Origin of the sequence: Olleya sp. HaHaR_3_96 (assembly GCF_019278545.1) — a bacterium.
Taxonomy (GTDB): domain Bacteria; phylum Bacteroidota; class Bacteroidia; order Flavobacteriales; family Flavobacteriaceae; genus Olleya.
On sequence record NZ_CP058987.1, the window covers coordinates 127,843 to 243,185 of the forward strand.

General features: G+C 33.8%; 83 protein-coding genes and 2 tRNA genes. 26 read left to right on the top strand and 59 right to left on the bottom strand.

What is annotated here, in order from left to right; genetic code table 11:
• Positions 1-22: 22 nt before the first annotated feature.
• The 4 genes from H0I26_RS00560 (at position 23) to clpX (ending at position 3,958) form a co-directional block, all read left to right on the top strand.
• Complete coding sequence (locus H0I26_RS00560; RefSeq protein ID WP_218700563.1) at positions 23-376, top strand: phage holin family protein; 354 nt, start codon at positions 23-25, stop codon at positions 374-376.
• Positions 377-508: 132 nt separating this feature from the next.
• The gene (tig, locus tag H0I26_RS00565; RefSeq protein ID WP_218700564.1) at positions 509-1,837 is read left to right on the top strand and encodes a trigger factor; all 1,329 of its coding nucleotides are present in this window, start codon (positions 509-511) and stop codon (positions 1,835-1,837) included.
• 140 nt (positions 1,838-1,977) lie between these two features.
• A complete protein-coding gene (gene clpP / locus H0I26_RS00570; protein ID WP_101015319.1) occupies positions 1,978-2,652 on the top strand; it encodes an ATP-dependent Clp endopeptidase proteolytic subunit ClpP in 675 nt (224 codons plus the stop codon).
• Between the two features lie 73 nt (positions 2,653-2,725).
• Positions 2,726-3,958: an ATP-dependent Clp protease ATP-binding subunit ClpX gene (gene clpX, locus H0I26_RS00575; protein WP_101015320.1), complete on the top strand. Its 1,233-nt coding sequence runs from the start codon at positions 2,726-2,728 to the stop codon at positions 3,956-3,958.
• 241 nt (positions 3,959-4,199) lie between these two features.
• Here the strand turns inward: clpX and H0I26_RS00580 are convergent, their stop codons facing one another.
• Positions 4,200-5,714: a GH3 auxin-responsive promoter family protein gene (locus tag H0I26_RS00580; RefSeq protein ID WP_218700565.1), complete on the bottom strand. Its 1,515-nt coding sequence runs from the start codon at positions 5,712-5,714 to the stop codon at positions 4,200-4,202.
• Positions 5,715-5,756: 42 nt separating this feature from the next.
• On the opposite strand from H0I26_RS00580, the gene H0I26_RS00585 reads away from it, so the two are divergent.
• Both H0I26_RS00585 and H0I26_RS00590 read left to right on the top strand, forming a co-directional pair.
• Positions 5,757-6,551: a DUF2797 domain-containing protein gene (locus H0I26_RS00585; protein WP_218700566.1), complete on the top strand. Its 795-nt coding sequence runs from the start codon at positions 5,757-5,759 to the stop codon at positions 6,549-6,551.
• A gap of 30 nt (positions 6,552-6,581) precedes the next feature.
• Positions 6,582-6,947, top strand: coding sequence for a GTPase (locus H0I26_RS00590; RefSeq protein ID WP_218700567.1), 366 nt, complete (start codon positions 6,582-6,584; stop codon positions 6,945-6,947).
• A gap of 134 nt (positions 6,948-7,081) precedes the next feature.
• On the opposite strand, the gene H0I26_RS00595 is transcribed toward H0I26_RS00590, so the two are convergent.
• From H0I26_RS00595 to H0I26_RS00605, 3 genes are all read right to left on the bottom strand, one after another.
• The gene (locus H0I26_RS00595) at positions 7,082-7,597 is read right to left on the bottom strand and encodes a gamma carbonic anhydrase family protein (protein ID WP_101015324.1); all 516 of its coding nucleotides are present in this window, start codon (positions 7,595-7,597) and stop codon (positions 7,082-7,084) included.
• 70 nt (positions 7,598-7,667) lie between these two features.
• On the bottom strand, positions 7,668-8,402 hold the full coding sequence (locus tag H0I26_RS00600) for a LytR/AlgR family response regulator transcription factor (RefSeq protein ID WP_101015325.1): 735 nt from the start codon (positions 8,400-8,402) through the stop codon (positions 7,668-7,670).
• A gap of 2 nt (positions 8,403-8,404) precedes the next feature.
• Positions 8,405-10,567, bottom strand: coding sequence for a histidine kinase (locus H0I26_RS00605; RefSeq protein ID WP_218700568.1), 2,163 nt, complete (start codon positions 10,565-10,567; stop codon positions 8,405-8,407).
• A gap of 205 nt (positions 10,568-10,772) precedes the next feature.
• Here H0I26_RS00605 and H0I26_RS00610 point away from each other — a divergent pair, with 205 nt between their 5' ends.
• Entirely contained in the window at positions 10,773-11,786 is a 1,014-nt protein-coding gene (locus H0I26_RS00610) for an SIMPL domain-containing protein (protein WP_218700569.1), read from the top strand.
• Between the two features lie 64 nt (positions 11,787-11,850).
• Here the strand turns inward: H0I26_RS00610 and H0I26_RS00615 are convergent, their stop codons facing one another.
• Positions 11,851-12,861 (bottom strand): type IX secretion system membrane protein PorP/SprF, encoded by a 1,011-nt coding sequence (locus H0I26_RS00615; protein WP_218700570.1) that lies wholly within the window; start codon positions 12,859-12,861, stop codon positions 11,851-11,853.
• Between the two features lie 254 nt (positions 12,862-13,115).
• On the opposite strand from H0I26_RS00615, the gene H0I26_RS00620 reads away from it, so the two are divergent.
• The 3 genes from H0I26_RS00620 to H0I26_RS00630 all read left to right on the top strand — a co-directional run bounded on the left by H0I26_RS00620 (position 13,116) and on the right by H0I26_RS00630 (position 15,517).
• Positions 13,116-14,018 carry a NifU family protein gene (locus tag H0I26_RS00620; protein WP_218700571.1) on the top strand — a complete coding sequence of 301 codons (903 nt, stop codon included), beginning with the start codon at positions 13,116-13,118 and terminating at the stop codon, positions 14,016-14,018.
• A gap of 120 nt (positions 14,019-14,138) precedes the next feature.
• Positions 14,139-14,339, top strand: coding sequence for a dodecin family protein (locus tag H0I26_RS00625; protein WP_218700572.1), 201 nt, complete (start codon positions 14,139-14,141; stop codon positions 14,337-14,339).
• Positions 14,340-14,704: 365 nt separating this feature from the next.
• Positions 14,705-15,517: a mechanosensitive ion channel family protein gene (locus tag H0I26_RS00630; protein ID WP_218700573.1), complete on the top strand. Its 813-nt coding sequence runs from the start codon at positions 14,705-14,707 to the stop codon at positions 15,515-15,517.
• Between the two features lies 1 nt (position 15,518).
• Here H0I26_RS00630 and tsaB read toward each other — a convergent pair whose 3' ends face one another.
• From tsaB to H0I26_RS00795, 33 genes are all read right to left on the bottom strand, one after another.
• Positions 15,519-16,190 carry a tRNA (adenosine(37)-N6)-threonylcarbamoyltransferase complex dimerization subunit type 1 TsaB gene (gene tsaB / locus H0I26_RS00635; protein WP_218700574.1) on the bottom strand — a complete coding sequence of 224 codons (672 nt, stop codon included), beginning with the start codon at positions 16,188-16,190 and terminating at the stop codon, positions 15,519-15,521.
• Between the two features lie 2 nt (positions 16,191-16,192).
• Positions 16,193-17,512, bottom strand: a complete 1,320-nt coding sequence (locus tag H0I26_RS00640; RefSeq protein ID WP_218700575.1) for a TolC family protein — start codon at positions 17,510-17,512, stop codon at positions 16,193-16,195.
• Between the two features lies 1 nt (position 17,513).
• Positions 17,514-18,632 carry an efflux RND transporter periplasmic adaptor subunit gene (locus tag H0I26_RS00645; protein WP_218700576.1) on the bottom strand — a complete coding sequence of 373 codons (1,119 nt, stop codon included), beginning with the start codon at positions 18,630-18,632 and terminating at the stop codon, positions 17,514-17,516.
• Between the two features lie 59 nt (positions 18,633-18,691).
• Positions 18,692-19,930 (bottom strand): ABC transporter permease, encoded by a 1,239-nt coding sequence (locus H0I26_RS00650; RefSeq protein WP_218700577.1) that lies wholly within the window; start codon positions 19,928-19,930, stop codon positions 18,692-18,694.
• A gap of 2 nt (positions 19,931-19,932) precedes the next feature.
• Complete coding sequence (locus tag H0I26_RS00655) at positions 19,933-21,162, bottom strand: ABC transporter permease (RefSeq protein WP_218700578.1); 1,230 nt, start codon at positions 21,160-21,162, stop codon at positions 19,933-19,935.
• Complete coding sequence (locus tag H0I26_RS00660) at positions 21,155-21,856, bottom strand: ABC transporter ATP-binding protein (RefSeq protein ID WP_218700579.1); 702 nt, start codon at positions 21,854-21,856, stop codon at positions 21,155-21,157. Before H0I26_RS00660 ends, H0I26_RS00655 begins: the two co-directional genes overlap by 8 nt.
• Before the next feature lie 113 nt (positions 21,857-21,969).
• On the bottom strand, positions 21,970-22,191 hold the full coding sequence (locus H0I26_RS00665; RefSeq protein WP_101015339.1) for a hypothetical protein: 222 nt from the start codon (positions 22,189-22,191) through the stop codon (positions 21,970-21,972).
• 50 nt (positions 22,192-22,241) lie between these two features.
• Positions 22,242-22,790: a DUF420 domain-containing protein gene (locus tag H0I26_RS00670; RefSeq protein ID WP_218700580.1), complete on the bottom strand. Its 549-nt coding sequence runs from the start codon at positions 22,788-22,790 to the stop codon at positions 22,242-22,244.
• A gap of 49 nt (positions 22,791-22,839) precedes the next feature.
• A complete protein-coding gene (locus H0I26_RS00675; RefSeq protein ID WP_218700581.1) occupies positions 22,840-23,586 on the bottom strand; it encodes an SCO family protein in 747 nt (248 codons plus the stop codon).
• A 10-nt stretch (positions 23,587-23,596) separates the two neighbouring features.
• Positions 23,597-24,313 carry a hypothetical protein gene (locus H0I26_RS00680; protein WP_218700582.1) on the bottom strand — a complete coding sequence of 239 codons (717 nt, stop codon included), beginning with the start codon at positions 24,311-24,313 and terminating at the stop codon, positions 23,597-23,599.
• A gap of 87 nt (positions 24,314-24,400) precedes the next feature.
• Complete coding sequence (locus H0I26_RS00685) at positions 24,401-24,781, bottom strand: cytochrome C oxidase subunit IV family protein (RefSeq protein WP_101015343.1); 381 nt, start codon at positions 24,779-24,781, stop codon at positions 24,401-24,403.
• 21 nt (positions 24,782-24,802) lie between these two features.
• Positions 24,803-25,801, bottom strand: a complete 999-nt coding sequence (locus tag H0I26_RS00690; protein ID WP_218700583.1) for a cytochrome c oxidase subunit 3 — start codon at positions 25,799-25,801, stop codon at positions 24,803-24,805.
• Positions 25,802-25,921: 120 nt separating this feature from the next.
• Positions 25,922-26,506, bottom strand: a complete 585-nt coding sequence (locus H0I26_RS00695; protein ID WP_218700584.1) for a heme-copper oxidase subunit III — start codon at positions 26,504-26,506, stop codon at positions 25,922-25,924.
• Position 26,507: 1 nt separating this feature from the next.
• Positions 26,508-27,407 carry a heme o synthase gene (gene cyoE / locus H0I26_RS00700; RefSeq protein ID WP_218700585.1) on the bottom strand — a complete coding sequence of 300 codons (900 nt, stop codon included), beginning with the start codon at positions 27,405-27,407 and terminating at the stop codon, positions 26,508-26,510.
• A gap of 98 nt (positions 27,408-27,505) precedes the next feature.
• Positions 27,506-29,641, bottom strand: a complete 2,136-nt coding sequence (locus H0I26_RS00705) for a gliding motility protein RemB (RefSeq protein ID WP_218700586.1) — start codon at positions 29,639-29,641, stop codon at positions 27,506-27,508.
• A 113-nt stretch (positions 29,642-29,754) separates the two neighbouring features.
• A complete protein-coding gene (locus tag H0I26_RS00710) occupies positions 29,755-30,564 on the bottom strand; it encodes a hypothetical protein (RefSeq protein ID WP_218700587.1) in 810 nt (269 codons plus the stop codon).
• Positions 30,565-30,675: 111 nt separating this feature from the next.
• Positions 30,676-31,401, bottom strand: a complete 726-nt coding sequence (locus tag H0I26_RS00715; protein ID WP_218700588.1) for an energy transducer TonB — start codon at positions 31,399-31,401, stop codon at positions 30,676-30,678.
• 57 nt (positions 31,402-31,458) lie between these two features.
• The gene (locus H0I26_RS00720) at positions 31,459-31,830 is read right to left on the bottom strand and encodes a VanZ family protein (RefSeq protein WP_256935225.1); all 372 of its coding nucleotides are present in this window, start codon (positions 31,828-31,830) and stop codon (positions 31,459-31,461) included.
• The gene (gene gcvH, locus H0I26_RS00725) at positions 31,823-32,203 is read right to left on the bottom strand and encodes a glycine cleavage system protein GcvH (RefSeq protein ID WP_218700589.1); all 381 of its coding nucleotides are present in this window, start codon (positions 32,201-32,203) and stop codon (positions 31,823-31,825) included. Before gcvH ends, H0I26_RS00720 begins: the two co-directional genes overlap by 8 nt.
• Positions 32,204-32,267: 64 nt before the next feature.
• A complete protein-coding gene (sprA, locus tag H0I26_RS00730) occupies positions 32,268-39,425 on the bottom strand; it encodes a cell surface protein SprA (protein ID WP_411268235.1) in 7,158 nt (2,385 codons plus the stop codon).
• 51 nt (positions 39,426-39,476) lie between these two features.
• Positions 39,477-40,058 carry a Holliday junction branch migration protein RuvA gene (gene ruvA, locus H0I26_RS00735; RefSeq protein WP_218700591.1) on the bottom strand — a complete coding sequence of 194 codons (582 nt, stop codon included), beginning with the start codon at positions 40,056-40,058 and terminating at the stop codon, positions 39,477-39,479.
• A 58-nt stretch (positions 40,059-40,116) separates the two neighbouring features.
• Positions 40,117-42,408, bottom strand: coding sequence for an NADP-dependent malic enzyme (locus H0I26_RS00740; protein WP_218700592.1), 2,292 nt, complete (start codon positions 42,406-42,408; stop codon positions 40,117-40,119).
• 101 nt (positions 42,409-42,509) lie between these two features.
• The gene (gene queG, locus H0I26_RS00745; protein WP_218700593.1) at positions 42,510-43,439 is read right to left on the bottom strand and encodes a tRNA epoxyqueuosine(34) reductase QueG; all 930 of its coding nucleotides are present in this window, start codon (positions 43,437-43,439) and stop codon (positions 42,510-42,512) included.
• An 81-nt stretch (positions 43,440-43,520) separates the two neighbouring features.
• Positions 43,521-44,849 (bottom strand): cytochrome P450, encoded by a 1,329-nt coding sequence (locus H0I26_RS00750; RefSeq protein ID WP_218700594.1) that lies wholly within the window; start codon positions 44,847-44,849, stop codon positions 43,521-43,523.
• 69 nt (positions 44,850-44,918) lie between these two features.
• Positions 44,919-45,941, bottom strand: a complete 1,023-nt coding sequence (gene ruvB, locus H0I26_RS00755; RefSeq protein ID WP_101015368.1) for a Holliday junction branch migration DNA helicase RuvB — start codon at positions 45,939-45,941, stop codon at positions 44,919-44,921.
• 137 nt (positions 45,942-46,078) lie between these two features.
• Positions 46,079-47,869: a cbb3-type cytochrome c oxidase subunit I gene (locus H0I26_RS00760; protein WP_218700595.1), complete on the bottom strand. Its 1,791-nt coding sequence runs from the start codon at positions 47,867-47,869 to the stop codon at positions 46,079-46,081.
• Positions 47,870-47,905: 36 nt separating this feature from the next.
• Entirely contained in the window at positions 47,906-48,982 is a 1,077-nt protein-coding gene (locus H0I26_RS00765) for a cytochrome c oxidase subunit II (RefSeq protein ID WP_218700596.1), read from the bottom strand.
• 29 nt (positions 48,983-49,011) lie between these two features.
• The gene (locus H0I26_RS00770; protein ID WP_218700597.1) at positions 49,012-50,418 is read right to left on the bottom strand and encodes a quinol:cytochrome C oxidoreductase; all 1,407 of its coding nucleotides are present in this window, start codon (positions 50,416-50,418) and stop codon (positions 49,012-49,014) included.
• Between the two features lie 26 nt (positions 50,419-50,444).
• Positions 50,445-51,002 (bottom strand): c-type cytochrome, encoded by a 558-nt coding sequence (locus H0I26_RS00775; RefSeq protein WP_256935226.1) that lies wholly within the window; start codon positions 51,000-51,002, stop codon positions 50,445-50,447.
• A 9-nt stretch (positions 51,003-51,011) separates the two neighbouring features.
• Positions 51,012-51,542 (bottom strand): DUF3341 domain-containing protein, encoded by a 531-nt coding sequence (locus H0I26_RS00780; RefSeq protein ID WP_101015373.1) that lies wholly within the window; start codon positions 51,540-51,542, stop codon positions 51,012-51,014.
• A 3-nt stretch (positions 51,543-51,545) separates the two neighbouring features.
• The gene (gene nrfD, locus H0I26_RS00785) at positions 51,546-53,003 is read right to left on the bottom strand and encodes an NrfD/PsrC family molybdoenzyme membrane anchor subunit (RefSeq protein ID WP_136583347.1); all 1,458 of its coding nucleotides are present in this window, start codon (positions 53,001-53,003) and stop codon (positions 51,546-51,548) included.
• A 32-nt stretch (positions 53,004-53,035) separates the two neighbouring features.
• On the bottom strand, positions 53,036-56,170 hold the full coding sequence (locus tag H0I26_RS00790) for a TAT-variant-translocated molybdopterin oxidoreductase (RefSeq protein WP_218700598.1): 3,135 nt from the start codon (positions 56,168-56,170) through the stop codon (positions 53,036-53,038).
• A 71-nt stretch (positions 56,171-56,241) separates the two neighbouring features.
• Positions 56,242-57,546 carry a cytochrome c3 family protein gene (locus tag H0I26_RS00795; protein ID WP_218700599.1) on the bottom strand — a complete coding sequence of 435 codons (1,305 nt, stop codon included), beginning with the start codon at positions 57,544-57,546 and terminating at the stop codon, positions 56,242-56,244.
• Between the two features lie 213 nt (positions 57,547-57,759).
• Between H0I26_RS00795 and H0I26_RS00800 the strand changes: the two genes are divergently transcribed.
• Positions 57,760-58,158: an SPOR domain-containing protein gene (locus H0I26_RS00800; protein ID WP_218700600.1), complete on the top strand. Its 399-nt coding sequence runs from the start codon at positions 57,760-57,762 to the stop codon at positions 58,156-58,158.
• A gap of 75 nt (positions 58,159-58,233) precedes the next feature.
• On the opposite strand, the gene infB is transcribed toward H0I26_RS00800, so the two are convergent.
• From infB to rimP, 3 genes are read right to left on the bottom strand one after another with little or no spacing between them, the layout of a single operon-like run.
• On the bottom strand, positions 58,234-61,056 hold the full coding sequence (gene infB / locus H0I26_RS00805) for a translation initiation factor IF-2 (protein ID WP_218700601.1): 2,823 nt from the start codon (positions 61,054-61,056) through the stop codon (positions 58,234-58,236).
• A gap of 41 nt (positions 61,057-61,097) precedes the next feature.
• Positions 61,098-62,330 carry a transcription termination factor NusA gene (gene nusA, locus H0I26_RS00810; RefSeq protein WP_101015378.1) on the bottom strand — a complete coding sequence of 411 codons (1,233 nt, stop codon included), beginning with the start codon at positions 62,328-62,330 and terminating at the stop codon, positions 61,098-61,100.
• A gap of 13 nt (positions 62,331-62,343) precedes the next feature.
• Positions 62,344-62,805: a ribosome assembly cofactor RimP gene (gene rimP / locus H0I26_RS00815; protein WP_218700602.1), complete on the bottom strand. Its 462-nt coding sequence runs from the start codon at positions 62,803-62,805 to the stop codon at positions 62,344-62,346.
• A gap of 161 nt (positions 62,806-62,966) precedes the next feature.
• Here rimP and H0I26_RS00820 point away from each other — a divergent pair, with 161 nt between their 5' ends.
• Complete coding sequence (locus H0I26_RS00820) at positions 62,967-63,791, top strand: universal stress protein (protein WP_218700603.1); 825 nt, start codon at positions 62,967-62,969, stop codon at positions 63,789-63,791.
• Between the two features lie 57 nt (positions 63,792-63,848).
• Here the strand turns inward: H0I26_RS00820 and H0I26_RS00825 are convergent.
• Positions 63,849-63,921: transfer RNA gene (locus H0I26_RS00825), tRNA-Gln, on the bottom strand.
• 151 nt (positions 63,922-64,072) lie between these two features.
• Here H0I26_RS00825 and H0I26_RS00830 point away from each other — a divergent pair.
• The gene (locus tag H0I26_RS00830; RefSeq protein ID WP_218700604.1) at positions 64,073-67,381 is read left to right on the top strand and encodes a DUF2723 domain-containing protein; all 3,309 of its coding nucleotides are present in this window, start codon (positions 64,073-64,075) and stop codon (positions 67,379-67,381) included.
• Position 67,382: 1 nt separating this feature from the next.
• Entirely contained in the window at positions 67,383-68,009 is a 627-nt protein-coding gene (locus tag H0I26_RS00835; protein WP_218700605.1) for a polysaccharide deacetylase family protein, read from the top strand.
• On the opposite strand, the gene H0I26_RS00840 is transcribed toward H0I26_RS00835, so the two are convergent.
• Together H0I26_RS00840 and H0I26_RS00845 are read right to left on the bottom strand one after the other, a co-directional pair.
• Positions 68,006-68,302: a thioredoxin family protein gene (locus tag H0I26_RS00840; protein WP_218700606.1), complete on the bottom strand. Its 297-nt coding sequence runs from the start codon at positions 68,300-68,302 to the stop codon at positions 68,006-68,008. The genes H0I26_RS00835 and H0I26_RS00840 overlap by 4 nt on opposite strands.
• Before the next feature lie 52 nt (positions 68,303-68,354).
• Positions 68,355-69,584 carry a metallophosphoesterase gene (locus tag H0I26_RS00845; RefSeq protein ID WP_218700607.1) on the bottom strand — a complete coding sequence of 410 codons (1,230 nt, stop codon included), beginning with the start codon at positions 69,582-69,584 and terminating at the stop codon, positions 68,355-68,357.
• 174 nt (positions 69,585-69,758) lie between these two features.
• Between H0I26_RS00845 and H0I26_RS00850 the strand changes: the two genes are divergently transcribed.
• The 4 genes from H0I26_RS00850 (at position 69,759) to H0I26_RS00865 (ending at position 74,300) form a co-directional block, all read left to right on the top strand.
• Positions 69,759-71,432, top strand: a complete 1,674-nt coding sequence (locus H0I26_RS00850) for an MFS transporter (RefSeq protein WP_218700608.1) — start codon at positions 69,759-69,761, stop codon at positions 71,430-71,432.
• 131 nt (positions 71,433-71,563) lie between these two features.
• Positions 71,564-72,247, top strand: coding sequence for a hypothetical protein (locus H0I26_RS00855; RefSeq protein ID WP_218700609.1), 684 nt, complete (start codon positions 71,564-71,566; stop codon positions 72,245-72,247).
• A gap of 746 nt (positions 72,248-72,993) precedes the next feature.
• Positions 72,994-73,659: a sensor histidine kinase gene (locus tag H0I26_RS00860; RefSeq protein WP_218700610.1), complete on the top strand. Its 666-nt coding sequence runs from the start codon at positions 72,994-72,996 to the stop codon at positions 73,657-73,659.
• Positions 73,656-74,300 carry a response regulator transcription factor gene (locus H0I26_RS00865; protein ID WP_218700611.1) on the top strand — a complete coding sequence of 215 codons (645 nt, stop codon included), beginning with the start codon at positions 73,656-73,658 and terminating at the stop codon, positions 74,298-74,300. The genes H0I26_RS00860 and H0I26_RS00865 overlap by 4 nt, the downstream gene beginning before the upstream one ends.
• Positions 74,301-74,698: 398 nt before the next feature.
• Here the strand turns inward: H0I26_RS00865 and H0I26_RS00870 are convergent, their stop codons facing one another.
• From H0I26_RS00870 to H0I26_RS00880, 3 genes are all read right to left on the bottom strand, one after another.
• Complete coding sequence (locus H0I26_RS00870) at positions 74,699-76,360, bottom strand: hypothetical protein (RefSeq protein ID WP_218700612.1); 1,662 nt, start codon at positions 76,358-76,360, stop codon at positions 74,699-74,701.
• A 233-nt stretch (positions 76,361-76,593) separates the two neighbouring features.
• The gene (locus H0I26_RS00875) at positions 76,594-78,090 is read right to left on the bottom strand and encodes a C10 family peptidase (RefSeq protein WP_218700613.1); all 1,497 of its coding nucleotides are present in this window, start codon (positions 78,088-78,090) and stop codon (positions 76,594-76,596) included.
• 7 nt (positions 78,091-78,097) lie between these two features.
• A complete protein-coding gene (locus H0I26_RS00880; protein WP_218700614.1) occupies positions 78,098-79,135 on the bottom strand; it encodes a tail fiber domain-containing protein in 1,038 nt (345 codons plus the stop codon).
• Positions 79,136-79,670: 535 nt separating this feature from the next.
• On the opposite strand from H0I26_RS00880, the gene polA reads away from it, so the two are divergent.
• From polA to H0I26_RS00900, 4 genes are all read left to right on the top strand, one after another.
• Complete coding sequence (polA, locus tag H0I26_RS00885) at positions 79,671-82,526, top strand: DNA polymerase I (RefSeq protein ID WP_218700615.1); 2,856 nt, start codon at positions 79,671-79,673, stop codon at positions 82,524-82,526.
• Positions 82,527-82,695: 169 nt separating this feature from the next.
• On the top strand, positions 82,696-83,961 hold the full coding sequence (locus H0I26_RS00890) for a DNA cytosine methyltransferase (protein WP_218700616.1): 1,266 nt from the start codon (positions 82,696-82,698) through the stop codon (positions 83,959-83,961).
• Positions 83,958-85,034 carry an HpaII family restriction endonuclease gene (locus tag H0I26_RS00895; protein WP_218700617.1) on the top strand — a complete coding sequence of 359 codons (1,077 nt, stop codon included), beginning with the start codon at positions 83,958-83,960 and terminating at the stop codon, positions 85,032-85,034. Before H0I26_RS00890 ends, H0I26_RS00895 begins: the two co-directional genes overlap by 4 nt.
• Positions 85,031-86,785, top strand: a complete 1,755-nt coding sequence (locus tag H0I26_RS00900; RefSeq protein WP_218700618.1) for an ATP-dependent nuclease — start codon at positions 85,031-85,033, stop codon at positions 86,783-86,785. Before H0I26_RS00895 ends, H0I26_RS00900 begins: the two co-directional genes overlap by 4 nt.
• Positions 86,786-87,068: 283 nt before the next feature.
• Here H0I26_RS00900 and H0I26_RS00905 read toward each other — a convergent pair whose 3' ends face one another.
• The 11 genes from H0I26_RS00905 to H0I26_RS00960 form a co-directional block, all read right to left on the bottom strand.
• Positions 87,069-87,872 (bottom strand): tryptophan-rich sensory protein, encoded by an 804-nt coding sequence (locus tag H0I26_RS00905; protein WP_218700619.1) that lies wholly within the window; start codon positions 87,870-87,872, stop codon positions 87,069-87,071.
• Between the two features lie 725 nt (positions 87,873-88,597).
• Positions 88,598-88,963: an endonuclease domain-containing protein gene (locus H0I26_RS00910; protein WP_218700620.1), complete on the bottom strand. Its 366-nt coding sequence runs from the start codon at positions 88,961-88,963 to the stop codon at positions 88,598-88,600.
• A gap of 524 nt (positions 88,964-89,487) precedes the next feature.
• Positions 89,488-91,440 (bottom strand): YgiQ family radical SAM protein, encoded by a 1,953-nt coding sequence (locus H0I26_RS00915; protein ID WP_101015400.1) that lies wholly within the window; start codon positions 91,438-91,440, stop codon positions 89,488-89,490.
• A 215-nt stretch (positions 91,441-91,655) separates the two neighbouring features.
• The gene (locus H0I26_RS00920; RefSeq protein ID WP_218700621.1) at positions 91,656-93,080 is read right to left on the bottom strand and encodes an alpha-amylase family glycosyl hydrolase; all 1,425 of its coding nucleotides are present in this window, start codon (positions 93,078-93,080) and stop codon (positions 91,656-91,658) included.
• A 427-nt stretch (positions 93,081-93,507) separates the two neighbouring features.
• Positions 93,508-95,184 (bottom strand): alpha-amylase family glycosyl hydrolase, encoded by a 1,677-nt coding sequence (locus H0I26_RS00925; RefSeq protein ID WP_218700622.1) that lies wholly within the window; start codon positions 95,182-95,184, stop codon positions 93,508-93,510.
• Positions 95,185-95,191: 7 nt separating this feature from the next.
• Positions 95,192-98,668: a TIM-barrel domain-containing protein gene (locus H0I26_RS00930; protein WP_256935227.1), complete on the bottom strand. Its 3,477-nt coding sequence runs from the start codon at positions 98,666-98,668 to the stop codon at positions 95,192-95,194.
• 47 nt (positions 98,669-98,715) lie between these two features.
• Complete coding sequence (locus tag H0I26_RS00940; protein ID WP_218700623.1) at positions 98,716-100,635, bottom strand: glycoside hydrolase family 13 protein; 1,920 nt, start codon at positions 100,633-100,635, stop codon at positions 98,716-98,718.
• 19 nt (positions 100,636-100,654) lie between these two features.
• Entirely contained in the window at positions 100,655-102,961 is a 2,307-nt protein-coding gene (locus tag H0I26_RS00945) for a glycoside hydrolase family 65 protein (RefSeq protein ID WP_218700624.1), read from the bottom strand.
• 88 nt (positions 102,962-103,049) lie between these two features.
• Complete coding sequence (gene pgmB, locus H0I26_RS00950; RefSeq protein WP_218700625.1) at positions 103,050-103,706, bottom strand: beta-phosphoglucomutase; 657 nt, start codon at positions 103,704-103,706, stop codon at positions 103,050-103,052.
• 3 nt (positions 103,707-103,709) lie between these two features.
• A complete protein-coding gene (locus H0I26_RS00955) occupies positions 103,710-105,083 on the bottom strand; it encodes an MFS transporter (protein WP_218700626.1) in 1,374 nt (457 codons plus the stop codon).
• Between the two features lie 132 nt (positions 105,084-105,215).
• Positions 105,216-106,256, bottom strand: coding sequence for a LacI family DNA-binding transcriptional regulator (locus H0I26_RS00960; protein ID WP_218700627.1), 1,041 nt, complete (start codon positions 106,254-106,256; stop codon positions 105,216-105,218).
• A gap of 268 nt (positions 106,257-106,524) precedes the next feature.
• On the opposite strand from H0I26_RS00960, the gene H0I26_RS00965 reads away from it, so the two are divergent.
• The 4 genes from H0I26_RS00965 (at position 106,525) to H0I26_RS00980 (ending at position 115,108) form a co-directional block, all read left to right on the top strand.
• Complete coding sequence (locus H0I26_RS00965; protein ID WP_218700628.1) at positions 106,525-109,464, top strand: SusC/RagA family TonB-linked outer membrane protein; 2,940 nt, start codon at positions 106,525-106,527, stop codon at positions 109,462-109,464.
• 13 nt (positions 109,465-109,477) lie between these two features.
• Positions 109,478-111,052: a RagB/SusD family nutrient uptake outer membrane protein gene (locus H0I26_RS00970; RefSeq protein ID WP_218700629.1), complete on the top strand. Its 1,575-nt coding sequence runs from the start codon at positions 109,478-109,480 to the stop codon at positions 111,050-111,052.
• Between the two features lie 15 nt (positions 111,053-111,067).
• Positions 111,068-112,153, top strand: coding sequence for a SusE domain-containing protein (locus H0I26_RS00975; protein WP_218700630.1), 1,086 nt, complete (start codon positions 111,068-111,070; stop codon positions 112,151-112,153).
• 69 nt (positions 112,154-112,222) lie between these two features.
• The gene (locus H0I26_RS00980; RefSeq protein WP_218700631.1) at positions 112,223-115,108 is read left to right on the top strand and encodes an alpha-amylase family glycosyl hydrolase; all 2,886 of its coding nucleotides are present in this window, start codon (positions 112,223-112,225) and stop codon (positions 115,106-115,108) included.
• A gap of 113 nt (positions 115,109-115,221) precedes the next feature.
• On the opposite strand, the gene H0I26_RS00985 is transcribed toward H0I26_RS00980, so the two are convergent.
• A tRNA-Leu gene (locus tag H0I26_RS00985) sits at positions 115,222-115,303 on the bottom strand.
• Positions 115,304-115,343 lie beyond the last annotated feature (40 nt).

Sequence of the window (115,343 nt, forward strand, 5' to 3'; positions counted from 1 at the left end):
GGTCTAACATTAAAACTTTAATATGAACTTAATAATAAGATTACTCCTAAATGCAGTCGCTGTCTTTTTTTTAGCTAACATTCTAGGTGGTGTCGCTGTTGAAAATTACACCACAGCTATAATTGTAGCTGCCGTAATATCCATCTTAAACTTACTAGTCAAACCCATCTTAGTTATTTTAACGTTTCCAATTACTATCATAACATTGGGATTGTTTCTATTTGTGGTTAATGGGCTAATTATATTACTCGCAGACAACTTTATTTCTGGCTTTTCAGTATCAAGTATTTGGACTGCCATTCTATTTAGTATTTTATTATCCATCCTTCAATCCGTATTCCAATCGTTTTTAAAGACAGATAGTAAATCCAACTAATACTCAAAAATCAGTCTGTAACACAACACGTTAAAAACTTTGTAATACTGTAAAAAAGTAGTACTTTTGCACACCTTTTTAATTAAAAAAAACTAGTGTTAATGCCCTTTTTTGGGCTTTATATCATTTATAATGAATATTACAAGAGAAAACATTGATGCATTAAATGCTGTAGTAAAAATAGAAATCGTTAAAGAAGATTACAACGATAAAGTAGAAAAGATCTTAGTCGACTACAGAAAAACAGCTAACATTCCAGGATTTAGAAAAGGTCAAGTACCAATGGGAATGGTAAAAAAACAGTACGGTCAATCTGTATTAGCTGATGAAGTAAACAAATTACTTCAAGGCGCATTAAGCAACTATTTAACTGAAGAAAAATTAGATGTTTTAGGGCAACCATTACCTAAGCAACAAGATGAGATAAACTGGGACGCCGATTCTTTTTCTTTTGAATTTGAGTTAGGTCTTTCTCCTAAATTTGACGTCGAGTTAAAAAGCAAAAAAGCAATCACACATTATAACATCATTGCTGATGATAAAATGATTGATGAACAAATAGAGCGTATCCAAAAGCAATACGGTAAAGTTACACCTCAAGAGGACGTTACAAAAGACAGCGAAATCACTGGTACTTTTAAAAATGAAGAAAAAGAAATAGATAACACTGTAACGATTACTTTAGATCAATTTAAAGGAAAAGCTACAGAAAAGTTATTTATTGGCGCTAAAGTTGGAGATGTAATCACTTTAAAAACTAAAGGATTATATGCTGACGATCATGAATTAATGAATGCTTTAAAAATAGAACATGACGATGCACATGGTTTAGATATCGAAGTTTCTTTTACTATCACAGGTATCAACAGTCGTGAAGCAGCAGATTTAGATCAAGAGCTATTTGATAAATTATTTGGTAAAGATGGCGTGAAATCTGTATCAGAACTGAAAGGAAAGATTAAAGAAGATGCTGAAAAGCAATTTGTACAACAATCTGACCAAAAATTATTAAATGATATTACAGAATATTTAGTTGATAATACTAAGTTTGATTTACCTGAAGCATTCCTTACAAAATGGATGCAAGTAGCAGGTGAAAAGCAATTAAATGAAGCGGCTGCTAAAGAAGAATACAATAAGTCAGAAAAAAGCTTACGTTACCAATTAATTGAAGGTAAATTAATGCAAGACAATGATCTTAAAGTAGACTTTGAAGACGTTAAAACAAACGCTAAAGGCATGATCAAAATGCAAATGGCACAGTTTGGCCAATTAAATCCTTCTGAAAAAGAATTAGACGATATTGCTGCACGTGTATTAGGTAACCAAGATGAAGTAAGACGTATTTCTGAGCAAGTTGTAAGTCAAAAATTATTGGACCTTTACAAAGAAAAAGCAAACATTAAGACTAAAGAAATGTCTTACGAAGCTTTTGTAAAAGAAGTTTATGGTGACAAATAAGACCTTCACTTTTTCATTTTTATCTTTTTGATAAGATTGTATTAGTACAGGTTTAACAAAATAATCATTATCTTTAGGCGTTGTTTAGCAAGACTAAACAACGCCTAATTTTTTCAATTATAATAACAATTAAGCAAACTATGGATTACGGAAAAGAATTCGAAAAATTCGCTATAAAAGATCAGGGTATAAGTAGTACATATTACAATAAGATTATTAGTAGCATGTATCCTCAGGATATGACGCCTTATATTATAGAAGAACGTCAATTAAACATATCTCAACTTGATGTGTTTTCAAGATTAATGATGGACCGCATACTTTTTTTAGGTACAGGAATTAACGATAATATTGCAAATATTGTACAAGCACAACTTTTATTTTTAGAAAGTGTTGATGCTAATAAAGATATCCAAATGTATATTAACTCTCCTGGAGGAAGTGTTTATGCTGGATTAGGTATTTATGATACCATGCAATTTATTAAACCTGACGTGGCAACAATATGTACGGGTATGGCTGCCTCAATGGGAGCAGTACTTTTATGTGCCGGAGCAAAAGGAAAACGTAGTGGTTTAACACACTCACGCGTTATGATACACCAACCTTTAGGTGGTGCACAAGGACAAGCAAGTGATATCGAGATTACTGCACGTGAGATTTTGATCTTAAAAGAAGAACTTTACAAAATTATTAGTAAGCATTCTGGTCAAGATTACGACAAAGTATATGCAGATAGTGATAGAGACTACTGGATGAAATCAGATAAAGCTAAGGAGTACGGAATGATTGACGAAATTTTAGCTCGTAAATAAAACTATATTATAGTGAGTTAATACCCTTTTGAAAAAATCAAAACGTTTAACTTATCACTTTTAACTAAAGAAGATGGCAAAGGAAGAATTAGAATGTTCATTTTGTGGTAGAAAAAAACCGGAAACCAGTTTATTAATAGCAGGTTTAGATGCACATATATGTGATAGATGTATAGAGCAAGCTCATGGAATTGTTATAGAAGAATCTAAAGAAGAAGATTCTAATGACCTTTCTGCTGAGATGATGCTTAAGAAGCCTCAGAAAATAAAAGCTTTTTTAGATCAATATATTATTGGTCAAGAATACACAAAAAAGGTAATGTCTGTTGCGGTTTATAACCACTACAAACGTTTATTACAACCTCAAACTACGGACGATATTGAGATTCAAAAATCTAATATTATAATGGTTGGTCAAACAGGAACAGGAAAAACGTTAATGGCTAAAACCATTGCAAAAATGTTAAATGTTCCTTTAGCTATTGTTGATGCAACAGTGTTAACAGAGGCTGGTTATGTTGGTGAAGATGTCGAAAGCATTTTAACTCGTCTATTACAAGCTGCCGATTACAGTTTAGAAAAAGCAGAAAAAGGTATTGTTTTTATTGACGAGATTGATAAAATTGCTCGTAAAAGTGATAACCCATCAATTACAAGAGACGTTTCTGGAGAAGGTGTACAACAAGCTTTACTTAAACTTTTAGAAGGGACAGTTGTTAATGTTCCACCAAAAGGAGGTCGTAAACATCCAGATCAAAAATTTATTGAAGTTAACACAGAAAACATCTTATTTATTGCTGGTGGTGCTTTTGATGGTATAGATCGTGTGATTTCAAAACGTTTGAATATGCAAGCGGTTGGATACAGTGCTTCTATAAAAGAAGATGTTGTAGACCATGACAATTTATTACAATATATTATACCAAAAGATTTAAAAGACTTTGGTTTGATTCCTGAAATAATTGGTCGTCTACCCGTTTTAACTTACATGGATCCTTTAGATGGTAAAACATTAAGAGCTATACTTACTGAGCCTAAAAACGCGATTATTAAACAATACAAAAAATTGTTTGAAATGGACGATATAGAGTTAAGTATCACAGATGGTGCCTTAGATTTTATAGTAACAAAAGCTATAGAATACAAACTAGGTGCACGTGGTTTAAGAAGTCTGTGTGAAGAGATACTTACAGATGCTATGTTTGAGCTACCAGGTGGAGACATAAGAAAGCTTAACGTAACAAAGGCTTATACTGAACAAAAGCTAAGTAAGACTACTATTAAAAAACTTAAAGCAGTTTCTTAATTATACAATTTACTCAAATAAAAACCACTTTAGACAAAATGTTTAAAGTGGTTTTTTTGATTAAATAAAAATGACTTTCCCAAAAGCCAGATTAACAGCAATTACAACATAAAGTGTAATAACTTGAAAAACAAATCATTACACTGCTTGTTAGTGATAGATTAAACCCTATAACTAGAAAGTGTTCTTCTCAGCACATAACTAAGTTTAAAATAATATTACCGCCAATATCCCAAATAATTTATTTATTTAACACCAGCAACTCATCTAAATATTGGCGTGTATTAGATAATCTAGGTACTTTGTGTTGCCCACCTAATTTATTGTTTTGTTTTAACCAATCATAAAACAACTGCGTTCTAGCAACATGTATTTTTGGTTTGTTTAATGTCATATTATTATAACGCTTAGCTTCATAATCTGAATTTAAACTTTTAAGTGCATTATCAAACAACTCATTAAAGTAGTCAATGTCCTTAGGCGGTGTTTTAAACTCGATTAACCATTCATGCGCCCCTTTCTCTTTACCATCCATAAATATGGGAGCAGCAGTGTAGTCTACAATCTCTGATTTTGTTTTTTTACAGACTTTTTTTAAGGCGTCTTCTGCATTTTCAATAATCAACTCTTCTCCAAAAACATTAATATGGTGTTTTGTACGACCAGATACTTTTATACGATACGGGCTAATAGACACAAATCTAACTGTGTCCCCTATTTTATAGCGCCAAAGACCAGCATTAGTTGTTATCACTACGGCGTAGTTTTTATTAAGCTCTACCTCACTTAAAGGAATGACCTTTTGATCTAATGTTCCGTAATTATCCATTGGTATGAATTCGTAAAAAATACCATAGTCCAACATTAATAATAAATCTCCTGAGTAGTTTTGATCCTGAATAGCAAAAAAGCCTTCCGATGCATTATAGGTTTCGTAGTATTTAAAATCTTTTTTAGGTAATATATTTCGGTATTGCTCTATGTATGGATTAAAGCTAACCCCACCGTGAAAATAAACTTCCAGGTTTGGCCACACATCAAACAGACTTGTTTTTTCTGTTTTATCTAATACATTGTTTAGTAATACCAACATCCAACTAGGCACGCCAGCCAAACTGGTCACGTTTTCATTAATGGTTTCATTAACTACCGCAGCCATTTTAGTTTCCCAATCACTCATTAAACTAACCTTACTACTTGGTGTACTACTAAATTCTGCCCAAAAAGGCATATTATCTATTAAAATAGCACTTAAATCACCAAAAACAGTCCCATTTTCTTTATACAATTCTTGACTCCCTCCTAACCGTAAACTTTTACCAGTAAATAATTGTGAGTCTTCATTGTTATTTAAATACATACATAACAAATCTTTACTTGCTGCATAATGGCAATCCTCCAAACTATCTATACTAACCGGGATAAACTTACTTTTAGCATTGGTTGTACCACTAGATTTTGCAAACCATTTGATTGGCTTAGGCCAGAAAATATTGTTTTCCCCTTGCCTAGAGCGCTCTATCTTGTCTTGAAAATCTTCGTAAGTTGTGATGGGCACACGTTGGGCAAACGTCGCGTAGTTTTTTATTGAAGCAAAGTCGTGCTGCTTACCAACTTCGGTATCTTTTGCTATGTCCAATAAGCTAAATAATAGCTCTTGTTGCACTTCATTTGGGTATTTTAAAAACAACTCTATTTGATGAAAACGCTTCTTTAAAAACCATGAAGCAATAGAATTAACGAGAGGAATTGACATAGTTATTTGTATCTTTAAGTTTTAAAAATAATACTTTTTTTTATGACCTACCAAGGTGTGTTGACAAAAATGCAAACGGAGTTTACTAACCCCATTAATTACTACCTAGTATTTAAAAATGACTTTATAAACCTTAATCAATTATTAAACAAAACCTTAGAATTTAGTTTTGTAAAATATGAGTGTTTAAACTGCCATTTAGACAAGCCTATTTACCGTCAAGGGTTTTGCAAAAATTGTTTTTTTGAGATCCCACAAGCAGCAGATTGGATCATGAAACCCGAATTAAGTAAAGCACATTTAGGTATTGAAGAGCGTGATTTAGACTACGAAAAGCAAGTTCAGCTAAAACCTCATATTGTGTATTTAGCTAATTCTAGCAATGTAAAAGTTGGAGTTACAAGAAAAGGACAAGTCCCTACACGATGGATAGATCAGGGTGCACATGAAGCTATTGAAATTGTAGAAGTGCCTAACAGATATCTTGCAGGTATTACTGAAGTTGCTTTAAAAGATTATGTTGGTGACAAAACCAATTGGCGCACGATGTTAAAAAACGAGATTAAAGATGAAAATTTAATTGAATGGCGTGATAAGCTGAAACAATACATTCCTGACGAAGCCCAACAGTACTATATTGAAGATAACAAAGAAACCAATATTGAATTTCCGGTATTGCGCTACCCAACAAAACCGAAGTCATTAAACTTTACAAAAACAGCACATTATACAGGTGTTTTAAAAGGAATTAAAGGACAGTATTTGATTTTTGAAGATGATACTGTTTGTAATATTAGAAGTAACGAAGGACTTGTTGTAAACATAACTATTTTGTAATTATTACAATTGTGCAACGACTTAGTGTATATGAATACATTAATTTTTGTTTACAATGCTGACTCTGGAATTAAAAATCTTGCAATAGATATTGCGCATAAATTATTTAGCCCTAAAACATATGCTTGTAATTTATGCGCATTGACTTTTAATACATTTTCAGAAAATACGATTTGGAAAGATTTTAGAAATAGAACCAATTTAAATATTGCGTTTTTACACACAGACGAGTTCAAAACCAAACACCCCAATCACGCTTTTGAATACCCTATTATTTTAAGTAAAAACAACAGTACTCTTGACGTCTTTTTATCTAAAGAGGAAATCAACGCACTGTCTTCCGTTGAAGAACTAATCCTTAATATTGAATCTAAATCTTGCGACATGCTGCGTTAGCGGTAGTAATGGCATCCTTTGTTTGCTGCCATATATGGCAAAAAAAGATAGAACCCTTCGACTATGCTCAGGATAAACTCCGACGCGACCCTTGTGGAAACGCCCAACTTTGGCAAGCTAAATACAGATAAAAACTACTCTTTAAACCAACCTGAATATTTAACGTAATTTTCTGCAATACGGTTTATCTCGCCATTGATTAACTCTTGACTAATATCTTTGACCTTTTTTGCTGGAACACCTGCGTAAATACTACCAGACTCTACAGTTGTATTTTGAGTGACAACTGCTCCAGCTGCGACAATACTATTACTTTCTACAACGCAATTATCCATTACAATACTTCCCATACCTATCAAAACGTTGTCATGGATTGTACATCCGTGGACAATAGCATTGTGACCAATGGACACGTTATTACCTATTATGGTTGGATATTTTTGATACGTACAGTGTACAACTGCTCCATCTTGAACATTAACTTTGTCGCCTAATTTTATGTAATTAACATCACCGCGTAGTACGGCATTAAACCAAATACTGCATTGCTTACCTATTTGGACATCCCCAACGATGGTTGCATTTTCTGCGATGTAACAATCTTCTGTTATTTGTGGTGCTTTACCGTTTACTGGTTTTATTATTGGCATGTGTTATTTATTTTATTGTTTTCGCTACTTTTATTTGTGCTTCTTAAAACACTAAAACTAACGTGTTGGGTTATTTAAAGTAAGACAATAGATCTGATTTTTTAGAGGCTGATACCATAATTTCTTTTCCGTTGCTTAAAACAACACTTCCGCCTTTTCCTTTTATATATTTAACAACCTCGCCCACGTTAACAAGGTAACTTTTGTGGACACGTGCAAATCCTGATGGTGTTAATGCATCTTCAAAATATTTTAGTGTCTTACTAACTACTTTCTTTTTATTGTTGTTTAAATAGATCTCTGTGTAATTATCGTCTGCTTTACAATACAATATGTCTTTGGTGTTTAATACTTCAAATCCATCTTGCTGTGGTATGGTTATTTTTCCCGCTACGGTATTTGTTTTTGGTATTAAGACCTGGTCCTGCAAAGCATCTTCCTTTGACTTAATTTCGGAAACATAGTCTACAGCTTTAATCAACTCGTCAATATCAATAGGTTTCATTAAATAGTACGAGGCGTGTGCATTTAAAGCATCTATCGCATAGTTGTTGTAAGCAGTTACAAATATAGTTTCGAAATCACGATCACCAACTTTATCTAACAAATCAAATGCGTTTCCATAAGGCATCTCTACATCTAGAAATACTAAATCCAAATCTAATGTACGAATCAACTCTAAAGCTTCATTTACATTAGCTGCTTCACCTAAAATATTGACTTTTGGACAGTATTTAGTTAAGTAGTTTTTTAGTATAGCTCTACTTTGTTCTTCGTCTTCTACTAGTATTGCGTTTAACGTCATGTTTAGTCTTTTTTTATTGTTACTACTACTTTAGTTCCCACATCTCCTTCAGTCCCATTATCATCTATAAGCACATCTACTTTGTCTTTATACATCTGGTTTAAAATAGACACTCGTTTTTTAATATTACCTAAGCCTTTAGAGTTGTGCTTTTGTTGATTTTCTGTCTTTAAACTTTTAGACTTTTTACGTCCAATACCATTATCTGCAATAGTAATTGCAATAACACCTTTTTGCTTTTTGATTATCGAAATATGTAATACTCCCATATCCGTTTTATAACGTAGTCCGTGCCACACAGCGTTTTCAATATAAGGCTGAAGTAACATAGGCGGAATCTGATATGCTTCGATATCTATAGTTTTATCGACGTCTATTGTATATTCAAACTTATCCTTAAACCTAAAGTGCTCTAGTTTGGTATATAATTCTATCAATTCGATTTCTTTTTGAAGCGGAATAAAATCTTCTTCAGAATTCTCTAAAACAGCGCGCATCAATTTTGAAAAATCTGACAGGTATTTGTTTGCTGTACGCTCATCATTGGTCGCAATAAAACTATTAACCGAGTTTAATGCGTTGAAGATAAAATGCGGATTCATCTGACTTCTTAAAGACTTTAAAGCTAATAAATTATTGGCTAATTTTTGCTGTTTAATATACTTGTACATTAAATACGCTGTTAAAGCCAGTAAGAACAAACCACCAATTAGAGAATAAATAATCAACTCTTGTCTCTTGTTTTTTTCTTCCGATAGTTCAACTTGACTTAGCGTTAATTTACGATCGGTTTCTAGTGTTGTAATTCGGTTTTGCTTTTCGGTAATACTTTTATTAAATCGCGCTGCTTGCGATATTTCCTGTTCTTTTTTAATATAAAGTTGATCAACCGTTTTTATGTATTCGTCAAAGGTTTTTTTAGCTTCATTAAAATTCCCAGATTCCACATAAACATCTGTCAACTTTTTAATCGCATCCTTTTTAACTGTTAAATCCTCTTTTTTATCCGCCTCTTCTATACTTTTTTCCAAATAAGGAATAGCTTCTTGATAGTCTTTTTGAAGAAAATAAGCACTCCCAATTTTATAGTTTTGTTTTTGTTTAGTGATACTACTTTCATTAGCAATAATAGAATCCTTTTCAATAACATCTATATCTTTAATAATTTCTTTTCTAGTTGCAATCTCTTCATCATATGATTGATTTACATTTTGAAAATCTGCAAACTTAACTTTCTGTTCTACTTCTCTAGTTTTATTTTCTTGAGCAGCCATAACTACAGAGTTTTCCAATAACACTTCTGCTTTTTTCTTTTTACCCTCCGTATTATAAACCGTTCCTAACTTAGAGTTTAAATCAGTTATTTTAGGTTGAATTTTATTAGTTGTCGCTATCTCTAAACCTTCAGAATAAGCTATTCTCGCTTTTTTTGAATCGTTGATTTTAGCGTACACATCTCCTAAACCTTCTAAACGTATAACCGCTTGCAAATTTGATAAATCATTAGATTTAATACCATTATATATAGCTAAACTCTCTTGGTGATTTTTGTTATTAAAATAAGCTTTAGCTAATTTTAAATTAACATCATTAGAGTTTACATTATTCAAACTTATTCTATAATTAGTTACTGCTAAATCATACTGTTTCCAATACGTATAAATATCTGCTAATAATTCAAAAGCTTCTGCATTTTGTGTAACAGAATTACTTTTAGGAATACTCTCAGTAATAAATTGAATACTTTTCTCCGCAGAAACCTTCTTATAAAACAACGCCGAATCTATTATGCTTTTAAAAGAGTTTTCTTTAGTCTTCTTTCTAAACACCAAAGCATCCTCAACAACTGACTGTACTTCTACTCTAATGTCTTCATCATTTTTAACAGTATAATAAATAGTTTCAAAGTCTTTATGACTTATCATTATCTCATCTCCTTTTTTTACTTTTATTTTAAAATCACCGCTTAACCCTGTACTTGTATAAGAGCCGCCATTAACTTGGATATTAACATCTGAAATAGGATTATAACTATCACTTTCAAGCACTAGTCCTTTTACTGTGAAAGTCTCTGCATTTACTTTAGGCATGGTTTGTTGTGCACAACTTACCCCTTGTAAAATAAGACTAAAAATAAGAGTTAATATTAATTGTATATTTTTCATTTATAAATTTCTAAAAGATAAACTTACGCACTTTAAACCATTAAATAAAACGCTCTTTTTTGTTTTAATCGTATAAAACAATTTAAATAGATCACTTTACTCATTTATAAATAGACCTCACTCATTAAAATCTCACGTTCCCTCATTTTGAATTTAATTTCAAAAAAGATACCCATAGATTTACTTAAACAAAACATAAAAAATAATGAAAATCACTAAGCTAATTTGTTTCTTTCTATTACTTACTGTCTGCACTCAAGCACAACATAAAGGGAATTACAACCAAGATATCTCTAGACGAAATATTACTACGGGAAATGCAATTGTTTATGGACAATCTCCGAAACATATAACTCAAAATTTAAATCCAAGTAGTACAATAATTATAGACGTAAGAGCTTTACAAAATGTAAAAGCAAGTACTTATACAGCTATTTTTAATGTCTCACAGATTGGTAAAACAGCCGAGACTACAAATCAATTAATGAATGCTCGTATAAGTAATATAAAACAAGAACTCGCTTTTAAAGGCATTTCTGAAAAAGACATTGCTATTGATGTTATTTCATTTGTACCTGTTTATGAAGTTGAAGTCACTAAAAAATTATTTAGTAAGACCTATACTGAAGTACCGAAAGGATTTGAGTTACAACAAAATATTCATATTAAATTTACAAAAACGCAGCAATTTGAAAATATCTTAACTGCATGCGCTAAAAATGAAATCTACAATCTTGTTAAGGTCGATTATTTTATTGAAAACATAGCAGAAGTCTACAAAAATCTTCAAACCAAACTATTAGCTCTTATAGCAGATAAAAAAGACTACTATAATCTTTTAGGATTTAAACTTGATGACTATAACGCAATTATAGCTGATCAAAAGTATTGCTATTTCCCTAAAGACTTCTATCAGCACTATCAAGCGTATAACAGTATTTCATTCCAAGCATTAAATAAAGACAAGGGTATTACAGAAGTAAAAAAACAAACATCATATTATTATCAACCATTATCTTATGAAAAATACGATATCGTTATCAACCCTTCCATTTTAGAACCAGTTGTACAAATAGGTATGGAAATAAAACTACACTTCACACCAAAGCCTAAAGAACAAAAGGCAAAACCTATAGTTAAAACTGAAATCAAGCACAAATATTATGTGATCTCTCCCGATGGAAATATTGATATTAAAGAATTGAATACAAACATTTAAATTATAGTCACAAAAAAAGCCTCATTTTACTGAGGCTTTTTTATATTTTATGATATGTTACTTATTAGTTAATCGCAGGGCAATTACAACTGTATCTTTCTTTTCCACAGTTAAAATTAAGTCCCAATGTTAATTGATGAAAACCACCATTATTAAACACGACTGAATTAGATTGGTAACTATACGTATAAGCAAAAACAAAGTTATTAACTTCTACGCCTAAGATAGGTGTAATATATTGTAATTTTTGACTACTAACTCCTGAGCCATCAACAAACTCAGCACCATCTAAAGAACGTCTATAAGACAATCCTCCCCAAACTTTACCAAACTCTAAAGACTTATAAGCTTTAAGGTTTATATCAAAAGACGCCTCTTCCGTAGCATCTCTATACATAAACATTGCAGAAGGTTCAAAACTCCAATCACTACCGTAACTACCAAAAGTATTTCCAACAGAAACAAGGTAAGTTCTTAAGTTATCATAACTCAAACCTTGTTCATTAAAATTTACACCTTCGTTATTTAACAAGTTTTTAATTGTCCCGTGTGCATAAAAATTATACAAGAAATAAGAAAAACCTAAGTCTACATTAAAATTAGTTGCAGATTGTTCTATTCCTGATATTATTGGATCAAATCCATCAGCTAAAAAGCTAGTTTCATCTAATTTATATTGTATTGCACCAGCACTTAAACCAAAAGATAATTGATTTAAATCCGTAGTACTTCTAGAAAACATTAAGTGATGTGCATAAGTAAAATAAGCCCCCGTTTGCGAGTGGTATCCATTTTTATCACTGTATACAATCGCTCCAATACCAGATTGGGATTCTCCAATACGACCATTAATACTAGCCGTTACTAGCTTTGGTGCATCATCATCCCCAAACCATTGTTGTCTACCAGTAATTCTAAGCTTAGCACAATTTGCCGCACCAGCCATAGATGGGTGTATTAAATAATAATTGTCTGTTAAATAATCAGAGTAGATAGGTAACCCCTCTTGGGCTTTAGACAACTGAGTACCAAATAAGGCAACAATTGCTATTAAAAATATGCGTTTTAATCTCATAATCTCTAAATTCGAAGTAGATAGGTTTAAATGGTCAGTTGTTAGGTTTATAACTCTTTTTTAACTTAAAAATTATAAATAAGATTCAAATATATAAATTTACACCTTATAAAGTCACTCCTAAAAGTTAAAGGTTCAAGATAAAAATGTTTTATCAAATAAACTAAAAAAAAACAAATTTTGATAGTTTTATAAAATTGGCATATCCTAGATATCTATACTTTTCTTTAGTATTTTTGCATAAAAAATTACCGATGAGCAATTTTAAAGTTTCCATTCAAGAAACCTCAAACCCAACTATAATTAAATTCGAACTTAATCAGTTTATAACTAAGCATCAAAGCTTTGAGTTTAATAACATTGACGAAGCCAAAGACTCTCCTTTAGCTCAGCAATTGTTCTACCTTCCTTTTGTAAAAAAAGTATATATTTCTAGTAATTTTATAGCTATTGAACGTTATAATATTGTGGAATGGGACGCTGTTAAAACAGAAGTATCAGAACAAATAGAATCGTATCTAAATGATGGCGGAAGCGTTGTCTCAGATTTAGCTGAAACAAAAAAAGTAGCAGTTACCGTTTACACGGAAAGTACGCCGAACCCATCCGTACTAAAATTTGTAGCAAACAAAAAATTAGTTACGGCATCATACGAATTCACTTCAATTGAAACAGCAAAACCATCACCTATGGCTACTGCTTTATTTCACTTTCCTTTTGTAAAGAGTGTGTTTTTTGATGAAAACTTTGTTTCTATTACTAAATATGACATTGCAGAATGGAGTGATATCTCTTTTGAATTAAGAGAATTTATAAGAACTTATATTGAAGATGCAAAAGAAATTGTTTCACCAAATGCTCCTGAAGTTGTAGAAAAATCAATTGAGAAAGTAGAAGCACATTTTGAAACACTTGATGACACTTCTAAAGAGATTATAAATATCTTGGAGGAATACGTTAAGCCTGCAGTTGCAAGTGATGGCGGAAATATCCAATTTGAATCTTATGATGAAGCGACAAAAACAGTAAAAGTAATTTTACAAGGTGCTTGTAGTGGTTGTCCATCGTCTACTTATACATTAAAAAGCGGAATTGAAAACATGTTAAAAGAAATGTTAGCAGGTAAAGTTGATTCGGTCGTTGCCATAAACGGTTAATTTCATCCTTAAAAAACTACTGTTCATCTGTTTACTTATTTTATTAGCCCCTTTAAAACAACGATAATTATATTAATATTCGTAAATTTAAGGAACAAACAATAATTAAAAATCAACATTATGGCAGTATTAAAAGTAATTGAAGTATTATCTAACTCTGATAAAAGTTGGGAAGATGCAACTAAAAAAGCTGTAAAGCATGCGTCTAAAAGTGTAAAAAACATTCGTTCTGTATATGTACAGGATCAAAGCGCTAGTGTTAAAGATGGAGAAGTTGTTGACTTTAGAGTAAACTTAAAAGTCACTTTTGAGGTTAATTAATTACATTTTTAATCTTACTTAAGTATAAAAAAGCCTGAACATCTGTTCAGGCTTTTTTAGTTATTAGTGTTTTAATGTAAAACTAAACTAACAAGATTATACCAGAGAGCCCTGATATCTCTATCATTTCTAAATTTATAAAGAAACCTTATCTTAATATAATAGGCTGTTAGTCTTTTCTTCTAAAATCAGCTTCAAAAACAGCAATTCGGACTAGCCAATTATTAAAAAAGAACTACTTAACACAGACACATCTATTGTCTAGTTATAGAGTCTTACCCCTCTTCTATATAATTATTCCTAACGGCTAAAGTAAAATTTTACTGTTTATATATTTATATTTACCAACAAAATATAAATTTACGATGGAATTACAAAAATGGATAGATAAGGGTTCTGCACTTATTATTGAATACGCACCAAAATTATTAGCAGCAATTGTAATATGGATAATTGGAGCTTTTATAGTCAAACACCTTTTAAAAGGTTTTAAAAAATTAATGCTTTCAAGAAAATATGATGAAAGTCTTCAAAAATTCCTCCTCAACTTATTAAACTGGGTTTTAAAAATCGTTTTAATAATTGTTGTTCTTGGTACTTTAGGAATTGAAACAACTTCTTTTGCTGCAATACTTGCTGCTGCAGGTTTAGCTATTGGTTTAGCATTACAAGGTTCTTTAGGTAATTTTGCTGGAGGTGTCTTAATTATGTTATTTAAACCTTTTAAAATAGGAGATTTAATAGAAGCACAAGGGGAAGTAGGTGTCGTAAAAGAAATCCAAATTTTCACTACAAAGTTAACAGGATTATCTAATAGAGAGATCATTATTCCTAATGGTTCGCTTTCTAATGGAAATATTATCAATTTTTCAACAGAAGGTACCAGACGTGTCGATCTAGTTTTTGGTGTTGGTTATGATTCTGATATCAAACAAACGAAAAACGTGCTATTAAAAGTTTTAACTGATAACCCAAAAGTATTAGATACACCAGAACCGACGGTCAATGTAATGGAACTAGCTGATAGCTCTGTTAATTTTGCTGTAAGACCTTGGTGTAAAGCAGAAGACTATTGGACAGTCTACTTTGATATTACAGAAAAAACAAAAGAAGCATTAGATGCTGCGGGTATAGAAATACCTTATCCTCATGCTGTAGAAATACAAAAAGAAGGTTAAACTATTTTTTAGATTTTATCGCAACAAAATCTTTTAAATAATAGGGTTCAAAATAGGCGACATCTTCGATGTCGCTTTTTTTATACTTATTAAAACTCAGTAGACTCATTTGATCAGCAGAAGGCAATTTGTTTTCAACAAACACTGCATTTTTATGGCTAATTAATTTTGTGGTTTTTTCAACTCCATCTCCTACAAAATAAACGTTACCTAAAGCCAACTCTTTTTCAAAAGAGTTTTCATCAAGCACCTGAGCTTCAATAGCTCTCACTAAATTATAATTCTCATCAAATATAGCAGAGTAAACTTCTAAACGTCTAGCATCAAGCATTGGTATAATGTACCCAGATTCAGCTTTTACTTGATGGGCTAATGCTTCTAAAGTAGATACCGATACAAGGGGCTTCTCTAATGCATAAGCTAAGCCTTTAGCGGCCGAGACACCAATACGCAGCCCAGTATAAGATCCTGGCCCTTTACTTACAGCAATGGCATCTAATTGATCTGCAGTCATCTTTGCTTCTTCAAGTACCTCTTCTATATATACATGAAGTTTTTCTGCATGAGAATACCCATTTCCATAATCTTCTTTTAACACCAAAGTCTCCCCTTTATTAGAAAGAGAGACTGAGCAATTTGTTGTAGAAGTTTCTATATTTAATATATATGCCACTTTTATTCTGTTATTGGTTTACCTAGATAAAAATCTAACACTTTAGTTTTAAAAATAAAATCGTATTTAGCATTCACTAAAGAGGCTTCAGCATTTACTAAACGTAATCGTGTTTGCTCAATATCAAAGGCATTCATTGCTCCGATATTATAACGCTCTTGTGCATTTTGAAATGCAATATTTTGTGCTTCCAAGCTTACTTTAGCTGCTTCATATGATCTAAAAGCCGCTTTTGCATCCGTAAAAGCACGCTGTACATTTGCCTCTAAAGACAATTTGGTTTGCTCTAAATTTAACTTAGCATTATCCTCTTGAATCTTAGCTTTAGCGACATTAGTCTTGTTTTGGAATTGAGAGAAAATTGGGATATTAATGCTCACTCTGAAACTATGTGCTTTTTGATCATTTAATTGATTCAAAAAAGTGTCTTCATTTTGGGAAAGGTTTGTGTAAAAGGCATTAGATCCAAAACCATAACCAACACTTATAAACGGTAAAAAACCACTTTTAGAAATCTCCGTAGATAGTTCCGCATTTTCAATGTTTTTTTCCGCGACTTTAATCTCATATCTATTATCTAATGCATATTTCACAATTGGTTTCGCATCTTCGTACATTAATTCTATAGAAGGATCATTTACCTCAATCACCTCAATATTAAAACCTTCATATGGCACTTGTAAAAACTGAGACAAGGTTAACAATGAAATATCATAATTATTCTGAGCCACTGTTACACTTTGTAAGTCTCTACTTAGAGTGGCTTGTGCATCATAAATATTAGCTTGAGGTTGCACACCTGCATCGACTAGATCTTGTACTTGTTTCAATTGTTTTTCTGTAAACCCATATTGCGCTTCAGCAATCTCTAGATTTTCAATATTAAACAAAACATTTAAATAAGCATTAACTACGTTTAAAGAAATATCATCTTTAATTCTATTTAATTCTAATCTATTAGTCTCTAAATTTAACTGAGACTGTTTATATAAGTTGGTTAATCTAAAGCCATTAAATACTGTTTGATTAGCTGACACACTAAAACTAGTACTATTAGAGGTTCTATCCACAAATTGTCCCGGAAAAATCTCCGCATTACCTAAAGATAAACTATGTCCAGCACTACCTGATACACTTGGCAAAAACTGTCCTTTTGAAGCAATGATGTCTTGCTCGTTAGATAATAATGTGTTTTGACCTTGCAATACTGTTATATTGTTCTCCAAAGCATGTGACACACACTCCTGCAATGTCCATTTTTTGTTTTGTGCTGTTGCTGAAACCCCTATTAACAGCAAAAATAAATACGTTATCTGTTTCATATTAATCTTCGTCTTCATCATTATCTTCTTTTGAAGCTTTATTCCAAACTTTTATTTTATCACCTTCTTTAACACCTTCTTTTATCTCAACATTAATCCCATCAGATAATCCTAATTCTACATCTCTCTTTTCAAACTTACCAGCTTCTTTTTCAACTTCAACAAAAGGCTTTTCAGTAATTCTGTTAAATTGTAATAAGGACTCTTTTATAACTAAAGTACTATCTCTAGATTCCATTTCGATTTCAGCATTAGCACTGTAACCTGCTCTAATTTTTGTAGATGATTCTACGGTTACATCTGCTTTAATTGTAAACTGCACTGCTCCGTTTTCTTCCAGTCCTTTAGGCGCAACAAAAGTTAATTTTGCTGGAAATTCTTTTCCGTTAATTGCTCCCAAAATCACTTTAATTTCTTTTCCTTCTTCTAGTTTTCCTACTTCAGCTTCATCAACCTTTCCTTCAAAAATCATTTTACTCATATCTGCAATAGTTGCAATAGTAGTTCCAGCATTAAAGTTATTACTTTCTATAACTTGATCGCCTTCTCGCACAGGAATCTCTAAAATTGTACCAGGTATTAACGCTATAATGTTGGTATTAGCAGATCCTCCACCTGACAACGACCCTCTTTTAATAATTTGATAATTATTTTGCGCTTGACTTAATGTTTCTTGTGCTTGGTTTAATGCCAATTCACTATTCTCAAAATCTTGTTTTGAAACCACACCTTTATCAAATAAGGTTTTATTACGATCATACATTATTTTAGAATTATTGAACGATAATTTGGCGCTACTAATTTGACTACTTGCACCAACAAGACTTTGCTCATTAGGAACCACTCTAATTTTAGCAATAACATCTCCTTTTTTTACCATATCGCCTTCCTCCACTAGTATCTTATCTATAATACCAGAAATTTGAGGTTTAAGTTCTACCTCTTCTTCCGGGTTTAACTTACCTGTAGCTACTGTTTTAGTATTTATTGAAGTAAAAAATGGTTCTGCAGTTTTAAAATCTTCAACCGACTTCGAATTAGAGTCTTTAAAATATTTTATTACCATAACAAATGCTATTACCAAAGCAATAATTACAATTATTTTTATTGTTTTTTTCATTTTATTTATAGTTTTCTTGGTTGACTTTATATGTTTGTTAGTTTCTTATAATACTTGACTTATTCTTCTCTTAAAGCATCGATAGGTTTAATACTTGTCGCTTTAAATGCGGGTATTAATCCTATTAATGTTCCTAAAACTATTAAAATTGTTAATGCTATAAAAACAACAGTAATAGACACCGATGCGTTTACCAATACTGCTTCTGGTCCTTGCCCAAAAAGGCTATCGACTAACATCAATATTAAACCGCCTGTTATAATACCGAGTAAACCGGCAATTAATGTAATAAATACTGCTTCTAATACCACTTGTCTTTTTATCTCAAAAGGTGTTGCTCCAAGTGCTCGTCGCACGCCTATTTCCTTTGTACGCTCTCTAACGGTTATCAATAAAATATTTCCTATGGCAAAAACGCCAGCAAATAATGTAGCAATACCAACAAACCATGTTAAAAATTGCATCCCCGTTAAAAACCCTGTGATTTTATCAAATTCTTTACCTAAGTTAAAACTTCCAAATGCCCGATTATCTTCAGGATGAACTTTATTTAAGTTTCTTAGAATCAATTTGGCATCAGCTTCAATTTGTGAAATATCATACTCTGGTTTTCCGGTAATCATCATCCAACCAATATTACCTCCCATATTATAGATTTGTTGAAAGGTAGTAAACGGTATATTCATATCGTCCGATGGCCCCATATTACCTCCCGTTTCAAACATACCCACAACCTTGAAATTCATTCCATTAAGTTGAATGTATTCCCCAATCATTTCGGCATCTTTCTCAAAAAGCTGCTTGTATATTTCTTCCGAAATAGCCACGACTTTCCTATTCTCGTCAATATCCGTTTGATTAATAAAACGACCTTGAATCATTTTCTTTTTCTGAACTTGATCAAGTAGCGGATAATCACCACTTACACTAAAGTTTCCCGATAGAAAATTATGAACAACCAACGCTTGATTTCTATTTCTAGGTACTACAAACTCGATTCCTTCTACATTATCCTCAATTTTTTTAGCGTCCGTTATTTTAAGCTGCACTTGTCTACCTTCTTGAAAGCCTTTAAATGGCTTACTTGTACTTTGTGCCCAAACAAATACACTATTGGTTGCAAAACTTCCAAACAGTCTATTAAATGAGTTTTCTATTCCACGTGCAGAACCTAATAAAACGATAAGTAATAAAATTCCCCACCAAACACCAACCATAGTTAATGCTGTTCGAAGTTTATTTTTACCTAAACTATCAAAAACCTCTTGCCAAGTATCTCTCTCTAATAAAAATCGCATAATTAATCGTTTCTTAGTGCTATAATTGGTTTAATCTTCGATGCTTTTTTAGCTGGTAGATACCCTGCTAAACCTCCTGCAATAATTAGCGTGAATGTTGCGCCAATGACAAGATTTATACTGACATAAGGGTCCTTTATAAAATAGTCTTCTAAACTGGGACCTATTAACTCTAAAATTCCCATACCTAAAAACAAGCCTAAAAAACCAGCAATTATGGTAATTAAAATAGACTCTAAAAGAATAAGTAAGACAATAGAACTTGGTGAAGCACCTAAAGCTTTACGTATCCCTATTTCTTTAGTACGTTCTTTAACAATAAAAATCATGATATTACTGATTCCGACAATACCCGCTATTAAAGTACCAAAACCAATAACCAACACTAGAATTCCTAAAATAAAAGTCATTTGGTCTACCGCCTTAGATTCGTTAGCCAAGTTGCGTACTCTAATGGCACGTTGGTCATTTTGAGAGACCATAAAACGGTCCTTTAGTTTTTTAGTCAATAGATTACTAAAACCAATTGCAGCGTCAAAATCCATCTCTGGATTGTAGGTCAAGTTTATTTGATCAACATGATCATTGTTACCATAAATTTGTTGCGCTGTCGATACAGGCATGTAAATGTAACGCTCTTCGTTATCGCCTCCATCATCTTCAAAAATACCGACCACTTTATATTGTATTCCGTTAAGGTTTAAATATTTTCCTATGGCTGTTGTTTTTAAAAATAAATCTTCTTCTACTAAACGGCCAATAACGACCACTTTAGTTTTATTCTTAATATCAGACTCATTTATATAACGACCATAAGTAACTTTAGTGTTTTCTAAAAATTGATGATCTGGATTTACAGCGCGAACACTGTAACTACTTTTTTCATTTCTAAAAGTGGCAGTAACGTTGATATAAATTCTTGAAGTAATATACTGTACTTTTCCATCAAACTCTTCTTCTATCCATTTTTGGTCTTTATTTTCAAACTGGATTTGTCGTCCTGCTTGCAAACCATTACTAGCCTTAGATGTCCTTCCGGAATTAATAAATATAGAGTTTTTAGCATCGTCCACAAAAGCACTATCAAACGTATTTAATAATCCATTTGTAATACCAAAAAGCAACGCAAATAACAAAATAGCAAACGTTACTGTAAAACCAGATAATAACGTTCTGGTTTTATTCATATTAATACTTTGAAAAATCTCGCGCCAAAGGTCTCTATCAAACATATTCCGAAGCTCTTACTTGTTCTACAAAAGCATCTTCTATAATTACACCATCTTTTAAACGTACAATACGTTTACACATGCTTGCAATATCCTCCTCATGCGTCACCATCAAGATTGTTTTACCTTCATCATTTAAAGATTGGATAAAATCCATAATCTCATGAGAGGTTTTTGTATCTAATGCTCCTGTTGGCTCATCTGCCAATAATAATTTTGGATTAGCAGCTAATGCTCGTGCAATAGCAACACGTTGTTTTTGACCTCCAGACAATTCTTTTGGCAAATGGTGTGCCCAGTCTTTTAAACCTACTTTTTCTAAGTGATATAAAGCCGTTTCAATACGTTCTTTTCGTTTTAAACCTTGATAATATAATGGCAAAGCCACATTATCTAAAGCATTTTTGTAATTTATTAAATTGAAAGATTGAAAGATAAATCCTAAAAACTTATTTCTATAAATAGCTGCTTTTTTCTCGGTAAGATCTTTAATAGGTACATTATCTAAAATGTATTCGCCTTCATCGGCTTCATCTAACATCCCTATAATATTTAGTAATGTCGATTTCCCTGAACCAGAAGACCCCATGATTGCCACCATTTCTCCCTCTTCAACAGATAAATCTATTCCTTTTAAAACATGGAGACTAGAATCGCCAATTGGGTACGACTTGTGCAGTTTACTTATTTTGAGCATAACGATGGTTTTAATGATTGATTAGTAACTCAATATCAATTAGACTACAAAGGATGCAATTTGTTACAACAATTATCGAAAAGTTTTGTTAAATGTTGATTTTCAGATAAACTTTACTGCTTTTTTGTTCTGAAAAACTTCCAATAAATAAAGAAACCTAAACCAAAAACCAAAATATATGGAATAGACATTAAATATACAATCCCATCATTTATTCCCTTAGCCGTCTTCTGACCGTCTTCATTTTCTAAAACAGCTCTACACATAGCGCATTGCGCTGAACTTTTTAGAACAAAGAAAAAAGAGACTAGAAAAAAGATTGCTTTTGTTTTCATATTTATTGTTTTGAAGCCACTTCGATTGCGCTCAGTGTGACACTATCTTTTTAAATGTAATAAGGTGAAATCATTAAATACACAATAACACCTGTTACGGCAACATATAACCATAACGGGAATGTTATTCTAGCAATTTTTTTATGACGCTCTATATTATTAGTAATTGCCCTAACATAAGTAATTAAAACAAACGGAATAACAACAATAGATAATGCAATATGCGTTATTAATATAACAAAGTAAACGGTTCTTATAACACCTTCTCCTCCAAATTTGGTAGAATCACTAGTCATATGATATGCCACATACATCAGTAAAAAAATCACAGAACAACCAATAGCAGTTGACATTAATTTTTTATGAAGGACTATCTTTTTCTTTTTTATAGCCAAAAAAGCTAACACCAAAAGAACAGCTGTCAAAGCATTAATACCAGCATATATTGGTGGCAGAAAAGTTAATGGCTCTACATTAAACCCAAAATCCTTTAGCTTAACGTTAAAAAGTACAGCAACAGCAATAGGAATTAGTATTGACAACACGACAATCCACTTATTGTATTTTTTTTCGTCTTCTAGGTTGTTGATATTAGTCATATTTAATAATTTATGCGATTCTGAAATCCGTTCAGAATGACAGAATAATTTACTCTCTTAACAATTTAGCAATATCTTCTTGTATAACCGTTATTTCCTGCTCATTACCATCTTCATCCACTTTTTCCTGCTCGCTTATCACACCTTTATAAAATATTTTCGGATTCCCAAAAGCGTCCTTTCTAGAACGCAAGTACCCTTCTTTATCGACTAAAGCAAAATCTCCAGAATGTTCAAAGTTTTCAATATTAACAAAAATATTAAATCCAATATTTGACAATTTATAGATGTCTTCTTTTGCGCCAGTCATTAAATGCCAATTAGAACTTGTCACACCATAATCTGCAGCGTAGGCTTTTAAAACTTCTGGTGTGTCATTCTCTGGATTAATACTAAAAGAAGCAATACCAAAATCCGGATTGTCTTTAAACTTATCTTGAATTATCGCCAAGTTTTTGCTCATTCTTGGACAAATAGTAGGACAGGTTGTAAAAAAGAAATCAACAACATATACTTGTCCCAAATAATCTTTATTGGTAATTGTTTTACCATCCTGATCCGTAAAACTAAATTCAGGAACTTTTTTAGGTTGACCATCAATGATCAAATACTCTAAATCAGATTTATTCTTTGAAGTTTTTTTTCCATTAACAACAAGACCTTCACTTCTACTTTCGTCTGTACGACTAATATCTCCATTACTTACTCTATCAACTATCTTCGGAATAAAAATAATACCGAATAATAAAATAATAAACGCAATACCTATATATGAATAATTTGCTTTTTTGCTCATTGTGATACGATTAGTTTGTGTCTCCTTTTAGATCTTGTGCGCGTCTAGCAGCCGAGTTAAACTCACCTTTACGTTTCTGTCTATATTCAGTAAACAACACCCGTAAATCATCCGCTCCCATAACATTTTTAAGTTGTGCTACTTCTGAAGCATTATAGGCGGTTAATGGATATGCGCCTTTATCAGCTTCTATTTCAGGTTTGGTTCTATTATCCAAGCGCCCACGTTGGTTTAACTCTTTGTCAACAATAAAAACCTTACTTGTTGCCAGATTAAAATCTAAGACTTCGCTTGTTCTTAAACTATTAAACATCTTTTTTGTGTCCGAATCATCTAACTCTACAAACGACCAGTACTTAAGCTCCCCATACTTCGTCAATTCTTTCTTAAGCCTATCTGTAGCCTCTTCAGAATCTTTTGAAACTAACATTACAACTTGAAAACTTTTAAAGCCTTGAAACTTATCGTAAATCAATTCTTTAAGGTTAGAACATTCTACAAATTTATTTTCAGGATCCTTACCTAAAAACCCTAATACAGTAATATGTTCTTCTAATTGTATATCCGTATTGGAAGAGCTAAGATTTTTTAAATCAAGCACGTTATTTTTAACGACTTCTAGCGGATTGTAATTGTTTGTAGATGGATACAAAAACAATAAAAAAATAACAGGAAGAAAAAACAAGACACTTAAAACAATTCCTTTTTTAATATTCTTTTTATCCATAATAATTGTACTGTTTTTTAAAATACAAAAATAAAAAAGGTGGCTTTAATAAACCACCTTTTTAACTATATATATTTTGATTTCAATTTAGAAATCTCTTTTTATAAATCCATTGTCGTAAACGTTAAACACGTAACCACCTTCTTGTAATAAAATAAATAGTAAATAACAGATCAAGAATATTGCTGTCCAAACTACTGCACGTCTTAATCCCGCAACTTCATCACGCATGTGCATGAAATCCCAAGTAATATAATATGCTTTTACTAATGTCAATATAATAAAAATCCAATTTAATAGTTTCATCCCTAAAACAACATTAGTTCCCCAAGCTGGTTTTAATATCCCTAAAACAACTTCAACAGCTGTAATGATCGATAATAAGATTAAAACTCCCCAAATTTTTTGAGTATTAGACTTAAACTTTACTAATCCTCTAAATATTTCTAATTTATGTGCGTCTGCCATGATATGTCTTTTCTATTTTTATTAAACTAGGTAGAAGAATGTGAATACAAATACCCAAACTAAATCTACAAAGTGCCAGTATAACCCAACTTTTTCAACCATTTCGTAACTTTTACGTCTTTCATAAGTTCCTAAAACTACATTAAAGAAAACAATGATATTTAGGATAATTCCTGATACAACGTGAAATCCGTGAAACCCTGTTATAAAGAAAAAGAAGTCTGCAAATAACGGCGAACCGTATTCGTTAACATGAAGATTTGCACCTTGCACAACTGCTTTTCCGTTATTTCTAATTTGTTTTAAAGATTCTGTTTGAGATAAAATAGTTTTCTCTCCTTCTTCGTTAATAATTTGAGTCCTAACTAAAACATTAGGATTAGCCTCCATACCTTTAACAACATCGGAAACTTGATAAGCAGGTAACGCCCCTTCTCCAACAAACCACAATCCATTTTTACGTTCGTGATTTACTCTATCAGTCTTTGAAGCTGTAGTAAAGTCTGATATAGCAACGCGTTTAAATGTTTTTTCTCCATCTACAGTAACATACTCTCCAAATTGTAAGATATTACCTCCTTTAGTTTGTACAGCACCAAAATCTCCTTTAATAAAAGTATTCCATTCCCAGGCTTGAGAACCAACAAATATTATACCTCCAATAATAGTAAGAAACATATACCATGTTACTTTTTTCTTATTTAAATGGTGACCAGCGTCAACTGCTAACACCATTGTTACTGAAGACATAATCAATATAAACGTCATAAACGCGACGTAAATCATTGGATAGTTACCGTGAAAAAATGGTATGTGAGTAAAAACTTCGTCTGCAATTGGCCAAGCGTCAATAAATTTGAATCTTGAAAAACCATAGGCTGCTAAAAACCCAGAGAATGTTAATGCATCTGATACGATAAAAAACCACATCATCATCTTACCATAACTTGATTTTAGTGGCTCGTTACCACCTTCCCAAGTCTTTCCTTCTGTATCAGTAGTTGCAACTGTAGTATTCATAGTGTTAAATTAGTTGTTAAAATGTGGCACAAAAATAATCATTTTATTCAGTTAAAAAAATAGCAAACTCTAATTTTATAGTATCTAAATAAGGTTTTAAGCTTATTCTTTCTATTTTTTTTAGTTTAGAAAAAAGTATAAGAAGAAAAACAGGTAAATCCAAAGCAAGTCTACAAAATGCCAAAACGTTTCTGCTAATTCAAATCCTACTATATTTTCTACTGAATACTTCCCTTGTAAATGTCTGACTAACACAACCAATACAGGAACTAAGCCTACTAAAACGTGTACGATATGTACTACTGCTATTAAATAAATATAGGTCACTGTAATGTTACTTGTAGGTCCTGTAAAGTTAAAACCCAAATCGATTATTTGGTTGAAACCTCTAAATTGGTTGTAGACAAAAAATAATCCTAATACAAATGTTAAAACTAACATTGCTGTGGTTAATCCTCTGTTCCCTTTTAATAATGCTTTTTTAGCTACTATAAAAGTAACACTACTTACAATCATTATTATAATGCTAGTCCAAAACGGCTGAGGCATTACAAAGTCTTGAAGCCAATCTGGCCTAGAGCTACTTACAATAAAAGCACTAGTCCAACCGGCAAACGACATGATTAAAGAGGCGATACCAAAATATAGCATCATCTTTTTTGCGCGTCCCGTTTTTTCTTCTAAAGTCCCTTGGGTTAAATCCATTTTATCTTATAAATTTATCAATAACGTAAACAATTTGAATCAATGTAATATACAATACACTAGATAACATTAATTGTTTAGCTACTTTTTCATTCATGTTTTTGTATAGTTTAATGGCATAGAATAACATCATTAAGCCTAAACCAAACACAATAATTGCTGCTATAATAGATAATTTTAATCGCCCTGTCACTCCAAAAACAGGAACAATAGACACTAAAATAGTCCAAATAGTATATAGTATAATTTGTATTGCGGTTCCTTTATCTTGCTTTCCTGTTGGTAACATAAAAAAGCCTCCACGTTTATAATCTTCAAACAAAAACCAACCAATTGCCCAGAAATGAGGGAATTGCCAGAAAAACTGCAAGGCAAACAACGTCCCTGACTCTATACCAAAATCATCAGTTGCAGCCACCCACCCTAACATAAATGGGATAGCCCCTGGAATAGCTCCAACAAAAACTGATAATGGTGTTTTTGTTTTTAATGGGGTGTAAACACTAGTGTATAAAAATATTGAAATAGCACCAAACATAGCTGTTTGCGCATTAATAGTATATAATATAGCAATCCCTAAAATCGTAAAAATACAAGCAATTAAAAACGCCGTATTTACAGTCATACGTCCTGAAGCCACAGGTCTATTTCGGGTACGATGCATTAAAGCATCCAAATCTTTTTCGATAATTTGATTGAATGCATTACTAGCACCAACCATAAAATAACCACCCAAAGCTAGAAGTAAAACAATTTTTAAACTAATATTATCTGTATCGACGCCTAAAAAATAACCCGCAACTGACGAAAACACGACACTTAAAGACAAGCGCATCTTAGTGATTTCTTTAAAATCGGATATAACTGTATGTTTTATTGTAGATGTTGCTGTTGTACTCAAACCAACGCTATTTTTTTTGCTGATGCAAAGATACTGCTAATTGACAATTTAGCACAAAAAAAGGGGAAGGTTTTTAGAATGTCACATCCAATCGTCTTTTACATATCAAAATACCAATTAAACAAATCTGTTCTTAAACCAAAATTAATCCATACTGTACTGTTATTAACAGCAGATAACGTTTCGGCTTCTGGATTAAAATTTCGATAACTCAAATTAACAAATGCTTTTAAGTTAGAAGCAGGATTAACTAAATATCCTAATTGTCCACTTGCATTTATCGACGTTGTTTTTATTCCTTGACCTATGGTTACACCTGAGTCAAAAGGTCTATCATTATAATCTCTATAAATATCTCCTCCGTAACTAAAATTATCCGTACCGTCGTTTACATCAAGTCCTCTAATACCTGCAATTAGTTTAGCTTCTGCAAACCAACGCTCTTTTTGATAACGTCCAATAAGCACTAACTCTTTAAAATTTGCCCCCCAAAGATGAGCCATAGGCTGATTATTGTGCGCATAATTCAGAACAATTGTATTGTGAGAATAGGTATATGGTCTTACTTGGTTATACTCGGCATGAAGCATTAGTTTTTTAACATTAAATGCATTGTACCACTTTGCACCCAATTGAAATCCGTACTTGTTTTTCCAACTTTTATTACCTCCCGTAACATCGCTAAGAGAAAATTCATCTAAAATAAATTGACCATAAACATTAGCATTATCACTTAGTTTGAATTTCCCAGAAGCTCCTACAATGGCATTTCCAGCACCTTGACCCGTTTCAAACTCGATCGCTCTAAAAAAGATTAATGGATTTAAGTAATTAACATCAAAACCTCGATCGTTACTATTTTCCCAGATAACAGATTCAAATAACCCTAAATTAAATCGTTTTGTCACATTCCAACTTAGATAATGGTTTGCTATATATTTTGTTCGAAAGGCTTTATCTAAAGTCACATCATCACGTACATCTTTAAGCCACGTCCAAGTATTGGTATATTTTATATTCCAAAATTTTGTATTCAACTTTAAATAAGGATACGGACTTGAGACATCACTTTGCAATAAACTACGATATCCATCTCCTATAAACTGTTTACCATGACCAAATTGTACATTTAAAAATTTTGCAGGAGAATAAGATAAATACCCTTCTGCAACAGGATAATCATAAGCATCCTCCTTAAATCGTTTTGCGATACCACGCCCAGGAATTATTGCGGGGTCTGGTCCAAAAGCTTTCAAACTTTCTGCATATTCATTATAGTATTGCGCGAACCTACCTTGATTTTCATACACTGAAGCAGAAAAACTAAGCTTATCACCTAAGCCGCCTTGCACATAAACACCACGAGTATTATTATAAGTATAGCTAAAGTCAGCCTCTGTATCTTTACCTAATTGCAGATCAAAAATAGGATCAATAGTAAACCAATAATCCTCACTTTGCAATTGTACTAAATGTTCATTCCATATTTTACGACCAGCCCAAGTCTTAGTGTCCTTTTGAAGCGCTTCATTTTCTGCTTCAAAATCATAATAATTAGAGACATCTTCGTATTTATAAGGCTTCGATGCTGTATGATTATTAGTACCAATCCTGTTTAAATCTTGATCAAACCTAAAGTAACTTTCATGACTGAACGGAATATTAACCTGACTACGATAAGCCTTATTTGTATATTTTGAAATAGATTTCTGAACACTATCAAATTCTTGTTTTGCCTTTTGTTGTAAAACAGTTAACTGTTCAATTTGATTACCCTTTTTTGTAGCTTGAGTTTCAAATGAAGTCACTACTGCTTGATTACTTGGTCTGTTTTTTTTATTTAGCGGAAAATACAACGTCATACTATATTGTTTAAACGTTGGGTTACTATTATAAGTTGCTGGTTGTATTACAGGGAAGAGAGAAAACACGCGTCTAGCCTCCTCTTTTAAAGCTATAAGTTCAGTCTCAATATATACCGTTTTAAAAACACCTTCTTGATTAACCTCAAATATCACAGCCATTTCTCCTGTATAATCTTCTTTAACAGAAGCAGGATGTTTAAACTCAGAGTAGATTGCCTTATACACTTCTTCATTAAAACAACGATCTAACTGTTTTAAATCAATACTTGTACAATTTTCAAAACGTGGTGGTAACTGATAAACAGTTGTGTCTTGAGCAAAAGAAAAAACTGAATACGTTAATAACAGCCCTAAAATGAAAGTCTTCATGTTTAGCTTAAGGTTTAAATTTAGCCGAAAGATACTGCTTTTTATTAACGCTATAAAACAGAAAAAGTCGTTACCTGTAAAGATAACGACTTTAAATATTATAACTTTTTAACTTAATATCTTACTTCAAAAACTATTGGTAAGGAATATAGAACAGATACTGGTTCTCCACCTTGTTCTCCCGGTTTCATTTGCGGCACTCTACCAACAACACTATTAGCTTCTTTTTCTAAAGCTTTATGAGGAGCGCGAGTGTTTATAATCTCTACAATTCCAAATTTATTAATCCTAAAATTAACATAAATACGTTGAATCCCTTCTTTTAAGCCCAATTTAGCTCCTAAATCTCTATTAAATTTTTTCTGAACTAGTTTTGACAACTTCTCTGACATGCACTTTCTACGCTTATCATTGCTATTAGCACTTTCACAACCTGGATATACAGGTACCATTTCGACAAAATTAACATGGACTTCTTCTTTAGGCTCAACGACATTCAAAGCATTTTCGTCGAATGGTGTTTTAACCCCCTTAGGTTTTAGCGGTGTAAACACTTCTGACTCCAATTTACCCAGTGTTGTTTTTTCTTCAGGAGTCTCATCAGGAACAATCTTAACCTTATCAATTTTCACCGGTTGTTTTTTTAAAGGTTCTGAAGCTTCTACCGCATTTACCTCTACTTTAAAATTAGGGGCAAACATATACTCTTTTTCAACTTCTACCTTTGCTGTGTCAGGAATCTTAAAATCATTGGATTCAAAACGCATTTCTAAAGCACCATATGCAGCAAGTAAGCACATAATTAAACCTATTTGAAAATAAAGCGCTGTGTTTTTCTGCAAATTCGCTTCATGCTTTTGTGATTTCTGCACATTTTTCTCATTTTCACAACTAGAGTCGTGTCTTTTGTTTGAAATTTTCATAATATCTATAGTTTAAGCGTTAATATTATGAATAATTAACAAAAAGTATACCAAAACAAAAATCCCGCTACATAAATGTAACGGGATTATTAATATATATGGAAATATGTTTTACTCTACTTTAAAAGTAATAGGTAAACCGTAAGGTACATTTACAGCTTTACCCCTTTGTCTACCAGGTTTCATTTTTGGTAACTTTGCTATAATACGCTTAGCTTCCTGCTCTAACTTAGGGTGCGGTGCTCTTGCTTGAATATTAACAATATTACCACTCTTATCAATCTTGAACCCTACATTAATTCTTTTAATACCACTATCAAGACCTAAATCTTGTGCTAAATCCGCATTAAAATTCTTTCTTACAAATTTTCCGATTTTCTCAGACATACATTTTTTCTTCGCATCATTGTTTCCTGCACCTTCACATCCTGGATATACTGGTACGTTTTCAATAATAGAAAAAGGAACATCTATATCTTCCTCAACCTCTTCAACTTCTACATCAGCAACTTCAATCTCCACAACTTCTTCTTGTGTAGTTTCAGTAGACTCGATAATTGTTTCTTCAACATCCTCTTCATCTTCAACGACCTCAATAACTTCTGGCGCTGCCGGTGGTGGTGGTGGTGGTGGTGGTGTGTTTAATATCTCTGTAATTGGCACATCATCCTCATCATTCTCATCAAATTGCAACATTCCTATGTCAATCTCCGACTTATCTGTTGTCGTATAATTAAGTGTAACGTATGATAAAAATAGCATTAATGCTAATCCTACTGCAACGTAAAGCGAACTGTTACGTCCTACATTTGCTTTGGTATTTTTCTTAGATTCCATATCTCTTTTGTTTACTGAATGCTAAAATAACTATTTATTTGTTAAAAAAACAAGCTATTAGTCGTTTTTAACTTTCCTTAATGTTAGTAAATTAATTATAAACACTGTTACAACCGCTCCTATAACATTGGCTATAACGTCTTTATAATCTGCCTGCCTACTCTCTGTAAGTACCTGTTGTAATATTTCAATTAGTATGCCAAACACTACTGATCCAATAAAAGCCCTTTTTAAAGCTTCTATTTTACTTTTATTATAAAAATAATAAAACGTCAAAAACCAGACACTAGTAAATAGTACGTGTGCAAAAGCATGAATAACTTTGTCATTACCATGGGATAAATCTACAGCATTATTAATATTTATAAGACTTACCGTCATTAATAAAGCACTATATCCACAACTTACAAGTAATAAAAGTTTATGCACCAATAAGCGCTTTGTAATCTTCAGCCGACATTAGGTTATCCAACTGAGATGGATCTGTTACTTTAACTTTTACCATCCAACCTTCTCCATAAGGATCTGTATTCACTTTTTCTGGCTCATCTTCCAAAGCTTCATTAAAAGCAACAATCTCTCCTGAAACAGGTAAAAACAAGTCTGACACAGTTTTTACAGCTTCAACCGTACCAAAAACTTCTTCTGCCTCTAAAGTTTCATCTAAAGTCTCTACTTCTACATAAACAATGTCTCCTAATTCACTTTGAGCAAAATCTGTGATCCCAACTGTTATTTGGTCTCCTTCTACTTTAATCCACTCGTGGTCCTTAGTGTATTTTAAATCTGATGGTATGTTCATTATATATTTTATTTATTGAATTACAAATGTATTTAAATGAACCTTAAATTCAAACAATCAAATGCTAATTTCCGAAATTATATCTTAAAGTTAACCCCGAACGAATAGTTGTTTGAGGAAATGCAGTAGATATTGCATATTCTGAGAATGTATAATCAAAATAAAACAGTCCAGTTAAATTTTTACTAAAGGCATATTCTGCATTATACTTAAGCCCCCAAATAGTTTGTCCGTTGGTAATTTGATTATTATCTAAATCTAAATAACGTATAATCGTTTTATTATCTCTAACCGATACATCTGCAGACATTATTAAATCTGAAACGATTTTTGTCTTTGGTCCAGCTAATTTAGAATTTATAGTGACATCTTTAATACGATACCCTAAACCAACGACATATTCGTTACCCGAAATTTCTGTCATTAAATTATTATCAAAACTTAGTGATAGCATTCTATCTTTTCTCATTTCTAATAAAATTCTAACCGAATTTTTCATTTCCATATCAAATCGAAATAACGGACTAAACATCTCTGTCAATGTCACACTACTATACAAATGCTCGCTCTTAAAATTACCTGCTTGATCCAAATCATCTGCTGGTTGTGAATCATAATCTAAACCATAATCAATTCCATCATAATCTAGGTTGCTTCTAAACTGACCAATATTATAACTTGAACGGTATCCATGTGTTAAAGAGAAACGTTTAAATTTCTTTTTAAACCATTTCATTTTCATGAAACCAGAGTATTTAATATCCCAATTGGGGATCGGCACATTTCTTAAGGCTCCTAGTTTCGTTTTATTAGCACTTTGACCTGTGTACGCACTAACAAAAGCTGGCAACAAAACTTGTTGGCTTGTTTTCCCAAAACCTTTTGGGTATCCATCAGCATCAACATCATTTGGATCTGATCCATTTTGAGCTGCTAAACGTCTTGCAATCTCTAGTCTATTTGTTCTAAAATCGTCAAATGCTTGCGACCCTGTTTCATCACTTTTTCCAAACGCGGTTGGTAAAGTAAATGAGGAGATACTAAAGTTTCCGTATGTATTTGGTGTCAACGATAAATACTCATTATTTTCGATACGGTAATTTTCCGTATAGTTTTCTGCATAAGTTCTAAACCCAACTAAATCAATTTTAAAATCCTTAAAAGGTTCTAGATTTGCGGATAAGTCTAATTGTTTTGTTTGGTTTGTTGTGTATTGCTGATTAAAATCTGGAAATGCTGTTAACCATCCATTTCTTGCAGCGACATCTCTAACATCACTCTGGCTACCTAATGTATAGCCCACTGTAGGTTTTGCTGTTCCTAAAAATCCAGGAGTTTGTAAATACCCTGGTAAGTATGTTCCATTAGTTTCACTATAAACTGCTTGAATTCTTTTAATTGAAGTTAATACACTTATTCCAATGTTACCAATTTTTGAGCCAATACCATTACCTTTCTTTTTGGTCACCTCTTTTGCCTTGTCTTTAGCTGCTGTTGGCGGAGCACCACTTCTAGATCCTCTCGCCACTTTATTTGATTTTCTTTTTTTCTTGGTCGTGATACCTAAATATTTATAGAACTTATTCATATCTAAAGTCGAATTAATATTATGCGTATTACCGTTAGAAATAGTATTCCCTAAGTTATAAGTATTACCATCGTCCCCAACAAGATTACCGAATAAATCAGACCCTTTTTGCCACTGGAATAATCCAGAGTAGGAATAAGTTGCTTGAATAAAGCTTAAGGTTGGTATTTTATTGAATGGTAATTCATAATTAATACCAATTTGTTGTTGTTGACGATTTGGGTCCCCAAAATCAAAAAAGCCATCCCAAACATCTAAAAGCGGATCAGGTTCTCCATTAATAATATTATCCTTAAAATAATTTCTTATAATATTATTATTTGCTGAAGAATAACTAACTTGAAGTGACTTTGTCAAACTCCAATTAAGGTTATATTGATAGTCAAACGTGTAATTTCTTCTATATAATTCCTCTAACCCGATGTTACCATCTGCTAAATCTATATCTCTAAATTTTTGGCGATTAAATTGTCTATTTAAATCTGAATTAATAGCAATACTAGATGGTAGTGCGTTAAAATTTAAATCTTTTAAAAACTTCCAATACTTACCTGTAAATAAAGAATCATTTTTCTTGAAAGGTTCTATAATCTTAGGCTCAAAATTATAGCCATAATTAACACCTGCCCTAACTTGTTTATCCACCGATCTTTCTATCTCAAAATCACGATGTTCTAACTTATTATAAGAATAATTTACGGTTAGATTTTCTACATCATAAAAACTAGGTTTAGCCTCTCCCGTTCTAACCTTTCTAACTCCTATAAAATTAATACTCTTTCGTTTAGTATATTCCTCTGACTGTTCAAGTATATTATCTCGCTCTAAATCGTTTTCAGCTTCATCTAAGCGTGTATCTAATTCTATATCCTCATATTGTTGATCATATTTTGGTGTAACAACCTCCACACCTTGACCATAACTAAATGGTATTTTTATTCCCCATTTTTTAGGTAGTAATTGACCGACATTTACATTTGTAATAACATCATATTGTTTTACATCTTCTAGACTACGCTCACTTGGGCCTTGACTTACAGAACCAAATCCAGATGTACTCATTCTACCAGTAGCACTAACACTTGCAAAATCTGCCAATTGTGTATCAACAGTAACTATCGCAGCCCAACCTCCTTCGTTATCCAATTCCGACAAACGCAACTCGTTATACCAAATCTCTCCGCATTGTGAAACACTTGTTCCGTTTTTCACACCAACCATTAACGTCCTTATATCTCCAAAATTTGGATTTCCTTTTATACCTACACGCTCTTGTCCTAAAACGTGACCAGAAAACTCATCTGCAACAGGAACAAGGTCAGACCCCACGACATCGTAAAAATCAGCTACTCCATCCGTCAATGTCTGATTACTAATACCTAAAGATTTTATACGTTGTAAAACTTCTAGATCAATATTAATCTCATTGCCTTCAGGCCAATAAGCTTCAGCAGTTGCCCCACCATTATACACTTGTAATGGTATTTCTATTTGATAATAATTATCTGTTAAATCATTACCCATCCTAATAAAACCAACTAGCTCATTATCACCTAATCCTGGTGTTTCTCCTTCCCTAGCGTGCATAAACATACGTAGCTTTTTATACTGACGCATATCTACATTAATATTTTTATACACTCCACGAGAATCTTTAGCCTTTAAGTCACACACATCAACAACCAATGCTTGTTCGTTTTGACTTACTATTGTATTGTTATTGTTTAATTGCTCTGGCACAACACTTGGAGGAGAAATATAACTCCCCTCATTTTCTTGCGTACTTACAGCTCCAACAGTAAAATCTGTATCATCAAAATCCAAAGGTGTTGCCCCTCCGCTTAATGCCAACTGATAACGTCTCCAATCACTACGAACCAATTCTAATGACCCAAACCTTAAGGTTGTATTTTGCTCAAAATCGTTTAAATATAGTCTTGTAAATCTGATTGAACGCAAATCTGTAATTCCGTTTACAACAAACTCGTCATCCGTACGAATAGGAATTCTAAATTGATACCATTTTGGATATACAGTATCACCATTTGGTAACTCTCTAGGGTTGTTGTTGTCCGTAACATTTTTAGTGTCAACAATATATTCGTTATCTAAGTTTAAAGAAGCTGGTGTTATTTCAACTTCATATTCAAAATAACTATCAATAGTATTCATTGTGTTATCTCTATTGACATCTTCTACATCTGGTTGCGTTGTAGACCCTCTATTTGTATCACTAAAAGTGTCAGGAGAATTTCCATCTAAACCATTATAAAACTTATACCTTTCAAATAAATTACCATCTCCATTTAAATAGTAATTATAATTATCTTTTGCTGGATCCGCCAGACCTGCAAAACCTGAAGGAAAATTAGCTGCCTCTTCTCCATCATTATATCCATCAAATCCGACATCTTGATTGGTCCGTTCTTGCCCCGTGGTATCAAACGCATAAATTAGCGCCTGATTTTGAGGTACTACCGATTGAAAATCGGTTTGAGGTAATAAACTAATATTCCCATCCTGAGGAAGTCCATTCTCATATTGTTTACGACCATCTTTAAGTACATCCTCTGAGATATTACCTAAATTGATAAACAATTTCCCTCCTTGATTAGATGGGTTTTCTTGAAAAGGATCTTGCAACCAAAATTCGATATACTCGACATTAGCTTGTTCAAAATCTGTTGATGTAATTTGTCGTGTTACGCCACCCCAACTTGCTGCTGGATTGGAAATCGTTCCACTTTCTGTTCCTGGCTCAAAATTATAAGGTCCTCTCTCTTGTGGATAAAACGATAAATCTAAAGTATTTAATACTGATGTTTGACCTTGTGCAATGTCTTGTTCTGGAAATAATTCATTAACAAATACTCTACTGGTGTATAAACTAGACATGTCATCATCAGAAATTCCAGAAGGACGTTGACTACCGTAAAAAATAGGATCAATAGTATACCAGTTAAGCATTGCTCTACCATATCCATTTTCTATCCCATTATTATCCAATGACGTCGTATTATTTACATTTAGAGGTCGACTTGAAAGACTCCACGATTGCGAAGATTTAAGATCAATTCCATTTTGTGTCCCCTCGAAATCATCGATATAGGCAGTTGCTTCTCCGTTAAAATTTGTTCCTTTTGGAGCCCCTGGCAATAAGTATGCAAAGTCTCCTCTAACAGAAATATTAGAAGGTGCATCCGTATCAATATTTGGAAGTTTATTAACTAACCTAGATAAGAATGGTAATTCTGAAGAGTAATTAGCATTAAAACCAAGCATTGTATTATTGATTGGCTCACTATTATAATTAGCTTTTTGTGTAATTGGTCTTTCATTTAGATTTAAATACGTCGCCCCAATTACAAACTTTTCATTAAACTGATGTTCTACATTTAATCCAGTATAACGTTTCGTTTGTTGTCCAAAAATTGAATTGTTTTCAGTAGACACTTCAATAGGTATATTAGATGCTTTTAAACCTTCATCTATTATATAAACACGCCCTAATTGATAATTTACCGTATAATCTTGACCTTCTACTAAAGTACGCCCTCCTGCAGTAACCTGAACGGATCCTCTTGGCACATTAAACCCTCCAATAGGAATCCCGTCACCTCCCGAAGATTTATAACGTCCCTTTATTAAAAATTTATTCTTCTGTCCTTCATCTAAAGCTGCCGTTTTTGTCGCTTTATATAATAAATCGTAAACGTATTTTTCTTGATTTGCATTAGCATAAGTATCTGCTTCATAATCTGTCGCATTGTTACCACTGTTGGCATCATTATCTAGAACATCAAATAAATAACGTCCAAAAGGTTCTACTTTAGTAAACACTATTTTCCCATTAGCAGGTATTACTGTTATACCTGAGACAAAGTCAAAAAAGCCATCACCATTAGTTTGAGGATCATTATTGTAATTTAATTTATCAAAATTAAATAATCGCAATAATGTTGTTTGCTCAATTGGTTCACCATTAAAATCAACCCCAAATGGTGTTCCTTCGACAGGACTAATGTAATTAAGTGGTGCCGATTCGTTGTAAAATATATTTAACTTAAAATCTTCTTGTGTTAATTGGTAGGCTCCAGTATCATAGACGTTTTTCATCATTAAATCCCAGATAGGCTGAGAGACACTGGTGATACTACTTTTTAACAACTTTAATACTAATGCATTATTAGTCACATTTGTAACATCTCCATCACTATTAACATCAACATCTGTTGCACCAATACCATCGTTTGCAAATTCTCCGACTTGGAACACCTGACCTCCGACTGTATATTGATATGCTACTGCTAAAACCTCGTCATTATTTAAACGTTGATTTAATGAGATGTAACCTAATTGTGTATTTAAAGTATACTCTTGCCCTTCTGTAAGTTTTCTAGTATTTTCTTGTTTCGCAAAATCAAAACCTTCATTAAATCCTGAAATTGAAATTCCGTTTTGAACTGTAGCAATATCTCTTACCGCAACATTCAATTGCGATCCAGCATTACCAATATTGGTTGGATCCAATCCATTATTCCCGTTATCCGGAAACGCATTAGGCCCACCTGTAACAGCAACCCCTGGATTACCAATAACACCTGTTTCTCCTAAATCCTGAAAGGCTACAAAGTTTCTTACATTTTCAGTACGATTAGTTCTGTTAGTTACCCAAGCTTCAATTCTAGTAATTTGAATATTATTATTTATAAAGGGGTAATTTTCTAAAGCACTATCATAATTATTACGAAAGTATTGTGCTAAGAAAAAGTGACGGTTTTCATCATAATCTCTGATAAAAAACTCGAACTCATCAACAGTACCACCACCTTCTGCAATGACTGATTTTGCATCAGAACGCTGGTCCGAAAACACACCTGTTATTGTTGTTTTACCAAATTTTAATTGAGTTTTAACTCCAAATAAACTTTGTGCTCCAGAAATTAAAGAGTTAGTTATCGGCATACTAACGTTACCAACTTCTATCTTTTGAATGATATCATCTTCCGTAGGCGTATATTCTAACTTTATTAAATTCTGAAAGTCAAAAGTAGATTGTGTATCATAATTAGCTGTTACTTGCAATCTTGATCCCACTTTACCAAGCATACTTAAACTAATACGCTGATCAAAATCAAAAGAAAAATTTGTTCTATTTCTAGGAGAAAATGATGGATTATCTTGTTTAGTAAATAGAATTCCTAAATCCATCTCTACTGTACCTTGGGGTATAATTGAAATTGGACCTTCTCCAAAAATACTTTCAAAAAAACTGGAGTTAACATAAAACTCAGGGATTAAGTTTTTCTGAGCCTCTTCAGAACCTCCTTTTTTCCCATCGTAAGCATCAATTTTATCTTTGTAATACGATTTTTGATTTTGTCTTAAGACTAACGCTTGATATTCTTTAGGCGTTAAAATTATTGGGTAATTTATATTGAATTTACCAACTGACTCTGTATAAATATAACGATCGGTTACCGGGTCATAAGTATATTTAGACTCTATACTTGTCGGATTAGGCATATTGATCGTTCCTAAACTGAAACCCGTTTTGGTACTATCTTGCTCCGTTTCGTTTTCTTCCTGTCCAAAAGAAAGTGTTGACACTAGCAACGCAAATGCTGTTAGCAAAAAATGTTTAAGGGATTTATAAGAACTAAGTTGAGTTGTATTCAAAATATATTATAAATTTTTTAAGGCTAGTTTGATAATCGTTTCTACGTTAGCATCTGGTTGTGTCATAACAATTTTGTCCACGACTTTCTCGGCTTGTTTTTTAACAAATCCTAATACTTCTAAAGCAGATAACGCTACATCTTTACTTGTATTGTTCTTAGTTACAGAAACTTCATCAATATCATAGATTTTAAGAATTTTATCTTTTAAATCTATAATCACACGTTGCGCCGTTTTTATTCCGATACCTTTAATAGACTTAATTAAAGCGACATCCTCTATAGCGATACCTTCTCTAATTTGCTTTGGTGTTAAAGAAGACAACATCGTTCGTGCTGTGTTTGCTCCAATACCACTAACAGAAATAAGTAATCTAAATAGTTCTCTCTCGGCCAATGATGCAAACCCATATAAAGTATGCGCATCTTCTCTAATTTGAAGATGCGTATACAATTTTATTGCTTCTTGGTCTGGTATCTGTGAATACGTATGTAAGGAAATATTCAAGAAGTACCCGACTCCATTACAATCAATAACGACATCTGTCGGACTTTTTTCTACTAATTTCCCTTGTATATGTGTAATCATCAGTTTTTTACTATTAAGCTTCCAAATGTAAGAAAATTATTTATATCAAATAATCCTTCTATCGTTTTGCATTCTGTTCGAACTTCTCCTTTTGTTGTGCGTCAATAACTGCAATAGCAGTCATGTTTACAATTTCGTCTACACTAGCGTGTAACTGTAAAATATGTACTGGTTTGCGCATTCCCATCATAATAGGACCAACAGATTCTGCACTATTAAGCTCTTTTAACAACTTGTAAGTAATGTTAGCCGATTCTAAATTAGGAAAAATTAAAGTATTTACTTTTTTTCCAGCCAATTTAGAAAACGGAAAACTATCGGTTAACATTTGACTATTTAAAGCAAAGTCTGTTTGTAATTCTCCATCCACCAATAAGTCAGGATGTCTTTTATGTAAATAAGACACTGCTTCTCTTACTTTAGTGGCTGTTTGGTCTTTTGATGATCCAAAATTAGAATATGATGTCATTGCCATGACAGGTTCCATCCCAAACATTTTAACCACTTTTGCTGTCATTTGAGCAATCTTGGTTAAATCTTGTGCTGATGGATTAATGTTTATTGCTGTATCACTTAAAAACATAGGACCACGTTGGGTCATCATCACGTTAGTCGTTGCTATTCTTGTAGAACCAGGTGCTAAACCAATAAGTTCTAACATTGGTTTTACTACTGATGGATAATTACGAGAATATCCAGAAATTAATGCATCTGCATCTCCTTCATTAACCATCATAGCAGCGTAATAATTACGCTCTCTCATTAGTTTTTCTGCTAATAAAAACGTCACTCCTTTTCTTCTACGTTGTTCCCAGTATATTTTAGCGTATTTATTTTTTTGTTCTAATTGTTCGTCAGACTTTGGATCTATAATAACGACATCAGCATCAAACTCTAACTCTTCTTTTAGACGTTCAATCTCATCCTTTCTTCCTAATAAAATTGGAATAGCAATCCCTTCTTCATAAACAATTTGAGCTGCTTTTAAAACATCTAAAGAGTCTGCTTCTGTAAACACAACACGTTTAGGGTTTAACTTTGCTCTGTTTAATAATAATCTTACAATCTTATTATCATTACCTAATCGGTCTAGTAGTTGCTCTTCATATTTGTCCCAATCTTCAATTGGCTCTTGTGCCACACCACTTTCCATTGCTGCTCTTGCTACCGCTGGAGGTACCGTTGCTATTAAACGTGGATCAAAAGGTTTAGGTATAATATACTCTTTACTAAATGTCAAACGTGTTTCACCGTAAGCAATATTTACTTGTTCTGGTACTGGCTCTTTAGCTAATTCCGCTAATGCTTTTACCGCAGCCATTTTCATTGCTTCATTAATTTTAGTAGCTCTAACATCTAAAGCCCCTCTAAAAATAAATGGAAAACCTAATACATTATTAACTTGGTTAGGATGATCACTTCTTCCTGTAGCCATGATAATATCCTTACGCGTTGCAATAGCTAAATCATATTCTATTTCTGGATCTGGATTAGCCATAGCAAACACAATTGGGTTTTTAGCCATAGTTAACAACATCCCAGGAGTTACTATATCCGAAGTAGATAAACCTACAAAGACGTCAGCATCCATCATTGCTTCATCAATGGTGTCTATTTTTCTATGCGTAGCAAACTCAGCTTTTTGAGAGGTTAAATTCTCTCTATCATCTCTAATAACACCTTTACTATCTAACATGACCACGTTTTCACGTTTTGCCCCAAATGCTAAATATAATCGCGTACAAGAAATGGCTGCTGCCCCTGCACCACTAACTACTATTTTTACGTCTTCTATATTCTTTTCAGAAAGTTCTAAAGCGTTTAATAATGCTGCTGCAGAAATAATTGCCGTTCCATGTTGGTCATCATGCATTACAGGAATATCTAATTCCGCTTTTAACCGTCTTTCAATTTCAAAAGCTTCAGGTGCTTTGATATCTTCTAAATTAATTCCACCAAAAGTTGGTGCAATCATTTTTACAGTTTGTATAAACTCTTCTATATTTTCAGTATCTACTTCGATGTCAAAAACATCAATATCAGCAAATATTTTAAACAGTAATCCTTTTCCTTCCATCACAGGCTTAGAAGCTTCAGGACCAATATTCCCTAGACCTAAAACTGCTGTTCCGTTGGTTATAACGGCAACTAAATTTCCTTTTGCTGTATACTTATAAACGTTGTTAACGTCTTTTGCTATTTCTAAACACGGTTCCGCTACACCTGGCGAGTATGCCAATCCTAAATCCCTTTGTGTTGCATATTTTTTTGTTGGTACTACTGCAATTTTACCTGGTTTTGGCTTAGCATGATATACTAAGGCTTCACGACGTTTGCTTTGTTTACTCATAATTTCACTTTAAGTTTTAGTGAATTACAAATGTAAGGCTTTTACAAGAAAAGCGGTTACAAAAAATGTGGTTTGGACGTATCAATTTTGAATCTAAAACCTTATGCTTTCAAAAACTCGATATTACGTTTCAAGCCATTAAATTTAGTCCGTTTAACAGCTGATTTTTGGAAAACTTTTTTAAACACATCTTCGGTAATCTCTTCCCAATCCTTTTTAGTCATGTCCAATAACTCAGGATGTGGATTAAACAAAGGTTCTTTATGTGGTTTAGAAAACTTATTCCAAGGACATACATCTTGGCAAATGTCACAACCAAACATCCAATCGTCAAACTTCCCTTTCATGGTATTGGGCAATTGGTCTTTAAGTTCAATAGTAAAATAACTAATACATTTACTCCCATTAACAACATAAGGTTCTACAATAGCTGCTGTCGGACAAGCATCAATACAAGCGGTACAGGTTCCGCAATGGTCCGTGGTAGCATAATCGTAGTCTAAATCTAAATCAATAATTAGTTCTGCAATAAAATAAAAAGAGCCTGTTTTTTGTGTTATTAAATTACTGTGTTTTCCAATCCAACCTAACCCTGATTTAGCAGCCCAAGCTTTATCTAAAACGGGTGCCGAATCTACAAAAGCACGACCTGAAACTGCCCCAATTTCTTCTTGAATAAAGTTAGTCAGTGCTTTTAGTTTTGTTTTAATGACCTCATGGTAATCTTTACCATAGGCATATTTAGATAGTTTTGGAGCGTCACTGTCTTTTTGAAGATCTGACGGATAATAGTTTAATAATAATGAAATAACAGATTTAGAATCTTCAACCAGTTTTGTTGGATCCAAGCGTTTGTCAAAATGATTTTGCATGTAACTCATTTGTCCATGCATATTATTATTTAACCAGTTTTCTAATCTTGGTGCTTCTACCTCTAAAAACTCAGCTTTACTTATACCACAAGATAAAAAACCTAACCGTTGTGCTTCAGCTTTTATCTGTTTAGTGTATTTCGCCTTGTTTTCAATCATTTTTATTACAATAGTTATAAGACTTGTCTAAGACTAACGAGACAATTACAACACCATTACTAATTAGCGTTGCAAAAAAGGTTAGTTTCTTTTCTCTAATCTTAAAAAGGCATTTTTTGGCTTTAAAGTAATTAGCGGTGTAATGTCTATTTCATCAAATTTAGGTTGAATTTTATAATTTTTAACCAATTCTGTTACTGCAATAATCATCTCAAACATCGCAAAGTTATTTCCAATACATTTTCTTGGCCCCGCACCAAATGGAAAATATTGCGCAGAAAATTGTCGGCCGCCATCTGCAAAGCGTTCTGGAAAAAAGGACTCGGGATTGGTCCATAATTTTGGGTGCCTATGGATTTCGTAAACCGAAAACAATAAATTACAACCTGGTTCAAATACCATGTCATTAAAACGATCTGCTTCAACATTTACACGATCAATAAAATAAGCAGGAGGATATAATCTCATAGATTCCTCAAGCACTTGTTGACATATTTTAGAAGTAGACACGCGCGTCATTAAATCTGTGTCATCACCTCCCAGTTCACTCCATTCGTCATAGATTTTATCTTGCCATTCAGGATGTTTAGCAAGTAATTGAAATGTAAACGTCAATGCATTAGATGTTGTTTCGTGACCCGCTGTGAAAATGATTAATATTTCGTCAATCAATTGTGTTTCAGACATCCCTTTACCATCATCATATTTAGTTTCTAGCAACATGTCCAACAAATCATCAAAACGGTGTCCTGATGCTTTCCTTTCGGCAACAATCCCTTTTAAGATAGTTCTAGCTTCTTCCGATAATTTTAAATGTTTTTTTAAAGCACCTCCTATTTTGAACCACCACCCTAAATACGGTTGTCGTAACTCTTTAACTAGCATGCGTTGGTTAGCTTCAGTAATATACTGCAACCGTTCCATATCTTTACTATTTGCGGCTTGTGTAAATAAAGATTTTACAACAGTCTGAAAAGCCAAATCATTAAGCAGTGGGAATAAATCTATTGTTTTGTTAGTTTCAACTTTACTAAACTCAGAGATGATGGTATCTTGCATACCCGTTAATAAATTTTGCAATTGCTTTTTATGAAAAGCAGGTTGCATCATTTTACGTTGTTTTTTCCATTTATCCCCTTCTGAAGTCAGTAATCCTTCACCAACATACTTGACTAAATCTACAGTTTGAATTTTAGATTTAACATAGTTTCTTTGATTTTTCTGAAGGACATATTGCGCCAATCCAGCATCCCGAGAAAAATATATTTTAGAATTAAATCCTACATTCAGTTTAAAAACATCTCCCCTTTCCTCAAAATTCCTATTATGAAATGGTAATGGGTTTTTAAGGATTTCTAATGAATGCTTAATGAATTTTAAAAGTGAAACCTCTGGTATATTATTCTTCATTACTCTATTCTTTACATTCCTTTTTAATAACTAATGCGCTATTGAAACAACTTCTGCATGACATATAACTTAAAACAAGCCTCCCTGCGTTGGACCTTTTATTTTACCCAAATGCTTATAGGCTAATTCCGTGACTTCACGACCACGCGGGGTTCGCATAATAAAACCTTGTTGAATTAAAAACGGTTCATACACTTCTTCTATAGTTTCTGTACTTTCGCTTACTGCTGTTGCAATAGTTGAAATACCAACAGGTCCCCCTTTAAACTTTTCAATGATTGTAGACAATATTTTGTTATCCATTTCATCTAAACCATACGCATCAACATTTAATGCTTCAAGACTGTATCTCGCTATCTTAATATCAATACTACCATTTCCTTTTATTTGTGCAAAATCTCGAACACGTCGTAATAATGCGTTAGCAATTCTAGGTGTCCCACGACTACGTCCAGCAATCTCAATAGCTGCTTCCATAGAAATTGGCACATTTAAAATATCAGAACTACGTTGTATAATAGTCGTTAATAACTCGGTTTTATAATATTGTAATCTACTCTGTATTCCAAAACGTGCTCGCATCGGAGCTGTTAACAAACCAGATCTAGTCGTTGCACCTACCAGGGTAAATGGATTTAGATTAATTTGAACTGTTCTTGCATTAGGCCCAGACTCAATCATTATATCAATTTTATAGTCTTCCATAGCAGAATATAAATACTCTTCTACAATAGGACTTAAACGATGGATTTCGTCAATAAATAACACATCCCTTTCGTCAAGATTAGTTAACAAGCCTGCTAAGTCTCCTGGTTTATCCAAAACAGGTCCTGAAGTGATTTTTATACCTACACCTAACTCATTAGCCAAAATATTAGCCAAAGTGGTCTTACCAAGGCCCGGAGGTCCATGAAACAAAGTGTGATCTAAAGCTTCTCCACGAGCAACTGCTGCTTGAACAAAGATTTGAAGATTCTCCAACACTTGGTCTTGCCCTGTAAAATCATCAAAAGATAAGGGTCTTAATTGTTTTTCTACATCAAATTCTTCTGGTGTAAAATTTTCACTAGTTGGGTCTAAGTTTCCATTCATTAAATAAGCAATTGATCACTGATACTAATTCAGCATAAACAAATATAAAGAAAAAGCCTTTCTGTTTTCACAGAAAGGCTTTTCAATATTATAGATTCTCATAAACAATTTATGAGGGTCCTATTTATCAGTTAATTTTAATGTTGTAATTCTTCTTCACCTTCTTTTAAAGGTACATTTTGCGGAACAAAATCTTCATCATGTCCTGGCTTACTATAATCATAAGACCATCTGTAAACATGAGGAATAGCACCTGGCCAGTTTCCATGCACATGCTCTACTGGTGTAGTCCATTCTAAAGTATTAGATCTCCATGGGTTTTGTTCTGCTTTCTTACCGTAAAATATACTAGAAAAGAAATTATAAATAAACACCAATTGGAAGATAGCTCCTACAATAGCAAATAATGTAATGACAACATTCACACTTGCTAAATCATCAAATAATGGGAAGTTAGTGTTAGTATAATAACGTCTTGGTAGACCTGCCATACCGATAAAGTGCATTGGGAAAAATACTCCATAAGCACACACTGCAGTTACCCAAAAGTGAACATATCCTAAGTTTTTGTTTAGCATACGACCAAACATCTTAGGGAACCAATGATACACCCCTGCAAAGAAACCATATAATGCAGATATACCCATCACTAAGTGAAAGTGAGCAATAACAAAATAAGTATCATGTACATTAATATCTAATGCACTATCTCCTAAAATAATCCCCGTTAAACCACCAGTAATGAACGTTGATACTAAACCTATAGAGAATAGCATAGCTGGATTCATCTGTAAGTTACCTTTCCATAATGTAGTTATATAGTTAAACGATTTTACCGCTGATGGAATTGCAATTAACAATGTTGTAAATGTAAATACAGATCCTAAAAATGGATTCATACCCGAGATAAACATATGGTGACCCCAAACAATCGTAGATAAAAATGCAATAGCTATAATAGATGCAATCATTGCACGGTAACCGAATATTGGTTTACGTGAATTAGTTGCAATAATTTCTGATGTAATACCTAAAGCTGGTAATAAAACGATATATACCTCTGGGTGCCCTAAGAACCAAAATAAGTGCTCAAATAAAACAGGAGACCCACCTTGGTAATGTAAAACTTCACCTTGAATAAATATATCAGATAAGAAGAATGATGTTCCAAAACTTCTATCCATTATTAATAACAATGCCGCAGATAATAATACTGGGAAAGATATAATACCAATAATAGCTGTTACAAAAAATGCCCATATAGTTAAAGGTAGTCTCGTCATAGACATTCCTTTTGTACGTAAGTTTATTACTGTTACAACGTAATTTAAAGACCCTAACAAAGAAGATGCTATAAATATAGCCATAGACACTAACCACATGGTCATACCTAAACCTGATCCTCCTTGAGCCATTGGCAATGCACTAAGTGGCGGATAAATTGTCCAACCTGCAGCTGCCGGTCCTGCTTCCACAAAGAAAGAACAAACCATAATTACACTTGAGACAAAAAACAACCAATACGAAACCATGTTTAAAAAACCTGATGCCATATCTCTCGCTCCAATTTGCAATGGAATTAACAAGTTACTAAAAGTACCACTTAAACCTGCTGTAAGTACAAAGAAAACCATGATAGTACCATGTATTGTAACCAACGCTAGATAAATATCTGCACTCATTACACCATCTGGTGCCCATTTACCTAGTAATGCTTCAAAAATAGGATTTGACTCCTCAGGCCAAGCAATTTGCATACGCATCATGATTGACATTGCTACACCTATAATTCCCATTATAAGACCAGTAATTAAATACTGTTTAGCAATCATTTTATGATCCATACTAAATATATATTTAGTTATGAATGTTTCTTTATGATGATGACCATGATCGTCATGTCCATGTTCTTCTACCTGTGCTGACATAATCTAAAAATCTTTAAATTGAATTTTTTTGTTTCTTTAATTTTTTACTAGTGAATCAACAAATAACTTTTGTTCACCCATCCAAGCATCATACTCCTCTTGTGTTTCTACTATAATTTTCATTTGCATGTTATAGTGAGAAGTACCACAGATTTTATTACACAATAATAAATAATCAAACACATAAGGCTCTAAACCTTCTTCACCTTTAGCAATTAACGCTTCGCTCTTATCTGCTCTGATTTTATTAATGTTTGATACCTTCTCCTTCATTTCCTCTGTCTCACGCATCGCTGCAGTAGTCACTGTTGGCGTAAAACCAAATTGAGTAATCATACCAGGCACACAGTTCATTTGCGCTCTAAAGTGAGGCATATAAGCTGAGTGTAATACATCTTGAGATCGCATTTTAAATACTATTGGCTGCCCTACAACTAAATGTAATTCTTTAACAATAACATCATCTTGTGCATTTGGATCAGCTTCATCAACCCCTAATTCGTTAGCTCTATTGATATCTATTAATCTAACATTAGCTTTACCCAAAGCATTATCTGGTCCTGAGTATCTTGCTTTCCAGTTAAACTGCTGCGCATACAACTCGATTACCATTGGATCAGCTTCTTCATCAACATTCATTATACTGGTCCAAGTAAATAAACCTTGTATAATTAATCCCGCTAAAACGATAACAGGAATGATTGTCCAAATTGCTTCCAGCTTGTTATTATCAGCATAAAATAAAGCTTTCTTTCCTTTTTTTCCTTTGTATTTAAAGGCAAAGTAATGTAGTAAAAATTGAGTTACAGTTTGTACGAAAAAGATAACAACCATAGAAATGATCATTAAGCTATCGACACCTGGTCCATGCTCTGAAGCAGAGTTAGACATTAATGGTAAATCTCCCCACTTAACGAAACAGACAACTGTAATAGCATAAATGAAGATTAAAAAACCTATCATTAAATACCCATTAACACGGTTATCGTTATCGTTTGCAACTTGGTTATTTTCGTTTTCCATTCCAACTTGGGTCAAATCAAAGATTTTTACCATTTGCCAGATTGCAACGAAAATAAATACTAAAACTAAAATTGATAATAAAGTCGTCATTGTTATCGTTCTTCTTTATTTAATTTTTATTAATAATGGAAATTTTCACTTTCTTTAATGAAAGGGTTTCCTTTAGGTAGTAAAGATTGTTTCGAAATCGCATAAAATACTATTAGCATAAACAAACCTGCAAATAATAAAATAGCACCGATTTCTGGCATACCTATAAACCATCTATCTCCAACTGTAGCCGGCATAATCATATTGAAAATATCAATATAATGACCTGCTAATATTACAACTCCCGCCATAATCACGAACCAAGGGACACGCTTATAGTCACTGTTCATTAATAGTAATAATGGGAATAAGAAATTCATTGCCACCATACCAAAGAATGGTAAATTATAATCTTCAATTCTCGTAATAAAATAAGTTACTTCTTCTGGAATATTTGAATACCAGATTAACATAAATTGAGAGAACCATAAATAAGTCCAGAAGATACTGAATCCAAACATGAATTTTGCTAAATCATGGATATGGCTATCATTAACATTTGGTAATAAGCCTTTAGACTTTAAGTATATTGTAATCATTGCAATTACTGTAACTGCACAAACTAGCATACCCGCTAAAACGTACCAACCAAACAAGGTAGAGAACCAGTGTGGGTCTACACTCATAATCCAATCCCAAGACATCATAGATTCCGTATATAAAAAGAACACTAAAAATGCTGCTGATATACGAAATGTTTTTATAAAGTTACGTGTATCCCCTTCAGGTGCCGCATCTTGTGCTAGAGAGAATTTACGAGAGAAGTATCTATATAAAGACCATCCTCCAATAAAAATTAATGCTCTTATAACAAAACCTGCAGTATTTAACCAACCTGACTTACCCGCCACTAATTTATCAAAATGCTCACTTTCCGGATTTACCATATCAGGATTCATCCAAACAAAAATGTGATCTCCAGAAATAACTGCAATAGCTACAACAATTAAAGCCCCTGGTAATAAATAATATGTAATTCCCTCCATTACTCTAAATAACAATGGGGACCAACCTGCCTGTGCCGCTTGTTGAATAGCGTAAAATGCTAAAGCACCTAAAGCAATCATCATAAAAAAGAATGCTGCTATATAAAGCGCAGAATATGGTCTATTATGAATTTGGTGCATGACATGTTCGGCATGTGCATCACCATGATCACCAGCTACATTATCATGTGTGTCTTCAGCATGACCTGTGACCGCATGTGCCGTATCAGCATGTTCTCCATCGTGATGAGCGTCTTCCGTAACATGTGTATCTGCTACAGCTGCGTGACCACCACCATGTCCACCATGACTAGCTTCTTCTGCTAACATGATTTTAACATCATCTTGTGATACATGATGTGCTGTATAATAACCTGTTCCCCATAATATCGCTCCTACAACCATTAGGACAAGTGATACTATTTTTAGTCTATTTGAAAATGTGTACATATCTATATATAAACTTTATCTAAATCTTATTTTTCTAGGTCTGCCTTTAATGTCATAACGTGAGCAACAACTTGCCAACGTTCTTCTTCGCTTAAAAAGTTAGCATAAGAACCCATTGAGTTTTTACCATAATACATAACATGATAAATACTTCCTGAATTGATCGCTCTTCCTGCGTCATCGTAACTCGGTACACCAAGAATTTTTCCTCTTGTCACTAAATTACCTTTTCCATTTCCTTTATTACCATGACATATACCACAATAAATCGTATATAATTCTTTAGCTCTTGGCGCATCAAATTGCATCGAATCTAAAGGTGATTGTAATTCGGCTTTAGCCAAATCATAACCCGCTATATCATTAGTGTATTCAAAAGGCGTATACCCTCTAGGAATTGTACCATCTACTGGTAATTGTGCTTCTACTCCGTTTGCAAATGCACTTGATTCTTGATAAGCTTCATAACCAACCGGCTCATACATGTTTGGCATGTATTGGTAGTTTGGTCTTGAACTCTTATTACAAGAAGTAAATGAAATTGTAACTAAGGCTATAATTGTTATTTTAATTAAATGTCTCATTCTATCTAATTAATGTGCTTTATCTACTATGTTAATTTCTACTGCTCCAGTATCCCCTAATAAATTTTGTAATTCACTTTGGTTTCCAACAACCGAAATTTCCATTAAAAAATGATCATCAGTTGTTCTTGGATCAGGATTTTCAGCATTTTTAAAAGGCCACATTTTACTTCTTAAATAAAATGTTATAACCATTAAATGGGCTGCAAAAAATACTGTAAGTTCAAACATAATCGGAACAAATGCCGGCATGTTTTCTAGGTAGCTAAAACTAGGTTTACCACCAATATCTTGTGGCCAATCTTCAATCATGATAAAGTTCATCATTAAAGTGGCTACTGCCAAACCAACGCAACCATACATAAATGCACAAATTGCTAAACGTGTTGGAGCTAATCCCATTGCCTTATCTAGTCCGTGAACTGGAAAAGGTGTATATACTTCGTCAATGTGGTATTTTGCAGCTTTCACTTTCTTAACTGCATTCATTAACACATCGTCATCGTTATAAATAGCGTGAATTACTTTTGAAGCTTCCATATGCTACTTTAAATTATTAGTTTCTTTATTATTCACTACTGACGTTCTAGCATCAGCTCCTGTCCCTACTAAACTATCACCTCTTTCTCTGATAGCTTTATAATTATCTCCAGAAGACTTTAATATAGTTTTAACCTCTGCTTGTGCTATAACTGGGAATGTACGAGAGTACAATAAGAATAGTACAAAGAAGAATCCTATTGTTCCGATAAAAATTCCAATATCAACAAATGTTGGTGAGAACATTGTCCATGAAGATGGTAAGTAATCTCTGTGCAATGATGTTACAATAATTACAAAACGTTCAAACCACATTCCGATATTTACAACAATAGAAATAGCGAAAGAGAACATAATACTTGTACGTAACTTTTTAAACCACATAAACTGAGGTGAAAATACGTTACAAGACATCATTGCCCAGTATGCCCATGCATAAGGTCCTGTTGCCCTGTTTAAGAAAGCATATTGCTCATACTCTACACCAGAATACCATGCAACGAATAATTCCGTTATATATGCCACACCTACGATAGACCCAGTAAGCATGATAACGATATTCATTAACTCAATATGTTGTACAGTAATATAATCTTCAAGACTACATACCTTTCTCATTATAATCAATAGTGTGTTTACCATTGCAAAACCAGAAAATACGGCACCTGCCACAAAGTATGGCGGGAATATTGTTGTATGCCATCCCGGTATTACAGATGTTGCAAAATCAAAAGATACAATCGTATGTACAGATAATACTAATGGTGTTGCTAAACCTGCAAGCACTAAAGATACTTCTTCAAAACGTTGCCAATCTTTTGCACGACCTGTCCAACCAAAACTTAATAAGCTATATATTTTCTTTTGAAAAGGCTTAACAGCTCTATCACGTAACATTGCAAAATCTGGTAATAAACCTGTCCACCAGAATACTAATGATACCGATAAATAAGTTGAAATTGCAAATACATCCCAAAGTAATGGTGAGTTAAAGTTAACCCATAATGATCCAAATTGGTTTGGTATTGGTAATACCCAATATGCTAACCATGGACGACCCATGTGAATAATTGGAAATAACCCTGCTTGAACTACAGAAAAGATAGTCATTGCTTCTGCAGAACGGTTAATTGCCATTCTCCATTTTTGACGGAATAATAAAAGTACTGCAGAAATTAATGTTCCTGCGTGACCAATACCAACCCACCAAACGAAGTTAGTAATATCCCAAGCCCAGTTTACTGTTCTGTTTAATCCCCAAGTTCCAATACCCGTTGATACGGTATAAATAATACAACCTATTCCCCAAAGAAAAGCTACAAGTGCGATAGAAAATACAATCCACCACTGTTTGTTAGCCTTACCTTCTACAGGAGCTGCGATATCTACAGTTACATCATGGTAAGATTTCTCACCGGTAACCAAAGGTCTTCTAATAGGTGCTTCGTAATGAGACGCCATAATCCTTTATAATTGTTTATTAATTAATCTTTTTATGCTTCTTTCGTGTTTCTCACTTTAGTATGATACTGAACATTAGGTTTAGTACCAACACTTTCTAACAAGTGATACATACGATCATCTTCGTATAGTTTTGCAACTTTACTTTCTTTATCGTTAATGTCTCCAAAAATCATTGCACCACTACCACAGGCAGCAGAACACGCTGTTTGAAACTCTCCATCTTTAATTACACGTCCATCACGTTTAGCGTCAAGAATCGTTTTCTGTGTCTTTTGAATACACATAGAACATTTTTCCATTACACCACGAGAACGTACTGTCACGTCAGGATTAATTACCATACGACCTAAATCATTATTCATGTGGTAATCAAACTCGTCATTTCCATTATATAAGAACCAGTTAAAACGTCTTACTTTATATGGACAGTTGTTTGCACAATATCTTGTACCAACACATCTGTTATAAGCCATATGGTTCTGTCCCTGTCTTCCGTGTGCTGTTGCAGCAACAGGACAAACAGTTTCACAAGGTGCATGGTTACAATGCTGACACATTACTGGTTGAAATGCTACTTGTGGATTATCTGCAGGATCTTCTAATTCTCCAAAACCTCCTAAAGAACCATTATCTCCAAATAAACCGGAGAAACCTTCTTTTTTAGCATCATCTTGAGCAAATGTATCTTCAGATGAATAATATCTATCAATACGTAACCAGTGCATATCACGACTACGTCTAATTTCTTCTTTACCAACTACTGGTACGTTGTTTTCCGCATGACATGCAATAACACATGATCCACAACCTGTACATGCATTTAAATCAATTGACAGGTTAAAATGATGTCCAATTGAACGATCAAATTCATCCCATAAATCAACTTCAGGAGACGTCACCGGAGTTTCTTCGTGATTTAAAGATACCATTGGTATTTTATTCCACCCATGCTTATGATCTTGACTATCATAAGTATTAAAAATCTCTAGTGTTGTTTCCTTTATAATATCGCCACGACCCATTAAAGTATTCTGTAACTGTACACATGCAAATTCATGCATTCCAGTTGCAGGCTCAATAGATACACTTTGAACAGTATTGAAATCGTTATATAATGTAAACGCGTTAACTCCCGTTTTCATTTCATCTTTAAGACCAGCAGTTCTACCATAACCAAAGGCTAACCCTACAGTCCCTTTTGCTTGACCAGGCTGAATAATTACTGGTACAGTTAAATCTTTAGACCCTTTAACTTTTAAAGTAACATAACTCCCGTCCAAAGCTCCCGTAGAATCATTTTCATTGACAATGTTCCAAGCTTCAGCATCCGCTTTAGATACTGTTAAATAGTTATCCCATGATGTTCTAGTAATTGGATCTGGAAACTCTTGTAACCATGGGTTATTGGCCTGTTGACCATCTCCCATTCCAACTTTAGAATATAATGTTAATTCAACACCTACCTTTGTAACCGAATCCGCTAATGCTCTTGCAGCATTTCCTGCAGGAATTTCGTCTTGTTCAATCTCTTCTTCTTCTTCAGTCACTACTTCTAACAATTCCTCTGAAGTAGATAAACCACTTACAAAAATACCATCATGTAGTGCTTGGTTATAAGATTCTCCATTAAGGATATTCTCTTTCCAATTAGTCTTAATGTATTCATTTAAAGCACTAGTATTTCCAGTCCACTTTAATAACACATCTTGAAATTGTTTTGTATCAAATAAAGGTCTTATTGTTGGTTGCATTAATGCAAAATGACCCTTCTTTAATTCAACATCTCCCCATGATTCTAAATAATGAGGTGCTGCTGCTATATATTGTACAACAGATGCAGTCTCGTCTTCCTTAGAAGTAAACGCTACTGATAATGTTGTACTTTTTAAACCTTCTGCAAAATCTTTTGCATTTGGTAAAGTATACATTGGATTAACACCGCTCATAATAACAGCTCCAACTTTACCTGATTTCATATCAGAAATCAAAGTTTGTACAGCTTTATTATTTCCTTGGCGTGTTTTTATTGGTGTTTTGTAGTCAAAGGCCTTACTTGCTAACGTCGTGTTTATTTCTAAAACGACAGTTTGCGCATTAATATCCTGAATACCGGTAACTACAACACCATTACTTCCCGCTTTAATTAATTCTGAAGCCGCTCTTTGAACAGCGTCTTTAATTTTTGCAGGTAAGTCGTTTGCATTTACCGAACCACCCGTAATTAAACTATGTAATTGCGCTAATGCTAATTTCTGTTGTGATGGCGTTAATGGGATACGTTTATCTGCGTTTGCACCAGATAAAGACATATTAGATTCAAATTGAATATGTCTTGACATTTTACCATGATCAGGAATTCTTTTTACAGAATATCCAGAATCAAATCCTCCACCTTGCCAATCTCCTAAAAAGTCTGCACCTACAGACACAATAGTCATTGCCTTAGAGAAATCATAATTAGCTAATCCTCTCTCACCATACATTGCTTGGTAAGCATCTAATGCAGCCGACTCCGATACAGCATCATAAACCACGTGATTTACATTACCATATTTCTCAGTAAATTCTGCAACTAACTTAGATGTTGATGGACTTGCATATGTTTGTGTCAATAGTACGATTTGTTTTCCTGAATCCTTCAAAGCCTCTAAAGACTGCGTCGTTTCAGAATTAAAATCAGACCAAGAAATAGCTTTTCCACCTTTCTTAGGACCTTGTACTCTTGTGCTATCATATAAATCTAAAACCGAAGCATTAACTCTAGCATTTGCATGACCATTGGTAGCAGCTAGTGTATTGTTTTCAATTTTAATTGGACGACCTTCACGAGTCTTTACTAAAACACTTGCAAAATCAAAACCATTAGCTATAGTTGTTGCATAATAATTAGCAACACCAGGAACAATTCTGTCTGGCTGTACTACGTAAGGAATTGATTTAACTACTGGTCCCTCGCACGCTGCTAATGATGCAGCAGCAGTACTAAAACCAACATACTTTAAGAAATCACGACGTGTTGTAGAAGAAGCCTCTAATGTATCCTTATCACCTAAGAACTCATCAGTAGGAATCTCTTGAACAAATTCGTTTTGTTTTAGCGTCTCAACAATAGAACTATCTTTTAGCTCCTCAACACTTTTCCAGTATTTCTTGTTTGATGACATATTATATAATTGAATTTATTTCTTTATTATTTATTTTAAACTTCACTGTCTACTTTGATAACCTTAGTTAACTAGTAATGACATTTACCACATTCTAATCCTCCCATTTGCGCAGCAGTAAGGTTTTCTACACCATACTTCTTAGACAATTGCTCATGAATTTTAGTATAATATACGTTATCTTTAACCTTAACGTTAGTTTCTCTGTGACAGTTAATACACCAACCCATTGTTAATGGCGCATGTTGATACATGATTTCCATCTCCTCTACAGGACCGTGACATGTTTGGCATTCTACACCACCTACAACAACGTGTTGTGAGTGATTAAAATAAGCAAAGTCCGGCAATTTATGTATTTGAATCCATTTAACTGGACTTGTTTCTCCTGTATACTTTTGATCAGCATCATCCCAACCAACAGCATTATAAAGCTTTTTAATTTCACCATTGTAATCAACACCAAACTCAGCTAAACCTTCCGCTTGTGTTTCTGGCGCTACTTCATAAATTGATTTATGACAATTCATACACACATTTAAAGAAGGAATCCCTGAATGCTTACTAACTCTAGCTGAAGAGTGACAATATTTACAATCGATCCCATTATCACCTGCGTGAATTCTATGAGAATAATGTATTGGTTGAATTGGCTCATACCCTTGATTAACCCCAACTTGCATTAAGAAGCCGTAAACAAAGTACGCACTAGCTAATAATAAACCAATAGCTGTTATAAATACTAAAAATTGATTTTGAACAAACGCTTTCCAAATTGGTGTACGGCTTGAAGTTTCAGCCAAAGAAACCCCTTTAGCATCAGCAAAACGACGTAAGGTTTTATTTACTAAAAATAAAGCTCCTGCTAATAATGCAAATAAAACACCTAAAGCCCCTAAAATAATCTTGTTAGATATCCCACCTTCAGAAGAAGTATTTGCTGCTTGAGCCGTCGGATCCCCTGGCGGAGGAGTCACAACTGTTGGCTCCGTAGCAGTATATGCTAAAATATTATCTATATCCGCATTTGTTAACGTAGGAAAAGCACTCATGGCAACACCATTAAACTCAGAATAAATCTTATTCGCATAAGCGTCTCCAGATTTAATAACTCCTGAACTGTTCTTTATCCAGTTATACAACCACTCTCTATCTAAACCTTCTGCATCTGCTAAACGAGACTCCACTTTTCGCAAAGCAGGACCTGTCATTTTTTTATCTAACTTATGACATGCTATACAATTAGCATTAAATAAAGACTTACCTACTACTGCATCGCCTTTTTGAGCGAAAAGTGAGGTTGAAAATGTTAGTAAAAAAATTAAGCTTAAACGAAGATTGTTACGACTTAACTTACGGTGAATCACCTGTTTCATATTATACATTGAATTTACTTCTAAACTTTGGCATGGTTTTTTCATCTATCATTACAAAATACAGATAAAAAATACCTTGTACAAAAGTAATACTTAAAGTCGATTTTAGAAATCTTAAAGAAGTCTTAATTGCTAATTTAGAGATATTCTAAATAATAAAATAGGTGACTTTTTAGTTTAATACTTATACATTTGCATTAAATAAGTTTATAAATGAAGAAAACACAACTAAAAACCTTTTATCTAACTGCCTTAATTACAATTGGTTTTTCAGCCATGGGTCACTCTCAACAAGGGACCGTAGTCGTAAACGAAGATCCTGCAATTGCCAATTTACTAAAGCTAAAAAAAGAGATAAATAGCAACGAAAAAAACAGTAATAGATATAAAATACAAATCTATTCTGGTCATTTAAGTCGAGCTGAAAGCATCAAATCCTCATTTAATGGATCAGTAGGCCAGTGGAATTCTCAATTAGTTTTTGAAGCCCCAAATTACAAAGTATGGGTTGGTAATTTCAGAAAAAGACTAGAAGCCGATCGTGCTTTAGTAGAGGTTCAAAAAAAGTTTGGAGACGCCTTTATTTTTAAACCTTTGAAAGAAAAAAACTAAGCCATTACACTACTTATTAAACACAAAAAAAGCGATTCAAATGAATCGCTTTTTTTTTATATACTAAATTAAGGTTTACTTCAGTTTTTTCTTAACCTCTACCTCATGGAATGCTTCAATAACATCACCGACATTAATGTCGTTATAGTTCTTGATTTGCATACCACAATCGTACCCCTTAGAAACTTCTTTAGCGTCGTCCTTGAATCGTTTTAAAGACTCTAATACTCCTGTATAAGTTACTACACCATCTCTAATAAGACGGATTTGTGAGTTTCTGAATATCTTACCATTCATAACCATACACCCTGCAATAGTACCTACTTTAGACACTTTAAACATTTCTCTAATTTCTGCTGTACCTGTAATCTCTTCTTTCAACTCTGGAGATAACATCCCTTCCATAGCATCTTTAAGATCATTAATAGCATCATAAATAATAGAATATGTTCTAATATCAACTTCTTCTCTATCTGCAATTGTACGCGCATTTCCAACAGGACGCACATTAAATCCAATGATTATTGCATCTGAAGCAGTTGCTAATAATACATCACTTTCTGTAATAGCTCCTACACCTTTATGAAGAATGTTAACCTGAATTTCTTCAGTAGATAACTTTTGGAATGAATCTGTTAATGCTTCAACAGAACCATCCACATCTCCTTTAAGGATAATATTTAATTCTTTAAACGTTCCTAAAGCAATACGACGACCAATTTCAGCCAACGTTAATGTTTTAGTTGTTCTTACATCTTGTTCACGTTGTAATTGTGTACGCTTAGTAGCAATTTGCTTAGCTTCACGCTCATCAGCAAAGACATTAAACTTATCACCTGCCTGAGGTGCTCCGTCTAAACCTAATACAGATACTGGTGTTGATGGTCCAGCTTCCTGAACATCATGACCACGCTCATCTTGCATTGCTTTAACTTTACCACTATTCTTACCTGCAAGAACATAATCTCCAACACGTAATGTACCCGCTTGCACTAATACTGTAGATACGTAACCTCTACCTTTATCTAAAAAGGCTTCTACTACTGTTCCTATTGCTGGTTTATTAGGATTAGCTTTAAGCTCTAATAATTCTGCTTCAAGCAATACCTTTTCTAATAATTCTTTAACACCTGTACCTACTTTTGCAGAAATATCATGAGACTGGATTTTTCCACCCCAATCTTCTACTAGTAAATTCATTTGTGCTAAACCTTCTTTAATCTTTTCTGGATTAGCGTGTGGCTTATCAATCTTGTTTATTGCAAACACTATTGGTACACCTGCTGCTTGTGCATGCGATATTGCTTCTTTAGTTTGAGGCATGATATCATCATCCGCTGCTGCTACAATAATAGCTATATCTGTTACTTGAGCACCACGTGCACGCATCGCTGTAAAGGCCTCGTGACCTGGTGTATCTAAAAACGCTATTTTTTGTCCATTATCTAGCTCTACTCCATAAGCACCAATATGCTGTGTGATTCCTCCAGATTCTCCTGCAATAACATTTTCTTTACGTATGTAATCTAATAAAGATGTTTTACCATGATCAACGTGTCCCATTACTGTAACAATTGGAGCACGAGGTTTTAAATCTTCTGGTTTATCAATAACATCTTCAATCGACACTTCGATATCAGCTGTTACAAATTCTGTTTTATATCCAAATTCTTCTGCAACAATAGCAATAGTTTCAGCATCTAAACGCTGATTCATTGTTACCATCATACCTAAAGACATACAAGCAGAGATAATTTGTGTTACCGGAACATCCATCATCGTTGCTATTTCATTTGCCGTAACAAACTCAGTAACCTTTAGAATCTTACTTTCTGCAGCTTCTATTTGTTGATCAATTTCCGATTGCTCTCTATGTTGATCTCTTTTCTCTCTTCTATATTTAGCACCTTTACCTTTAGAAGATTTACCTTGTAATTTCTCTAAAGTTTCACGTACTTGTCTTTGTACTTCTTCTTCACTAGGCTCAGCTTTAACAACTGGTGTTGCTTTACGCCCCCCTGGTCTTTTTCCTTTAAACCTATCATTACCTCTTGAAGGACCAGAATTAGATCTGTTATTATCTCCAGGTTTAGAAATACGACGACGCTTTCTTTTGTTAGCGTTGTCATCCTTTTTAGGATCTTCTTTCTTCTTCTTAGGTTTATTAAATTGAGATAAATCAATTTTTTCACCAGCTATTTTCGGACCAGAAAGTTTTGTATATTTTGTCTTAAGCGTTTCTTCAACCGGTTCTTGAGGGGCAGCATCTTCTTTAGCAACTTCCTTTGCAGGAACAGCTTTAGTTTCTGTCTTAGCCTCCACTTTAATTTCGGTTTTTGCTTTCGGAGCATCGGCAGATTTAGCACCTACTTTAGCCTTCTCTTCAGTTTTAGCTTTCGCTTCTACTTTGACTTCGACTTTAGGTGTTTCTTTTGCTACAGATACTTTTTCTGCTTTAACAACATCTTTCTTAGACTCCGGAGTTTCTTCCACTTCCTTAGCCACTTTTTTACCAGTACCTAAATCTATCTTACCGACAGTTTTAGGACCAGAAAGCGCTTTAGAAGCTTTAATAACTTCTTCATCTTTTTTAAGCTGTGCTGCTTTGGCTGCCTTCGCAGCTTCTTCAGCTTTATGCTTAATCTCTAGTTCCTTTTCGCGTTTAACACGCAATACTTCTTTCTCCTTATTCTTTGCTTCATTAACCTCTTGTGATGCCATTTTCTTGTTAGCATCAGTTTGAAATTCATTTGAAAGAATACTGTAAGTTTCTTCTGAAATTTTGGTAGTCGGGCGCTTCTCAACCTCTACACCCTTAGAATCTAAAAATTCTACAGCGCGATCAAGAGAGATGTTAAGCTCACGTAATACCTTATTTAATCTTATTGTTTCAGCCATAAATTGCCTTTAACCTAATTTCTTTTTTTCTCAAATATATGCTAATCTTCGAATTCTTCCTTAAGAATTCTAATAACATCTAAAATAGTTTCTTCTTCTAAGTCAGTTCTTTTGACTAGATCTGCCACATCTTGCTCTAAAATACTCTTTGCTGTATCTAGACCTGCTTTACTAAATTCTTTGATAACCCAATCTTCGATTTCATCAGAGAATTCTCTTAATTCAACATCTTCTTCAGCCCCTTCTCTTAACACATCAATTTCGTAACCTGTTAATTGACCAGCCAATCTAATATTGTGACCACCTCTACCAATCGCCTTACTTACCTCTTCAGGTTTTAAGATCGCTTCTGCACGTTTGTTTTCTTCATCTATCTTGATTGAAGTCACTCTTGCAGGGCTTAATGCTCTTGTTATATATAATTGTAAGTTAGTCGTGTAATTAATAACATCAATGTTTTCATTACCTAATTCTCTTACGATACCATGGATACGAGATCCCTTCATACCTACACAAGCTCCAACTGGATCAATTCTATCATCATAAGAATCTACAGCTACTTTTGCTTTTTCACCTGGAATACGTACAATATTTTTAATAGTAATTAAACCATCAAATACTTCTGGAATTTCAGATTCAAATAGTTTTTCTAAAAACTTAGGCGACGTACGAGACATTATTATTGTAGGCTTATTACCTTTAAGCTCAACACTATCAATAACACCTTTAACATTATCTCCTTTTCTAAAAAAGTCAGATGGAATTTGCTTATCCTTTGGAAGGATAATCTCATTACCTTCGTCATCTAACAAGATAACTGCTCTGTGACGTATATGGTGAACTTCTGCCGTATATAAATCTCCAACAAGCTCTTGAAACTGCTTGAAAATATTTGAGTTATCGTGTTCGTGAATTTTAGAGATTAAATTTTGACGTAACGCTAAAATAGCACGACGACCTAAATCTATTAACTTAACTTCCTGTGACACATCCTCTCCTACTTCAAAATCCGGCTCAATCTTTCTTGCCGCACTTAACGATATCTCTTGATTTGGTTCTTCAACCTCTCCATCCGCAACTACAACACGATTTCTCCAAATCTCTAAATCCCCTTTATCTGGGTTTATAATAATATCAAAATTATCATCATCTCCAAATTTTTTCTTCAATGCATTTCTAAACACATCTTCCAAAATAGCCATTAAGGTGACACGATCAATAAACTTATCGTCCTTGAACTCTGAAAAAGATTCAATTAACGCTATATTCTCCATAACTCTACTTGAATTAAAATTTTATTATAACTTTTGCTTCTACAACATCTTTGTAGGCAATATTTTCTTTCTTATTAACGGTAACTTTACCTTTTCCAACAGGCTTTGGCTCTCTTGCTTTCCACTCTAAAGTAAAAGCATCGTCATTTACCTCTGTTAAGACCCCTTCCATTTTTTGCGTTGCAGTTGTCACTTCTAATGTTCTACCAACATGTCTAGGGTATTGCCTAGGTAATGTTAGTGGAGCAGCAGCCCCTGCAGACATAACTTCTAGAGCAAAATCATGTTCTTCTCTATCTATGTTATGCTCTATTGCACGGCTAATAAAAATGCAATCTTCAACTTTAACCCCATCGTCTCCATCAATAATTATATTGATAGCATTATCTCCAGTCATGCTAAAATCTATTAAAAATAGATCTTGGCGCTCTGTTAGGGCTTCTTCTAATAAACTTTTTACTGTATTTATAAACATTTTTAAGTATAAAAAGAGGGGACTTTAGTCCCCTCAATTCCTGTTTTCCTCTTACAACGCTGCAAATATACATATTTTTATTGATTTTCATAACTTTTTAAAAGTCATTTTTTATTACTAACTTTATAAAGAGTTCTTTATTAACCAACTATAACGATAATATGAAAAAACTACTCGTCCCAACAGACTTTTCTCCAGAAGCCGAAAACGCTGTAAAAGTTGCTGCTCAATTAGCAAGGAAACATGATTGTGAAATCATCTTACTCCATATGTTAGAGTTGCCATTCTATAATCTTGCTGGCAACTCACCTCCAACAGAACTACCGGAAGCCGTATTTTTTATGAAATTGGCGCATAAAAAATTTGAAACTTTATTAGCCAAAGATTACTTAAGCGGATTAACAGTTCATGAAACTGTAGATTTTAACGAAATAGCGACAGGAATAGTAGAAACCTCCAATAAACACGATGTCGATTTAATCGTTATGGGGTCTCACGGTCCTGAGGTTGTCAAAGAAATATTTATCGGCTCTAATACCGAAAAAGTAATCCGCACGTCAAGCACCCCAGTATTAGTCATAAAAAACGAACACCTCCATTTTGACATCAAAGAATTCGTTTTTGCTTCCGATTTTAAAAATGACAATAAAGAAACCTACGTACAGGCTGTCAAATTAGCGAAACTACTGGGTGCTAAAATACATTTACTGAATGTAAATACGCCTAGTAATTTTTCTACAACCGCTGCCACAAAGGTTAGGATGTCCGAGTTTATAGGAAATAACACCTTTGACAACTATACCATAAACATATATAATGATGAAACCATAGAAAAAGGGATTCTTAATTTTTCAAGAATAGCGAATGCTGATTTAATCGGAATAAGTACACATGGTCGACAAGGTATTGCTCACTTTTTCAATGGAAGCATAAGCGAAGATTTAGTACACCACGCCAAAAGACCTGTAATAACATTTAAAATATAGAACCAAAAACAGCTTAAAAATAAAAAAGCTCCCTTTCAAAAAGGAAGCTTTTTTTTGTTGGCCCACTAGGTCTCGAACCTAGACTCTTCAGTACCAAAAACTGACGTGTTACCAGTTACACCATAGGCCAATCTTGTAATGAGAGTGCAAATTTAAAACAATTATTAACTTCCACAAACTTTTTTTAAAAAAAAATTAAAAAAAAACTTAACGTTACCTTAAAAACCACATCCGTTCCATAATAATTACTAAATTCGCATGACATAACAAACCGATATTTTATGACGTCATTTAACTTTAAAAAATGGAACACCATATTAGGGTGGTTCGCTTTTTTAATTGCACTTATCACTTACACACTTACAGTAGAACCAACAGTAAGTTATTGGGATGCTGGTGAATATATTTTAACTTCTTCCAAATTACAAGTGGGTCATCCACCTGGAGCACCCCTATTTCAAATGTTAGGAGCAGTGTTTTCCGTATTTGCTTTAGCCCCTACTCAAATCGGTTTTTTAATGAATATGATGAGTGCAGTGTCTAGTGCTTTTGCCATTCTATTTATGTTCTGGACTATTGTTTTATTATTAAAAAAAATAGTTGGCCAACCAGAAAAACTAGAAAATGGACAAAAAATAGCGATTTTAGGAAGTGCTTTTGTAGGAAGTTTAGCATTTGCCTTCACAGATTCGTTTTGGTTTAACGCTGTAGAAACTGAAGTTTATGCAATGGCGACTTTAATTATGACTATCATGTTCTATTTAGGGTTACGCTGGGAAGCAGATATGCATAAACCTAAAGGTAACCGCTGGCTAATACTTATTGCGTTTGTTGTTGGTTTATCTTTCGGAATCCACTTTATGGGATTATTAACCATTCCCGCTATTGGATTAATCTATTATTTTAAAAACTACAAAACCATTACAGTTAAAAACTTCATTATTGCTAATGTCGCATCGGTTGCTGTTTTATTATTTGTATTTAAATTAATGTTCCCTAATGTTTTAAGATATTTTAGTATTCTAGAACTATTTTTTGTAAATCAGATAGGCCTTCCTTTTAATTCAGGTTCTATTATTGCCGGTATTTTATTAGTTGCCGCCTTTTATTACGGGTTAAAATACACACATACCCAAAAATTATATAATTACAACACCGGTATATTGTGCCTATTATTTGTATTGATAGGATCTTCTACTTGGTTAATGCTTCCTATTAGAGCCAATGCAAATGTTGTTATTAACGAAAACAACCCCTCAAGTGCTAGAGAACTTTTAGCGTATTACAACTTGGAGCAATATCCAGAAACCCATTTATTTTACGGTCCTTTATTTACAGATCAATATACTGGTCTGGATGAAAACGAGCCGTATGTCGATGATAAACCTAAATACGAAAAAGACGAAGCTGCTGGGAAATACATTATCGTTAACAACTATAAACGCGCTAAACAAAATTATAACCATAAACAAGCCGCTTTTTTACCTCGAATGTGGAGTGGTGAGAATGCCGAAAACTATATGCTATTTACTGGGTTTTTAGACTTTAGTTTGAAACCAGAATATCAAGATGACAAACAGTTAGTAAAATCAATAATTGATTTTAAAAACGATGTTGCCAAAGGCCTAATAGATTATGAAGATTATCATAATTTTTTAAAGCAATTTGGACAAGTCGTAAATATAGAAAAACCTTCTTTAGCTAGTAACATTTCTTATTTGTTTGAATACCAACTAGGATACATGTACTGGCGTTATTTTATGTGGAACTTTTCAGGTCGTCAAGATGACCTACAAGGACGCTATGACCAACACGGTAACTGGATTAGTGGTATACAAGCTATTGATGAATGGCATTTAGGTCAATCTCAAGACAACCTGCCAAGTGACGTCGCAGAAAATAAAGGTCGTAACACTTATTACTTCTTCCCTTTAATCTTAGGACTATTAGGTTTGTTTTTCTTATTTAATAAAGACAAAAAACTATTTTGGGTCACCTTAGTCTTTTTCCTATTTACAGGATTAGCAATTCAAGTATATACTAACGTTAGACCATTTGAACCTAGAGAACGTGATTACTCCGTAGTAGGCTCCTTCTATGTCTTTGCTTTATGGATCGGATTAGGGGTTTACGCTATTTTTGATTTACTTAAAAAGTATGTTTCAAACAGTGTGCTCGCCCCAGCAGTTACATTAATATGCTTATTATTAGTCCCTACAATATTAGCCTCTCAAAACTGGGATGATCACGATAGATCTGGAAAGTATACTGCGTTAGCGATGGCGAAAAAATATTTGGATTCTTGTGATGAAAACGGAATACTATTTTCCATTGGAGATAACGACACCTTCGCCTTATGGTACGCTCAAGAGATTGAAAGCTATCGTACAGACGTTAGAGTTGTTAATACCAGTTTATTCCAAACCGACTGGTATATTGACCAAATGAAGCGTAAAGCTTATAAAAGTGACCCAATACCATCTGCTCTAACGCACGACAAATACAAGCATGGCACAAGGGAGTACCTTATCAAGCGACTTAGATCTAGAGATACTTTAGACATTAGTACTTTCATGAATTTTATTACAAGTGAAGACCCTAAAACAAAATTAAAGTATGCGTTGCAACAAGAAGGAGACGACCCTAGCAACTATCCAGAACAATACTTAAATTCTAATTATTTTCCTGTAGAAAATATTAGAGTCCCTGTAGACAAACAATCTGTATTAGCTAATGGTATTGTAAAAGCCAAGGACGCTGATCTTATCGAACCGTATTTAGACGTTAAAATATCTGACAATGCTATTACCAAAAACAGACTATTAATGTTAGACATTGTCGCTAATAACAATTGGGAGCGTCCAATCTATTTTACTGGTGGTGCTTTTGGCGATGATGATTACATCTGGATGAAAGATTACCTACAATTAGATGCTATGGTCTATAAATTAGTACCTATTAAAACGGCTGTTGCAAGAGCAAATCCATTTGACATGGGACGTTTAGATACCGATTTTATGTACAATAAAGTTGTGAATTGGGATTGGGGTAATAGTGGTAGTGACCAAATCTACCATGATCCAGAAACGAGACGTAACTCCATTACTTACAGAGGTAATTTAGCACGATTAGTAGAACAATTAATCAACGAAGAGCAATTAGACAAAGCTGAAGAAATAGCAGATATAGCTATGGAAAACATGCCTGTTGACAAATATGGCTTTTATACCTTATTAGAACCTTATATTAGTGCTTACTACGAGGTTAATAATCAAGATAAAGCTAGACAGTTATTTAAAGATGTTGCGTCCAAATATCAAGAAAGCTTAAAATACTATAGCACGCTAACAAGAGATAATCAAGATAATAACTTTACAGAAATCTTGACCGATATTGAACGTTACAAAGCACTAGTGGATGTGTTAGTAGAATATGATAAAGGGTTTGCAAAGGAAGAATCGATGACCTTTACAAACTATCTGGAGTTATTTAAACAATACTATGACAATGAACCAGAAGTTGAAACCAATCCAATCCGTACAGACAAAGATTTATTACAACAACTAGACACGGTCTTAAAAAGCGAATAAAATGCCTGTTTTTCCAGCAAAAACACCAAAATTAATCCAGCTCCTTTTTCCAAAATACATTTGGAAAAAGGAGTCTTTGGATAAAACCATTTACTTAACTTTTGATGACGGTCCAACACCAGAAATCACACAATGGACTTTAAACACATTAAAACAATACAATGCTAAAGCAACCTTTTTTTGTATTGGCGATAATGTTAAGAAATTCCCTGACATATTTAACGCCGTAGTAGAAGCTGGTCATGTTGTCGGTAACCACACCTTTAATCACCTTTTAGGTTGGCGCACCAATACTGAGCAATACGTTGCTAATACAGAAAAAGCACAAGACGTTATTGCACTTAAAAGCAAAAAACTATTTAGACCACCATTTGGTAAAATAAAAGGTAGCCAAGCTAAAATATTGCTTAAAAGAGGTTATAAAATTGTAATGTGGAGCGTACTATCTTACGATTGGGAAGTTAAGGTCTCACAAGAAAAATGCTTAAAAAATGTAATTAACCATGCCACCTCAGGAAGTATTGTGGTGTTTCATGACAGTATAAAAGCATCAAAAAACATGCAATATACCTTACCTAAAGTTTTAGAGTATTACAGCAAAAAGGGCTATCAATTTAAATCGCTTTAAACAAACTTCTGAACGATACCAATTAAGGTATTAGCGTCTTGCTCTCCGCTTTGGCGCCATTTCATTTCACCATTTTTATAAATAATTAAGGTTGGTAAACCTTTGACGCGCAATGCCTCAGATAGCTCTTGATTTTTCTCAACATCTATCTTAATTACTTTTGCTTTGTCACCAAGCGCGGCAGCTACATCACGTAACACTTCATGCATGGCTTTAGACGGTTCATTCCATTCTGTAAAAAAATCTAACAGTACAGGTATTTCGACATCTATTAATTCTCCAAATTTTGACATTTGATATCAGTTTAGTTTAAACTATGTACTAAAATATAACTTTTAGATTAAATTAAGCTATTTGCTCACTTTTTTTAAGTTCGATGATTGTTATTTCTGGCCAAATCCCTAAACGTCCAGGATAAGCTAAATAGCCAAACCCTCTGTTAACGTTAATATATTGTCCTTTTTCTTTATAGATTCCTGCCCAATGTTTGTAACGCCATTTAATGGGACTCCATTTAATCCATCCCGGGATTTCTATACCAAACTGCATACCGTGCGTATGTCCACTTAAGGTTAAGTGATAATGGCAATCATGTGCTATTACTTTTTCATCCCAATGTGATGGATCATGAGACATTAATATTTTAAAATCGTTAGCATCAATAGCAGACGATGCTTCATCTAAATCTCCTGACTTTTTAAAACCACCTTTACCCCAATTTTCGACACCGATCAAGGCCAAACGCGCACCCTCTTTTTCGATGTATCGGCTTTCGTTTAATAACACATCAAAACCCATATCCTTTTGAATAGCAATCAACTCTTCTAAATTAGCTTTTTTATCCCGTGCTGACTCCCATTCTACATAATCGCCATAATCATGATTTCCTAAAACAGAAAACACACCATCTTTAGCAGACAATTTAGAAAAGGTCTCTTTCCAATCATACATCTCTGAAGCTTTATTATTAACTAAATCACCGGTAAACAAAATCACATCTCCTTTTTGCTCATTAACCAAATCGACTGCATAATTTATTTTTTCTTTATTATCAAAACTCCCTGCATGTATATCACTAATATGTGTCAATCGATAGCCGTCAAACGCCTCAGGCAAATCATCAAAATGCAATGTGTATTTTAAAACCTTATAGTTGTAGCGACCTTTATACATTCCGTAAAGCAAACCAGAAAATGGTATGGCTGCCAACCCTAAAGCCACTTGACTAATAAACTTACGCCTTGATGGTATAGTAAAAGCCTCTCTTGTAATAAAAAACCGATCATACAACCCAATAAAACCACGAATAATATCCTCCCCAATTAACAGCGGAACAATCACCAAGTTTAAAGATAAATAGGCTAACATAAATCCAATAGCATAACCACGTCCTCCAGAGATAACACGCCCTACGGCAGGCGAAGAAAATTGATATATTACATTTGAAGCTACTAAAAAAGCAATAGCAAAAAACAGGTAATGCATCCATGGTGATTTAAACACTGTTTTTATAGCTTGATAGCCGTAAACAGTAAACACTACATATATAATGGCGATAATAACAAAACGAATCATAGTCAAATTTAATCTTCAAAATTAACCCTTTAAAAACTTAAATATCTTATTATATTGTTAAACGTTAAACCGCTAAAAACAATCTATTTACTGTAATGTCATGATAAATCGATTTTACTTTTTGCCCTCCAGAAAACATTTATAACTATATTTAGCCTTATAAAAACTAACTAAATGAATAACCAAAACAACAAATCCGCATTAACCACTTTAGTAACGGTCTTCTTTTTCTGGGGATTTATAGCGGCGTCAAACGGGGTCTTTATTCCGTTTTGCAAAACGTATTTTAACATTGACCAATTTCAATCTCAATTAGTAGACTTTGCTTTTTTTGGAGCCTATTATATTGGTGCTTTATTGTTGTTTATTATATCCAATACTTTAAAAAAAGACATCCTTAATAATTGGGGGTATAAAAATGGTATTATTTACGGTCTACTTTTATCAGCCATTGGTGCTTTTGTAATGTATCCCTCAACGTCTGGAGCGGAGCAAGGACAAACAGGCGTGTTTTATTTAATTTTAATTGCCTTGTTTATTGTAGGCTTAGGGTTTTCGTTACAACAAACTGCAGCCAATCCATTCGTAATTGCTTTAGGTGATCCAAAAACAGGATCGCACAGACTTAATTTAGCAGGAGGAATCAACTCTTTAGGCACTACAATAGGACCGATAGTCGTGAGCTTTATAATTTTTGGCTCTACCCATTGGTCGACTCAAGAATTAGCTCAAAAAATTAATGACAACGAGATCACACTAATCACCGTCCAAATGCTGTATTTGGGTGTCGGGTTTTTATTTTTATTAGCTGCTGCGTTATTTCATTTTTCAAAAAAGTTACCTGCTTTAAAATCAGAGACTGCTTTTGAGCCAGCTAATAAAGCTAAAAACTTACTTATTATTTTAACGATAATAATCATGGGTTGTTTTGGCTATATTTTTAGTACTTATACAGGACTAGAGACCGCCTCAAAAAGCTTAGAAAACACAAGACTAACATTATTAATCATAGTATTAGCTGCTGTGGTGGGTTCCTTAATTTTTGCCTATTCAAGTTCGTCAAAAAAACCTGAAGGTTGGGGTGCCATGAAATACCCTCAATTAGTATTGGGGATGTTGGCTATTTTTACTTACGTAGGTGTAGAAGTTACCGTTGGAAGTAATTTAGGCGAACTTTTAAAACGTGCTGTGGGCGATACTAACTTAAATACGTTAGGCTTACCAACATTAAACGATGCACAAATCGCCCCTTTTATATCATTATATTGGGGAGGATTAATGATTGGACGTTGGGTTGGTGCTATTACTGTTTTTAATCCAAGTAGCGGTTTAAAAAAATGGTTACTGATTATTGTTCCTTATGTGGCTTTAGTTGTCGTACTGTCGGCAAACAGAATTGCAGGAACTGTATTTTCTACTAACGAAGTATTATTTTTCGCCATCTGTATTGCTATACAAATCGGAGGTTTCTTTTTTGCTAAAGACAATCCTGTTAAGACTTTAAAAACATTTAGCCTATTAGGTGTTTTAGCAATGATTATTGGTCTAGTTAGCTCTGGTAACGTCGCTTTATTTGCTTTTTTATCTGGTGGCTTATTTTGCTCAATCATGTGGCCGTGTATATTTACATTAAGTATTGCAGGTCTTGGAAAATACACTTCACAAGGATCTGCCTTTTTAATCATGATGATTTTAGGAGGCGCAATTATACCGCCTTTACAAGGTAAATTAGCGGATGTTTTTGGTATCCAACAGTCTTATATTGTTGCTGTTTTATGCTTTAGTTACTTATTGTTTTATGTGTTTAAAGCAAAATCTGTTTTAGATAAACAAGGTGTGACGTATTAATGGAATATTACTTTTAGGTCATTTAACCCTAAAAAATAGGTGTATTACTTTTTAAAGTTTCGCAACATAATTGTTTCTTTGCCGAAGCATATTAATAATCAATCACTTATACCTTTAAACAAACCAAATTTATGATTTCAACAATTTTACTAGCTATTACCATTATAGCATTTGCCTTTTATGTCTATAAAAATCCTCCCAGTCGTGTTTCGATACCTCAAAATATATCGGTGACACCAAATACGGCCACCACTTCAAATACAAGTACTTCGACTAACATATGTATGGATTATTCTGAAGAACTAATGAATACTCTAGAAATAGACTTAATTAAAGATATGATTCTTGGCTATAGAGACAATCAACTTGTCCATATAAATGCAGCAGAAAAATTTAGCGACGCGCATTCTATATGGTTTGATTTAGTGACTCTTAAAAAATTTATTTACCATATAGAATATAAAGCATTAAATAAAGACAATACTATAAATCCTGAAAACTTAGGTCTTCGCATCTATTATTCACGTTATCCTGACGAAATACCAGGTCAATACGCTGATTTACATAGTGTTCAAGAAAATTACGCAAAGCATCATACTCTTATTGCCATACCTACCAACAGAAGAAAGGAAACAACTACCAACATAGACTTCAACCCTTTAGACACCGACACTTTTTGGGAAGGTATACCTTCAAATTACACAGGGCCAATTGCTTCTTTATCAATATCCCAAGATAGACAAAGCCAAATAACTGGAGCACAAAATCATGGAAGTTTAATCCCTCCAGGTAATACATCAGGATTATTTATCTAATATATGTTAGAATATTATTCTCTTTTAGGAAATATATTACTAGGGATAGAGTTTTTCTCTGCCCTAGTTTCAATTTTCTATTTTAGAAGGTTAAAACACAGCTATTGGAGATTTCTAGCTATTTATTTAATACTTATTTTTATTCAAGAGTTTTTTTGGAAGTTCAACTCTACTTTTGCAATGATTAGAAAACAAGACTATTATCTTTTTTTTGGTATTCCTATTCAATATTTATTTTTATTCTGGTTATACGCGCTAAAATCATTAAAGAATAAAAAAATGTTTATCATATGCTTAGTATGCTATTCCATTTCTTTTATACCTTTAACAATAGAAGTAGAAAAAGTAAATGTAGTCTATTCTTTAAGTTTAACTATTGGCACAATATTGCTATCAATATTAGTCGTATTAGAGTTTTTAAAACAGATTAAAAACGATGACATATTAAAATTTAAAGAAAATAAGATGTTCTACGTAAATTTAGGAGTCATATTATTTTACATAGGCACATATCCTCTTTTTTCATTCTATGATTTTTTTTCCAAATCTTTACAAAACATTTGGAATTTTTATTATTTATATTTTTTAATCGCTAATTGTATAATGTATTTATTATTTTCAGCTTCATTCATATGGGGGAAAACTCAATCATAACATCCTTATTTTTTTTCTACATAATCTTCCTAATATTTATAGCTGGGATATTTATTTTTATTAGAGAATATAGAATTAAAAAAAAAGCGCATGTGGAACAAATTGAATCTAAAGATAAAATTCACAAACAAGAACTCCTAGAAACGCAAGTAGAAATACAAATGCAAACCATGCAGCATATTGGTCGAGAAATACACGACAATATTGGTCAAAAATTAACCCTAGCCAGTTTATATACGCAACAATTGGCTTTCGAGAACAAAGCCCCACAGGTTAACAAAAGTATTAAAAACATTGCGGACATTATAAACGAATCGCTTTCAGAACTAAGACTACTCTCCAAATCGTTAACAGATAATTCTATTGAACTTCATTCCATTTCTGAATTAATAGAAAATGAATGCAAAAAAATTAATGCATTAAAAAAATGCGTTGTTCACTTCTCAAAAGATTCAAAAACTAAAATTGAATCCTATCAAATTAAAAGTATTATATTTAGAATAACACAAGAGTTTTTACAGAACAGCATCAAACATGCAAACTGTAAAAACATTTTTGTTTTACTAAAAGACACCGACAATTCATTGGTTTTAACGCTAAAAGACGACGGAAAAGGTTTTAATATTAACGCCTTGAATGCTGGCGGTATTGGTTTAAAAAACATGAAAAAGAGAACCGAATTAATAGGTGGTCAATTTAAATTAGAGAGCCTGGATCAAAAAGGAACAACACTAACTATAGAACTCCCTCTTACATGAAACGTAGTATTGTAATTATAGACGACCATATTTTAATAGCAAATGCATTAAGTAGTATTATTTCTAATTTTAGCCAATTTGAAGTCTTATATGTTTGCGAAAATGGTCAAGATTTTCAAGACAAACTTCAAAAAAAGAATACAGTACCAGATCTTGTTCTACTAGATATTAGCATGCCGATTATGGATGGTTTTGATACTGCTAAATGGATCAAGGCAACGTACCCTGAGGTTTTAATAATGGCGTTAAGCATGCAAGATGATGATGACAGCTTAATTAAAATGATAAAAAATGGGGCTAAAGGTTATATGCTTAAAAACGTACACCCTACTGAACTTGAAAAAGCCTTAAATACTATTGTTGACAAAGGCCACTACTTTCCAGAGTGGGCCGCAAGCAAATTATTTACGAGTATTAGTGAAGATACTATTGATGCCAAATTAAAAATTAAAATATCCGATCGCGAGACTGAATTTCTTAAATACACTATTACTGAAATGACTTATAAACAGATTTCAGAAAAAATGTTTTGCAGTCCTAGAACGGTTGAAAATTATAGAGATAGTCTATTTGAAAAATTAGAACTTAAAACTAGAGTTGGCTTAGCGGTATATGCCCTTAAAAATGGATATACCGAATAACAAGTTGGGCACCTCAACAACTATCGTTCAAAACTAGCCTTCTAAATGACCTTATATTCCATTCCTAATTTACGACATAGAGTAAAGTAAAGCACATTTTTTGCGTTATTTGAATAGGTTATTATTTAGTCTCTTAACAATTCATTTAAAACATCATTGATAGTAGTATTTATCAATTAATCAGTCCTCAAAATCATATTTTACAATTCCTATTCTATAATCAATTTGTAAAGAATTAATTGTTTTAAGCACACCTTTTTGCTTTTGATTGAAGTTAAAATAATTGCATTTTAGATTACATTGATTTGATATAATTAGGAAACTCACAAACCATATTAAAGACAAAAGCCCCTCTAAATTGTGATTTAGAGAGGCTTTATAATTGAAGCATTACAAATCTAATCTTCCGTGATCTCTAAAGGAAATTCTACTTTACCATTAGTCTTTACAGATTCTAAGCTAATACTATCAAAGCAATACTCTACTTCTAAAGTATAATTACCAGCAGTATCATTTGCTCTATTAATCATAGCAAACTCTCTAGTTTGACAAGAGCAAGGCTCTAAACAATCTAAATTTACAAATCGATCTGGAACAATATGAATTTTATCTAAAGGATGAATATCTGGCGTCAATGTCACTTTTGTAATTCTTAATCCGTTGTACTTAATATCTTTAAATGTATTACACACTGTAAGATAAAACACTTCGGTATCATGCTCTTCTATTTGATCATTTACTCCATCTCCCCAATGAAAAGAAAAACAAGGTTTAAAATCGACTCCATTTGTTATTGCATTTAATTTACAATGCTCCATAAATGGATCTGGACAATTTTGATCACTCTTAATTGTATTATACTTTGTTTTTGCTCTCTCAATAAGTTCTTCGTTTTGTGATTCTGCCTCATCATTACATCCTGTACAGCCACAACCACAATCATCATCTGGACATGGATTTGAAATAAGGTTTGGCAACCCTAAATATCCGAGAGTCCCTTTCTGTAAAGTAATATAATCAATATCTACAGTGCAACCAAGACCGACAATATTTGGTTTTAAAATAGCGCCCAAAGAATTTTCGTTATCCTTTACAATATAAATTTTACCATCAGGCCCCAATTGTAATGCTCCGATAGCATATCTCTCTTCTTTATTCTTAAACGCACCAACCTCTATTGACACCGGAGAATTACTTGTTAAATCCACCTGAAAAACACGACCTTCCCTTCTTCCAGAAACGAGATTAGCATAGTATAACAAGTTATTATCTGGAGAAAACTCAACACCGTACACTGTGGTATTATCTGAAGTTGTGATTGGAATATCAATATTAACTACTCCCACTATATCTATAATACCAGTAGCAGGGTCAAAATCATAAACTAACACGTTCCCTTTTTTACCATTAGCCAATGCCAACTTAGTACCATTAGGACTTCCTTTTAAATATCCGATTTCAACTATTTTCTGATTCATAGGCAAATCATACTCATGGATCACACCTGAAGCAGTAATTTTTAAAATCCTAAAAACTCCTGATCCCTCACTTGTTGATACTATTCCTTTTTGCAACACAGTAATTAACCAAAAATCTTTACAATTACTATGCTGTACTGCAGTTATTTTTTCGCACGGAGAAAACCCGGTAGTACTAGGTAGTGTCATAAGATTTGATAAAGGCGTAAAACTCCAAGTTAATGAAGATAAATCAATTAAAACTCCATTTAAATGATTAAATGGCCCTGAAGCATTTGACGAACCATCCATCGTAAAAACATAATATTCATTATTACTTCCTGGATTAGGAACAATAATTGCTGATTGTGTTGATGAAAAATCACCTTGTAACCCGGTCATTTTAACTGTATGGGTATTATCCCAAACTGACATTCCATCTGTATAAAATAAAAGATTTCCATTGTCATCTGAAATTGATGCACATCCTTCTTTTGCGGATCCAACCGAACCTATTGCGGTAGCTACAGAAGTTGGTGGGTTTGTAGAAAAGTCTAAGCCTGCTTTATTTCCAAAAGCCCAATTTTGATTAATTTTTGACATAATTATAGTTTTAATCCTACTCTATATTACAGTTTTCGGTTCCCTGTCTATTATGAGACAAATTTCGGAACATACTGGCTTCAAATCACAGAGCATAACACCCTAATTATCAAGACTAACCGACCTTGTTTTTCTTAGGTTATTTAACCTGTATTGTAATTGTTAAGAACAAAAAAATACTCACCAATTTTGATGAGTATTTTCTATTTTGAATGATGATGTTTATTGCTATATTAATTGGGTCCGTTACAATCTTCTATACTCACATGTAATTGCGCACCCAAATCCACAATTGTTCCCGCGTTTAAGGTGACTGTATTTCCTCCAATAAAAAAGGCTTCAGAACCGCTATTAAGTTGCACTGGGTTTCCTGCCCCTGCAACCGTCAAATCTATTAATGCTTGCTCTACAGTAACAGTACCATTTACATAAGTATTAGTAGGCACTTGATAATAAGTTGGTAAATCACAATTAGGTCTAATATTTGTAGCACAATTTTGAGAATTAGCATAAGTTGTATTTAAATACTCACTATTAGCATCGGTAGTAAAAATATAATAAAACCCATCGGAATTACCTCCAAAACCAAGGCTAGCAAAAAAGTAATTATCACACTCATATCCGGTATACAAAAAGCAATGACCGCCACCGTTATTATAACCTGCAGCTAATACTGGTCTTTCATTATCCAAAGAGTTTCTTAGTCTACTTTTAAATAGTGCGGCAGAACTAGTGGTTACATAATCCGTACTTGGATTCCACACATAGTCAAAATGGTCAACTAAATCTTGTGCCCAATTAGCACTACTTCCATAAGTCCCTCCAGAGTACCAATTCATTCTCGCTGCTACCCCTAAATTAAAAGTTAAGAAACCTACTTCATTTCTTTCGTCGGAACACACATCTGTATAATATAACCAATCGTTAGAAGAGCTATTTCCATATCCATCAGCAGGACCTTGACGTTGTAAGGCATATGGCATACGATCGTAATCAAAAGCTTGAGTTGCAAAATCAGAACTAACCGTTTGTCCCACAGCACTACCAATAGCCATAGTATGTGTACCAGTGCCAACTCCCACAAAAGGGTGTCTAAAAAAAGCACATATCTGACTCAATGCGGTTGGAACACAAGTCCCACCAATACCATCATTAAAATTAGAGGCATTTGGGGCTAACGGAGCTAATGGCGTAACACAATCATAAATATTTGTCCATCCCGCCCATCTTGAAGTACCGTATTGCTCCAACAAAGAAGGGTACAATGTACTTTGACCAGTACAATCTGCAATACTAGATGTCGTTAAAATTGTATTCCATTGCTCAGAGGCTAATTCCATTGCTACTCCTATAGCGTTATGAATAGTAATAGCTTCATTATAGGCCTTTAAAAAATGCTGAGCGCCATCAATTCGGCGATCACTGTTAAAAATAGATTTATCGTTGTAAGCTAACACTGGAATGACAAGGTTAGTTGCTGGCACTATCGCAAAGCCCCCTTCTTTAAAATTGAGGACGTATAACGTTAGTGATTTACCTACTTCTACTTCAACATTTGTAAACGAAGCCGTTTTATCGACTGTTTTATCGTAACCTTTAGCATTCATCCAATTTTCAGCTACCTTACTTGCAACTTCAAAAGACACAAAATCTGAACTTGTATTTTGCGCCGGCATCAAATGAGTTCCTAAACAACAAAAAAAGAGTATATTAATAATTTTAGTTTTCATATCTATTTTATTTAGAAATAACAAAACGTCTAGTCTTAAGCACTTTCCCTTCCACAACCATACTATATAGGTATATTCCATTTTGCAATTTTTCTGACGAAATCTCTAAAACTTGATCTAATCCAACCTTTAATGCAATTGTATTAAGTGCTTTACCTTGCAAATCACTAATCATTAAAACACCATCTCCATAAGATTCTGGTAACGAATATCTTATCTTAGCTGTATCTGCAAAAGGGTTTGGTATATTCTGAGATAAACTAACACTTACATTTTCTTCAATAAAAGCACCCTCTTTTTGCTTTTCTAGTACTTCATTTAAAACTGTTAATTGTTCTTCTAAAGCCTTAATTTGCGATTGTTGTTCTTTCATCGCTTCAACTAATAACGCAGTAATCGTATGATACTCTAACGATTTATAACCACTAGATGTAGTATTAACAACCTCTGGGACAACCGCTTCAACGTCTTGAGCAATAAAACCTAATTGTTTTCCGTTTGGTAAACCTGAAGTAATATCAACCTGCTCATCCCCTTCTTTTATTAACACCCCTTTTTTCCAGCTAAAATTAACACCCTGTAACTTCAGGACTTTATCCAAACTACCTTCTAATTTTGTTATATTTTCCTTTAAGTTTCTATCGGAAAAATACCCTCCTCCTGCTAAGCTAGCATAACCATACACGTTTAAAGCTCCGAAAACAGATACTTTTCTAGACGACGCATCACTATGACTGTATCCTGGAAATAAGATCATTTCATGGGCTCCATTATCAGCGATAAGATGGTTGATTCCGCTAAGATTATTAGAAGTAAACCGTATTTGTCCTCCCCAACCAGTATTAGTATTATTCAAATTCATAATTTCTAATCGACTTTTTACACTTGTCGAACCATTTACAGAAAGCTTTGTAGTAGCATAAGGAAAAGATGAATTACCACCTCCAACTATTGTATTTCCGTTTTGTAATACTTGCAATTGAGCAGTTGCAGTTGTTACCATTGTCAAGCTTATTGCAATGGCTAAAATTGTTATTAGTTTCATAATTATTTGGTTTTTTGTTGTCTACTATATTATACAGTATTCGACGTCTCTGTTTTTCAATTATTGATTAATAGTGCATTTCGAAATACAGCACAAATCTCTAAAAACCAACAACATAACACCCCAGTCGTTCCACGTTAAAAACCAAAAAGTTAAACCCTTAATTTTCAGGTCATTTAACGCTAAGACAATTCTATTTTTTTATAATCCGTATTTATTCTCTAACAGCAACCAATATTTAGAACTAACCAACATTACAATCATTTTCTATGACACCCAGATTCGATTATCTTACATATTGTTCGTTTTTTTTAAAACTAAAATCTACATAAATAGATCGTATTCGCTTAGAATTGATAATAGCTATAGTTCGTTATATATTTTTTATAACTTTCTTAAAAATGAAGTTCTTTAGTTTTTAAAGAAATTGTAATTTGCAGATTGCAATTTCAATGAGACTTTTTTCATATTTAGAATTAAAGACTCTTCGACTGCGCTTAGAGTGACATCACCTTTCAAATTAAAAACAATTACAATGTCAGATAACAAACGTGTATTTCTAGTAGATGCTTTTGCCTTAATTTTTCGTGGCTACTATGCCTTTATAAAAAACCCAAGAATCAATTCTAAAGGCGTCGATACGTCTGCGGTTATGGGATTTATGAATTCACTTTTAGACGTCATTAAACGCGAAAGACCAGATCATTTAGCCGTTTGTTTTGATAAAGGAGGAAGTGCGGACAGAGTCGAAATGTTTGAAGCTTACAAAGCCAATCGTGACGAAACACCGGAAGCCATAAAAATTGCAGTCCCTATTATCCAAGAGATTTTAAAAGCCATGCATATTCCTATTATGGTAAAAGCAGGTTTTGAAGCCGATGATGTTATTGGTACGCTAGCAAAACAAGCCGAAAAAGAAGGTTACCAAACCTTTATGGTCACACCAGATAAAGATTTTGCACAATTAGTAAGCGAAAACATTTTTATGTATCGCCCCATGTTTGGTGGCGGATATGAAACTTGGGGAATCCCAGAAGTACAGAAAAAGTTTGAAGTTACAGATCCATTACAAGTCATTGACTTTTTAGGAATGATGGGAGATGCCAGTGATAACATTCCGGGTTTACCAGGTGTTGGCGAAAAAACAGCCAAGAAATTTTTAGCTGCTTACGGTAGTATGGAAAATCTTTTAGACAACACACACGAGCTAAAAGGTAAAATGAAAGAAAAGATTGAAGCCAATAAAGAGCTAGGCTTACTATCTAAAAAACTAGCCACTATTATGCTAGATGTACCGGTGACTTTTAACGCTAAGGATTTTGAGTTAGACCAACCGGACATCCCAAAAGTAGTCGAGATTTTTCAAGAGTTAGAATTTAGAAGATTAATAGATAATTTTACAAAAACATTTACTTCCGGAGCAGAAGCAACAGCTATTGCAAACGGCGAACCTTCAGAAAAAAAGGCACCAAAAGTTACACCTAAAGAAGCAGAAAGTGCTGGAGCAGGTCAATTCAATTTGTTTGGAGGCGACCCAAATTCCGCGACAGCGACAACAACAGACGATAGCTTTGCACGCAAAACAGCCGCAACCAATAGCCATTTTTACCAAAGCGTCGCACCAGGAATGGCAACTACATTATTTATTAAAAATTTAATGAGCCAAACGTCTGTGTGTTTTGATACCGAAACCACAGGTTTAAACCCATTAATCGCAGAATTGGTTGGGATTGCATTTTCATGGGAAATTGGTAAAGGCTTTTACCTACCGTTTCCTGCGGACCAAACGGAAGCGCAAGCCATAATCGAAACGTTACGACCATTTTTTGAAGACCAAACCATTCAGAAAATAGGACAGAACTTAAAATACGATATAAAAGTACTAGCCAAATATAACCTACAAGTTAGAGGACCATTATTTGACACCATGTTAGCGCATTATTTAATTAATCCGGACATGCGTCACAATATGGATATTTTGGCAGAAACGTACTTAAACTATACGCCAATTTCTATCACAGAATTGATTGGTAAAAAAGGAAAAAATCAATTATCCATGCGCGATGTTCCGTTGGAGAAACAAACAGAATATGCGGTTGAAGATTCGGATATTACTTTACAATTAAAAGAACATTTTGAAAAAGAATTAGGAGAAGCCGACACCAAAAAATTATTCACAGATATTGAAGTACCATTACTACGCGTATTAGCTGCAATGGAACTGGAAGGTATTAATCTGGATGTTGACTTTTTAAACAGCCTGTCTGAAGATTTAAACAAAGACATAGACACCTTAGTCGCTAAAATTTACGAAGTTGCTGGCGAAGAATTTAATATTGCCTCTCCAAAACAATTAGGAATCATCCTTTTTGAAAAATTAAAACTGGTAGACAAGCCCAAAAAGACCAAAACTGGTCAATATAAAACGGGAGAAGATATCTTATCTGCTTTAGCAAAAGAGCACGAGATTATTAGAAATATCTTAGAATACCGTGGATTAGCAAAACTAAAAAGCACCTATGTGGATGCTTTACCACTTCAGGTGGAAGAAGCAACTGGTCGTGTACATACAGACTATATGCAAACCGTTGCTGCAACAGGACGTTTAAGTAGTAACAATCCTAACTTACAGAATATCCCAATACGTACAGAACGTGGACGTCAAGTGCGTAAAGCCTTTATACCACGTAATGACGACTACATTTTATTAGCTGCCGATTATAGCCAAATAGAACTGCGTATTATTGCTGCGTTAAGTGAAGAGGAAACCATGATTGAAGCCTTTAAAAACGGAGAAGATATTCACGCTTCTACCGCTTCTAAAGTTTTTAACGTGCCTTTAGAAGAAGTGACCAGAGACCAACGTAGTAACGCCAAAACCGTAAACTTCGGGATTGTGTATGGTGTGTCTGCTTTTGGATTAAGTAACCAAACCGATTTATCGCGTGGTGAAGCCAAAGAGCTTATTGACACCTATTACGAAACCTACCCAAAGCTTAAAAAATACATGAGCGCTCAAGTCGAGTTTGCACGTGATAATGGGTATGTAAAAACCGTTTTAGATCGTAGACGTTATCTAAAGGATATTAATAGTGCTAACGCTATTGTCCGTGGTGCTGCAGAGCGTAATGCGGTTAATGCACCAATACAAGGTAGTGCTGCAGATATTATTAAAATTGCCATGATTAACATCTATAACAAACTAGAAGCCGGTAATTATAAAACCAAAATGCTGCTGCAAGTACATGATGAATTGGTTTTTGATGTCTTTAAACCAGAATTAGAGGAAATGAAAACATTAATTAAAACCGAAATGGAACAGGCCTTTAAAATGGAAGTGCCTTTGGATGTGGAATTGGATACTGGTTTGAATTGGTTGGAGGCGCATTAATTTAATAGTTTGGGCGTTACCCGAAAAAGGGTCAGGCTATACGTTGCAAGTCCGCGTTCGTGCCTCACTGTGGGCTTTCCTCTACTATCCTTAACGCAAATGAAGAAGTATGAATAATTTCACTCATAATTTTTCCTTAACTTGCGTTTTTAATTTACAGACAAAATAAGTGGCTTTAAAAGAGAAAATATCGATTGAAAATTTTGAAGATAAAAAATTCAAAATAAGACTTGTAGAATCCAAAAAGGATACAGAAGCTGCCTTTACACATTATTTACATAATCATAAAAATGGCGTTTCTAAATGCTATAAACCTGACGCATTAGAGCACGTAAAAAACTTGTTTGAATATAAATTTCCTGAAGAAGAAATAACAAATTCTACAGCAGAAGAAGCTCTTCAATATTTAATTTTTCAACAAGAAGAGATTCCTTTCCCTGCACCGAAAAAACCCGACTTTAAATTCATTGACCTTTTTGCTGGAATTGGCGGGTTTAGATTAGCATTTCAAAACCTTAAGGGCAAATGTGTTTTTACTAGCGAATGGGATAAATATTCAAAGTTAACCTACAAAGCAAATTTTGGTGAAGTCCCTTTTGGAGATATAACCAAACCAGAAACCAAAAACTACATTCCTGATGGATTTGATGTTTTATGTGCAGGATTTCCTTGTCAAGCTTTTTCAATTGCAGGAAAACGCGGAGGTTTTGAAGATACAAGAGGAACACTTTTTTTTGATGTTGCTGAAATAATTAAAAAGAAAAAACCAAAAGCTATATTCCTAGAAAATGTAAAGGGACTAAGAAGTCACGATAAAGGAAAAACCTTAGCTACAATCTTAAACGTTTTAAGAGAAGATTTAGGGTATTTTGTACCAGAACCCCAAGTAATGAATGCAAAGAAATTTGGAGTTCCACAAAACAGAGAACGAATTTTCATTGTTGGCTTTAGAAAAGATTTAGGGATTGAAGAGTTTGAATACCCGAAACCAGTTACTAAAAAAGTAACATTAGAAGATATACTAGAATCCGAAACAGTTTCAGTAAAATATTATTTATCTGAAACCTATATAAATACTTTAAGAAATCACAAAGCTCGACACGCAAAAAAAGGTAATGGTTTCGGTTATGAAATAATTCCAAATAACGGAACTGCCAATGCTGTAGTTTGCGGCGGGATGGGGAGAGAACGTAATTTAGTTTACGATTTTAGATTAAAAGATTTCACACCTGTAACACATATAAAAGGAGATGTAAATAGAGAAGGAATTCGGAAAATGACTCCTAGAGAATGGGCTAGATTACAAGGTTTTCCTGATAATTATAAAATTGTAGTTTCGGATGCGCAAGCATATAAGCAATTTGGGAATTCTGTTGCAGTTCCAGCAATTCAAGCTACTGCAAAAAAAATCATAGAAAAACTTAAAACTTTATGATTACAGGAAATAAAGGGGAATGGAGCGAAATTTATACGCTTTTCAAATTACTCGGAGACAAACAACTATTTCTTGGGGATAAAGATATTGAAAAATTAGAAGGAATAGTTTACCCTATTTTACGGATTTTAAGAACAGAAAACAACGGAGATTTTGAGTACTCCATTGAAGATGAAATTATTCTTATTTCTGGAGGAGAAGAAATTCTTAAAATTGAGATTTCGGAATTTAAACGTAAAGCAAAATTTTTACTTGAAAAAATAAAAGTTAATAAAGAAAGAACATTTTCTGTTCCAGAAATTGAAGAGTTTATGCAATCAATTAATTGTATCTCTTTAAAAGCTAGCTCTTCAGCTAAAACAGATATTACAATCGTTGTTCACGATCAAAGAACCAATCAGCAACCAACTTTAGGGTTTAGTATAAAATCACAATTAGGAAGCCCTTCTACCCTTCTGAATGCTGGGAAAACCACTAATTTCGTTTTCAAAATTTCTAAGATAAAACTGAATGATTCACAAATAAAAAATATTAATTCTATCTCCTCTAGAAGCAAAATAATGGATAGAATTGATTCAATATTAGACTTAAAGGGGCAGTTTGAATTTGTAAAAACGGAAAGACAAATATTTTCGAATAATTTAGTCCTTATAGATAGTAGATTGCCAGAAATACTATCTGAGATTATTTATCAATTTTATTCTAGTAAAAAATCAAGTATTTCCGATTTAGTTGAGCAAATCAACATTAATAACCCATTAAACTTTGATATATCCAATCAACATCAATTTTACGAATACAAAATCAAACGTTTTTTAACAGATATTGCATTAGGGATGATGCCTTCTAAAGTTTGGTCTGGCCAATATGATGCCACTGGAGGTTATTTAATAGTAAAAGAAAATGGAGATGTTTTATGTTATCATATTTATAATAAAAATGAATTTGAAAACTACTTATTCAATAACACAAAATTAGACACTGCTAGCTCAAGTAGACATGATTTTGGTTCTCTTTATGAGGAAAACGGTCAAATCTATTTTAAGTTAAACCTCCAAATAAGGTTTCTATGATTGATAAAATAAAGACTCTCCAACAATTAAGAGCGAATAGTATTCATAAACAATATATCGAACATATCAGATTTCCTTTTTTTAGGAATTTAGAAACTGACACTAAAATATCTTTTGACTTTCCTATAACATTTCTTGTAGGAAAAAATGGAGGAGGAAAAAGTTCTACTTTACAATCTCTTTATGGCTGCCCTAAGGGATACAGCTTAGGAGATTATTGGTTTACAACTGAATTAGACCCAATAAAAGAATTTGATAAAAAAAGAAATTGTTTCATTTATGGTTTTAAAGATGGTAATATTATTAATGAAGTAATTAAACAAAGAATTAATAGAACAAATGATCCAGACTATTGGGAAACAGCGAAACCAATTAAACGTTATGGAATGTCAACGCATAAAAGATTTTCTCCAATTGATAAAAATGTCATTTACCTTGATTTCAGATCAGAATTAAGTGCGTTTGATAAATTTTTCCATTTTTTAAATTTTCACTCTGAAAGACATAAAACAAAACAAGACTATTTACGGTTCTACTCAAATAAGCTTAAGGAAGCTTTTGATAACGATTCAATTATTTCTTATTATGGTCCAAATAGAAACAAATCAAAAATAACTTTAACTGCTCCAGAAACTAAAATGGTTTCTGAAATATTAAGGAAAGAGTTTGAAACTATTGAAATAATTGAACACAATCTGTTTAAAGATTGGGGGACTTCAATTCGCTTAAAACAAAAAAACATTAATTATTCAGAAGCATTTGCAGGAAGTGGAGAAACAGCTATTGTCATTCTTGTTCATAAAATTTTCAACGCTACTAAGGAAAGCTTAATTTTATTAGATGAACCTGAAACATCTTTACATAGTGGTGCTCAAAAAAGATTAATGTCTTTTTTATTAGAGGAATGCATTAAGAAAAAACACCAAGTTGTAATTTCTACTCATTCACCATTTCTTATAGATAAGATGCCAGATGAATCAATTAAGGTTTTTTCTACATTAAGTAGTAATGGAAAATTCATCATCAATAACAACAGAAGTTATAAAGAAGCATTTCACGAATTAGAAATAGAAAATGCAGACAGGAAAATCATTTTAGTAGAAGATAATACTGCTAAAATACTGCTTGACAAGACACTTGAACATTTAGGTGAAGCTGTACAAGATATTTTTGATATTAGATATCTTCCAGGTGGTGCTGATGATATCAATCAAAGACTTACAACAATTATGGAAATCTCAAATAATACTTGCATATTATTTGATGGTGATCAAAAGAAGATTCTTTTGCCAATTGACTTGAGTGCTTTGCCCGTAAATGAGCAAGACACCAGTACAAAACTAAAAGACTTAATAAAAACACAAACAGGATGTGATATAAAATTTCATCTTGATGGAGGTAAACAACCAAAAAAGATAAAGGAGCAACAAACTTTAGACCTAGCCAAAAAATATTTAAATTTCTACAAAAAAAATGTTTACTATTTACCATTAATGATACCAGAAGATATCATATGGGATAAGAAGTTTGCAAAGAAATTATTAAAACTACTGCAGCCCAAAAAAAATATTTCTATAGTTATCGATAAATCAAAGAACTCTAAAGAGTTAATATTCAATTTTTGCTTGGAATGTTATAACGAAAGTAGTTACTATGAATCTACATTGATACAGTTCATAACAAATTGGCTTAATAAAGAAGATGTAAATTTTATATACATAAAAGACTTAATTAATCAGTTAAAAAATTAAAGTGACACAGACTCTCGAATTGGAAAAATTCTTCTAATCGAAAATAGAGATTATTTTGACCCTGATTTTAATTCCGCTTTTACTGTAAAAACTTATTCAAGTAAAAAAACTACTACGGAAGAAGGTTGGCAACATAATACAATTGCACTAAAACCTAACTCCTACGATAGTAGTTTTAAAAGTATAATAATTAATGAAGACAACAGTAATGAAATGAGAATTATAGGTGAATTTGTTAAGATACTAAGTGAATAACAAACTTTAACACCTCTAATTAACTCTCTTATTTCGCTCCCCTAAAATACTCCATACACTTAATTGCAGGATTTGTTTTTCGGTTTTTAAAACTATGCGCAAAACTGCTTACTATTAAAATAATAGCCGCAACTAACGCTGTATAAGCAACAGTACTATTAGCATCGTTATTGGCTACATAAATAGCAATTAAAGCCCATGCACCAACAAGTGCAAACTCGCGCATGTTTCGTTTCCAGGTCACTGCTATATTTATTATAGTTGCTATTACTATTAATAAAACGGTCCAAAATGTTGGAGACAATCCAAAACCGTCCCAATTATATTTTACTAAAACAGCAGAGACGTTAGCAATACTAGCTACGGTAATCCAACCACTATAAATTACAAAAGGCCACCATAAAAACACAATTACAGAAATTGGAGCATCAGATAATTCCATTTTATTTTTAAGCACTATTTGTAATAGAGAGAATAGTATAATAAAGATAAATATTGAGGATAGTAAGGTGTAACCGTAAATCCAAGTGACAATCCAAGCACAATTAGCAATACAGGAGACTAAAAACCACCACCCCGTTGTTAAAATAAAAGCATCGTCTCTAACCTTTACAAATAAACTACGTCCTTGATAGACTATAAACCCAGTTAAAAACAGATAGATTAATCCCCAAATTGAAAACGCATAACCTGCGGGCGTAAATAATGTATTATAGTCTTTAGAGATTTCGCCAATGGTTGTGTTATTTAATAAACCTGTGTTAGATAAATAGTTCATTACAATTACACAAACAAATGCAACTCCGTTAATTATTTGTAGTCGTTTTTTCATGGTATATTAATCTATATTGGTTTTTGTGTATGCTTACTCTCTATAGGTTAAAGATATGAATTATTTAAGGATGGTTTTATAAACACCGCTAAAGTAACAAAAGGAATAACTATTACCTCAACAGTATTTGTGCGCATTTTATTGGCACATAAAATAGGTGTGATGGGACTATTACTGGTTATGCTGTAGGATGCTTTTACGGACACCCCTAAAGTCCCCTCGAGGGGACGACCTTTACATCAAAAGTTATAGCGCTAATATAATTGGGAGACATAAAATATACAACGAAGTTTAGCACGCATCACTCCGGCAGAATGTCCCCTTGAGGGGACCGCAGGGGTGTTTTAACTCAGGTATGTCAGGAACGCTATTTAAGGACACCCCCTAAAGTCCCCTCTAGGGGACAACCATCGAATCAACAGTTTTGGTGCTAATATAATTGGTAGACATAAAATGTATAACGAAGTTTAGCACGCATCACTCCGGCAGAATGTCCCCTAGAGGGGACCGCAGGGGTGTTTTACTCAACTATGTCAGGAACGCTATTTAAGGACACCCCTAAAGTCCCCTCTAGGGGACAACCATCGAATCAACAGTTTTGGTGCTACTTTAGTTTGATAAGTATAAAGTTTATGAAGAAGCCTAACACGTAACACTCCGCAACAATGTCCCCTAGAGGGGACCGCAGGGGTGTTCACCCAGCTATAGTCAGGGCTGATTTTCAGTCACGCACTCAACTCCCTAACTTTTTCTTCAATAACCAACAACACACTAAACATGTTTTTCTTTACTTCATCATTAGTAAACCTTAAAAAAGTAACACCATACGCTTCTAATTCGCCTTGTCTTTTAGCATCATATAATACTTTATGATCATGACTAGAGCCATCGATCTCGATAACTAAACCAATTTCGTGACAATAAAAATCTGTTATATAATTCAACATCGGTACCTGTCTATGAAACTGAACACCATAAGCGCGTTGTTTTATATTTTGCCAAAGTAAGACTTCGGTTAATGTGCTATTTTTTCGTAATTGTCTTGCAAACAATTTTAAGTCTGAGCGATATGGGATAATCTTATTTCTCATTGTGTAGAATACTTAAAGTAATTATGAGCTCCGGACATACTTTTGAAGCTTATTCAACTATGAACTAACGAGTTAAATATATAACATTATTTGGAGATGTGTTTTATGGACACCCCTAAAGTCCCCTCTAGGGGACAACCATTACCTCAACAGTTAAAGCGCTAGTTTGTTTATTAAGTATAAAGTTAATGAAGAAGTTTAGCACGCAACCCTCCGGCAGAATGTCCCCTTGAGGGGACCGCAGGGGTGTTCACCCAGCTATGTCAGGAACGCTATTTAAGGACACCCCTAAAGTCCCCTCGAGGGGACAACCATCGCATCAACAGTTTTGACGCTAGTTAAATTGGTAAACATAAAATACAGGGTAACTCTTAACACGCAACACTCCGCAACAATGTCCCCTTGAGGGGACCGCAAGGGTGTTCAAACTCAGCTATTTCAGACCCACTCAGAAGAACCACTAAGATATTCAACAAAAAAACCACTAATATTAGTGGTTTTTTTTATTTATAACTAGTCGATTTTTAACGACGTTTCTTTTTAGACTTAAATTGAGCCTTATCTTTTCGTTGATTAAAAGGAACCGCATCATTAAACGTGTTTTTAGCATCGCCTTTAGGTGCGTTTTTACGCCATTTTTCTGCTTTCTCTGGTAGTAACACTTTTAGTAAATCTTGACGCCCTAATTTGTTTAGGGTCTTTTTGATCCACGCTTTATTTTCATCTTTATACCAGAAGAAAAAACGATGTTGCTCGTCTTTCTCTTTACGTGTAATTGGTGTATTTACTTTTTTAAGTGTGTATGGATGGTATCCACTGTAATAAATTACGGTAGCGACAGTCATAGGCGTCGGTGTAAACCCTTGCACTTGCTCTAACTGAAATCCTAAATCCTTAGTTTCGGCAGCTAAGTTTGCCATATCTTCTACCTCACACGCTGGGTGATTAGATATAAAATACGGAATCAACTGTAGTTTTAAACCTTTAGCGATATTAATCTTATCAAAACGCTCTTTAAACTTATGGAAGTATTTAAACGATGGTTTACGCATCAGTTTTAATACAGGATCACTAGTATGCTCTGGTGCTACTTTAAGTCGACCAGAAACGTGCTTAGTCATCACCTCTTCCGTATAAGCATCAAGCTCTTTAGGATCGGCATTTTTATTAAATTCTGGCACCAACATATCGTGTCGAATTCCAGAACCTATAAATGATTTTTTTACTTTTGGATGCTTGTCTACCGCTTGGTACAAATCCGTTAACGGTTTATGTGACGTATCTAAATTACTACATATTACTGGCGAAATACAACTAGGCGCAACACACTTGTCACAAATAGACTGTACTTTACCCTTCATTTGATACATATTTGCACTTGGCCCTCCAATATCACTTAAATACCCTTTAAAATCAGGCATATTAGCAACGGTATCTACTTCTTTTAAAATAGATTCCTGACTACGGGATGCAATAAATTTTCCTTGGTGTGCTGATATGGTACAAAAGCTACAACCACCAAAACATCCTCTGTGAATGTTGATAGAAAACTTGATCATTTCAAACGCAGGAATTGGTCCACGCTTATTATATTTTGGATGTGGTAATCTTGTGTACGGCAAATCAAAAGACGCATCAATCTCCTTTTCCGTCATGGTTGGATAAGGCGGATTAATCATTAAGGTCTTCTCTCCTACTTTCTGAAAAATTCGTCTAGCAGCCAATTTATTTGACTCTTGCTCTATAACTTTAAAGTTAGAAGCATACTGTTTTTTATCACTTAAACATACTTCATGTGATGAGATCTCGATATCTTCCCAATTTGCATTTTTAGGAATACTGTCTCCTTTATCTAAAAGAACAGCCGTTTGTAATACTGTATTAATACTATTAAAAGGCACACCTTTTTCAAGTAAACGGACCACTTCGCGCAAGGGTTGCTCCCCCATACCGTAAACCAACATGTCTGCTTTTGAAGTTTCTAAAATAGAAGGCATTAATTGATCACTCCAATAATCGTAATGTGTTACACGACGCAAAGACGCTTCAATACCACCAATTAAAACAGGTGTGTCTGGCCACTTATCTTTTAAAATTTTAGAATATACTGATGTTGCGTAATCAGGTCTAAACCCAATATCTCCATTTGGAGTATACGCATCTTTATCACGTTTCTTTTTATTAGCGTTATAATTACTAATCATTGGATCCATACAACCACCTGTAACACCAAAAAATAATTTAGGCTTCCCCATTTTAACAAAATCCTGAAGATTATCGTTAACATTTGGTTGCGGAACAATGGCTACACGTAAGCCAAAACTTTCTAACATGCGCCCAATTACCGCTGGACCAAACGTTGGATGATCGACATAAGCATCCCCACTAAAAAGGATAACATCTAGTGCTTCCCATCCGCGTATTTTCACCTCTTTGTTTGTGGTAGGCAACCAATCTGAAAGTTTTAATTCTTGCATAGTCTGCAAAAATAGTCAAAAAAAGACTCTTAAACACTATTGTAAAAGGGTTTAGCATATTTTTTAATATAAATAATGCCATTCTAATTTAACAGGTAACACTACTGACTCTCAACTAGTTTAAACAAACGCCCTTTATTTAATCCATTAATTAAGGTCTATAAAACAGAAAAGTTGGCACGACGTCCAACTTTTCTAACACACTACTAATTCTGTTAATTCTGCTTTACAAAGACTTTGTATTCATTAGCAGCCAATGGAATAGCCTCTCCTTTTAATACGACCACTTGATTGGTAATAAAGTCAAGATATTGCCCTTTTTGTGGCAGATTTGCGTTTACACTTGCTTTAGACACATTTGCAATAAAAACAACCTCATCACCTCCATTTGTTCTTGAAAAAGACAAGACAGCTGTTCCGTTATCAATCGGTGTATATTTTGCTGATGCTTTTCCTCCGTACAATGCTTTATTACTTTGTTTTAGCGTTGCTAATTTTTCTAATAATGCCCACGTGTTTCCTTTGTTATGTGGGAAACTATCTTTTTCAAAAAATAATAACCTATGATCTAAATCAAACTCTTGTCCCGAATAAATTAATGGCATTCCTGGCGTTAAAAAGCTTAAGGTTGTCATCATTTCTGAAGCCTCTCCCATACGTTCTTTTACAGTACCATTCCATGAGTTTTCATCATGATTGGTTACAAAATTCATTAAAATATCATTGGTTGCATAACGCTCAGAATCTGTTTTCATCACAGTATACCATTCTGACACATCACTGTCTCCTTTTGCAATATGGTTCATGGCATGATGTCTATCCCATCCATATCCCATATCAAATAAACCGTCTTCTAACAATTCTGGCTTCCAAGCTTCAGCTAGCATAAAAATGTCTTTTTTAGCGCGTAATTCAGGAATAGCTTGTTGCCAAAAATTGGTTGGCACAGAACCTGCCACATCACATCTAAAACCATCAACACCTTCTTCTGTCAACCAATAGCTCATATCCTTAATCATTGCTTTACGCATCTCTTGATTGTCGTAATTTAAATCTGCAACATCCGTCCAATCCGTATCCAAAGGATGTACTACTTCTCCTTTATCATTTTGTGTGTAAAATTCTGGATTAGTCTTTAACCAGGTATGATCCCAACCTGTATGATTAGGCACCCAATCCAAAATTACATAAATCCCGTTATCATGAGCAGTCGTTAATAATGTTCTAAAATCTTCAATCGTTCCAAATTCCGGATTGATTTTAGTAAAATCAGATACTGCATAATAACTTCCTAAATATTTATCTTGTTCTGCTTCTGGAAACTCAGATGCAAACTTACTATCCGCTCCTCCAGTTGCTTTACGTTTTGTTTCCGAAATAGGAAAAATGGGCATTAACCAAATCACTTTTACACCTATTTGTTTTAACTGCGGAATGTCCTTTGTGAATTGCTCAAAGGTCCCTTCTGTGGAATATTGTCTGATATTAGCTTCATAAATAACAGCAGTTTCTAAAACTGAATCCGATATGGATTTAAGTGCTACTTTTTCTTCTGAAACTCCTTTTGTTTCAGTTTCTTTAGATTCTTCTTTACATGCAAACATGGTAAGGATTGCTATGGATAAAATTATTTTTTTCATTGTGTATTATTTTGCGAACACTTCGACTGCGCTCAGTGTGACATTGGTTATTTTTAATAGAGATGATATTTTTGTCTGCCTCTTTTTTAATGTTCTATTATTTACTTTAAATCTTACTTATATCTTATAGGCACTTCGACTGCGCTCAGTGTGACATTAGTTGTTGTTAATAGAAATGATGTTTTTCTACTACTTTTGAATGTTATATTTTTTACTTTAAATCTTGCTTATATCTTATGAGCACTTCGACTGCGCTCAGTGTGACATTAGTTGTTTTTAATAGAGATGATGTTTTTGTCTGCTTCTTTTTTAATGTTCTATTTTTTACTTTAAATCTTACTTATATCTTATGAGCACTTCGACTGCGCTCAGTGTGACATTAGCTAAGTGTGACATTAGTTGTTTGCTAGATTAGTTGTTTGCTAGATTAGTTGTTTACTTTTTCTAATAAAATAATGTTTGCATCTGTTGCAATTGTAACCGTTCCATTTTTAACTTCTAATGTTTGTTCCGAATAAAAATCTTTAACTGTTGTTCCGTTTTCAAACACAGAAGACACCGTAATAGTTTGTTTTCCTTTAGGTAAGTCTAAACCAATAACAACGTCATCTTTATACTCTCCTTTACTATAACTTCTACTAAAAATATAAGGCGTCTCGCTTATCATCTTATGTTGTCCTGCTCCTACTGCTGGATGATTACGTCTAAATTGACCTAGTTTTTGCCAATGGATTAATAAGTCCTGTTTTTGAGATAATTCTTCCCAATTCATGTTACTTCTTAACGTTGCATCTCCTACAGTACCTTCCACAGTTAAATCTCTTGCAGACTCATCTCCATAATAGATTTGAGCAGTTCCTGGAGACAATAATAAACGGGTAGCAGTTTCGAATGCCTTTTCTCTATTAGCATCAAAAGGTTGCCCATCGTCATGAGAGGTTAAATAATTTAAAATACCATAATTTTTTAAGTCATTATTTAAAATACTATCGTAGGTCTTAAACTGCTCTTCATACGTTTGTTGCGCCGCATTCCATTTAAATTCAAAATTGATTAAGCTATTAAATGCTTTGTCAAAATAGTTGATTTTTTTATCTCCAAAATCAAAAGCAGTTCCTGCCGAAATTCCGTAATTATAAACTTCTCCGACCATATAAAAGTCAGTATCATCTAATACCTTATCTGGGTTGTTCTGCTTAAATTCCGCGAAAGCGTTATCACAAACCGACTTAAACTCTTGCCAAACATAAGCTTCCGTATGTTTTACGGTATCTACTCTATAACCATCAATTCCAAAATCAGTGATATAATCGCTTAACCATTTCATGATATAAAAACGAGGTGCGCGAGGATAACCCGTTGCCTTAAAAAACGCATCTAACTCTGCGACCTCTTGCTCATAACGCCCTTCTGCTTTCCACTTTTTGACTAATTCAGGTGGTAAAGCGACAGCCTCATTGCTTTCTGTTTTTATATCTGGAAGATTCTCAACTAACGTACATGTTACTGTATTATCGTAATTTTTATAGTCACATTGTGGTCCCGTTCTTACCCAATCACTTGGCCAAACAGGATCTTGTTCTGTAACTGGACCTGTGTGATTAATTACTGCATCTAGCAACACCCGAATGCCTTTTTTATGCGCCGCATCTACTAAATTTTTAAGGTCTGTTTTATTTCCTAGATTGGCATCAATAGTAGTCCAATCTTTAGTCCAATAGCCATGATATCCATACGTGTTTCCTGTTCCTTCATTGGTTGCTCCGTGAATTTGCTCCACAATTGGAGACATCCAAATCGCATTAACCCCTAAATCGGTAAAATACCCCGCTTCAATCTTTTGGGTAATCCCTTTTAAATCGCCACCTTCAAAACCACGTAAAACGCCTGTTTCTTTTGTACGTCCGTAGCTAATATCGTTGGTTTTACCGCCATTATTAAAACGATCCGTTAACAGAAAATATAAGTTTGCTGCTTCCCAAACAAAAGGTGTTTCCATAGTCTTTGGTTTTTGATTTTCGGCTAAGTCTTGCGCTTCTTTCTTCTCAGTTTTACAACTAAAAATAAGCATTGTAATTGCTAATAAAAGTATCCCTTTTCTCATATTATACTTAATATTTTATTTGTGTTTTGATGGCTGCTGAAGGATTCCATTGCACATCAAAACTTAAAATCTTACTAATTTGGTTATAATTGAAATCTAATTTTTTATTGTCTATTTTTATACGCTTCGGATCCGATGGGAAATTATGAATCACCACCGTTATTTTTTTACTTGTTGTTGCGTAATTAGAACCAACCTCAGCGTCAAACTGAAGCTCTAGCGCTTTTTTAGTGGTTTTAGAATGAAACTCTAAAATCTCATATTTCCCTTTTTCAAAAGCATTTTTAGTAGCTCCGTCATCATTATAAAGTGTACGCTTACTTTCTGAAACCGATGCATCAAAATAGTAATGTAAGTCCAATGTATTTCCGTCATACTCCGCTGTACTTTGCATTGGTTTTGCGGTCGGAATAAAAGCACCACCACGAACGTATGTCGGAATATTATTTTCTTCCGTTTTCACGGAAAGTGATTGCCCGCCGTTTACTTTTTTGTCCGTGTAAAAATCAAACCAATGACTGTTTTCAGGAAAGTAAACTTCTGTTTCCGTTTGATTAGGGTTTACAATTGGTGTCACTAAAAAGTCATTCCCCCAAAGGTATGTTGAAGCCATAGTTTGCAGTTCTTTATTGTCTTCCTCTTCAAAAAATAAGGCACGCATTAAAGGTGCTCCGGTTTGATTATTTTCAAACACCAAGTTGTAATTATATGGTAATAATTTATAACGTAATTCGATAGCCTGTTTTGCTAAGGCTTTGGCTTTATCACTTCTAAACACAGGTTCTGCTGGCACATCTTCTTGTGCATGCGGTCTATAAATAGGTTGAAAAACACCATACTGTAACCAACGCGCGTACAACTCGTCATCCAAATTAGCGCCTGCAAAACCTCCTAAATCACTATGCATATACGCCAACCCTTGCAGACCCATTTGTAATGCGATTTCTGGTTGCGATTGTAATCCTCCCCATGTACGATTAACATCTCCCGACCAAGGAATCATTCCAAAACGTTGCGAACCCGAACTTCCTGCACGCATCAAAATAAATGGTCTTGTATTTGGTGCATTTTTACTATACATCTCCTGCACTAATTCTGCCCAATTATGACCGTAAATATTATGAACTTCGTCTGCTGTTCCTGTGGCGTGTTGTAATCCTTTAGGATGCACTTCTGGCTCTCCTAAATCGCCCCAAACACCAGAAACACCTAAATCCGATAAGTCTTTATAGATGTTTTGAAACCATTGTTTGCCTTTTGGGTTATAAATATCTATCAGTCCTGTATTACCAAAATAAAAATCGAATGTAAATGGGTTTCCAAGCGTATCTTTTGCTAAAACATCTTCTTTTACCGCTTCCTCCCAACGTTTAGATGTGGTTAATACAAACGGCTCTGTAACTAACACCGTTTTTACGTTATTGTCTTTCAGTCCTTTTATCATTTGTTTTGGATTAGGAAACGAATCGCGATCAAATGCTAAATTTCCCATTGTTCCTTGGACGGTTTTTCCAAACCAAAAAATGTCAATAATTATGGCATCTAACGGAATCTTCTCGACTCTAAACTTCTGAACCGTTGCTTCGACTTCTTGTTGCGAATGATAGCCAAAGCGACTAGAAAAATTACCCAAAGCCCATCGCGGTGGCATCGGTTGTCTTCCTGTTAATTGCGTGTAGTTTTTTGTTAGATCTAACCAAGAATCGCCAACCACAATTTGATAGGTTTTTCTACCTGAAATGGTTTCGTAAGTCAGTGTATTATCTTTTTTAGAATCTAAATCTAAAAAGCCAATGGGCGCATTATCAAAATGAATTAAATACTTGTTTGAAGACACCACAATTGGCATCGTGTAATTCATTAATTCACTACGGTCTTCATAACCATAATGCGCTTTGTTGTATAACTCTAAACGGTTTCCTCTGCGATTCATCCCTAAGGCTCTTGCGCCTCCGCCGTATAAAACTTCGTCTGGTTTTAAGTTGAAACTAATAGTTTCAAATTGGTCTGTTTTTTGGTAACCATTTTTAACCGACGTGATTTCTTTTCCGTCTTTCCAATAGGAAATATGAAAAGGTGCTTTGGTGATTTTTACTGTTATTTTTTTAGATTGAAAACTAATCTCTGAAGTTGTCTCATAAAATTTTACATCAGAAAGCGTTTTATCCAAAACAACAGCATGTGATTTTTTATCAAATGTTTCACCTGTTGGTAAAAATGTAGTTTCGATAATTTCAGGACTGTAAAAATAGATGGAATAGCTTCCATCTGAAACCTGAATATTTAATTGATTATTTTGAAATTTAACAGACTTAAACGCTCTTTTTTCAATCGCGTCTTCAAACAACCAAGTAATGGCTTCAGCAAAATTATTACTCCAAAGCGCTTCGTTATGTTTTCCTTCTGGTACTACTTTAGATTGGATGTTTTTTTCAGGAAAACCGCTATTTTTTAAAATAGAAATAACACTATTCATGTCTGTAACGGTTTGGCTAATCTGAGTATATCCTGCGTTCTCACCTTCTTTTCCGCCTGCTAAAAAGTACATTTTAGTATCTTGAAGATTAGCATGAGACACAGTAAAAGGCTTTACCTCTGGAGCAAACCAAAATGCTGGTGAATACACACCAACTTTACCAAAAACAGTTGGGTGTTTTAGCGCCGCATAATGCGAAATTAACCCGCCCATAGAGCTTCCAAAAATGGCTGTATTGCTTCTGTCTTTTTTAGTGTTATAATTAGTGTCTATGTACGGCTTTAATGTATTCACAATAAAATCTACATACGCTTCTCCTTCGCCTCCACCATATGTGCTGTTTACCCACGGGGAATATTCGTCAAGACGTTTTGAGTCCCCGTGATCTATACCAACAACGATTAGTTTTAGGTTGTCTTTAAATAATTTATCCAAAGTTTCGTCTACATTCCACTCACCATAACCAGAAGTAGTTGCGTCAAAAATATTTTGACCATCGTGCATATAAACTACAGGATAATCTTGTTTTGATGTATTATAATCTGGAGGTAAATAGATCCAAACACGACGTTTTCTATTAAGTTGTGGGATATTAAAAGTTTCTGAAATAATGGAAACATTTTTTGATGCTGTCGAGACTTCCTTAGTATCAAACAAATGACTCCAACCTGCTATTTTAAAGTGTATTGTGTCGTTAGGTTTATTAAACTTATAGATACGATTATCAATTTTCTCACCTGTATTGCTGCTCTCTGAAGCATCCCAACTCCCTAAGGTAAACTTATATAAAATACGTTGTTCTGTTTTGGGAAGCGTAATTTTATACTGTCCATTTACTAATTGTAACTGGTAATCTTTATGTCCACCAGACCAACCTTCAAAATCACCTGAAATAAAAATTGTTGCTTCTTTTGGTGTATCTTTTGGAAGTTCTTCAATAATTATTGTGACTTGTGCTGATGCTATTTGAAATAGCAAAAAAGATAATATGTATAATAAATTTTTCATTATTTGAGTTTATGAAACACTTCGACTGCGCTCAGTGTGACAGCGGTTTATAATTTAGTGGTTAATAACAGAATTCCTCTTTCGTTTAAGATAATTTTATCTTGACACTTGAAAGTTTCACCAGAAATTATATTTTTTAATGTCTTTCCATGTAATCCTACTTCTTCAAAACGTTTTAAATCGATGGTCATTGGTGTTTCATTCTTATTAATGATTACAACAACAGTTTCCTCTTTAATACTTCTGAATAAAACATACGTGCCCATAAATGGCGCAAAGTGCATGGTTTTCCCATCGTGAATAGCAGCACTTGTTTTTCTGTAATTCAATACTTTTTTAAGGAATGACTGCATGTCTTTTTGCGCATCTGTCAACCCTTCACCTGAAAATGCATTAACAGTATCACCTTCCCATCCTCCTGGGAAATCAGTACGAATCAAACCATGGTCTCCAGGTTTTGCAAAGTCGTCCATTAAAATTTCTGTTCCGTAATATAATTGCGGAATTCTAGGTAAGGTTAATAGGTAACTTAAAGCCATTTTCGTGTTTGGCACATCCCCTTTTAATTGTGTAAAAATGCGACTCATATCATGGTTGTCCGGAAATATCATAATATCTTTTGGAGAGGCATATGCAAAATCGTTTGCTAAGCCTTCATATATTTTAACCAAACCTTTATCCCAAGATTCTTCTTGATTTAAAGCCTCCACAATATTGTTTTGCATTGCAAAATCCATGGTTGACCTTAAATTAGATTGGTAACCGTCTTTATTCTCATGCCCTTTTTGCCAATAGGCAATTAGCAATGGGTTATAACTCCATTCCTCTCCTACAATACTAAAATTAGGATACTCGTCCATGATAGCTCCAGCCCAATCCGACATAAACATTTTGTCTGGATAAGGATAAGTATCTTGTCTGATTCCGCTTACTTGTAAGGTTTCAACCCACCAAATACTATTCTGAATTATATAGTTAGCCATAAACGGATTACGCTGATTTAAATCTGGCATTCTTGCGCTAAACCAACCTTCAGTCATTTCGGTCTTATCACGATTTGAAGCATACAAATCCTGATTACTTGTACGTCTGTGATTAGAATTAGCTAATGGTTGTTTCGTTTCAAAATTAGATTGCTGATTAACCCAATCTTTAAACGGTAAATCTTGCATCCACCAATGTTGGCTTCCACAATGGTTTGCAACTTGATCAATGATTAAACCAATACCTTTTTCTTTAGCTTTTGCAGCTAATTCTTGATACTCTTCTAGAGTTCCAAAACGAGGATCGACTTGATAAAAATCCGTCATTGCGTAGCCATGATATGACGATTCGGGCATATCATTAGTTAACAATGGACACGACCAAATTTGGGTAAACCCCATCTCCTGAATATAATCTAGATGATTTATGATCCCTTTTATATCACCACCATGTCTACCATAATCGTCTGCTCTGTTTATGGTTTTCTCCTTTAAATTGACATCTATATCATTAGAAGTATCTCCGTTTGCAAAACGATCTGGAGTAATTAAATAAATAGCATCACTACTATCAAACCCTTGTATATCCGCAGCCTCGCTTTCCCTATCTTTTAATTGATAGGTTTGTACAAGTTGCGTTCCGTTTTTAAAATCGAAATAAATATTAAACTGTCCTGCTTTGGCATGCTCTGCTATAGACAATCCTAAAAACAAATAATTAGGACTATCTGCCTTATGGGCTTTATCAATAGACACACCTGGATACTTTATGCTTGCTTTTGCTTCAGAAATATTAGGATGTTTGACTAATAACTGGAGTTGTTGATTTTTAAAACCAACCCACCAATTAGGAGGCTCAATCCGTTCTATGTCATTTTTAACTTCGGTTACAACCTCAGAAACTTTAGCGTTGCCAACCTTTTCTTTACATGAAAAACTAACACTAATTAAAATGATTAATGCTATGTGTATTAATTTTGTCATCTTAATTAGTGTCTTTAGTTTATGCTTTCACCAAATTATTAGGAGAAACAGTCAAAGGGTTATTATTTACTATAATGTTCAAATCTATGTTACCTTCTAACTCGAAAGTAGTTTCTGATTGTGACACATTTACTTGTAATATTTGGTCTCTAAAATTGACTTTAAATGAATACGCGTCCCATTCTTTAGGAATACGAGGTTCAAAATTTAGCATATCATTTTTAATACGCATCCCGCCATAACCTTCGACAATACTCATCCAAGTACCTGCCATACTAGTAATGTGTAAGCCTTCTTCCACCTCTTTATTATAATCGTCTAAATCTAAACGAGAGGTACGTAAATAGAACGTATATGCTTGATCCATTTGATCTAACTTAGCTGCCTGAATACTATGCACACAAGGTGACAACGAGCTTTCATGCACAGTAAATGGTTCGTAAAAATCAAAATGACGTTTCAATTCTTCAGTAGAAAATTGGTCTTCAAAAAAGTAAAACCCTTGTAACACATCAGCTTGTTTGATGTAAGGCGAACGTAAAATCCTATCCCAACTCCACTTCTGATTTATTGGTCGGTCTACTTTTGGTAAATCCGCTACCGTAATTAATTCTTTATCTAAAAAGCCATCTTGTTGTAAATACACTTGATGCTTTTCAGAATATGGGAAATACATATTATCTGCAACTTTTTGCCAAGCATGTAACTCTTCGTGAGCAATTTTTGTTTTGCCCGTAATACGCAAATAATCGTCGTGATGTCCTTCTTTGACTTTCTCTATATTTTCTAACGCATAATCAATACACCATTTAGCTAAATAGTTAGTGTAAAAATTATTATTGATGTTGTTTTCATATTCGTTAGGACCAGTAACACCTAAAATAACGTATTGGTTTTTATCTGTTGAAAACGTAGCACGTTGGTGCCAGAATCTTGCTATTCCGATAAGGACTTCTAGTCCCATTTCTGGAATATAACTGTAATCCCCTGTATAACGATAGTAATTAAAAATAGCGAACGCGATAGCTCCGTTTCTATGGATTTCCTCAAAGGTAATTTCCCATTCGTTATGGCACTCTTCACCATTCATGGTTACCATTGGGTACAATGCTGCTCCGTTTTTAAAACCTAACTTTTCGGCATTTTCAATCGCTTTTTCTAAGTGATTATATCTGTATTTTAATAAACTACGCGCGACGTTTTGATCTTTGGTAGCCATATAAAACGGAATACAATACGCTTCCGTATCCCAATAAGTACTTCCACCATATTTTTCTCCTGTAAATCCTTTTGGACCAATATTTAGACTAGAATCCTTACCTAAATAGGTTTGATTTAATTGAAAAATATTAAAACGAATCCCTTGTTGTGCTTTTACATCTCCATCAATAGTGATATCTGACATTTTCCAAATAGCATCCCAAGCTTGCTTTTGCGCTTCTAAAAGCTGTGTAAACCCTTTTTCTGAGGCTGTAAGTAAAGCTGTTTTTGCTGCTGAAACTAATTCCGTTTTATCGTGATTACGATCTACAGTATAACCTCCAAACTTAACAACACTTGCTGTTTGTCCTTTTGTAACCGAAAGGGTATAAGTAAATGTAATCGCATTTTCCTGTTGGTAAACTTCAGGATTTTGCTCTTGTTTTTTGTTATCTAAATACACTGAAGCCTGCATAAACGTACACGTATAAAAACCTGTTTTCATTGTTTTTGCTTCAATAAAAGCATTATCATTTTCTGTAGTCACTTTTAAAGTATCCCAAAATTGGTCATCCCAATTGGTATCTTCATTAGTAATTCCGGAATCTAAATACGGTTGAAATTTAATAGTAGCGTCTCCATTTAAAGGCGTTACTTGGTAATTAATTGCACCAACCTCATCTAAATCTAAACTTAAAAAACGTGTTGTTTTAACCTCTATTTCTAGCTTATTTGGAAGCGTTGCTGTAAACGACCTAGACAACCAACCTTCTTTCATGTTTAGCTCTCTTCTAAAATTAGTGATGGCAATACATGTGTTTAAATCTAGTTGTTCTCCATTAATTTCTACATTAATACCAATCCAATTTGGTGCATTTAGCACTTTTGCAAAATATTCTGGATAACCATTTTTCCACCAACCTACTCTGGTTTTATCGGGATAATAAACCCCCGCAATGTAACTCCCTTGAAAGGTTGGACCGGTGTACTGTTCTTCAAAATTAGCACGTTGTCCCATGGCGCCATTTCCGATACTAAATAAACTTTCTGAAGATTTTACGCGATCTGCATCAAAACCTTCTTCAATTATAGACCAATTGTCTGGTTGTATATAATCTTGATTCATTTTTTATGTTTATTTATCATTGCGAAACGTAAAATGAAGCAATACTCTTTTTATGAGATTCCTTCACTATGTTCGGAATGACGTTATTTTATCTATTTATTAATTCTTCTATAAAACTATTTTCTATTTCAGTAAAATCCGAAAAGATATAATCCGCCTCATGTAATACAGTTTTTTCTCCAATACCAATAGATATCATGTTAGCGGTATTAGCTGCTTGAACACCTGCTACTGAATCTTCAAACACAATACAATCTTCTGGTTTCATATTTAAATGCTGTGCTGCTATTAAAAACACCTCTGGATCTGGTTTTGCTTTGCTAACATCGTTACCATCCACAATAGCATCAAACTTTGAAAGTAAATTGACTTTTTCTAAAATAGGGCGTGCATTTTTACTTGCCGAACCCAAAGAAATTGGCTGTTGTTTTTCGATTAAATACGCTAATATTTTTGGCACATCGGGTAAAATTTCATCATCAGTCATTTTTTCAATGAAGCTTAAATACTCTTCATTTTTTTTACCCATTAATGAGGTAAACAGTTCTTCTGAAATGGTTTTATTTCCCCATTCCAATATTTTCTCTAATGATTTTACGCGGCTAACACCTTTAAGTTGTTCGTTTTGCTCGTGTGTAAAATCAATACCTATACTTTTTGCAAGATTTTGCCAAGCCAAAAAATGGTATTTTGCAGTGTCTACGATGACACCGTCTAAATCGAATATGAATCCTTTTTTATTCATCTTTTAAATTTCTTCTGCTTGGTACGTAATTGCGTTTTTGTTGGTAATTAATAAGTTGCAAAGTCCTGCAATTATTAAGCTAATTCCTGCAACAGTCATTGCATTTATAGCATCATCACCTAATAGTCCTGAGATATAATTAATACCTCCAAGTGCTGCGATAATTTGCGGAATAACAATAAACATATTGAAGATCCCCATAAACATTCCCATTTTTTTAGGGTCTACAGAACTTGATAACATCGCGTAAGGCATGGATAAAATACTACCCCAAGCAAACCCAATTAATGCAAAGCACCATTTTAAGTTATCTGGAGACGTGTAGTTCATCAATACAAAACCTAGACCTCCTAAGATTAGAGATGCCATGTGGACATACTTTCGGTTAATATTTTTTCTAGAGGTATAAAACACTAATAATAAAGCAAACGCCATAGAAGATAATCCATAAACCCCCATTGCAGACCCTATTGCATTTGACGATTCTTGAAAGGCAGTATTTACAATATCAAAAGCTTCGGCTTGAGCCGGAATAGTCATGTCATAAGCCGTTTCTACAGGTGCCGGTGTTTTAAATACATGCTCTGTTAGTGCCGGATTTGCCATGCTCCACATGGTAAAAAATGCAAACCATGAGAAAAACTGAATCAAACCAAGTTTTTTCATTGTTAGCGGCATGTTTCCAATATTATTTAGAATGTCTGGAATGAATTGATTTTTCTTTGCTTTTTCTTTTTTGAAAGCTTCCATATCTTCTGGTGGATATTCTGTAGTTGTAAACACCGTGTAAAGGATACTTCCTAAAAACACAAAAGCACCTATTGCAAATGATAATTTGACTGACATAGGTAAGACCCCAGAGTCCGCAGAATTACTAATCCCAAAATAGGAAACTATCTCTGGTAAACTACTGGCAATCCATGTTCCAATTCCAATAATTAAAGCTTGCATTACAAAACCGTAAGAGCGTTGAGACTCTGGCAACTTATCTGCAACTAAAGCCCGAAAAGGCTCCATTGAAATATTAATAGACGCATCTAGAATCCATAAAAGACCTGCTGCCACCCACAATATAGGGGAGTAAGGCATAAAAAATAAAGCCATAGTACTAAGTACCGCTCCAATTAAAAAATAAGGTTTTCTTCGTCCCCACCTTTCGCTCCAAGTACGATCACTCATATAACCAATAATAGGCTGAACAAGCAGACCGGTTAAAGGTGCAGCAATCCAAAGCATAGGGATCTCATCAGGAGCAGCTCCTAATGTTTGAAATATTCTTGTCATTGAAGTGCCTTGTAAGGCGAAACCAAATTGAATTCCTAAGAAACCGAAACTCATGTTCCAGATTTCAAAAAAACCAAGTGTGCGTTTTTTCATAATAGTATTTTATTAGTTGATACTATTTGATAAGCGAAAAAACCTATCAAAACTATATTACCTGAGAAGTAAAAATATAAGTTTTGAATGCTGTAAAGATATAAAAGTTTTTAAATGACCAAGGTTATTTTTTTATTTTGTTGAATTCCGTTCTATCAATTCTGTTTCAATAACTACGGTTTCATAGATATCTTCTTCGTCTTCTCTTTCTAAATTATTGATCAATAATTCGGCTGCTTTTTCACCTATTTTTTGACCATGCTGACTTACTGTAGTTAACGATGGAACCGCGTGTTTAGACAATACGCCGTCTGTAAATCCAATAATTTGAATATCATCTGGTATTTTGAAACCAAGTTTTCTAGCCACCTTCATTGCTGTAATCGCATACAGTTCATTTACTGCAAATATGCCATCTAATTTTTTATTGTTTTTAAATAAAATTTCAATCTCTTTTTCAAGAGAATCTAAATGATCTTCGGATAATAATTGATCATCAACCTTTAAAATCAAGCCTGCTTTTGGATTTATTTTATGGTCTTCTAACGCTGATAAATACCCTTGCGTTCTTAATTTCCCTACACTAACATAATCTTTAGTAGTAACAATAGCAATATTTTTACACCCCGTATCAATCAGTTTATTAACTGCTTTTTTAGCCCCTAAAGCATCATCTACAATCACTTTATCGCAATTAATCTCGTTAACTACTCTATCAAACATAACTATTGGCATCCCTTGATTAATAGTTTCAGTAAAATGATGATAATCTTGTTGTTGCAAGGTCTCTTTAGCAATTGATAATATAAATCCATCGATACTCCCATTAGCCAACATTTCCATGTTAATGACTTCTTTAGAAAAAGACTCATTTGATAACCCAACAATAACATTATAACCTCGTTTATTAGCCACAGCTTCAATACCGCTAATTACTTTAGAGAAAAAATGATGTACTATTTCTGGAATGATTATACCTATCGTTTTCGTCTTCCTATTTTTTAAACTAAGCGCGATATTATTAGGTCTATAGTTATAAAACTTAGCAAAAGCCTGAATCTTTTGACGCGTGTCTTCGCTAATTTCTATGCTGTTTCTTAAGGCTTTGGAGACTGTAGATATAGAGACATCTAACTCTCTAGCAATTTGTTTTAGGGTTATTTTCTTTTTCATAAGTTATGTTAAGGTAAACGGCGTGTTTAAGATTTGACAAATATAAGACGTTAAACTTATTGGTTTTAACCGAAACATCATTAAAAAATGATGATTATTCATAAAACAGAGTCTTATTTTCCTAAAAACACAAAAACTTGTTAACACGAAAACGTTTTCGTTACCTGTTCCGTAAGAGCTTCCGAAAAATTAACGTAAAATTTACATAGCTTTATCCTCGAGAAGTAGAAATATACATTTATAATTTAAACTAATTTAATACTATTGTATGAAAACAATTTTAAAAAGGCTTCTACTAGCTTTACTGTTTATACCAACTGTTATATTTGCCCAAAGCAAAGTTACAGGAATGGTTACTGAGCAAGCTACAGCCTTACCCATACCAGCGGTTAATGTTATTGTAAAAAACACGAGCAGAGGCGCATCTACCGATTTTGATGGTAAATACTCGCTTGCAGTAAATAGTGGAGATGTATTAGTCTATTCTTACGTTGGCTATACCACTCAAGAAATAACCTATACGGGACAGTCCACTATTAATGTCGTTTTAATTGACGACGCTTCACTTTTAGATGAAATTGTGGTTATCGGATATGGAGGCGTTAAAAAAGAAGATTTAACCGGTTCTGTAGATTTAGTAACAGAAAAAGATTTTAATGATGGTCCAATAGTATCTGCACAACAACTTATATCTGGTAAAATTGCTGGTGTTAATGTAAGTTCTGGTGGAGGAGCTCCTGGAGAAGGACAAAACATTACCATTCGTGGAGTTGGTTCTTTATCTTTAAATAGTTCTCCTTTATATGTTATTGATGGATTTCCTATTGACAACGGAGGTGTTGGTGGTACTAGAAACCCATTAAACCTTTTAAATCCGAGTGATATAGAAAGCATCACAGTCTTAAAAGATGCATCGGCGACGTCAATTTACGGGTCTCGAGGTGCTAATGGTGTTATTATTGTAACGACTAAAAAAGGAAAAAACAAAGACTTTGAATTTAATTTAAGCACTAAAACAACAGTTTACAATCCTGTAGATTATGTTGATGTTTTATCTGCTGATGAATTTAGAAGTGTCGTCCCATTAGATTCTAATGCAGATGCAACAAGCATTGCTTTATTAGGAAATGCAAATACAGATTGGCAAGATGAAATTTACCAAACGGCTTTTGGTAAAGATTATGGATTTAGCGCATTAGGTAGTGCTTTTGGCGTTCCATTAAGAGCATCTTTAGGTTATTCTGATCATGATGGGGTATTATTAGGTGATAATTTTGAACGTTTAAATGCCTCTTTAAGTCTTTCTCCTACTTTTTTAGATGAAAGTTTAAAGATTCAAATAAATGCAAAAGGAAGTTATACCGAAAATCAATTTGCAAACAGAGGTGCCATAGGATCTGCAACATCTTTTGACCCAACACAATCTCCTTATGATGCAAGCTCTCCATATGCTGGTTATTTTGCGTGGATAGATCAAAGCACTGGACAACAAGCCAATTTGGCAACAACAAACCCACTTGCGCTTCTAAACTTAGTAGATGATACTGCAGAAGTTAGACGTCTTTTAGGGAATTTTAAAGCTGACTATACTTTACCCTTCTTTAAAGACATTACCGCTACCGTTAATGTTGGTTTAGACAAATCTAATAGTCATGGAAGAAACAGAACATCACAGTTTATTCCGACTTCAGACCCGACATGGAATGGTTCTTTCTCTAATTACACACAAGAAGCAACTAACAAATTGTTTGATGCCTACCTTACATACAACAAAACTTTTAAGGAAAAACATAATGTTACAGCTGTTGCCGGACACTCTTACCAATCTTTCGAGTATGATAACTTTAGCTACAATAGCGAAAAAGAAGAAGATGGATTAGAATATGAATTTATAGACAAATCTAAAAATGTTTTATTATCTTATTTTGGAAGGTTAAACTATAATTTTGACAGTCGTTATTTACTAACGGCTACACTTAGAGCAGATGCCTCTTCTAAACTTAACCCAGAAGACCGTTGGGGGTATTTCCCATCACTTGCTGCCGCTTGGAATATCAGTAATGAAAATTTCATGGAAAATTCTTTCTTTGATGATCTAAAAGTTAGAGCTGGTTATGGAGAAGTTGGTAACGTCAATGGTTTAGGTGATTATTTATTCCTAACGCGTTATACTGCAAGTACGGATAGTGCTGGTTATCAATTTGGATATAACAACGGTTCCCCTTCATTTTATCAAACGTATAGACCTGAAGCGATCAACACTAATCTAAAATGGGAAATTGGTCGTACATTAAACCTTGGTTTAGACTTTAGTATTCTAGACCGTAGAATTACAGGTTTATTTAATGCCTACTTAAGAAAAACACAAGACTTAATTGCAACATCAACAGTAGATCCTTTTACTAATTTTTCAAACACTATTCAAGCAAATCTTGGTGATATGGAAAACAAAGGAATTGAAATTGGTTTAAATGTTATCCCTGTTCAAAATGATAACTTCACATGGTCCTTTAACTACAATGTTGCTTTTAACGAAAACACAGTAACAAGCTTACCAGGAGATCAACCAATCGGAGGGATTTCTACTGGTGTTGGAACTAACGTTCAAGTACATAGAGAAGGAAAAACACCTTTTAGCTACTTAGTTTACAAGCAACTTTACGACACTAATGGAAGCCCTATTGAAGGTGCTTATGCCGATTTAAATGGTGATAATGTCATTAATGATGCCGATAAATACCTATACAAAGATGCTTTAGCTGATGTAACAATGGGCTTTAATACTAATCTTAATTATAAAAACTGGGACTTAGCAGTTATATCAAGAGCAAGTATTGGAAACTATGTGTATAACGATGTGGCTGCTTCAAAAGGAGCACTAAACAATGTCGTTCCAACAACAAATAATTACTTAAGTAATTTGAGTTCAGATTATCTAAATACAGGTTTCTTAAACACAACAGAAACCAACGCTTTAAGTGATCATTATGTTGAAGATGGGTCTTTTTTCAAAATAGACAATATTACTATTGGTTATAACGCCAAAGAGATATTAAAAGACATCGATGCTAGATTCTATGGCTCTATACAAAACGTGGCTACTTTTACTAATTACGATGGAATTGATCCTGAAATTGGTGGTGGTATAGATAACAACTTTTACCCTAGACCACGTTCGCTTGTTTTAGGTGTTAATATTGATTTTTAAAAAAAAACAACATATGAAAAATTTATTTAAACAATTCAATTATGCCCTAGCATTGCTTTTATTAGTATCTGCTTGTCATGATGATTTAGATCAATCACCTATTGATCCTGATAGTTTTACTGAAGAAGATGTGTTTGCAAATCCAAACGAAGCCAAAGGTGCACTAGCCAAAGTTTATGCTAGTTTAGCACTAACTGGTCAAGAAGGACCTTCCGGACAACCAGATATCGCTAATATTGATGAAGGATTTTCACAATATTCTAGAATGCTTTTTAATCTAAACGAATTAACTACAGATAATGCTGTAATTGCATGGGGAGATGCTGGACTACAAGATTTACATGGTATGTACTGGACAGCAAGTAATGACTTTACAGACGCGATGTATAATCGACTAGCACAAACGGTCTCTTTTTCTAATTCTTTTATAGGAAACGCTGCTAATTTGAGTGACGCAGCAGTTACTCAATATGTAGCAGAAGCTAGATTTATTAGAGCTTTTGCCTATTACAACTTAATGGACTTATACGGTAATGTTCCCTTAGTAACAGAGATCGCAACAACACTTCCTAGCCAAAACTCTAGAGAAGAAGTCTTTACTTTTGTAGAAACGGAATTATTAGAAATCCAAAACCAATTAGCAACTAGTGGCTCTAATGAATACGGTCGAGTAGACCAAGTCGCAGCATGGGCACTACTATCTAAACTATATTTAAATGCAGAAGTATGGATTGGTCAACCGCTTTATAACGACGCTGTAACATACGCTAACAATGCAATAACATCAACATATAGTATTAATACTATAGATGCTAATGGTAACGGTTCTGCTTATGACGAATTATTTCTAGCCGACAATAATGTTAATGGTGCACAAAGTGAATTTATTTTCAGCTTAAATTTTGACGGTATAAATAGCCAAACTTATGGGGGTACAACATTTTTAGTGCATGCCGCTATTGGGGGTGATATGGATCCTAACGACTTTGGAGTTAATGGAGGCTGGGGAGGTATTAGAACCACTAGTGCTTTAGTTAACAAAATGGGCACTGGAGACTCAAGAGCCCTGTTTTATTCCGCTGGTCAAAATTTAGAAATTACAGACTTGACAACCTTTACTGATGGCTATGCTGTGACTAAATTTAAAAATCTTAAATCTGATGGTACACAAGGTTCTGATGCTGCTGGAGATTTTGTAGACACCGATTTACCTTTAATTAGATTATCTGAAATCTATTTAAATTACGCAGAAGCAACATTAAGAGGTGGTAGCGGAAGCACATCAATTGCTTTAGACCTTATCAATGAATTAAGAGAAAGAGCATACGGAGACACCTCTGGTAATATTTCGTCAGGAGATCTAACATTAGATTTTATTTTAGATGAAAGAGCCAGAGAATTATATTGGGAAGGACAACGTCGTACAGACCTAGTAAGATATAATTATTTTACAACTAACGCGTATTTATGGCCTTTTAAAGGAGACGCCGCTTTAGGTAGCTCTGTAGCTAATTTCCGTAATGTATTTCCAATTCCAACTAATACTATTTTATCTAATCCTAACCTACAACAAAACACTGGTTACTAATTAAAAAAAATAACAATGAAAAATTTAAAAATCTTATTTATAGCAGCTATTTCTTTAGTTAGCTTTAACTCGTGTGATGAAGAAGATGATAATATTTTTGAAATACAGTCATCTGAATCTACAGCAGCAATTATTAATTTACCAACGTCTGGAACTGGACTTGTTTTAGATATTTCAAATCCAACAGGTACAGCAACAACTATCGTATGGGAAGATGCTACCTATAATATTCCAACAGTAATTAATAACACAATACAACTTGCAATCGCTGGAACAAATTTTGAAACGCCTTTTGACGTCGTAACAACAACAAATAATTATTTAGCTTGGACTAATGAAGAATTAAACGGTATCGCTGTTGGTCTATTAGGTTTAACTCCTTTTACATCTGCTGATGTAGATATGCGTATTAAATCTTCTATTGGAGATAATGATTCAGAAGCTGTTTACTCAGAGATGGTAACTGTATCTATAACCCCATATACTACAGAAGCTCCAAAACTTGGTGTACCAGGTAATCACCAAGGTTGGGACCCCGCTTCCGCTCCTAGTCTATTTGCTTCTGCTTACGGAGAAACAGATTACGAAGGCTATGTTTGGCTTGATGGGCAACATAAATTTATTGCTACTAATGACGAAGGTATTTATGACTGGGGAAATACCGATTGGGGGGATGCCTCTGGAACAGATGGTTCTTACACACAAGTCTTAATAGAAGATGGCGAAGGTAATATTGCTCCTCCTAATGGTGCTGGGTACTACTTTGTACAAGCAAATACAGATCCTGATGTATTAGAGTATTCTGAAACATTACACAACTGGGCTGTTATTGGTTCTGCAACAGGTTCTTGGGATAATGATACAGATATGACTTACGATAGCGCAACTTCAACTTGGACGATCACTATGGACTTAACAGCCGAAGAAATTAAATTTAGATCTAATGATACTTGGGATTGGAATTATGGAGATGATGAAGGTGATGGTATTTTAGAACTAAGCTCTGGTACAAACATTCCAGTACCATCGGCAGGAAACTATACGATTGTTTTAGATTTTAGCACACCAAGGCATTACACGTATAGTTTAACATTAAACTAATACTTTTTTTTTTAAAGGCTTTGACTATGTTCAAAGCCTTTTTTTTATTCCATTTTAAATTCTTTCAAAATGAAAAAACACTACTTTTTAATAGCACTACTTTTTTCTTTATTTGCCAAAGCGCAAGTAAATATAGCTCCGTTTCCTTTTAATGTAGATGAAAGCATTACCATTACTGTTGATATTAATTCTACAGCCACAGATTGCAATGGTTTTAATACGCCTACTACAGTTTACTTACATTCAGGAATTGGTGACGACACTAATGCTTTTGGTTACAATGCTGTCGGCAACTGGGGACAAGACGATGGTGTTGGTGCAATGACAGATAACAACAACGGAACTTGGAGTATTACCATTGTTCCAGAAACTTACTATTCTTTAACGTCAGCACAAGCATCTTCAGCTACAAAATTAGGCATGGTTTTTAGAAATGAGGATGGGAGTCAAGAACTTAAAGATAATGGTTGCTCAGACTTTATATATAATGTAGGTTCCTTTCAAGTTAATTTAACAACACCTTCAGAAAACAGTGTTACGCAGTTAAATAACGGAAGTGATTTAAGCATCGTAGCGACTAACACTAACGGAAATGCCAATTATTCATTAAGTGCTAACGGTAGTGTTTTAAATAGTTTAAACGCTATCACAAACTATGCCTTTACACACACTAACATTACCGAAAACCAATACTACACCCTAACAGTTACGCAAGGCTTAGAAACTGTTGTAAAAGAATTTTCTGTACTAATAAGCGCCACACCTATTACAGAAGCTTTACCTAATGGTATGGACAATGGCATAAACTACAATACTTCAGATAACACTAAAGCAACTCTTGTTTTAGAAGCTCCTAATAAAGATTATATATATGTAGCTGGTAGTTTTAATAATTACCAACCCACCAATGCTGATTTAATGAAAAAAGATCCAACTTCAGGTATCTTTTGGTTGGAACTTACCAATTTAACGCCTAATCAAATCGAAACTTACCAATACTGGGTTAACGAAGCTAATCCTATAACTAACTCCCCGCAATTAGTTAAAACTGCGGATCCTTATTCAACATTAGTACTTTCTCCTTTTGATGATGCATATATCCCAACAACAACCTATCCAAACCTACCAACATACCCAGCTGGACAAGAGCGTGAAGTCACTGTATTAGAAACTGGACAAATAGCATATCCTTGGGTTGTTACTGACTTTAACAAACCTAAAAAAGAAGACCTCGTTATCTATGAAGTCTTAATTAGAGATTTTGATGCCGATAGAAACTTTCAAGACTTAATTGATAAAATAGCGTATTTTAAAAACTTAAATGTAAATGCAATCCAATTAATGCCAATCATGGAATTTGAAGGTAATGAAAGTTGGGGATACAATACATCATTTCATTTAGCTTTAGATAAATTTTACGGTACAGAAACTAAACTAAAAGAATTTATAGATCTATGTCACCAAAATGATATCGCTGTAATTTTAGACGTTGCTTTAAACCATGCTTTTGGTAGAAACCCCATGAACAGAATGTGGATGACTGATGCCGATGGTGATGGTTGGGGAGAACCAAGTACTGAAAACCCTTATTTTAATACAACTGCTAGGCATAGCTATAGTGTTGGTTCTGATTTTAATCATCAATCTTTATTAACTCAACATTATGTAGAACGTGTTGTTAAACATTGGGTTGAAGAATTTAAAATTGATGGTCTACGTTGGGATTTAACCAAAGGGTTTACACAAAACGCCCAAGGAAGTGATTCACAAACTAATGCTTATCAAGCAGATCGTGTTGCCATTTTAAAAGACTATGCAGACTACTCTTGGTCTTTAGACCCAACTCATTATGTTATTTTTGAACACTTAGGGTTTGGTGGTAGTGCGCAAGAAGAAACAGAATGGGCAAATTACAGACTTACAGATAGCGAACCTAAAGGTATTATGCTTTGGGGAAAACTAACCAATCCGTATAACCAATTAACAATGGGCTATAATTCTGATAATAACTTTAACGGAATGGGACATGTTAGTAGAGGTTTTGACGCCCCTAGGTTAGTTGGATACGCAGAAAGTCATGACGAAGAACGCTTAATGTATAAAAATTTGCAATATGGTAATGCTTCAAACCCGTCACATGATGTCACAGACTTAAACACTGCCATCTCCAGAATGTCCGCTTTAGGCGCAGTAAGCTTAACTATTCCTGGTCCAAAAATGATATGGCATTTTGCAGAATTAGGTATGGAAAATTCGATATTTACTTGTAATAACGGAACTGTAAATGATACCAATGGTACAGATGGCGATTGTAAGTTAGACACAAAACCTCAACCACAATGGACAGATAATTGGGAAGCAGATGCTATTAGAAGTCAAGTCTATAGTGATTGGTCTAGACTAAATGAGCTTAAAATAAACGAACCTGTTTTTGAAGGAGATTACACGATTACCTCTGGAAGCGTAACCCCGAGAATAGACATTTTTGACACTTCAATTGCAAGTACACAATTAGGATATGTTATTGTCTTAGCTAATTTTGATGTGGTTTCGCAAACAGTTAACACCAGTTTTCCTACATCAGGTACTTGGTACAATCTAATGGATGACACGGGAAGCTCTACAATTCAATCCACAGTAGCCACTATAACTATTTCTGCTGGCGAATTTAGAATTTATGGTAATGCGGTGTCACAAACTTTAAGCACAGAAGACTTTCAGTTATCGGATAGCTTTAAACTTTATCCTAACCCATCAACGACAACCTTCTCCGTGACTATTTCTGCACGCAAGGTACAAGTCATAGCTGTTTCAGGAAAAATAATAAAATCTTATACTGGTACATTTAAAGCTGGTCATAAATTTAATGTCGAAAATTTAGCCAAAGGACTATATTTAGTTAAAACAGAAAATAATAAAGGTCAGATTAAAACGACCAAGCTGATTAAATCTTAAATATTTAATCCATTTTAGTACAAAAAGCTTCAGTATAATCTACTGAAGCTTTTTTTTGTTTTCGCTATTAAGCATAAAAAAAGCCTCTCTATTAAGAGAAGCTTTTTTCTTTGTACAGGCGGGGAGACTCGAACTCCCACACCTCGCGGCACTAGATCCTAAGTCTAGCGTGTCTACCAATTCCACCACGCCTGCAACTTATACCCGCAATTTCGGATTGCAAATATAACAAATA

Bases quoted from the DNA above. Each gene is read 5' to 3' on its own strand.
- H0I26_RS00560 (WP_218700563.1), top strand. From the start codon at position 23: ATGAACTTAATAATAAGATTACTCCTAAATGCAGTCGCTGTCTTTTTT.
- tig (WP_218700564.1), top strand. From the start codon at position 509: ATGAATATTACAAGAGAAAACATTGATGCATTAAATGCTGTAGTAAAA.
- clpP (WP_101015319.1), top strand. From the start codon at position 1,978: ATGGATTACGGAAAAGAATTCGAAAAATTCGCTATAAAAGATCAGGGT.
- clpX (WP_101015320.1), top strand. From the start codon at position 2,726: ATGGCAAAGGAAGAATTAGAATGTTCATTTTGTGGTAGAAAAAAACCG.
- H0I26_RS00580 (WP_218700565.1), bottom strand. From the start codon at position 5,714: ATGTCAATTCCTCTCGTTAATTCTATTGCTTCATGGTTTTTAAAGAAG.
- H0I26_RS00585 (WP_218700566.1), top strand. From the start codon at position 5,757: ATGACCTACCAAGGTGTGTTGACAAAAATGCAAACGGAGTTTACTAAC.
- H0I26_RS00590 (WP_218700567.1), top strand. From the start codon at position 6,582: ATGAATACATTAATTTTTGTTTACAATGCTGACTCTGGAATTAAAAAT.
- H0I26_RS00595 (WP_101015324.1), bottom strand. From the start codon at position 7,597: ATGCCAATAATAAAACCAGTAAACGGTAAAGCACCACAAATAACAGAA.
- H0I26_RS00600 (WP_101015325.1), bottom strand. From the start codon at position 8,402: ATGACGTTAAACGCAATACTAGTAGAAGACGAAGAACAAAGTAGAGCT.
- H0I26_RS00605 (WP_218700568.1), bottom strand. From the start codon at position 10,567: ATGAAAAATATACAATTAATATTAACTCTTATTTTTAGTCTTATTTTA.
- H0I26_RS00610 (WP_218700569.1), top strand. From the start codon at position 10,773: ATGAAAATCACTAAGCTAATTTGTTTCTTTCTATTACTTACTGTCTGC.
- H0I26_RS00615 (WP_218700570.1), bottom strand. From the start codon at position 12,861: ATGAGATTAAAACGCATATTTTTAATAGCAATTGTTGCCTTATTTGGT.
- H0I26_RS00620 (WP_218700571.1), top strand. From the start codon at position 13,116: ATGAGCAATTTTAAAGTTTCCATTCAAGAAACCTCAAACCCAACTATA.
- H0I26_RS00625 (WP_218700572.1), top strand. From the start codon at position 14,139: ATGGCAGTATTAAAAGTAATTGAAGTATTATCTAACTCTGATAAAAGT.
- H0I26_RS00630 (WP_218700573.1), top strand. From the start codon at position 14,705: ATGGAATTACAAAAATGGATAGATAAGGGTTCTGCACTTATTATTGAA.
- H0I26_RS00640 (WP_218700575.1), bottom strand. From the start codon at position 17,512: ATGAAACAGATAACGTATTTATTTTTGCTGTTAATAGGGGTTTCAGCA.
- H0I26_RS00645 (WP_218700576.1), bottom strand. From the start codon at position 18,632: ATGAAAAAAACAATAAAAATAATTGTAATTATTGCTTTGGTAATAGCA.
- H0I26_RS00650 (WP_218700577.1), bottom strand. From the start codon at position 19,930: ATGCGATTTTTATTAGAGAGAGATACTTGGCAAGAGGTTTTTGATAGT.
- H0I26_RS00655 (WP_218700578.1), bottom strand. From the start codon at position 21,162: ATGTTTGATAGAGACCTTTGGCGCGAGATTTTTCAAAGTATTAATATG.
- H0I26_RS00660 (WP_218700579.1), bottom strand. From the start codon at position 21,856: ATGCTCAAAATAAGTAAACTGCACAAGTCGTACCCAATTGGCGATTCT.
- H0I26_RS00665 (WP_101015339.1), bottom strand. From the start codon at position 22,191: ATGAAAACAAAAGCAATCTTTTTTCTAGTCTCTTTTTTCTTTGTTCTA.
- H0I26_RS00670 (WP_218700580.1), bottom strand. From the start codon at position 22,790: ATGACTAATATCAACAACCTAGAAGACGAAAAAAAATACAATAAGTGG.
- H0I26_RS00675 (WP_218700581.1), bottom strand. From the start codon at position 23,586: ATGAGCAAAAAAGCAAATTATTCATATATAGGTATTGCGTTTATTATT.
- H0I26_RS00680 (WP_218700582.1), bottom strand. From the start codon at position 24,313: ATGGATAAAAAGAATATTAAAAAAGGAATTGTTTTAAGTGTCTTGTTT.
- H0I26_RS00685 (WP_101015343.1), bottom strand. From the start codon at position 24,781: ATGGCAGACGCACATAAATTAGAAATATTTAGAGGATTAGTAAAGTTT.
- H0I26_RS00690 (WP_218700583.1), bottom strand. From the start codon at position 25,801: ATGAATACTACAGTTGCAACTACTGATACAGAAGGAAAGACTTGGGAA.
- H0I26_RS00695 (WP_218700584.1), bottom strand. From the start codon at position 26,506: ATGGATTTAACCCAAGGGACTTTAGAAGAAAAAACGGGACGCGCAAAA.
- H0I26_RS00705 (WP_218700586.1), bottom strand. From the start codon at position 29,641: ATGAAGACTTTCATTTTAGGGCTGTTATTAACGTATTCAGTTTTTTCT.
- H0I26_RS00710 (WP_218700587.1), bottom strand. From the start codon at position 30,564: ATGAAAATTTCAAACAAAAGACACGACTCTAGTTGTGAAAATGAGAAA.
- H0I26_RS00715 (WP_218700588.1), bottom strand. From the start codon at position 31,401: ATGGAATCTAAGAAAAATACCAAAGCAAATGTAGGACGTAACAGTTCG.
- gcvH (WP_218700589.1), bottom strand. From the start codon at position 32,203: ATGAACATACCATCAGATTTAAAATACACTAAGGACCACGAGTGGATT.
- ruvA (WP_218700591.1), bottom strand. From the start codon at position 40,058: ATGATTACACATATACAAGGGAAATTAGTAGAAAAAAGTCCGACAGAT.
- H0I26_RS00740 (WP_218700592.1), bottom strand. From the start codon at position 42,408: ATGAGTAAACAAAGCAAACGTCGTGAAGCCTTAGTATATCATGCTAAG.
- queG (WP_218700593.1), bottom strand. From the start codon at position 43,439: ATGATTGAAAACAAGGCGAAATACACTAAACAGATAAAAGCTGAAGCA.
- H0I26_RS00750 (WP_218700594.1), bottom strand. From the start codon at position 44,849: ATGAAGAATAATATACCAGAGGTTTCACTTTTAAAATTCATTAAGCAT.
- ruvB (WP_101015368.1), bottom strand. From the start codon at position 45,941: ATGAATGGAAACTTAGACCCAACTAGTGAAAATTTTACACCAGAAGAA.
- H0I26_RS00760 (WP_218700595.1), bottom strand. From the start codon at position 47,869: ATGTCAGCACAGGTAGAAGAACATGGACATGACGATCATGGTCATCAT.
- H0I26_RS00765 (WP_218700596.1), bottom strand. From the start codon at position 48,982: ATGACGACTTTATTATCAATTTTAGTTTTAGTATTTATTTTCGTTGCA.
- H0I26_RS00770 (WP_218700597.1), bottom strand. From the start codon at position 50,418: ATGTACACATTTTCAAATAGACTAAAAATAGTATCACTTGTCCTAATG.
- H0I26_RS00775 (WP_256935226.1), bottom strand. From the start codon at position 51,002: ATGAGACATTTAATTAAAATAACAATTATAGCCTTAGTTACAATTTCA.
- H0I26_RS00780 (WP_101015373.1), bottom strand. From the start codon at position 51,542: ATGGAAGCTTCAAAAGTAATTCACGCTATTTATAACGATGACGATGTG.
- nrfD (WP_136583347.1), bottom strand. From the start codon at position 53,003: ATGGCGTCTCATTACGAAGCACCTATTAGAAGACCTTTGGTTACCGGT.
- H0I26_RS00790 (WP_218700598.1), bottom strand. From the start codon at position 56,170: ATGTCATCAAACAAGAAATACTGGAAAAGTGTTGAGGAGCTAAAAGAT.
- H0I26_RS00795 (WP_218700599.1), bottom strand. From the start codon at position 57,546: ATGAAACAGGTGATTCACCGTAAGTTAAGTCGTAACAATCTTCGTTTA.
- H0I26_RS00800 (WP_218700600.1), top strand. From the start codon at position 57,760: ATGAAGAAAACACAACTAAAAACCTTTTATCTAACTGCCTTAATTACA.
- infB (WP_218700601.1), bottom strand. From the start codon at position 61,056: ATGGCTGAAACAATAAGATTAAATAAGGTATTACGTGAGCTTAACATC.
- nusA (WP_101015378.1), bottom strand. From the start codon at position 62,330: ATGGAGAATATAGCGTTAATTGAATCTTTTTCAGAGTTCAAGGACGAT.
- rimP (WP_218700602.1), bottom strand. From the start codon at position 62,805: ATGTTTATAAATACAGTAAAAAGTTTATTAGAAGAAGCCCTAACAGAG.
- H0I26_RS00820 (WP_218700603.1), top strand. From the start codon at position 62,967: ATGAAAAAACTACTCGTCCCAACAGACTTTTCTCCAGAAGCCGAAAAC.
- H0I26_RS00830 (WP_218700604.1), top strand. From the start codon at position 64,073: ATGACGTCATTTAACTTTAAAAAATGGAACACCATATTAGGGTGGTTC.
- H0I26_RS00835 (WP_218700605.1), top strand. From the start codon at position 67,383: ATGCCTGTTTTTCCAGCAAAAACACCAAAATTAATCCAGCTCCTTTTT.
- H0I26_RS00840 (WP_218700606.1), bottom strand. From the start codon at position 68,302: ATGTCAAAATTTGGAGAATTAATAGATGTCGAAATACCTGTACTGTTA.
- H0I26_RS00845 (WP_218700607.1), bottom strand. From the start codon at position 69,584: ATGATTCGTTTTGTTATTATCGCCATTATATATGTAGTGTTTACTGTT.
- H0I26_RS00850 (WP_218700608.1), top strand. From the start codon at position 69,759: ATGAATAACCAAAACAACAAATCCGCATTAACCACTTTAGTAACGGTC.
- H0I26_RS00855 (WP_218700609.1), top strand. From the start codon at position 71,564: ATGATTTCAACAATTTTACTAGCTATTACCATTATAGCATTTGCCTTT.
- H0I26_RS00865 (WP_218700611.1), top strand. From the start codon at position 73,656: ATGAAACGTAGTATTGTAATTATAGACGACCATATTTTAATAGCAAAT.
- H0I26_RS00870 (WP_218700612.1), bottom strand. From the start codon at position 76,360: ATGTCAAAAATTAATCAAAATTGGGCTTTTGGAAATAAAGCAGGCTTA.
- H0I26_RS00875 (WP_218700613.1), bottom strand. From the start codon at position 78,090: ATGAAAACTAAAATTATTAATATACTCTTTTTTTGTTGTTTAGGAACT.
- H0I26_RS00880 (WP_218700614.1), bottom strand. From the start codon at position 79,135: ATGAAACTAATAACAATTTTAGCCATTGCAATAAGCTTGACAATGGTA.
- polA (WP_218700615.1), top strand. From the start codon at position 79,671: ATGTCAGATAACAAACGTGTATTTCTAGTAGATGCTTTTGCCTTAATT.
- H0I26_RS00895 (WP_218700617.1), top strand. From the start codon at position 83,958: ATGATTACAGGAAATAAAGGGGAATGGAGCGAAATTTATACGCTTTTC.
- H0I26_RS00900 (WP_218700618.1), top strand. From the start codon at position 85,031: ATGATTGATAAAATAAAGACTCTCCAACAATTAAGAGCGAATAGTATT.
- H0I26_RS00905 (WP_218700619.1), bottom strand. From the start codon at position 87,872: ATGAAAAAACGACTACAAATAATTAACGGAGTTGCATTTGTTTGTGTA.
- H0I26_RS00910 (WP_218700620.1), bottom strand. From the start codon at position 88,963: ATGAGAAATAAGATTATCCCATATCGCTCAGACTTAAAATTGTTTGCA.
- H0I26_RS00915 (WP_101015400.1), bottom strand. From the start codon at position 91,440: ATGCAAGAATTAAAACTTTCAGATTGGTTGCCTACCACAAACAAAGAG.
- H0I26_RS00920 (WP_218700621.1), bottom strand. From the start codon at position 93,080: ATGAAAAAAATAATTTTATCCATAGCAATCCTTACCATGTTTGCATGT.
- H0I26_RS00925 (WP_218700622.1), bottom strand. From the start codon at position 95,184: ATGAGAAAAGGGATACTTTTATTAGCAATTACAATGCTTATTTTTAGT.
- H0I26_RS00930 (WP_256935227.1), bottom strand. From the start codon at position 98,668: ATGAAAAATTTATTATACATATTATCTTTTTTGCTATTTCAAATAGCA.
- H0I26_RS00940 (WP_218700623.1), bottom strand. From the start codon at position 100,635: ATGACAAAATTAATACACATAGCATTAATCATTTTAATTAGTGTTAGT.
- H0I26_RS00945 (WP_218700624.1), bottom strand. From the start codon at position 102,961: ATGAATCAAGATTATATACAACCAGACAATTGGTCTATAATTGAAGAA.
- pgmB (WP_218700625.1), bottom strand. From the start codon at position 103,706: ATGAATAAAAAAGGATTCATATTCGATTTAGACGGTGTCATCGTAGAC.
- H0I26_RS00955 (WP_218700626.1), bottom strand. From the start codon at position 105,083: ATGAAAAAACGCACACTTGGTTTTTTTGAAATCTGGAACATGAGTTTC.
- H0I26_RS00960 (WP_218700627.1), bottom strand. From the start codon at position 106,256: ATGAAAAAGAAAATAACCCTAAAACAAATTGCTAGAGAGTTAGATGTC.
- H0I26_RS00965 (WP_218700628.1), top strand. From the start codon at position 106,525: ATGAAAACAATTTTAAAAAGGCTTCTACTAGCTTTACTGTTTATACCA.
- H0I26_RS00970 (WP_218700629.1), top strand. From the start codon at position 109,478: ATGAAAAATTTATTTAAACAATTCAATTATGCCCTAGCATTGCTTTTA.
- H0I26_RS00975 (WP_218700630.1), top strand. From the start codon at position 111,068: ATGAAAAATTTAAAAATCTTATTTATAGCAGCTATTTCTTTAGTTAGC.
- H0I26_RS00980 (WP_218700631.1), top strand. From the start codon at position 112,223: ATGAAAAAACACTACTTTTTAATAGCACTACTTTTTTCTTTATTTGCC.